The 115,343-nt window shown below is 54.9% G+C and carries 111 protein-coding genes and 2 tRNA genes (1 of these 113 only partly in view); 49 read left to right on the top strand and 64 right to left on the bottom strand.

Annotated features, from left to right (window positions below; all coding sequences use genetic code 11):
• The gene (diaA, locus tag C3F35_RS26840) at positions 1-591 is read left to right on the top strand and encodes a DnaA initiator-associating protein DiaA (protein ID WP_032614385.1); all 591 of its coding nucleotides are present in this window, start codon (positions 1-3) and stop codon (positions 589-591) included.
• Positions 592-600: 9 nt separating this feature from the next.
• Positions 601-1,176: a division/outer membrane stress-associated lipid-binding lipoprotein gene (gene dolP, locus C3F35_RS14790; RefSeq protein WP_032614388.1), complete on the top strand. Its 576-nt coding sequence runs from the start codon at positions 601-603 to the stop codon at positions 1,174-1,176.
• A 37-nt stretch (positions 1,177-1,213) separates the two neighbouring features.
• On the opposite strand, the gene C3F35_RS14785 is transcribed toward dolP, so the two are convergent.
• Positions 1,214-1,858 (bottom strand): NAD(P)H-binding protein, encoded by a 645-nt coding sequence (locus tag C3F35_RS14785; protein WP_059307119.1) that lies wholly within the window; start codon positions 1,856-1,858, stop codon positions 1,214-1,216.
• Between the two features lie 126 nt (positions 1,859-1,984).
• Between C3F35_RS14785 and C3F35_RS14780 the strand changes: the two genes are divergently transcribed.
• Positions 1,985-2,503, top strand: coding sequence for a type 1 glutamine amidotransferase domain-containing protein (locus C3F35_RS14780; RefSeq protein WP_032614390.1), 519 nt, complete (start codon positions 1,985-1,987; stop codon positions 2,501-2,503).
• Here the strand turns inward: C3F35_RS14780 and C3F35_RS14775 are convergent.
• Entirely contained in the window at positions 2,489-2,917 is a 429-nt protein-coding gene (locus C3F35_RS14775; protein WP_032614393.1) for a YhbP family protein, read from the bottom strand. The two genes, C3F35_RS14780 and C3F35_RS14775, sit on opposite strands and share 15 nt — an antisense overlap.
• A 55-nt stretch (positions 2,918-2,972) precedes the next feature.
• On the opposite strand from C3F35_RS14775, the gene C3F35_RS14770 reads away from it, so the two are divergent.
• Positions 2,973-3,272, top strand: a complete 300-nt coding sequence (locus C3F35_RS14770) for a GIY-YIG nuclease family protein (RefSeq protein WP_059307118.1) — start codon at positions 2,973-2,975, stop codon at positions 3,270-3,272.
• Here the strand turns inward: C3F35_RS14770 and C3F35_RS14765 are convergent.
• Both C3F35_RS14765 and ubiT read right to left on the bottom strand, forming a co-directional pair.
• Positions 3,259-3,762 carry a GNAT family N-acetyltransferase gene (locus C3F35_RS14765; RefSeq protein WP_032614397.1) on the bottom strand — a complete coding sequence of 168 codons (504 nt, stop codon included), beginning with the start codon at positions 3,760-3,762 and terminating at the stop codon, positions 3,259-3,261. The two genes, C3F35_RS14770 and C3F35_RS14765, sit on opposite strands and share 14 nt — an antisense overlap.
• Entirely contained in the window at positions 3,756-4,280 is a 525-nt protein-coding gene (gene ubiT / locus C3F35_RS14760; protein ID WP_059307117.1) for a ubiquinone anaerobic biosynthesis accessory factor UbiT, read from the bottom strand. The genes C3F35_RS14765 and ubiT overlap by 7 nt, the downstream gene beginning before the upstream one ends.
• 221 nt (positions 4,281-4,501) lie before the next feature.
• Between ubiT and ubiU the strand changes: the two genes are divergently transcribed.
• The 3 genes from ubiU (at position 4,502) to C3F35_RS14745 (ending at position 7,480) form a co-directional block, all read left to right on the top strand.
• Positions 4,502-5,497 (top strand): ubiquinone anaerobic biosynthesis protein UbiU, encoded by a 996-nt coding sequence (gene ubiU / locus C3F35_RS14755; protein ID WP_032614401.1) that lies wholly within the window; start codon positions 4,502-4,504, stop codon positions 5,495-5,497.
• 8 nt (positions 5,498-5,505) lie between these two features.
• Complete coding sequence (locus C3F35_RS14750; RefSeq protein WP_103792790.1) at positions 5,506-6,384, top strand: U32 family peptidase; 879 nt, start codon at positions 5,506-5,508, stop codon at positions 6,382-6,384.
• Positions 6,385-6,472: 88 nt separating this feature from the next.
• Positions 6,473-7,480: a luciferase-like monooxygenase gene (locus C3F35_RS14745; RefSeq protein ID WP_032614405.1), complete on the top strand. Its 1,008-nt coding sequence runs from the start codon at positions 6,473-6,475 to the stop codon at positions 7,478-7,480.
• Positions 7,481-7,555: 75 nt separating this feature from the next.
• Here C3F35_RS14745 and mtr read toward each other — a convergent pair whose 3' ends face one another.
• The 12 genes from mtr to C3F35_RS14685 all read right to left on the bottom strand — a co-directional run bounded on the left by mtr (position 7,556) and on the right by C3F35_RS14685 (position 21,250).
• Complete coding sequence (gene mtr / locus C3F35_RS14740) at positions 7,556-8,800, bottom strand: tryptophan permease (protein ID WP_077226314.1); 1,245 nt, start codon at positions 8,798-8,800, stop codon at positions 7,556-7,558.
• 142 nt (positions 8,801-8,942) lie between these two features.
• Entirely contained in the window at positions 8,943-10,859 is a 1,917-nt protein-coding gene (locus C3F35_RS14735) for a DEAD/DEAH family ATP-dependent RNA helicase (RefSeq protein ID WP_032614409.1), read from the bottom strand.
• Positions 10,852-10,932 carry a protein YrbN gene (gene yrbN, locus C3F35_RS14730; protein ID WP_098946273.1) on the bottom strand — a complete coding sequence of 27 codons (81 nt, stop codon included), beginning with the start codon at positions 10,930-10,932 and terminating at the stop codon, positions 10,852-10,854. The genes C3F35_RS14735 and yrbN overlap by 8 nt, the downstream gene beginning before the upstream one ends.
• Before the next feature lie 106 nt (positions 10,933-11,038).
• A complete protein-coding gene (nlpI, locus tag C3F35_RS14725) occupies positions 11,039-11,923 on the bottom strand; it encodes a lipoprotein NlpI (protein ID WP_032614411.1) in 885 nt (294 codons plus the stop codon).
• Between the two features lie 110 nt (positions 11,924-12,033).
• Positions 12,034-14,166, bottom strand: a complete 2,133-nt coding sequence (pnp, locus tag C3F35_RS14720) for a polyribonucleotide nucleotidyltransferase (protein ID WP_077226313.1) — start codon at positions 14,164-14,166, stop codon at positions 12,034-12,036.
• A gap of 241 nt (positions 14,167-14,407) precedes the next feature.
• Positions 14,408-14,677, bottom strand: a complete 270-nt coding sequence (gene rpsO / locus C3F35_RS14715) for a 30S ribosomal protein S15 (protein WP_032614416.1) — start codon at positions 14,675-14,677, stop codon at positions 14,408-14,410.
• 151 nt (positions 14,678-14,828) lie between these two features.
• On the bottom strand, positions 14,829-15,773 hold the full coding sequence (gene truB / locus C3F35_RS14710; protein ID WP_103792789.1) for a tRNA pseudouridine(55) synthase TruB: 945 nt from the start codon (positions 15,771-15,773) through the stop codon (positions 14,829-14,831).
• On the bottom strand, positions 15,773-16,174 hold the full coding sequence (gene rbfA, locus C3F35_RS14705) for a 30S ribosome-binding factor RbfA (protein ID WP_059307112.1): 402 nt from the start codon (positions 16,172-16,174) through the stop codon (positions 15,773-15,775). Before rbfA ends, truB begins: the two co-directional genes overlap by 1 nt.
• A 103-nt stretch (positions 16,175-16,277) precedes the next feature.
• Positions 16,278-18,974 (bottom strand): translation initiation factor IF-2, encoded by a 2,697-nt coding sequence (gene infB / locus C3F35_RS14700; RefSeq protein ID WP_032614419.1) that lies wholly within the window; start codon positions 18,972-18,974, stop codon positions 16,278-16,280.
• A gap of 24 nt (positions 18,975-18,998) precedes the next feature.
• On the bottom strand, positions 18,999-20,486 hold the full coding sequence (gene nusA / locus C3F35_RS14695; protein WP_032614421.1) for a transcription termination factor NusA: 1,488 nt from the start codon (positions 20,484-20,486) through the stop codon (positions 18,999-19,001).
• A gap of 27 nt (positions 20,487-20,513) precedes the next feature.
• The gene (gene rimP, locus C3F35_RS14690) at positions 20,514-20,966 is read right to left on the bottom strand and encodes a ribosome maturation factor RimP (protein ID WP_032614627.1); all 453 of its coding nucleotides are present in this window, start codon (positions 20,964-20,966) and stop codon (positions 20,514-20,516) included.
• 207 nt (positions 20,967-21,173) lie between these two features.
• Positions 21,174-21,250, bottom strand: a tRNA-Met gene (locus tag C3F35_RS14685).
• 286 nt (positions 21,251-21,536) lie between these two features.
• Between C3F35_RS14685 and argG the strand changes: the two genes are divergently transcribed.
• Positions 21,537-22,883 carry an argininosuccinate synthase gene (gene argG / locus C3F35_RS14680; protein WP_103792788.1) on the top strand — a complete coding sequence of 449 codons (1,347 nt, stop codon included), beginning with the start codon at positions 21,537-21,539 and terminating at the stop codon, positions 22,881-22,883.
• Positions 22,884-23,077: 194 nt separating this feature from the next.
• Here the strand turns inward: argG and C3F35_RS14675 are convergent.
• From C3F35_RS14675 to rlmE, 6 genes are all read right to left on the bottom strand, one after another.
• Positions 23,078-23,164: transfer RNA gene (locus C3F35_RS14675), tRNA-Leu, on the bottom strand.
• 13 nt (positions 23,165-23,177) lie between these two features.
• Positions 23,178-23,510: a preprotein translocase subunit SecG gene (gene secG / locus C3F35_RS14670; protein ID WP_032614427.1), complete on the bottom strand. Its 333-nt coding sequence runs from the start codon at positions 23,508-23,510 to the stop codon at positions 23,178-23,180.
• A 220-nt stretch (positions 23,511-23,730) separates the two neighbouring features.
• Positions 23,731-25,068 carry a phosphoglucosamine mutase gene (glmM, locus tag C3F35_RS14665; RefSeq protein WP_032614429.1) on the bottom strand — a complete coding sequence of 446 codons (1,338 nt, stop codon included), beginning with the start codon at positions 25,066-25,068 and terminating at the stop codon, positions 23,731-23,733.
• Positions 25,061-25,909 carry a dihydropteroate synthase gene (gene folP, locus C3F35_RS14660; RefSeq protein ID WP_032614432.1) on the bottom strand — a complete coding sequence of 283 codons (849 nt, stop codon included), beginning with the start codon at positions 25,907-25,909 and terminating at the stop codon, positions 25,061-25,063. Before folP ends, glmM begins: the two co-directional genes overlap by 8 nt.
• A 96-nt stretch (positions 25,910-26,005) precedes the next feature.
• A complete protein-coding gene (gene ftsH / locus C3F35_RS14655; RefSeq protein ID WP_032614434.1) occupies positions 26,006-27,940 on the bottom strand; it encodes an ATP-dependent zinc metalloprotease FtsH in 1,935 nt (644 codons plus the stop codon).
• Between the two features lie 102 nt (positions 27,941-28,042).
• Positions 28,043-28,669 (bottom strand): 23S rRNA (uridine(2552)-2'-O)-methyltransferase RlmE, encoded by a 627-nt coding sequence (gene rlmE, locus C3F35_RS14650; RefSeq protein ID WP_032614435.1) that lies wholly within the window; start codon positions 28,667-28,669, stop codon positions 28,043-28,045.
• A 122-nt stretch (positions 28,670-28,791) separates the two neighbouring features.
• Between rlmE and yhbY the strand changes: the two genes are divergently transcribed.
• The gene (yhbY, locus tag C3F35_RS14645) at positions 28,792-29,085 is read left to right on the top strand and encodes a ribosome assembly RNA-binding protein YhbY (protein WP_032614629.1); all 294 of its coding nucleotides are present in this window, start codon (positions 28,792-28,794) and stop codon (positions 29,083-29,085) included.
• A 152-nt stretch (positions 29,086-29,237) separates the two neighbouring features.
• Here yhbY and greA read toward each other — a convergent pair whose 3' ends face one another.
• Complete coding sequence (greA, locus tag C3F35_RS14640; RefSeq protein WP_032614436.1) at positions 29,238-29,714, bottom strand: transcription elongation factor GreA; 477 nt, start codon at positions 29,712-29,714, stop codon at positions 29,238-29,240.
• Positions 29,715-29,960: 246 nt separating this feature from the next.
• Between greA and dacB the strand changes: the two genes are divergently transcribed.
• The 3 genes from dacB to pmrB are packed head-to-tail and all read left to right on the top strand — an operon-like array spanning position 29,961 to position 33,099.
• Complete coding sequence (gene dacB / locus C3F35_RS14635) at positions 29,961-31,394, top strand: serine-type D-Ala-D-Ala carboxypeptidase (RefSeq protein WP_032614438.1); 1,434 nt, start codon at positions 29,961-29,963, stop codon at positions 31,392-31,394.
• Positions 31,395-31,396: 2 nt separating this feature from the next.
• A complete protein-coding gene (gene pmrA, locus C3F35_RS14630; protein ID WP_059307110.1) occupies positions 31,397-32,059 on the top strand; it encodes a two-component system response regulator PmrA in 663 nt (220 codons plus the stop codon).
• Positions 32,056-33,099, top strand: coding sequence for a two-component system sensor histidine kinase PmrB (gene pmrB / locus C3F35_RS14625; RefSeq protein WP_103792787.1), 1,044 nt, complete (start codon positions 32,056-32,058; stop codon positions 33,097-33,099). The genes pmrA and pmrB overlap by 4 nt, the downstream gene beginning before the upstream one ends.
• A gap of 36 nt (positions 33,100-33,135) precedes the next feature.
• On the opposite strand, the gene cgtA is transcribed toward pmrB, so the two are convergent.
• The 4 genes from cgtA to rplU form a co-directional block, all read right to left on the bottom strand.
• Positions 33,136-34,311, bottom strand: a complete 1,176-nt coding sequence (cgtA, locus tag C3F35_RS14620; protein WP_032614446.1) for an Obg family GTPase CgtA — start codon at positions 34,309-34,311, stop codon at positions 33,136-33,138.
• Between the two features lie 15 nt (positions 34,312-34,326).
• On the bottom strand, positions 34,327-35,292 hold the full coding sequence (locus C3F35_RS14615; RefSeq protein ID WP_032614449.1) for a DMT family transporter: 966 nt from the start codon (positions 35,290-35,292) through the stop codon (positions 34,327-34,329).
• A gap of 96 nt (positions 35,293-35,388) precedes the next feature.
• Positions 35,389-35,646 carry a 50S ribosomal protein L27 gene (gene rpmA, locus C3F35_RS14610; protein WP_007673187.1) on the bottom strand — a complete coding sequence of 86 codons (258 nt, stop codon included), beginning with the start codon at positions 35,644-35,646 and terminating at the stop codon, positions 35,389-35,391.
• A 19-nt stretch (positions 35,647-35,665) separates the two neighbouring features.
• A complete protein-coding gene (gene rplU / locus C3F35_RS14605) occupies positions 35,666-35,977 on the bottom strand; it encodes a 50S ribosomal protein L21 (RefSeq protein WP_015960603.1) in 312 nt (103 codons plus the stop codon).
• A gap of 256 nt (positions 35,978-36,233) precedes the next feature.
• Between rplU and ispB the strand changes: the two genes are divergently transcribed.
• Positions 36,234-37,205 (top strand): octaprenyl diphosphate synthase, encoded by a 972-nt coding sequence (ispB, locus tag C3F35_RS14600; RefSeq protein WP_103792786.1) that lies wholly within the window; start codon positions 36,234-36,236, stop codon positions 37,203-37,205.
• Between the two features lie 229 nt (positions 37,206-37,434).
• Positions 37,435-37,719 (top strand): DNA-binding transcriptional regulator SfsB, encoded by a 285-nt coding sequence (gene sfsB, locus C3F35_RS14595; RefSeq protein WP_032614453.1) that lies wholly within the window; start codon positions 37,435-37,437, stop codon positions 37,717-37,719.
• 62 nt (positions 37,720-37,781) lie between these two features.
• Here sfsB and murA read toward each other — a convergent pair whose 3' ends face one another.
• The 7 genes from murA to mlaF all read right to left on the bottom strand — a co-directional run bounded on the left by murA (position 37,782) and on the right by mlaF (position 42,567).
• Positions 37,782-39,041, bottom strand: a complete 1,260-nt coding sequence (gene murA / locus C3F35_RS14590; protein ID WP_059307107.1) for a UDP-N-acetylglucosamine 1-carboxyvinyltransferase — start codon at positions 39,039-39,041, stop codon at positions 37,782-37,784.
• A gap of 51 nt (positions 39,042-39,092) precedes the next feature.
• The gene (gene ibaG, locus C3F35_RS14585; RefSeq protein ID WP_103792785.1) at positions 39,093-39,347 is read right to left on the bottom strand and encodes a BolA family iron metabolism protein IbaG; all 255 of its coding nucleotides are present in this window, start codon (positions 39,345-39,347) and stop codon (positions 39,093-39,095) included.
• A 126-nt stretch (positions 39,348-39,473) separates the two neighbouring features.
• Entirely contained in the window at positions 39,474-39,767 is a 294-nt protein-coding gene (gene mlaB / locus C3F35_RS14580; RefSeq protein ID WP_032614460.1) for a lipid asymmetry maintenance protein MlaB, read from the bottom strand.
• Positions 39,764-40,402, bottom strand: coding sequence for a phospholipid-binding protein MlaC (gene mlaC / locus C3F35_RS14575; RefSeq protein WP_032614462.1), 639 nt, complete (start codon positions 40,400-40,402; stop codon positions 39,764-39,766). The genes mlaB and mlaC overlap by 4 nt, the downstream gene beginning before the upstream one ends.
• A 3-nt stretch (positions 40,403-40,405) precedes the next feature.
• The gene (gene mlaD, locus C3F35_RS14570) at positions 40,406-40,960 is read right to left on the bottom strand and encodes an outer membrane lipid asymmetry maintenance protein MlaD (RefSeq protein ID WP_032614464.1); all 555 of its coding nucleotides are present in this window, start codon (positions 40,958-40,960) and stop codon (positions 40,406-40,408) included.
• Positions 40,961-40,964: 4 nt separating this feature from the next.
• Positions 40,965-41,747 carry a lipid asymmetry maintenance ABC transporter permease subunit MlaE gene (gene mlaE / locus C3F35_RS14565; RefSeq protein WP_032614466.1) on the bottom strand — a complete coding sequence of 261 codons (783 nt, stop codon included), beginning with the start codon at positions 41,745-41,747 and terminating at the stop codon, positions 40,965-40,967.
• A gap of 7 nt (positions 41,748-41,754) precedes the next feature.
• A complete protein-coding gene (gene mlaF / locus C3F35_RS14560) occupies positions 41,755-42,567 on the bottom strand; it encodes a phospholipid ABC transporter ATP-binding protein MlaF (RefSeq protein ID WP_032614468.1) in 813 nt (270 codons plus the stop codon).
• A 229-nt stretch (positions 42,568-42,796) separates the two neighbouring features.
• Here mlaF and C3F35_RS14555 point away from each other — a divergent pair, with 229 nt between their 5' ends.
• The 11 genes from C3F35_RS14555 (at position 42,797) to npr (ending at position 50,737) form a co-directional block, all read left to right on the top strand.
• Positions 42,797-43,774, top strand: coding sequence for a calcium/sodium antiporter (locus C3F35_RS14555; RefSeq protein WP_032614470.1), 978 nt, complete (start codon positions 42,797-42,799; stop codon positions 43,772-43,774).
• 13 nt (positions 43,775-43,787) lie between these two features.
• Positions 43,788-44,774, top strand: a complete 987-nt coding sequence (kdsD, locus tag C3F35_RS14550; protein ID WP_103792784.1) for an arabinose-5-phosphate isomerase KdsD — start codon at positions 43,788-43,790, stop codon at positions 44,772-44,774.
• A gap of 14 nt (positions 44,775-44,788) precedes the next feature.
• Positions 44,789-45,355 carry a 3-deoxy-manno-octulosonate-8-phosphatase KdsC gene (gene kdsC, locus C3F35_RS14545; protein WP_032614474.1) on the top strand — a complete coding sequence of 189 codons (567 nt, stop codon included), beginning with the start codon at positions 44,789-44,791 and terminating at the stop codon, positions 45,353-45,355.
• Positions 45,352-45,927: an LPS export ABC transporter periplasmic protein LptC gene (lptC, locus tag C3F35_RS14540; RefSeq protein ID WP_032614475.1), complete on the top strand. Its 576-nt coding sequence runs from the start codon at positions 45,352-45,354 to the stop codon at positions 45,925-45,927. Before kdsC ends, lptC begins: the two co-directional genes overlap by 4 nt.
• Positions 45,896-46,471, top strand: coding sequence for a lipopolysaccharide ABC transporter substrate-binding protein LptA (gene lptA / locus C3F35_RS14535; protein ID WP_032614476.1), 576 nt, complete (start codon positions 45,896-45,898; stop codon positions 46,469-46,471). Before lptC ends, lptA begins: the two co-directional genes overlap by 32 nt.
• 6 nt (positions 46,472-46,477) lie before the next feature.
• A complete protein-coding gene (gene lptB / locus C3F35_RS14530) occupies positions 46,478-47,203 on the top strand; it encodes an LPS export ABC transporter ATP-binding protein (RefSeq protein WP_032614478.1) in 726 nt (241 codons plus the stop codon).
• Between the two features lie 47 nt (positions 47,204-47,250).
• Positions 47,251-48,684, top strand: coding sequence for an RNA polymerase factor sigma-54 (rpoN, locus tag C3F35_RS14525; protein ID WP_032614481.1), 1,434 nt, complete (start codon positions 47,251-47,253; stop codon positions 48,682-48,684).
• Between the two features lie 22 nt (positions 48,685-48,706).
• Complete coding sequence (gene hpf, locus C3F35_RS14520) at positions 48,707-48,994, top strand: ribosome hibernation promoting factor (RefSeq protein WP_032614483.1); 288 nt, start codon at positions 48,707-48,709, stop codon at positions 48,992-48,994.
• Between the two features lie 82 nt (positions 48,995-49,076).
• Positions 49,077-49,568 carry a PTS IIA-like nitrogen regulatory protein PtsN gene (gene ptsN / locus C3F35_RS14515; RefSeq protein ID WP_032614485.1) on the top strand — a complete coding sequence of 164 codons (492 nt, stop codon included), beginning with the start codon at positions 49,077-49,079 and terminating at the stop codon, positions 49,566-49,568.
• Between the two features lie 45 nt (positions 49,569-49,613).
• The gene (rapZ, locus tag C3F35_RS14510) at positions 49,614-50,468 is read left to right on the top strand and encodes an RNase adapter RapZ (protein WP_032614487.1); all 855 of its coding nucleotides are present in this window, start codon (positions 49,614-49,616) and stop codon (positions 50,466-50,468) included.
• Entirely contained in the window at positions 50,465-50,737 is a 273-nt protein-coding gene (gene npr / locus C3F35_RS14505; protein ID WP_032614489.1) for a PTS phosphocarrier protein NPr, read from the top strand. Before rapZ ends, npr begins: the two co-directional genes overlap by 4 nt.
• Here the strand turns inward: npr and mtgA are convergent.
• From mtgA to lptF, 5 genes are all read right to left on the bottom strand, one after another.
• Positions 50,734-51,459 (bottom strand): monofunctional biosynthetic peptidoglycan transglycosylase, encoded by a 726-nt coding sequence (gene mtgA, locus C3F35_RS14500; RefSeq protein WP_371320500.1) that lies wholly within the window; start codon positions 51,457-51,459, stop codon positions 50,734-50,736. The genes npr and mtgA overlap by 4 nt on opposite strands.
• On the bottom strand, positions 51,456-52,115 hold the full coding sequence (elbB, locus tag C3F35_RS14495; protein ID WP_103792783.1) for an isoprenoid biosynthesis glyoxalase ElbB: 660 nt from the start codon (positions 52,113-52,115) through the stop codon (positions 51,456-51,458). Before elbB ends, mtgA begins: the two co-directional genes overlap by 4 nt.
• 228 nt (positions 52,116-52,343) lie before the next feature.
• Positions 52,344-54,677 (bottom strand): aerobic respiration two-component sensor histidine kinase ArcB, encoded by a 2,334-nt coding sequence (arcB, locus tag C3F35_RS14490; RefSeq protein ID WP_103792782.1) that lies wholly within the window; start codon positions 54,675-54,677, stop codon positions 52,344-52,346.
• Positions 54,678-54,811: 134 nt separating this feature from the next.
• Positions 54,812-55,894, bottom strand: coding sequence for an LPS export ABC transporter permease LptG (lptG, locus tag C3F35_RS14485; protein ID WP_032614495.1), 1,083 nt, complete (start codon positions 55,892-55,894; stop codon positions 54,812-54,814).
• The gene (gene lptF / locus C3F35_RS14480) at positions 55,894-56,994 is read right to left on the bottom strand and encodes an LPS export ABC transporter permease LptF (protein ID WP_032614497.1); all 1,101 of its coding nucleotides are present in this window, start codon (positions 56,992-56,994) and stop codon (positions 55,894-55,896) included. The genes lptG and lptF overlap by 1 nt, the downstream gene beginning before the upstream one ends.
• 266 nt (positions 56,995-57,260) lie before the next feature.
• Between lptF and pepA the strand changes: the two genes are divergently transcribed.
• From pepA to ahr, 5 genes are all read left to right on the top strand, one after another.
• The gene (pepA, locus tag C3F35_RS14470; RefSeq protein ID WP_032614499.1) at positions 57,261-58,772 is read left to right on the top strand and encodes a leucyl aminopeptidase; all 1,512 of its coding nucleotides are present in this window, start codon (positions 57,261-57,263) and stop codon (positions 58,770-58,772) included.
• Between the two features lie 119 nt (positions 58,773-58,891).
• Positions 58,892-59,335: a DNA polymerase III subunit chi gene (holC, locus tag C3F35_RS14465; protein ID WP_032614501.1), complete on the top strand. Its 444-nt coding sequence runs from the start codon at positions 58,892-58,894 to the stop codon at positions 59,333-59,335.
• Positions 59,335-62,190 (top strand): valine--tRNA ligase, encoded by a 2,856-nt coding sequence (locus C3F35_RS14460; RefSeq protein ID WP_103792781.1) that lies wholly within the window; start codon positions 59,335-59,337, stop codon positions 62,188-62,190. The genes holC and C3F35_RS14460 overlap by 1 nt, the downstream gene beginning before the upstream one ends.
• Before the next feature lie 123 nt (positions 62,191-62,313).
• Positions 62,314-62,817, top strand: a complete 504-nt coding sequence (locus tag C3F35_RS14455) for a GNAT family N-acetyltransferase (RefSeq protein ID WP_103792780.1) — start codon at positions 62,314-62,316, stop codon at positions 62,815-62,817.
• 83 nt (positions 62,818-62,900) lie between these two features.
• A complete protein-coding gene (gene ahr, locus C3F35_RS14450; protein WP_032614507.1) occupies positions 62,901-63,920 on the top strand; it encodes an NADPH-dependent aldehyde reductase Ahr in 1,020 nt (339 codons plus the stop codon).
• A 95-nt stretch (positions 63,921-64,015) separates the two neighbouring features.
• Here the strand turns inward: ahr and C3F35_RS14445 are convergent, their stop codons facing one another.
• On the bottom strand, positions 64,016-65,653 hold the full coding sequence (locus tag C3F35_RS14445; protein ID WP_103792779.1) for a dihydroxyacetone kinase subunit DhaK: 1,638 nt from the start codon (positions 65,651-65,653) through the stop codon (positions 64,016-64,018).
• 137 nt (positions 65,654-65,790) lie between these two features.
• Here C3F35_RS14445 and C3F35_RS14440 point away from each other — a divergent pair, with 137 nt between their 5' ends.
• Entirely contained in the window at positions 65,791-67,293 is a 1,503-nt protein-coding gene (locus C3F35_RS14440) for a helicase HerA-like C-terminal domain-containing protein (protein WP_103792778.1), read from the top strand.
• Positions 67,294-67,310: 17 nt separating this feature from the next.
• On the opposite strand, the gene C3F35_RS14435 is transcribed toward C3F35_RS14440, so the two are convergent.
• A complete protein-coding gene (locus C3F35_RS14435; RefSeq protein WP_098946306.1) occupies positions 67,311-68,261 on the bottom strand; it encodes a TIGR01212 family radical SAM protein in 951 nt (316 codons plus the stop codon).
• Positions 68,262-68,944: 683 nt separating this feature from the next.
• Between C3F35_RS14435 and gltB the strand changes: the two genes are divergently transcribed.
• Together gltB and C3F35_RS14415 are read left to right on the top strand one after the other, a co-directional pair.
• Positions 68,945-73,405, top strand: a complete 4,461-nt coding sequence (gene gltB, locus C3F35_RS14425) for a glutamate synthase large subunit (RefSeq protein WP_103792777.1) — start codon at positions 68,945-68,947, stop codon at positions 73,403-73,405.
• A 154-nt stretch (positions 73,406-73,559) separates the two neighbouring features.
• Positions 73,560-74,978, top strand: a complete 1,419-nt coding sequence (locus C3F35_RS14415; RefSeq protein WP_032614517.1) for a glutamate synthase small subunit — start codon at positions 73,560-73,562, stop codon at positions 74,976-74,978.
• Between the two features lie 37 nt (positions 74,979-75,015).
• Here the strand turns inward: C3F35_RS14415 and C3F35_RS14410 are convergent, their stop codons facing one another.
• The 9 genes from C3F35_RS14410 to zapE form a co-directional block, all read right to left on the bottom strand.
• Positions 75,016-75,567: a hypothetical protein gene (locus C3F35_RS14410; RefSeq protein ID WP_032614519.1), complete on the bottom strand. Its 552-nt coding sequence runs from the start codon at positions 75,565-75,567 to the stop codon at positions 75,016-75,018.
• A complete protein-coding gene (locus tag C3F35_RS14405) occupies positions 75,564-77,990 on the bottom strand; it encodes a fimbrial biogenesis outer membrane usher protein (RefSeq protein ID WP_103792776.1) in 2,427 nt (808 codons plus the stop codon). The genes C3F35_RS14410 and C3F35_RS14405 overlap by 4 nt, the downstream gene beginning before the upstream one ends.
• 6 nt (positions 77,991-77,996) lie before the next feature.
• Complete coding sequence (locus C3F35_RS14400) at positions 77,997-78,704, bottom strand: fimbria/pilus chaperone family protein (RefSeq protein WP_032614524.1); 708 nt, start codon at positions 78,702-78,704, stop codon at positions 77,997-77,999.
• A gap of 88 nt (positions 78,705-78,792) precedes the next feature.
• A complete protein-coding gene (locus tag C3F35_RS26685) occupies positions 78,793-78,987 on the bottom strand; it encodes a hypothetical protein (RefSeq protein WP_127472197.1) in 195 nt (64 codons plus the stop codon).
• A gap of 406 nt (positions 78,988-79,393) precedes the next feature.
• Entirely contained in the window at positions 79,394-79,885 is a 492-nt protein-coding gene (sspB, locus tag C3F35_RS14395; RefSeq protein ID WP_032614637.1) for a ClpXP protease specificity-enhancing factor, read from the bottom strand.
• 5 nt (positions 79,886-79,890) lie between these two features.
• Entirely contained in the window at positions 79,891-80,529 is a 639-nt protein-coding gene (sspA, locus tag C3F35_RS14390) for a stringent starvation protein SspA (protein ID WP_059307097.1), read from the bottom strand.
• A gap of 311 nt (positions 80,530-80,840) precedes the next feature.
• Entirely contained in the window at positions 80,841-81,233 is a 393-nt protein-coding gene (gene rpsI, locus C3F35_RS14380; protein WP_003025138.1) for a 30S ribosomal protein S9, read from the bottom strand.
• A 15-nt stretch (positions 81,234-81,248) separates the two neighbouring features.
• Positions 81,249-81,677 carry a 50S ribosomal protein L13 gene (rplM, locus tag C3F35_RS14375; protein WP_024551131.1) on the bottom strand — a complete coding sequence of 143 codons (429 nt, stop codon included), beginning with the start codon at positions 81,675-81,677 and terminating at the stop codon, positions 81,249-81,251.
• A gap of 290 nt (positions 81,678-81,967) precedes the next feature.
• On the bottom strand, positions 81,968-83,092 hold the full coding sequence (gene zapE / locus C3F35_RS14370) for a cell division protein ZapE (protein ID WP_103792775.1): 1,125 nt from the start codon (positions 83,090-83,092) through the stop codon (positions 81,968-81,970).
• Between the two features lie 190 nt (positions 83,093-83,282).
• Between zapE and zapG the strand changes: the two genes are divergently transcribed.
• The 3 genes from zapG (at position 83,283) to degS (ending at position 86,372) form a co-directional block, all read left to right on the top strand.
• Positions 83,283-83,681, top strand: coding sequence for a Z-ring associated protein ZapG (gene zapG / locus C3F35_RS14365; RefSeq protein WP_032614532.1), 399 nt, complete (start codon positions 83,283-83,285; stop codon positions 83,679-83,681).
• Between the two features lie 170 nt (positions 83,682-83,851).
• Complete coding sequence (degQ, locus tag C3F35_RS14360; RefSeq protein WP_059307095.1) at positions 83,852-85,216, top strand: serine endoprotease DegQ; 1,365 nt, start codon at positions 83,852-83,854, stop codon at positions 85,214-85,216.
• A gap of 88 nt (positions 85,217-85,304) precedes the next feature.
• On the top strand, positions 85,305-86,372 hold the full coding sequence (gene degS / locus C3F35_RS14355; RefSeq protein ID WP_032614536.1) for an outer membrane-stress sensor serine endopeptidase DegS: 1,068 nt from the start codon (positions 85,305-85,307) through the stop codon (positions 86,370-86,372).
• A 68-nt stretch (positions 86,373-86,440) separates the two neighbouring features.
• Here degS and mdh read toward each other — a convergent pair whose 3' ends face one another.
• Positions 86,441-87,379, bottom strand: a complete 939-nt coding sequence (mdh, locus tag C3F35_RS14350) for a malate dehydrogenase (protein WP_032614538.1) — start codon at positions 87,377-87,379, stop codon at positions 86,441-86,443.
• A 404-nt stretch (positions 87,380-87,783) separates the two neighbouring features.
• On the opposite strand from mdh, the gene argR reads away from it, so the two are divergent.
• The 3 genes from argR to yhcN (C3F35_RS14335) all read left to right on the top strand — a co-directional run bounded on the left by argR (position 87,784) and on the right by yhcN (C3F35_RS14335) (position 89,275).
• Positions 87,784-88,254, top strand: a complete 471-nt coding sequence (argR, locus tag C3F35_RS14345) for a transcriptional regulator ArgR (protein ID WP_032614540.1) — start codon at positions 87,784-87,786, stop codon at positions 88,252-88,254.
• 377 nt (positions 88,255-88,631) lie between these two features.
• On the top strand, positions 88,632-88,895 hold the full coding sequence (gene yhcN / locus C3F35_RS14340) for a peroxide/acid stress response protein YhcN (RefSeq protein WP_032614542.1): 264 nt from the start codon (positions 88,632-88,634) through the stop codon (positions 88,893-88,895).
• Positions 88,896-89,008: 113 nt separating this feature from the next.
• Entirely contained in the window at positions 89,009-89,275 is a 267-nt protein-coding gene (yhcN, locus tag C3F35_RS14335; RefSeq protein ID WP_032614544.1) for a peroxide/acid stress response protein YhcN, read from the top strand.
• A 58-nt stretch (positions 89,276-89,333) separates the two neighbouring features.
• Here the strand turns inward: yhcN (C3F35_RS14335) and C3F35_RS14330 are convergent, their stop codons facing one another.
• The 5 genes from C3F35_RS14330 to aaeX all read right to left on the bottom strand — a co-directional run bounded on the left by C3F35_RS14330 (position 89,334) and on the right by aaeX (position 94,309).
• Positions 89,334-89,606, bottom strand: coding sequence for a barstar family protein (locus C3F35_RS14330; RefSeq protein ID WP_032614547.1), 273 nt, complete (start codon positions 89,604-89,606; stop codon positions 89,334-89,336).
• A 45-nt stretch (positions 89,607-89,651) separates the two neighbouring features.
• Positions 89,652-91,106, bottom strand: a complete 1,455-nt coding sequence (locus C3F35_RS14325; protein ID WP_103792774.1) for an NAD-dependent succinate-semialdehyde dehydrogenase — start codon at positions 91,104-91,106, stop codon at positions 89,652-89,654.
• Between the two features lie 86 nt (positions 91,107-91,192).
• The gene (gene aaeB, locus C3F35_RS14320; protein WP_032614551.1) at positions 91,193-93,160 is read right to left on the bottom strand and encodes a p-hydroxybenzoic acid efflux pump subunit AaeB; all 1,968 of its coding nucleotides are present in this window, start codon (positions 93,158-93,160) and stop codon (positions 91,193-91,195) included.
• Between the two features lie 5 nt (positions 93,161-93,165).
• Positions 93,166-94,098: a p-hydroxybenzoic acid efflux pump subunit AaeA gene (gene aaeA, locus C3F35_RS14315; RefSeq protein ID WP_032614642.1), complete on the bottom strand. Its 933-nt coding sequence runs from the start codon at positions 94,096-94,098 to the stop codon at positions 93,166-93,168.
• A gap of 7 nt (positions 94,099-94,105) precedes the next feature.
• The gene (aaeX, locus tag C3F35_RS14310) at positions 94,106-94,309 is read right to left on the bottom strand and encodes a p-hydroxybenzoic acid efflux pump operon protein AaeX (protein WP_032614553.1); all 204 of its coding nucleotides are present in this window, start codon (positions 94,307-94,309) and stop codon (positions 94,106-94,108) included.
• A gap of 176 nt (positions 94,310-94,485) precedes the next feature.
• Between aaeX and aaeR the strand changes: the two genes are divergently transcribed.
• The gene (gene aaeR / locus C3F35_RS14305; RefSeq protein WP_032614555.1) at positions 94,486-95,409 is read left to right on the top strand and encodes an HTH-type transcriptional activator AaeR; all 924 of its coding nucleotides are present in this window, start codon (positions 94,486-94,488) and stop codon (positions 95,407-95,409) included.
• A 45-nt stretch (positions 95,410-95,454) separates the two neighbouring features.
• On the opposite strand, the gene tldD is transcribed toward aaeR, so the two are convergent.
• The 8 genes from tldD to csrD form a co-directional block, all read right to left on the bottom strand.
• Positions 95,455-96,900: a metalloprotease TldD gene (gene tldD / locus C3F35_RS14300; RefSeq protein ID WP_032614557.1), complete on the bottom strand. Its 1,446-nt coding sequence runs from the start codon at positions 96,898-96,900 to the stop codon at positions 95,455-95,457.
• A gap of 86 nt (positions 96,901-96,986) precedes the next feature.
• Positions 96,987-100,784 (bottom strand): AsmA2 domain-containing protein YhdP, encoded by a 3,798-nt coding sequence (gene yhdP / locus C3F35_RS14295; protein WP_103792773.1) that lies wholly within the window; start codon positions 100,782-100,784, stop codon positions 96,987-96,989.
• Positions 100,785-100,829: 45 nt separating this feature from the next.
• Positions 100,830-102,299 (bottom strand): ribonuclease G, encoded by a 1,470-nt coding sequence (gene rng / locus C3F35_RS14290; protein ID WP_059307092.1) that lies wholly within the window; start codon positions 102,297-102,299, stop codon positions 100,830-100,832.
• The gene (locus C3F35_RS14285) at positions 102,289-102,882 is read right to left on the bottom strand and encodes a Maf family protein (RefSeq protein ID WP_059307091.1); all 594 of its coding nucleotides are present in this window, start codon (positions 102,880-102,882) and stop codon (positions 102,289-102,291) included. Before C3F35_RS14285 ends, rng begins: the two co-directional genes overlap by 11 nt.
• A 9-nt stretch (positions 102,883-102,891) precedes the next feature.
• Positions 102,892-103,380 (bottom strand): rod shape-determining protein MreD, encoded by a 489-nt coding sequence (gene mreD / locus C3F35_RS14280; protein ID WP_032614566.1) that lies wholly within the window; start codon positions 103,378-103,380, stop codon positions 102,892-102,894.
• Positions 103,380-104,396, bottom strand: coding sequence for a rod shape-determining protein MreC (mreC, locus tag C3F35_RS14275; protein WP_032614569.1), 1,017 nt, complete (start codon positions 104,394-104,396; stop codon positions 103,380-103,382). Before mreC ends, mreD begins: the two co-directional genes overlap by 1 nt.
• A gap of 62 nt (positions 104,397-104,458) precedes the next feature.
• On the bottom strand, positions 104,459-105,502 hold the full coding sequence (mreB, locus tag C3F35_RS14270; protein WP_000913396.1) for a rod shape-determining protein MreB: 1,044 nt from the start codon (positions 105,500-105,502) through the stop codon (positions 104,459-104,461).
• Positions 105,503-105,781: 279 nt separating this feature from the next.
• Positions 105,782-107,722, bottom strand: a complete 1,941-nt coding sequence (gene csrD, locus C3F35_RS14260) for an RNase E specificity factor CsrD (protein ID WP_032614571.1) — start codon at positions 107,720-107,722, stop codon at positions 105,782-105,784.
• 184 nt (positions 107,723-107,906) lie between these two features.
• Here csrD and acuI point away from each other — a divergent pair, with 184 nt between their 5' ends.
• From acuI to prmA, 9 genes are all read left to right on the top strand, one after another.
• A complete protein-coding gene (acuI, locus tag C3F35_RS14255; RefSeq protein WP_077226298.1) occupies positions 107,907-108,881 on the top strand; it encodes an acrylyl-CoA reductase (NADPH) in 975 nt (324 codons plus the stop codon).
• A 77-nt stretch (positions 108,882-108,958) separates the two neighbouring features.
• Positions 108,959-109,960 (top strand): protein-methionine-sulfoxide reductase catalytic subunit MsrP, encoded by a 1,002-nt coding sequence (gene msrP / locus C3F35_RS14250; RefSeq protein WP_032614575.1) that lies wholly within the window; start codon positions 108,959-108,961, stop codon positions 109,958-109,960.
• On the top strand, positions 109,961-110,560 hold the full coding sequence (gene msrQ / locus C3F35_RS14245) for a protein-methionine-sulfoxide reductase heme-binding subunit MsrQ (protein WP_032614577.1): 600 nt from the start codon (positions 109,961-109,963) through the stop codon (positions 110,558-110,560).
• Between the two features lie 233 nt (positions 110,561-110,793).
• A complete protein-coding gene (gene aroQ, locus C3F35_RS14235) occupies positions 110,794-111,246 on the top strand; it encodes a type II 3-dehydroquinate dehydratase (RefSeq protein WP_032614579.1) in 453 nt (150 codons plus the stop codon).
• Positions 111,247-111,268: 22 nt separating this feature from the next.
• Complete coding sequence (gene accB, locus C3F35_RS14225) at positions 111,269-111,739, top strand: acetyl-CoA carboxylase biotin carboxyl carrier protein (RefSeq protein ID WP_032614580.1); 471 nt, start codon at positions 111,269-111,271, stop codon at positions 111,737-111,739.
• Positions 111,740-111,749: 10 nt separating this feature from the next.
• Positions 111,750-113,099: an acetyl-CoA carboxylase biotin carboxylase subunit gene (gene accC, locus C3F35_RS14220; protein WP_032614582.1), complete on the top strand. Its 1,350-nt coding sequence runs from the start codon at positions 111,750-111,752 to the stop codon at positions 113,097-113,099.
• A 107-nt stretch (positions 113,100-113,206) separates the two neighbouring features.
• Positions 113,207-113,452 carry a YhdT family protein gene (locus C3F35_RS14215; RefSeq protein WP_032614584.1) on the top strand — a complete coding sequence of 82 codons (246 nt, stop codon included), beginning with the start codon at positions 113,207-113,209 and terminating at the stop codon, positions 113,450-113,452.
• Positions 113,442-114,893, top strand: a complete 1,452-nt coding sequence (gene panF, locus C3F35_RS14210) for a sodium/pantothenate symporter (protein WP_077226297.1) — start codon at positions 113,442-113,444, stop codon at positions 114,891-114,893. Before C3F35_RS14215 ends, panF begins: the two co-directional genes overlap by 11 nt.
• 11 nt (positions 114,894-114,904) lie before the next feature.
• Positions 114,905-115,343, top strand: the 5' portion of a protein-coding gene (gene prmA, locus C3F35_RS14205) for a 50S ribosomal protein L11 methyltransferase (protein WP_103792772.1). 443 nt of this gene lie beyond the right edge of the window; only the first 439 of its 882 coding nucleotides appear in the window; its start codon is at positions 114,905-114,907; its stop codon lies off the right edge, out of view.

Genomic DNA, 115,343 nt, shown 5'->3' with positions numbered 1-115,343 from the left:
GTGCTCGAAAGAATTAAGGTTTGCTTCACCGAAAGCATTCAGACTCAGATCGCAGCGGCAGAAGCGCTGCCGGACGCCATCTCCCGTGCGGCGATGACGCTGGTCCAGTCCCTGCTTAACGGCAACAAAATCCTCTGTTGTGGCAACGGCACCTCAGCCGCCAACGCACAGCATTTTGCTGCCAGTATGATTAATCGTTTTGAGACAGAGCGTCCCAGCTTACCTGCCATTGCACTTAATACCGATAACGTGGTCTTAACAGCGATTGCTAACGATCGTCTCCATGATGAGATCTATGCCAAACAGGTGCGTGCGTTAGGACACGCCGGTGATGTGCTGCTGGCTATCTCTACGCGCGGCAACAGCCGCGACATCGTCAAAGCCGTTGAAGCCGCCGTCACGCGCGACATGACCATCGTCGCACTGACCGGTTACGATGGCGGCGAGCTGGCGGGGCTGTTAGGTCCTCATGATGTTGAGATCCGTATTCCTTCTCACCGCAGCGCCCGCATCCAGGAGATGCACATGCTGACGGTGAACTGTTTATGCGATCTGATCGATAACACGCTTTTCCCTCACCAGGATGATTAAGGAGTATACATGAAGGCACTTTCGCCCCTCGCAGTCCTTATTTCTGCGCTGCTGCTTCAGGGATGTGTGGCTGCAGCGGTAGTGGGTACCGCGGCAGTGGGCACCAAAGCCGCGACTGACCCGCGTTCCGTGGGCACACAGGTAGATGACGGCACCCTGGAACTGCGCGTGAACAGCGCACTGTCCAAAGACCAACAAATTAAGAAAGAAGCGCGCATCAACGTTACGGCTTACCAGGGCAAAGTCTTGCTGGCAGGCCAGGCGCCAAATACCGAACTTGCCGCCCGTGCGAAGCAGATCGCGATGGGTGTAGAGGGCGCCACTGAGGTGTTTAATGAAGTGCGCCAGGGTCAGCCGATTGGCCTGGGTGAGGCCTCAAACGATACCTGGATCACCACGAAAGTGCGCTCCCAGCTGTTGGGTAGCGATCAGGTAAAATCCTCTAACGTGAAGGTGACCACCGAGAACGGCGAAGTGTTCCTGCTCGGCCTGGTGACTGACCGCGAAGGCAAAGCGGCGGCAGATATCGCCAGCCGGGTGAGCGGCGTGAAACACGTCACCACCGCGTTTACCTATCTGAAGTAGTTATCCCCTGCCCTCTGCTGCCATCAGCAGAGGGCCATTAGCCTTGCCCCTGCGCCATCTCCCTGATCTTCGCTGACGTAATAATATTGACGCCACCCGGCGACGCACCCAGCGCCTCCTGCAGCATCACCTGCGCCACATCCCGCGCCTCGACTGACTTCCAGTTGCCGGGCAACAGGCTAAACAGCGGCGCAAACAGTGACTCACTAAAACGATGCTTCTCTCGCTCACCCAGCAACATTGAGGGCCGCACGAGGGTCAGTCGCTCCCACTTCTGGGCGATCAGGGCCTCTTCCATTTTGCCTTTTACTTTGTTGTAGAAGAACGGCGAGTGCGCGTTGGCTCCCATCGCACTGACCACCAGCAGATGTTTCGCCCCGAGCCGTTTGCCGGTCAGGGCCGTATCCACCACCAGGGTATAGTCGGCATGGATAAAGGCCTCTTTGCTGCCTGCTTCACGCCGCGTGGTACCCAGACAGCAAAAAACGGTATCCACCGGATCCTGCACCTGAGCCAGGGCATCGGTTAGCTGCGGATCGTGTGGATTGAACACACCTTCGATATCCCCCAGCGGGCGACGTGTCGGAGCGGCGATATAGTTAACTCTCCGATCCTGAATCAGCATACGCAGCAGGTGCCCACCCACAAGACCAGTCGCGCCGGTAATTAAAACCTGACTCATTATTCCTCCTTTGCAGATTAGTCCGTATGCGATTTCATGCTCTTCAACCACACTTAGTAGTCTCATTGCAAAGTATTTACCACAAGCGAAGAAAAAGCTGTCTGAAGCCAAAACAACGGAGGAAGCATGAGCAAGAAAATTGCAGTCTTGATCACCGACGAGTTTGAAGATTCAGAATTCACCTCGCCTGCCGAGGCGTTCCGCAAAGCGGGACATGAGGTGATCACAATCGAAAAACAGGCGGGAAAAACGGTGAAAGGCCATAAAGGCGAAGCCAGCGTTTCCATTGATAAAGCTATCGACGAAGTGCAGCCCGCAGAATTTGACGCCCTGCTGCTACCCGGCGGCCACTCCCCGGATTCACTGCGCAGCGACTCGCGTTTCGTGACCTTTACCCGTGATTTTGTCGATTCTGGCAAACCGGTGTTCGCCATTTGCCATGGCCCGCAGCTGCTGATCAGCGCCGAAGTGGTGCGCGGCCGCAAATTAACGGGCGTGAAATCGATCGCCATTGATCTGAAAAACGCCGGGGCGGATTTCCACGATCAGGAGGTGGTGGTTGATAAAGATCAGCTTGTCACCAGCCGTACGCCGGAAGATCTGATCGCGTTTAACCGCGAGGCGCTGCGCTTACTCGGCGCGTAGCCAGTGATGTTTTTTACCAAAGCCTAACGTGTTGTCAGTGAACTTAAGTTCATCCAGACGGATTTCCCATACGGGAGCTGGCATTGCGGCGGCAACCGGAAAGCGACGAAGGTAGTGCTTACGCATGGCGTCGCTTTCCTCCCCTTCCAGACGACGGATCTCCCCTTTAAATTGCACCCCGCGAATCAAGGCCACATTCTTTGGCTGTCCGTTGACGGTGCCCGCGACCCTGGCCTGCCTGCCGCTCATCTGGGCATGACGGGTTTTATCTTCGCTTAAGACATAGAACGCTACCCGCTGCGGATCGTAGTAGTAAAAGGCATTGGCGCACCACAGCTCATCGTCATGATGCACACACCAGGTGACCACATGCTGCTTCGCCAGCCAGCGGTTGATAGCGGCCAGAGTTTCCATTTCGCTTCTCTCTCGTGCTAAGGTGCGTTCACCTTAACATACTGAATCTTTCGCCGTGTGCTGGTTTCTCTATCTGGTTCGAACTGCTGATAATGCGCTCTATACGGGGATCACTACCGATGTCCCGCGCCGCTTCCTGCAACATCAGACAGGAAAAGGGGCGAAGGCGTTACGCGGCAAAGGAGAACTGACGCTGGCGTTTTCCGCCGTCGTGGGGGATCGGTCGCTGGCGCTACGGCTGGAGTACCGGATCAAACAGCTGACGAAGCGCCAGAAAGAGCGCCTCGTCAGTGGGGATGGAACCTTTGAGGCGCTACGGGAGAGCCTGCAAACGCCGCTTATTAAAAGCGGTTGAAGTGGTCGTGGTATTCGACCAGGCCGCTGACGCCGTTAAGCGCATCGTCTGCCAGACCGTGCAGCTGGAAAGCCGACTCGGTGCCCGGCCAGCGGCAGCGCAGATCGTAATGCGCTGCTTTCTCGAAGCCTAAACGGCTGTAGAACGCCGGATCGCCCAGCGTGACCACCGCGGCATAGCCAAACTCGTTGAGTGAATCCAGCCCTTCGTAGACCAGCTGACGCGCCAGGCCCTGGCCGCGGTAGTTTTCATCCACCGCCAGCGGTGCCATGCCGACCCACTGCAACTCTTCGCCCTGCACGGTGACCGGGCTAAAGGCGACGTAGCCTACAACCTGCCCCTCATCGTCCGTAGCCACCAGGCCCAGGGTAATCAGGCCATCTTCACGAAGGTCCTGAACCAGTTGCGCTTCACCGTCTCCGTCGAAGGCCCGGCGTAATAAGGCATCAATACCCGGCGCATCGATCCCAATCTCTACTCGAATCAACATGGCTCACCTACAGAAGTGTGTTTACTTTCCGGCGGCGTTTTCAGGCCCGCCTCGACAAAATCGGCCAGTTGCAGCAGCGCCACGCGTAGCGGCTTCGGCATCTGCTCCAGTTCAATGGCATCCATCAGGTTTTTAACATACAGGCCTAACTCGGTATCGCCCTCAATCACCAGACGGCGCTGGAAAAAGAGCGTGTCAGGATCCTGTTTACGCGCCGCGATCATCAGCAGATCGCTGGCGTCAGCGCTGAAGCTGACATCCGCCTCAGCAGATTCACGTACCACCAGCTGTTCATTTTCAACGGAAGTGTACCAGCGCAGGCCGATGTCCCGCACCTCGATACTTAACCAGCGTCCTTCCAGAAATTCCAGCTCACCCTCCGCCAGTGCCTGGCGAAACTGCCAGCTTAGTACCTGCTCCAGCACCTGGCGCTTCAGCGCAAAGGGCGCCAGCTTCACCGGCACGCTCAGCAGCGATGGGCCAAATTGTACGAGACGTGAACGCAGTTTATCCAGCACGAGCAATACTCCCTGATATCTATAGTCCTGATATTTTGCCATATCCAGTCGTTGGTATAGCGGCGTAAATCAACAAACTGGCGTCCGGCATAATCCATTATTGGTGCCATCAATACGCCATTAGCTGCCTTAAATCAAAAATTGTCGCCGGATGGTTAACTAAAATCGCTGCTCGATAACAATTTTGCATCCCTCTGGGGCTGCGAACGTCAGGATAAATTATGGAGCTGCTCTGCCCTGCTGGAAATCTACCGGCGCTTAAGGCGGCCATCGAAAACGGCGCCGATGCGGTTTATATCGGGCTGAAGGACGATACCAATGCCCGTCACTTCGCTGGTCTCAATTTTACTGAGAAAAAGCTACAGGAAGCGGTGAGCTTCGTGCACCAGCACCGCCGCAAGCTGCACATCGCCATTAATACCTTTGCCCACCCCGACGGCTATCAACGCTGGCAGCGTGCGGTGGATATGGCGGCACAGCTGGGCGCCGATGCGCTGATCCTTGCCGACCTCGCCATGCTGGAGTATGCCGCCGAACGCTATCCCCATATTGAGCGCCATGTCTCGGTTCAGGCATCGGCCACCAATGAAGAAGCCATTCGCTTTTATCATCGTCACTTCGACGTTGCGCGCGTGGTGCTGCCACGGGTGCTTTCTATTCATCAGGTTAAGCAACTGGCGCGCGTCACGCCAGTTCCGCTGGAAGTTTTTGCCTTTGGCAGCCTGTGCATTATGGCCGAAGGTCGCTGCTACCTCTCCTCCTACTTAACCGGCGAATCCCCTAACACCGTGGGGGCCTGCTCGCCAGCCCGCTTCGTGCGCTGGCAACAAACTCCCCAGGGGCTGGAGTCGCGTCTGAACGAGGTGCTGATTGACCGTTATCAGGACGGCGAAAACGCGGGTTATCCGACGCTGTGTAAAGGCCGCTATCTGGTAGATGGCGAGCGCTATCATGCGCTGGAAGAGCCTACCAGCCTCAATACCCTGGCGCTTTTGCCGGAACTGCTGGCCGCCAATATTGCCTCGGTAAAAATCGAAGGTCGCCAGCGCAGCCCGGCTTACGTCAGCCAGGTGGCAAAAGTGTGGCGCCAGGCGATCGATCGCTGCATGGCGGATCCCAAGCAATATGCCCCGCAGCCCGCATGGATGGAGACCCTGGGCGCAATGTCCGAAGGCACTCAGACCACGCTGGGCGCGTATCACCGTAAATGGCAGTGAGATAACGCATGAAATATTCATTAGGACCGGTGCTCTATTACTGGTCAAAAGAGACGCTGGAAGATTTTTACCAGCAGGCCGCAACCAGCCAGGCCGATGTGATTTATCTCGGTGAGGCGGTATGCAGTAAGCGCCGGGCCACTAAAGTGGGTGACTGGCTGGATATGGCAAAAAGCCTGGTGGGCAGCGGCAAACAGGTGGTGCTCTCCACCCTGGCGCTGGTACAGGCCTCGTCTGAACTGAACGAGCTGAAACGCTACGTGGATAACGGCGAGTTTCTGCTGGAAGCCAGCGACCTCGGCGTGGTGAACCTGTGCGCCGAGCGCAAACTGCCTTTTGTTGCCGGGCATGCGTTGAACTGCTACAACGCCGTAACCCTGCGTCTGCTGCTTAAACAGGGCATGACGCGCTGGTGTATGCCGGTGGAGCTTTCCCGTGACTGGCTGGTCAACATACTGGCGCAGTGTGACGAACTGGGGATCCGCAATCAGTTTGAAGTAGAAGTACTCAGCTATGGCCATCTGCCGCTGGCATACTCCGCTCGCTGCTTTACCGCACGCTCAGAGAACCTGCCGAAGGATGAATGCGAGACCTGCTGCATCAAATACCCGAACGGGCGCAGCATGCTGTCGCAGGAGAATCAGCAGGTGTTTGTCCTGAACGGAATTCAGACCATGAGCGGGTACGTTTATAACCTCGGTAACGAACTGGCGTCGATGCAAGGGCTGGTGGATATGGTGCGTCTGTCGCCGCTGGGCAAGGAAACCTTCGCCATGATTGACGCCTTCCGCGCCAACGAGCAGGGCGCTGCCCCGCTGCCGCTGACGGCAAACAGCGAGTGCAACGGCTACTGGCGACGGCTGGCCGGGCTGGAGCTGCAGGCGTAAAGATGAAATGTAAAAGCTCACTTTGTTAACAACGGTTATTAAATTTTGATGCAGTATTAAAGATTCACCGTCGACAAAGTGAGCTGTTATGACTGATAAATCCATTCCGTTTTCGGTGCTGGACCTGGCGCCGATACCTGAAGGCTCCTCGGCCCGGGAAGCGTTTACCCACTCTCTGGATCTCGCTCGCCTGGCTGAACAGCGCGGCTATCATCGCTACTGGCTGGCGGAGCACCACAACATGGTTGGGATCGCCAGTGCGGCCACCTCGGTGCTGCTCGGCTATCTGGCAGCCAATACCACTACCCTCCATTTAGGCTCGGGCGGCGTGATGCTGCCGAACCATTCTCCGCTGGTGATTGCCGAACAGTTTGGCACCCTGAATACCCTCTACCCTGGCCGAATCGATCTGGGGCTGGGCCGTGCGCCGGGCAGCGATCAGCCCACCATGCGCGCGTTGCGCCGTCATATGGGTGGCGATATCGACAACTTCCCGCGCGATGTGGCGGAACTGGTGGCCTGGTTCGACGCGCATGACCCGAACCCACAGGTACGCCCTGTGCCGGGTTACGGGGAGCAGATCCCGGTCTGGCTGTTGGGTTCCAGCCTGTACAGCGCCCAACTGGCCGCGCAACTCGGGCTGCCGTTTGCCTTCGCCTCACACTTTGCGCCGGATATGCTGCACCAGGCGCTGCATCTTTATCGCACCAACTTCAAACCCTCATCACGGCTCGAAAAACCGTACGCGATGGTGTGTATCAATATCATTGCCGCTGACAGCAACCGCGATGCGGAGTTCCTGTTTACCTCCATGCAGCAGGCGTTTATGAAGCTACGCCGCGGCGAAACAGGGCAACTGCCACCGCCGGTGGAGAATATGCATCAGCTGTGGTCCGCTTCAGAGCAGTATGGCGTCCAGCAGGCGCTGAGCATGTCGCTGGTGGGTGATAAAGCGAAAGTCCGCCATGGACTGGAAGCGGTGCTGCGTGAAACCCAGGCCGACGAGATCATGGTGAATGGCCAGATTTTCGATCACCAGGCGCGATTGCATTCGTTCGATCTGGCGATGCAGGTGAAAGAGGAACTCGTGGGGTAATTTTTTGCCGGGCGGCGCTACGCCTGCCCGGCCTAGGATCATCTCCCTCTCCCTTTGGGAGAGGAGTGAGGAGCGTTACTGGTAAACAGGCAACAGATTAAAGCTAGACAGTACGTGTACCAGGGCGTTACCCATCCCGAATACCAGAATCAAAGCAATCATCGGTTTGCCGCCCCAGACGCGGAATTTTGGGCTACCGAAACGTTTACGTGATTTACGTGCCAGCAGCGCAGGCACAATCGCCGCCCAGATGGTTGCCGCCAGCCCTGCATAGCCAATGGCATACAGGAAACCGTTCGGCCACAGCAGGCCACCAATGACCGGTGGCAGGAAGGTCAGCAGCGCGGTTTTCAGACGGCCCAGCGCGGAATCATCAAAGCCACAAAGATCGGCCAGATAATCAAACAGACCCAGTGTCACGCCGAGGAAAGAGCTGGCCACAGCAAAATTAGAGAAAATCACCAGTAGCAGATCCAGACTGCGGCTGTTCAGCACCCCGCTCAGAGCCTGCACCAGCACATCGATGTTACCGCCCTTCTGCGCAATGCCGATGAATTCCGGGCGAGGGATGTTGCCCATGGTTCCCAGCAGCCAGATCACATACAGCCCCAGCGCCAGCAGCGTGCCATAGACCAGGCAGCGGGTAATGGTGCGCGGATCTTTGCCGTAGTACTTCATCAGGCTCGGCACGTTGCCGTGATAGCCAAACGACGCCAGGCAGAACGGCAGTGTCATCAGCAGATAGGGAGAGTACGAGGTATTGCTCTCCGCCACATTAAACAGCGTCGCAGGCGTAACGTGCCCCAGCAGGCTGCCGAAGGTCAGGAAAAAAGTAATGACTTTCGCGCCCAGCACAATGGCCGTCATGCGGCTCACCGCTTTGGTGCTCATCCAGACGATAAACGCCACGCCCAGCGCGAAGCACAGCCCCGCCAGCCGCGCAGGCACGTCCAGAGACATCTCCGAGAAGGTGTGGTGCAGAATCGAACCGCTTGCCGAGATATAGGCGTAGGTCAGAATGTAGAGCACAAAGGCAATCGAGATGCCGTTGACGATGTTCCAGCGCTTGCCGAGCAAGTCGCGGGTAATAGTGTCAAAGCTCGAACCAATGCGGTAGTTCAGGTTAGCTTCGAGGATCATCAGGCCAGAGTGCAGCATACAGAACCAGGTGAAGATCAGCGCCGCCAGCGACCAGAAGAACCACGCCCCGGACATCACCACCGGCAGAGAGAACATCCCTGCGCCGATAATGGTACCGCCGATGATCACCACACCGCCAAGCAGTGAGGGTGACGTTTGGGTGGTGGTTAGTGTCGCCATACAGCCTTTTCTCCAGTCAATAATTTGGGACCTGCATCTTAATGTGCTGCACTGTACCAGTACAGTAGTACAAAGGGAATAAAAAAAGCCCCGATAACAATATCGGGGCTGTATATTTTACTTTACGACTGAAGCGTAAGGCTTACGCGTCACGGCGACGGGCAGGAGCACTGCCATCTTCGCGACGTGGGCCACGGCTTTCACGGCGCTCACCGCTGAAACGACCTGCACCTGGCGCAGCGCCTTCACGACGAGGACCACGACCGCCTTCACGACGTTCGCCGCCACCGAAACCACGGCCAGCAGGACGATCGCCATCACGACGTGGACCACGGTCCGGGCGTGGCTGAGCATCACCCAGCAGCTGCATGTTCATCGGCTTGTTCAGGATGCGGGTGCGAGTAAAGTGCTGCAGTACTTCGCCCGGCATGCCTTTTGGCAGCTCAATGGTAGAGTGGGAACCAAACAGCTTGATGTTACCAATGTAACGGCTGCTGATGTCGCCTTCGTTAGCGATAGCACCAACGATGTGACGAACTTCAACGCCATCATCACGGCCCACTTCAATGCGGTACAGTTCCATTTCGCCTGCGTCACGACGTTCGCGACGTGGACGGTCTTCACCACCACGCTCTGGACGGTCGCCACGTGGGCCACGATCGTTGCGGTCGCCACGACGTTCGAAACGATCGTCACGGTCACGGAATTCACGCTTAGGACGCATTGGCGCATCAGGTGGCACGATCAGGCTACGTTCGCCCTGAGCCATCTTCAGCAGAGCGGCAGCCAGCGTTTCCATATCCAGCTCTTCGCCTTCAGCGGTTGGCTGGATCTGCGCCAGCAGCGCACGGTACTGATCCAGGTCGCTGCTTTCCAGCTGCTGCTGTACTTTCGCGGCGAATTTTTCCAGACGGCGTTTGCCCAGCAGATCTGCGTTAGGCAGGTCGGCTTCTGGAATGGTCAGCTTCATGGTGCGTTCGATGTTACGCAGCAGACGACGCTCGCGGTTCTCAACGAACAGCAGCGCACGACCCGCACGACCTGCACGACCGGTACGGCCGATACGGTGAACGTAAGACTCAGAGTCCATCGGGATGTCGTAGTTAACAACCAGGCTGATACGCTCAACGTCCAGACCACGTGCTGCCACGTCGGTTGCAATCAGGATATCCAGACGACCGTCTTTCAGACGCTCCAGAGTCTGCTCACGCAGGGCCTGGTTCATGTCGCCATTCAGCGCGGCGCTGTTGTAGCCGCTACGTTCCAGGGCTTCAGCCACTTCCAGGGTCGCATTTTTGGTACGAACGAAGATGATCGCCGCATCAAAATCTTCTGCTTCCAGGAAACGCACCAGCGCTTCGTTTTTACGCATACCGTATACAGACCAGTAGCTCTGGCTGATGTCCGGGCGCGTGGTTACGCTGGACTGGATACGCACTTCCTGCGGATCCTTCATGAAGCGACGGGTAATACGACGGATCGCTTCTGGCATGGTTGCAGAGAACAGAGCGGTCTGATGACCTTCCGGGATCTGCGCCATGATGGTTTCTACGTCTTCGATGAAGCCCATGCGGAGCATTTCGTCAGCTTCATCCAGTACCAGACCGCTCAGTTTAGAGAGATCCAGCGTACCGCGTTTCAGGTGATCCAGCAGACGACCCGGCGTACCGACGACGATCTGTGGGCCTTGACGCAGGGCGCGTAACTGCACGTCATAACGCTGGCCGCCGTACAGGGCAACCACGTTTACGCCGCGCATATGTTTAGAGAATTCAGTCATCGCTTCCGCAACCTGAACAGCCAGTTCACGGGTCGGAGCGAGTACGAGGATCTGCGGCGCGCGCAGGTCAGGATCAATGTTGTTCAGCAGCGGCAGCGAGAACGCTGCAGTTTTACCGCTACCAGTCTGGGCCATGCCCAGCACGTCACGACCAGAGAGCAGATGTGGGATACACTCTGCCTGGATCGGAGATGGTTTTTCGTAACCCAGATCGTTAAGGGATTCAAGGATAGGAGCCTTCAGGCCCAGATCTGCAAAAGTGGTTTCGAATTCAGCCATGTAGTACAAGTGCCTCGATATTAATGGCGGCCAGTCTACATAACTCATCGTGAAAATTTTCGGTAATTTTCATTGAAAGTGTGAACCGGCTCAAAGTAGGTGTATTGACGAACAACAACGCCCTCACCGGTTAAGATGATGGCAATCAAAAGATTACGGGCTGATGTTTATGTCGTCAGCTATTGCTGGTCCGATTCTGCCAGGTCGTCGTGCTCCTGGCCCAAGAGCGATAATTCCAACAATGCATAACGGTGCTCAACATAGTTGTGTACGTTGTTAGCAACCGCTAATTTGAACAGTGCCGTAGCGCTGTCCATATCCCCCAGACTTAGGTAGTACTTACCTAAATAGAAGTTGGTTTCACTGAGATGCTCAGCGAGCGAGGTGTTATCCGTTGCGTCTGCCTTGAGCCTTTCCATCAGCGTTGCTTCGCTGATGTTGCCCAGGTAGAACTCGACAATATTCCATCCCCACTGCTCCTTGTCCGATTTTTCGAAGCGTTGGTTTAACGCGTCTTTGGCCTGCTTTGCATCGAGCTTCTGCTCAACAATGTAAAGCCACAGGCTACGGAAAGGATCGTTAGGATCGTCTTGATAAAACGCCAGCAGATCATCTTGCGCTAACTTGTCACGACCGCCGTAATACAGGGCGATCCCGCGATTCAAGTGCGCGTAGTTGTAAGTTGGATCAAGCTCAAGTACAGAATCAAACGCTTCATAGGCAGCATCAAAATTGCCTGCCTGCGTTAAATAAATACCTAAGTAATTGAATACTTCAGGCATATCCGGTCGGATCGCCAACGCTTGTGAAAAATCGTTTCGCGCTAGTGCCCTCAGACCGAGACTATCATACAACACTCCGCGCTCATATAAAAGCTGTGCGCGTTCGTCATCGGTTAAAGCCCGACTGGCAAGAATTTGTTCCATGCGTGCCAGAATCACTTCCTGCTGCAAAGTCGGTTGCAGTGGCACTGCGAGGACTTCACTTTTACGCCAGGCAGAGTTGCTGCATCCTGCCAGCGTCAAAGCTGTCGCAACGAAACACCAGCGCAGAAAAGGCTTCATTTCCCACTCCCGAAGACAACTATTGGATGAACGTCCTGTCCCCCGGCGGCTCAACAAGGCGTCCTGCCTGATAACAAGCCCCCCGCTTACGCGGAGGGCAAACGGCAACCTTACTCGCCCTGTTCTGCTGCCGGAGCTTCCGGTGCAGCGGCAGATGACTGCTCGGTCGCTTCTTTAATGCTCAGACGGATACGGCCCTGGCGGTCAACTTCCAGAACTTTAACCGGAACTTCCTGACCCATCTGCAGGTAATCGGTCACTTTCTCAACGCGCTTGTCAGCGATCTGAGAGATGTGTACCAGACCTTCTTTACCGCCACCGATGGCAACGAATGCGCCAAAGTCAACGATACGGGTCACTTTACCGCTATAGATACGGCCCACTTCGATCTCTGCGGTGATCTCTTCGATACGACGGATAGCGAATTTCGCTTTCTCACCGTCGGTCGCTGCGATCTTCACAGTACCGTCATCTTCGATTTCGATGGTGGTGCCGGTCTCTTCGGTCAGAGCACGGATAACGGAACCGCCTTTACCGATAACGTCTTTGATCTTGTCCGGGCTGATCTTGATGGTGTGGATACGTGGTGCGAACTGAGAAATGTCGCCACGTGGCGCGTTAATCGCCTGTTCCATCACGCTCAGGATGTGCAGACGTGCACCTTTCGCCTGGTTCAGCGCAGCGTGCATGATCTCTTTGGTGATGCCTTCAATTTTGATATCCATCTGCAGGGCAGAGATACCTTCGCGGGAACCCGCAACTTTGAAGTCCATATCACCCAGGTGATCTTCGTCGCCCAGGATGTCAGACAGAACAACATAGTTGTCGCCTTCTTTCACCAGACCCATCGCGATACCCGCAACAGCTGCTTTCACCGGAACACCCGCGTCCATCAGTGCCAGAGAAGCACCACACACGGAAGCCATAGAAGAGGAGCCGTTAGATTCGGTGATTTCAGAAACCACGCGAACGGTGTACGGGAATTTATCAGCATCTGGCATAACAGCCAGAACGCCGCGCTTCGCCAGACGACCGTGACCAATTTCACGACGCTTCGGCGAGCCAACCATACCGGTCTCACCCACGGAGTACGGAGGGAAGTTGTAGTGGAACAGGAAGCTGTCAGTGCGCTCGCCCATCAGTTCGTCGATGTTCTGTGCGTCACGGGCAGTACCCAGGGTCGCAGTTACCAGCGCCTGAGTTTCACCACGGGTGAACAGTGCGGAACCGTGAGTACGTGGCAGCACGCCAGTACGCACATCCAGACCACGGATCATGTCTTTTTCACGGCCATCGATACGTGGCTCGCCTGCCAGAACGCGGCTACGAACAACGTTTTTCTCGATCGCGTGCAGAATTTCGCTCAGTTCGTTAGCGTCCAGGGAGTCATCTTCTGCCACCAGCGTAGCGATGGTTTCAGATTTGATGACGTCAACCTGAGCATAACGCTCCTGCTTGTCGGTGATGCGGTAAGCATCGCTCAGACGAGATTCAGCCAGTGCAGCAACGCGCGCGTTCAGCGCTTCGTTAACCGCTTCTGGCTGCCAGTCCCAACGTGGTTTACCGGCTTCTTTCACCAGGTCGTTGATGTTCTGGATAACGATCTGCTGCTGCTCGTGGCCAAACACCACCGCGCCCAGCATCTGGTCTTCGCTCAGCAGTTCTGCTTCGGATTCAACCATCAGTACCGCAGCTTCGGTACCGGCAACAACCAGGTCCAGCTTGCTCTCTTTCAGCTCGTCCTGAGTTGGGTTCAGAACGTACTGGTCGTTGATGTAACCTACGCGAGCAGAACCGATTGGACCGTTGAATGGAATACCAGACAGAGACAGGGCTGCAGATGCGCCGATCATCGCAACGATGTCCGGGTTAACCTGTGGGTTAACGGAAACAACGGTGGCGATAACCTGAACTTCGTTAACGAAGCCTTCCGGGAACAGCGGGCGAACCGGGCGGTCAATCAGACGCGCAATCAGGGTTTCGCCTTCGCTTGGACGGCCTTCACGACGGAAGAAACCACCCGGGATTTTACCGGCAGCGTAGGTACGCTCCTGGTAGTTAACGGTCAGTGGGAAGAAGTCCTGACCTGGTTTTGCTTTTTTCTGGCCAACCACGGTTACGAATACCGCGGTGTCATCCATGCTTACCATAACAGCAGCAGTGGCCTGACGCGCCATCATGCCGGTTTCCAGCGTGACGGTATGCTGACCGTACTGGAATTTACGAACGATCGGATTCAGCAAGATTCTGTCCTTTCTTAAATGAATGACAGCACACCAGAGGCGTGCTGACGTTTAACCGGACCTTCTTCGCATCCTCGCGACTAATGACAACCGACACCCCCATGGGTGAAGCCTCTCATTAGCCGCGCGAACCTCTGCAATGAAGATCATTTATAGCAACAATACATTAGTTTCCAGTGAATTGCTGCGGTCTGGTTGAAAAAAGGGGCCATAAGGCCCCCTTTTCTGAAACTCGCAAGACTTAGCGACGCAGACCCAGACGCTCGATCAGCGCGGTGTAGCGTGCAACATCTTTACGCTTCAGGTAGTCGAGCAGTTTACGACGCTGAGAAACCATGCGCAGCAGACCACGACGGCTGTGGTGATCTTTTTTGTGCTCTGCAAAGTGACCCTGCAGGTGGTTAATCTGTGCAGTCAGCAGTGCAACCTGAACTTCGGTAGAACCGCTGTCGTTAGCATCACGACCAAACTCAGAAACGATTTTAGCTTTAGCTTCAACGCTTAGAGACATTTTAAAACTCCAAAGTATAAAGAATGAAAGGATGCCGATCTCTAATTCAGCTATCCCATGTATAACGCTTGCCAATTGTTAAACAATTTACCAGACGTTAAGCGGCAATATTCTACCCGCCTCCCCTGCTTATCGCAAGGTGAGGCGTCAGTTATGCCGGATATTCGACCACCAGACGGCGTGGTGCAACACGACCTTCGTCGTCAATTTCGCCCATGCCGATAAAGGTATTGTCATCGCCTTCCGTCACACGCACTAACCCCTGGTGAGGGACGCCAGTGGTGCGCACCGGGTTGCCGTTTTTAAAGTAAACGGACGAGATCAGCGGCAGATTGACCACCGGATAGTCCGAAGCTGGACTGTCCATAGGCATCAGCAGCGGATCCAGCAAATCGGCAGCATCAATACCTTGCTCCTGGGCCTGCTCAACCAGCGCCTGGAGCTGCTCCAGCGTCACCATCCGTTCTGCCGGGTATTTACTCACCGCCAGACGGCGCAGATAAATCACGTGCGCGCCACAACCCAGTTTCTCACCCAGGTCGTCAATGATGGTACGGATGTAAGTGCCTTTTGAGCAGTGAACTTCCAGCTCCAGCTCATCCCCTTCGTGGCGAATGAACAGCAGTTCATACACCGTAATCGGGCGGGCTTCGCGTGGCACCTCAATACCCTGGCGCGCGTACTCGTAGAGTTTTTTGCCCTGGTATTTCAGTGCTGAATACATCGACGGCACCTGCTGGGTGTCGCCGCGGAAACTCTCCAGCGCAGCCGCAAGCTGTTCAGCGCTGAACGCCACCGGACGTTCTTCGACCACCTGGCCATCCGCATCGGAGGTGTCCGTGCGCTGGCCCAGCCTGGCAATCACGCGGTAGCGTTTGTCGGAATCCAGCAGATACTGGGAAAACTTCGTCGCTTCACCCAGGCAAACCGGCAACATCCCGGTCGCCAGCGGATCCAGCGCGCCGGTATGTCCGGCACGGTTCGCGTTATAAATACGCTTAACCTTTTGCAGCACGTCGTTGCTGGAAGCACCCTGGTGCTTATCCAGTAGCAGCACGCCGTGTACGTCGCGACCGCGACGACGAGGACGACTCATTAGTCCTCCTTGTTATCGTCCGGGTTCACACGACGCTCATCATCCTGCTTCACCACGCTGGTGACCAGGTTGGACATGCGCATCCCTTCAACCAGTGAGTTGTCATAGAAGAAGGTCAGTTCCGGCACGATACGCAGGCGCATAGCTTTGCCCAGCAGAGAGCGGATAAAACCAGAGGCATCCTGCAGGGCTTTGATGCCCAGCTTAACTGCCGCTTCGTCCTGGTCATTCAGGAAGGTCACAAACACTTTGGCATAGGCCAGATCGCGGGACACTTCTACACCAGATACCGTCGTCATCATGCCCAGACGTGGATCTTTAATTTCGCGCTGCAGGATGATTGCGATCTCTTTTTGCATCTCCTGAGCTACGCGCTGCGGGCGACCAAATTCTTTCGCCATAATAAATTCTCCAGACAAAAAAGGGGCTTTTAGCCCCTTTTGATAATTCTTGCCGGGTGGCGCGAGGCGATCCCGGCTTACATGTGGACTGATCCGCAGGGGATTAGTCGATGCTGCGTTGGATCTCGATGATCTCGAACACTTCGATCATATCGCCTACGCGAACGTCGTTGTAGTTCTTCACGCCGATACCACATTCCATGCCGTTACGGACTTCGTTAACGTCATCTTTGAAGCGGCGCAGGGATTCCAGCTCGCCTTCATAGATAACCACGTTGTCACGCAGAACGCGGATTGGGTTGTGACGCTTAATGTTGCCTTCGGTAACCATACAGCCCGCGATCGCACCGAATTTCGGTGATTTGAACACGTCACGTACTTCAGCCAGACCGATGATCTGCTGTTTCAGCTCTGGAGACAGCATACCGCTCATTGCCGCTTTCACTTCGTCGATCAGGTGATAGATGACGGAGTAGTAGCGGAGATCCAGGCTTTCTGATTCGATCACGCGACGCGCAGAAGCATCGGCACGGACGTTGAAGCCAACCAGAATCGCGTTGGACGCTGCAGCCAGGGTTGCGTCGGTTTCGGTGATACCACCTACGCCAGAACCGATGATCTTCACTTTCACTTCGTCGGTAGACAGTTTCAGTAAAGAGTCAGAGATCGCTTCCACAGAACCCTGCACGTCTGCCTTCAGAACGACGTTCACTTCGTGAACTTCGCCTTCGGTCATGTTGGCAAACATGTTCTCGAGTTTAGATTTCTGCTGACGAGCCAGTTTAACTTCACGGAATTTGCCCTGACGGTACAGCGCAACTTCACGCGCTTTCTTCTCGTCACGAACAACGGTCACTTCATCACCGGCAGCCGGAACACCGGACAGACCGAGGATTTCCACAGGAATGGACGGACCTGCTTCCAGTACTTCGCGACCCAGTTCGTCACGCATTGCACGAACACGGCCATATTCGAAGCCACACAGCACGATGTCGCCTTTGTTCAGGGTACCTTCACGTACCAGAACAGTCGCAACCGGGCCACGACCTTTATCCAGGAAGGATTCGATCACCGCACCGCTCGCCATACCATTGCGAACCGCTTTCAGCTCCAGAACTTCAGCCTGCAGCAGGATAGCGTTCAGCAGGTCATCAATACCGGTACCCACTTTTGCAGAAACCGGGATGAACTGAGACTCGCCGCCCCACTCTTCTGGCATAACACCGTACTGGGACAGTTCGTTTTTAACGCGATCCATATCCGCTTCTGGCTTATCGATTTTGTTCACTGCAACGACCAGAGGCACCTGCGCCGCTTTCGCGTGCTGGATAGCTTCGATAGTCTGCGGCATCACGCCATCGTCTGCTGCAACCACCAGAACAACGATATCCGTCGCCTGCGCACCACGAGCACGCATAGAGGTAAACGCGGCGTGGCCCGGGGTATCCAGGAAGGTGATCATCCCATTGTCGGTTTCTACGTGGTAGGCACCGATGTGCTGGGTAATGCCGCCTGCTTCGCCGGAGGCCACTTTCGTGGAACGAATGTAGTCCAGCAGAGAGGTTTTACCGTGGTCAACGTGACCCATGATGGTCACAACCGGTGCGCGCGGCTCAGCGGCTGCGCCCGTGTCACGGTCGCTCATTACCGCTTCTTCCAGCTCGTTTTCACGACGCAGGATAACTTTGTGGCCCATCTCTTCGGCAACCAGCTGTGCGGTTTCCTGGTCGATAACCTGGTTGATGGTCGCCATCGCGCCCAGCTTCATCATCGCTTTGATGACCTGAGAACCTTTAACGGCCATCTTGTTTGCCAGTTCGCCAACAGTGATGGTTTCACCGATGATAACGTCACGGTTAACGGCCTGAGCTGGCTTCTGGAAGCCTTGCTGCAGAGCGGAACCTTTACGCTTGCCACCTTTACCACCGCGACCCGCGGCACGCGCTTCTTCGCGATCGGCTTTAGATTCGGCGTGTTTATTACCCTTCTTCTGAGGACGGGCAGCTTTTGATGCAGTGCGGGTACGGCCACGACCACCTTCAACCTCACGGTCGTTTTCGTCTTCGGCCTGGCGCGCATGCTGAGAAGTGGTGACGTGATAATCGCTCTTATCCTCATCACCTTTCGCTTTCTCTTGCTCAGCCCAAACACCTGCGTTTTCTTCTGCCATACGACGTGCTTCTTCAGCAACACGACGTGCGTCTTCTTCCAGCTTGCGACGAGCTTCTTCTTCGGCTTTACGCTTCAGCTCGGCAGCTTCATTTTCACGACGGGCTTTTTCCGTCTGGGCAGTTTTGGTCATTTCGTCAGTCTGTTGATTGCTCACTTTGTCTTTTTCCGCAGCGTCACGCTTCGCTTTTTCACTGGCATCGCGCTTCGCTTTTTCTGCGGCCTCACGTTCAGCTTTTAATTCTGCCTCACGTTTGGCGGTTGCTTCCGCCTCACGCTGAGCTTGTTCTTCCGCTTCACGCTGCGCCTGCTCTTCCGCGGCAAGGCGTTCAGCCTCTTGCGGATCACGTTTTACAAAGGTGCGTGTCTTGCGGACTTCGATTTGTACCGATTTGCTTTTTCCACCGGTACCAGGAACATTTAACGTACTGCGCGTTTTACGCTGTAACGTCAGTTTATCAGGCGCCGAGCCGTGTTCACGGTTCAGGTGCGATAATAAAGTTTGTTTCTCTTGCGCGGTCACTGAGTCATCAGCAGACTTCGGGATCCCTGCATCAGCAAATTGCTGTACCAGGCGGTCCACGGAAGTCTGAATTTCAGCAGCCAGCGTTTTTACAGTTACATCAGTCATGCTGTTCCTTCCTGCTACAGTTTATTACGCTTCGTCGCCGAACCAGCAAATATTACGTGCGGCCATGATGAGCTCGCCGGCTTTCTCGTCGGTTAAACCTTCGATATCAGCCAGGTCATCAACGCCTTGTTCAGCGAGATCTTCCAGCGTACAAACACCACGGGCAGCCAGCTTGAACGCAATCGCACGATCAAGACCTTCCAGATTCAGCAGGTCATCAGCCGGCTTGTTATCACCAAGGCTTTCTTCCTGAGCCAGTGCCAGGGTGGTCAGTGCGTTTTTAGCGCGGTCACGCAGGGCTTCAACGGTGGCTTCATCCAGGCCGTCGATTTCCAGCAGTTCTTTCATTGGCACATAGGCCAGTTCTTCCAGCGTTGAGAAACCTTCTTCAACCAGAACGGTGGCGAAATCTTCGTCAATGTCCAGATGCTTAGTGAAGGTATCAATGGCCGCATGGGCTTCAGCCTGATGCTTAGCCTGCAGGTCATCAACGGTCATTACGTTGAGTTCCCAGCCGCTCAGCTGTGAAGCCAGGCGGACGTTCTGACCGTTACGGCCGATAGCCTGCGCCAGATTGCCTGCTTCTACGGCGATATCCATGGTGTGCTTGTCTTCGTCTACCACGATAGACGCAACATCAGCCGGTGCCATCGCGTTGATCACGAACTGCGCCGGGTTGTCGTCCCACAGAACGATATCAATACGCTCGCCGCCCAGTTCAGTCGAAACTGCCTGAACACGCGCGCCACGCATACCGACGCAAGCACCAACAGGGTCGATACGCTTGTCGTTGGTTTTCACCGCGATTTTCGCACGGGAACCCGGATCGCGGGCAGCGGCTTTAATCTCGATCACTTCTTCGCCAATTTCTGGCACTTCAATGCGGAACAGTTCGATCAGCATTTCAGGTTTAGAACGGGTCACGAACAGCTGAGCGCCACGCGCTTCTGGACGCACGGAATAGAGTACGCCGCGAATACGGTCACCCGGACGGAAGTTCTCACGTGGCAGCATATCTTCACGCAGAATCACTGCTTCAGCGTTGTTACCCAGATCCAGGGAGATGTTGTCGCGGTTAACTTTCTTCACCACGCCCGTGATGATCTCACCTTCATGCTCGCGGAACTGGTCAACGACCATAGCGCGCTCAGCTTCACGAACTTTCTGTACGATAACCTGTTTAGCAGTCTGGGTGGTGATACGGTCGAAGGTGACAGATTCGATCTGATCTTCAACGTAATCGTCGATGTTCAGGCTCTCATCTTCGTAACGTGCCGCTTCGAGAGTGATCTCTTTCGTTGGCTGGGTCACTTCTTCCACGATAACCCAACGACGGAAAGTATCGAAGTCGCCGCTCTTGCGATCGATTTCTACACGAACATCGATCTCTTGCTCGTATTTTTTCTTGGTTGCCGTAGCCAGTGCACTTTCCAGCGCTTCGAAAATCTTTTCACGCGGCAGTGATTTTTCGTTGGAGACGGCTTCAACAACAGCCAAAATTTCTTTGTTCATCGCGGGCTTTTCACCTCATCCAGACTGTTAAAAGTGGGGAACCAGGTTCGCCTTCTGGATATTACTCAGCGCGAACACTTCATCTTTGCCTTCGACTGTTACTGTGATCATCTCACCGTCAACGGCCTTAATAACGCCCTGCCATTTACGGCGGTTTTGTACAGCCATACGCAGGACGATAGCCGCTTCTTCACCAATGTAGTGGGTGTAGTGTTCAGCAGTAAACAGCGGGCGATGCAGACCAGGCGAGGAAACTTCCAGGTTATAGGCGACGGTAATAGGATCTTCAACATCAAGAACCGCACTCACCTGGTGGCTAACATCAGCACAATCATCAACATTGATGCCATCTTCACTATCAATATAGATGCGCAGCGTGGATGTACGGCTGCGAATGAATTCGATGCCGACCAGTTCGTAGCCCAGTGCTTCGACTGGTGCTTTAATCATCTCTGTTAATTTTTGGTCTAATGTGGACAAGCCCACCCCCAAGACGTAAAAAAAGGGCATAAAGCCCAGTTATTCTGTAGTCAGATAACAAAAAACCCCGATAAATCGGGGCTTTAGATAACTGAACCCTATAGCCACAACAGTGGCCTGGAGCACTTTCAAAAAGAATTTTTTCAAATCCAGCTACGAAGGCGCTAAGTCTTCACAGTATATTTGAAAAAGGACTTTATAGGAAAGTGGTTGCGGGGGCCGGATTTGAACCGACGACCTTCGGGTTATGAGCCCGACGAGCTACCAGGCTGCTCCACCCCGCGCCTGAAACGTGGCAAATTCTACTCTCTGTGGGTAAAAAATGCAAATAATGCTGGGATTTGGTACCGAGGACGGGACGTAAAATCGGCGTTTAGTATATTGATAGCGCGCCCCCTCTGTCAACCCTGCTAACCGCAGCGATTAAGGCGGGAAATTTTTACAAAAAATACACGAATCTCTTTCGGTACTTGCCAAAAGATGATTAAATGAAAACTCACTTATTCTGCATAAAAATGCATTTAGGGTGAAAGCGATCACTCATCAGTCAATCAAGCAGGGTTTTATTTTATGACGACGATTCTCAAGCATCTTCCGCAAGGACAACGTATTGGCATCGCTTTTTCAGGCGGCCTGGATACCAGCGCTGCACTGCTGTGGATGCGCCAGAAGGGAGCGGTTCCTTATGCATATACTGCGAACCTGGGTCAGCCAGATGAGGACGATTATGAAGCGATCCCTCGTCGTGCCATGGAGTACGGTGCAGAGAACGCACGCCTGATTGACTGCCGTAAGCAGCTGGTTGCCGAAGGTATTGCTGCCATTCAGTGTGGCGCTTTCCATAATACCACCGGCGGTCTGACCTATTTCAACACTACCCCGCTGGGCCGTGCGGTTACCGGCACTATGCTGGTTGCCGCCATGAAAGACGACGGCGTCAACATCTGGGGTGATGGTAGCACCTATAAAGGCAACGACATCGAACGTTTTTACCGTTATGGCCTGCTGACCAATGCCGAACTGCAGATCTACAAGCCGTGGCTGGACACTGACTTTATCGACGAGCTGGGCGGCCGTCACGAAATGTCCGAATTTATGATCGCCTGCGGCTTTGACTACAAAATGTCAGTCGAGAAAGCCTACTCTACCGACTCCAACATGCTGGGTGCGACACACGAAGCAAAAGACCTGGAGTTCCTGAACTCCAGCGTGAAGATCGTTAACCCAATCATGGGCGTGAAGTTCTGGGACGAAAACGTCAAAATCCAGGCGGAAGAAGTGACCGTGCGTTTTGAACGCGGCCACCCGGTTACCCTGAATGGCCAGACCTTCTCTGACGATGTGGAACTGATGCTGGAAGCCAACCGCATCGGCGGGCGTCACGGTCTGGGAATGAGCGATCAGATTGAAAACCGTATCATCGAAGCCAAGAGCCGTGGCATCTATGAAGCCCCGGGGATGGCGCTGCTGCACATCGCTTACGAGCGTCTGCTGACCGGTATTCATAACGAAGACACCATCGAGCAGTATCACTCCCATGGCCGTCAGTTGGGCAAACTGCTGTATCAGGGCCGCTGGTTCGATCCGCAGGCACTGATGCTGCGTGATGCCCTGCAGCGTTGGGTAGCTAGCGCCATTACAGGTGAAGTGACCCTGGAGCTGCGTCGTGGCAATGACTACTCCATTCTGAACACCGTGTCTGACAACCTGACCTACCAGCCAGAGCGTCTGACCATGGAGAAAGGCGATTCCGTCTTCTCGCCTGACGATCGTATCGGCCAGCTGACCATGCGTAACCTGGATATCACCGATACCCGTGCCAAGCTGTTCACCTATACCGAGAATGGCCTGCTCTCTGTCTCAACAGGTAATGGTCTGCCGCAGGTTGAGAATCTGGAAAACAGCGATAAGCAGTAATCGCTGTACCGAAATGCAAAAGGCGCCTGAGGGCGCCTTTTTTGTTTCTGAGGTTTCGTAGTTCCGGCAAGCATCACGCTGGCGGGCAAAACAGTGGTTGGCGCTGCGCTTACCCGCCCTACACCCTTACAAACCACGGACATAAACGACAGACGAAAAAAAAGACGTCTTGCGACGTCTTTTCTTCGGAATATTGGTACTGAGGATGGGACTCGAACCCACAAGCCCGTTAGGGCACTACCACCTCAAGGTAGCGTGTCTACCAATTCCACCACCTCAGCACTGATACTACTATTACTGCGGGATATCGCTGGTCGGCTTAGCCGGTGCAGCTGGCTGAGTCTGCTCGGATTTCGCCGGTGCGCTCAGATTTTCCCACTCGCTTCCTTTACTGGTCTTGTTGCTGTTGATATTGCCAAGCGCCAGACTGATGATGAAAAACAGCGTTGCCAGAATCGCCGTTGCGCGGGTCATGAAGTTACCAGAACCACTTGAACCGAACAGCGTACCAGAAGCGCCTGCTCCAAAAGAGGCCCCCATATCAGCGCCTTTACCTTGCTGCAGCATGATCAACGCTACCAGAGCGATGGCTACAATAAGGAAAACTACTAAAAGAGCTTCGTACATAATCAACCTGTTCCTTGCGGAGTTGCCGCATACCAATGCTTCGACCAATAAGCAGGAGTTTTGCTTTCCCACTGAAGCGGGTGTGAATACTAACCAAAGCGAATGACCTTCGCAAGGGCAATTTCAGCTCATTGTATCAAGTGCGGAAAAAAACAGCAAAACCGCCACTAATGAACAAAACAAAGGCGGCAAGCGCCGCCTTTTTAAGCACTTAACGGCGTTACGCCGCTTTTACGGCATCAGCGATGCGATGGGCAAACTCAGTTACCTGCGCTTCGTCTTCACCTTCCACCATCACGCGGATCAGTGGCTCGGTACCTGATTTACGCAGCAGGACGCGGCCACGCGAACCCAGCGCCGCTTCGACTTCAGCCATCACTGCTTTCACGTTGTCGTTTTCCAGCGGATCGCCTTTACCGGCTGTGAAGCGAACGTTAACCAGGATCTGCGGGAACATTTTCATCCCGCTACACAGATCGTGCAGGGACATATGGTTACGCACCATTGCCGCGACCACCTGCAGGCTTGCCACAATGCCGTCACCGGTGGTGGTTTTGTCCAGCAGGATCACGTGGCCGGAGTTTTCCGCACCAATGCGCCAGCCTTTCTCCTGCAGTTTTTCCAGTACGTAGCGATCGCCCACTTTCGCGCGCGCAAACGGAATACCCAGCTGTTTAAGTGCCAGCTCCAGACCCATGTTGCTCATCAGCGTACCGACGGCACCGCCGCGCAACTGCCCCTGACGCAGACCTTCACGAGCAATGATATAGAGGATCTGATCCCCGTCGACCTTGTTACCTTCATGGTCAACCATGATCACGCGATCGCCGTCGCCGTCATAGGCGATGCCGAGATCGGCCTTCTCTGCCAGCACGCGCGCCTGCAGAGCGCGAACATCCGTTGCGCCCACTTCGGCGTTGATGTTCAGCCCGTTCGGTTCACAGCCAATGGCCACAACCTGCGCACCCAGTTCGCGGAAAACGTTCGGAGCAATGTGGTAGGTGGCACCATTCGCACAGTCGACCACGATTTTAAGATGACTCAGGCTCAGCTCGTTCGGGAAAGTACCTTTACAGAATTCGATGTAGCGACCTGCCGCATCGACGATACGGCTGGCTTTACCCAGCTCAGCGGAGTCAACGCAGGTCAGCTCTTTTTCCATTTCCGCTTCGATGGCTTCTTCAACATCATCCGGCAGTTTGGTGCCATCGATTGAGAAGAATTTGATGCCATTATCGTAGAAGGGGTTATGCGAGGCAGAGATTACAATCCCTGCTTCTGCACGGAACGCACGGGTGAGATAAGCAACGGCTGGCGTCGGCATTGGTCCCGTAAAGGAGGCAGAAAGCCCCGCGGCAGAAAGACCGGCTTCCAGCGCCGATTCAAGCATATAGCCAGAGATGCGTGTATCTTTGCCAATGATGATTTTGCGTGAGCCGTGGCTGGCCAGTACCTTCCCTGCTGCCCAGCCTAACTTCAGCACAAACTCAGGTGTAATTGGCGCATCGCCCACGCGTCCACGAATGCCATCAGTGCCAAAATATTTACGATTACTCATAGTGGTTATTTCCCTTAGCTGCCAGTGTGGCTTCCACCACTCGCATGGCTTCTGTTGTCTCTTTTACGTCATGGACGCGAATAATATGCGCTCCCTGCATCGCTGCAATGACCGCGCAGGCCAGACTCCCGCTCAGGCGGTCGGATGGCCCAACGTTAAGCAACTGACCTATCATTGATTTTCGTGACATCCCGACCAGCAGCGGCAGGCCAAAATGGTGAAACTCAGATAAGCGCGCAAGAAGCTCGTAGTTATGAGAGAGATTTTTACCGAAACCGAATCCCGGGTCGAGCAGCAATTTCTCTTTTGCGATACCGGCACGTTCACAACGCGCGATATGCTCAACAAAGTAGCGATTCACATCAGCAAACACGTCATTGTACTTTGGCGCATCCTGCATGGTTTTCGGCTGGCCTTGCATATGCATCAGACAGACCGGCAACCCGGTCTCCGCCGCAGCCTCCAGCGCGCCTGGCTCGGTAAGGGAGCGAATGTCATTAATAATGTGAGCGCCTACTCTTGCTGATTCGCGAATCACCTCGGGTTTAGAGGTATCCACCGAAATCCAGACCTCGAAACGCTGCGCAAGGGCTTCGACCACCGGAATAACCCGGGACAACTCTTCATCAACGCTGACATCCGCTGCGCCCGGTCGCGTTGACTCCCCACCCACGTCGATGATGGTCGCCCCGGCGTTGATCATCAGATTCGCATGTTTGACCGCATCAATCAGCGTGTTATGCGTACCGCCATCGGAGAAGGAGTCTGGCGTGACGTTCAGGATCCCCATCACATGGGGATGAGTCAGATCGAGATAAGAATCCTGGGCGAAGAGTTTCATGGCAAGTCCCTGATTTTTTTTGGTTAAGCAGACAAGAAAAACCCCGGGGCAAGCCCCAGGGTTTCAGGTAAAGAGAACATCATCTACAGCGGTGACTTATTTGTCGCCCAACTGTTCTGACATGGTGTTGCCCGGGTTTGGCGTGCGCGGTTCATCGACCGGACGCGGCGCACGTGGCGTGCCATTGTTGTCAGAGTTGTTGGAGGTACCTGGATCTTCCCAACCCGCTGGCGGACGCACATCACGGCGTGCCATCAGGTCGTCGATCTGCGGCGCATCGATGGTTTCATATTTCATGAGCGCATCTTTCATTGCGTGCAGGATATCCATGTTCTCGTTCAGGATCTGACGCGCGCGACCGTAGTTACGTTCAACGAGCGATTTCACTTCCTGGTCGATGATACGTGCGGTTTCGTCGGACATGTGCTTCGCTTTCGCGACGCTGCGGCCGAGGAACACTTCACCCTCTTCTTCTGCATACAGCAGCGGACCGAGTTTGTCGGAGAAGCCCCACTGGGTCACCATGTTACGTGCCAGGTTTGTCGCGACTTTAATGTCGTTGGACGCACCGGTCGAAACATGTTCCACACCGTAGATAATCTCTTCCGCCAGACGACCGCCGTACAGGGTCGAAATCTGGCTTTCCAGTTTCTGTCGGCTGGCGCTGATCGCATCGCCTTCCGGCAGGAAGAAGGTTACGCCCAGCGCACGACCGCGCGGAATAATCGTCACTTTATGCACCGGATCGTGTTCCGGTACCAGGCGACCGATAATCGCATGGCCTGCTTCGTGGTAAGCCGTGGACTCTTTCTGCGCTTCTGTCATCACCATGGAGCGGCGTTCCGCACCCATCATGATTTTGTCTTTCGCTTTCTCGAACTCCACCATCGAAACCACACGCTTGTTGCCGCGAGCAGCAAACAGGGCAGCTTCGTTCACCAGGTTAGCCAGATCCGCACCGGAGAAGCCCGGCGTACCACGTGCAATAATTGCCGCATCGATGTCCGGGGACAGCGGTACGCGACGCATGTGCACTTTCAGGATCTGTTCACGACCACGAACGTCTGGCAGACCAACTACAACCTGACGGTCGAAACGACCTGGACGCAGCAGCGCAGGGTCAAGAACGTCCGGGCGGTTAGTTGCCGCGATAACGATAATACCTTCGTTACCTTCGAAGCCGTCCATCTCAACCAGCATCTGGTTCAGCGTCTGCTCACGTTCATCGTGACCGCCGCCCAGGCCTGCGCCACGCTGGCGGCCTACGGCGTCGATTTCATCGATGAAGATGATGCACGGTGCGGCTTTCTTGGCCTGTTCGAACATGTCACGCACACGGGATGCACCGACACCAACGAACATTTCCACGAAGTCAGAACCGGAAATGGTAAAGAACGGAACCTTCGCTTCACCGGCGATGGCTTTCGCCAGCAGGGTTTTACCGGTACCCGGAGGGCCGACCATCAGGACGCCTTTCGGGATCTTACCGCCCAGTTTCTGGAAACGGCTCGGTTCACGCAGGTATTCAACCAGCTCACCCACCTCTTCTTTTGCTTCGTCGCAACCAGCAACGTCAGCAAAAGTGGTTTTGATCTGGTCTTCCGTCAACATACGCGCCTTACTCTTGCCGAACGACATGGCACCTTTGCCACCGCCGCCCTGCATTTGACGCATAAAGAAGATCCAGACGCCGATCAGCAGCAGCATCGGGAACCAGGAAATGAAGATAGAAGCCAGCAGGCTTGGCTCTTCCGGCGGCTCACCTACCACCTTGACGTTTTTAGTCAGAAGGTTATCAAGCAGCTTAGGATCGTTCACCGGAATGTAAGTCGTGTAACGGTTACTATCTTTCTTGGTAACGTTGATCTCACGTCCGTTGATACGCGCTTCGCGAACCTGATCCTGGTTGACCTCTTGCAGGAAGGTAGAGTAGTCCACCTTACGGCCATTAGACTCGCTGGGCCCAAAGCTCTGGAATACTGACATCAGCACAACGGCAATGACCAGCCAGAGTATTAGGTTTTTCGCCATGTCACTCAAGGGATTAACCTCTTATTACAACTGTGTTAAAAACAGCGTCAGGATACTCAGTATCCGATTCATTTCAAACTTTCGTCTGGAATTCACCGGCTATCATTTTCGCCCGGTCGCTACAATATACACTTCACGTGAACGAGCACGCGAAGAGTCCGGCTTACGAACTTTGACCTTCGTAAACAGGGAGCGAATTTCCTTCAGATACTCCTCGAAACCTTCGCCCTGGAACACCTTCACTAAAAAACTACCACCCGGCGCTAATACATCACGGGACATTTCTAACGCCAGTTCTACCAGATACATGGAGCGAGGGATATCCACCGCCGGTGTTCCGCACATATTTGGCGCCATATCGGACATGACAACCTGAACTTTACTGTCACCTACACGTTCAAGTAACGCTTTCAGTACTAATTCATCACGAAAATCGCCCTGAAGGAAGTCCACACCAACGATGGGATCCATAGGTAAAAGATCGCAGGCGATGATTCGGCCGGTTCCGCCGATTTGTGTCACCGCATATTGCGACCATCCTCCGGGCGCTGCACCGAGGTCGACTACTGTCATCCCCGGCTTAAAGAGTTTGTCACTTTGCTGTATTTCATCAAGTTTAAACCAGGCACGGGAACGTAACCCCTTTTTCTGTGCCTGTAGAACATATTTATCGCTAAAGTGTTCCTGGAGCCAGCGGCTCGAGCTTGCAGAACGCTTTTTACCTGTCATTTAACTTTCCGTCCTGGTTCATCGTAGCCAGCGGTGTAAATTTCCACATAGCAATTTGGCGATATTAGGGAGATGGCGGTAGAATGAACCGTTTTCAATCCCAACGTAAGCAAAAATATACGATGAATCTGAGTACTAAACAAAAACAGCACCTTAAAGGTCTGGCACATCCGCTCAAGCCTGTAGTTATGCTTGGCAACAATGGTTTGACCGAAGGGGTACTGGCCGAGATTGAACAAGCGCTGGAGCACCACGAATTAATCAAAGTGAAAATCGCCTCTGAAGACAGAGACACTAAGACTTTGATCGTGGAAGCAATCGTGCGCGAAACCGGCGCCTGTAACGTACAGGTCATCGGTAAAACGCTGGTGCTCTACCGTCCATCTAAAGAGCGTAAAATCTCGCTGCCACGCTAAGATTATCCTGAATTGAACACATTTTCTGTGTAAAACGAGGGGTTTTTCATTAGCAGGTGAGCAAAATGCCATGCTCCTTGAGTTGATAAAAGGCCGCTATGCGGCCTTTTTCCTATCTTTACAATGTATCAACATCTGGCGGGAGAAGCGAATTACAGGTAATCAACCTTGATAATTTCGAACTCCACTTCCCCACCCGGGGTGCGGATGGTGACCACATCGTCCTGCTCTTTGCCAATCAGACCGCGGGCAATCGGCGAATTTACTGAGATCAAATTCTGCTTAAAATCTGCCTCATCATCACCCACGATGCGGTAAGAAACTTCTTCATCGTTATCCAGATTGATCACGGTAACGGTGGAACCAAAAATGACACGCCCGTTGTTTGGCATTTTGGTGATATCAATCACCTGCGCATTCGACAGCTTGGCTTCGATATCTTTGATACGCCCTTCGCAGAAACCCTGCTGCTCACGCGCTGCGTGATACTCGGCATTCTCTTTCAAATCGCCATGCTCACGCGCATCCGCAATGGCCGCAATGATTTCAGGGCGGCGAACAGATTTCAGAAAATCCAGCTCTTCACGCAGTTTTTCAGCTCCACGTAAGGTCATCGGAATAGCTTGCATTTGTTATACCTCTTTGACATTCCTGTTGGGTACGGGGAACCGACCCGACGACTGGCCCCGCAGGCATCACAGCCTGACACAGGTCAGAAGCAAAAGAAAACTGACCCGGAAACAAAGTTCCAGGTCAGCAGCAATTTTTCAATTTGATACGTATTTTAACGCGAAGTTCAGTATGGGTCATCGTTTACTTTACAGGGCGTTGGGTCGTAGTATGGCGGTTTGTTTCCGGGTTGTTAGCGCGAGATTATGCGATTTTCCAGATTTATCATCGGATTGACCACCACTATTGCGTTCACTGTCCAGGCAGCGAACGTTGACGAGTATATCAATCAGCTGCCCGATGGCGCCAATCTCGCCCTGATGGTGCAGAAGGTCGGTGCCCAGGCCCCTGAGATTGATTACCACAGCCAGCAGATGGCCCTGCCCGCCAGTACGCAAAAAGTGATTACGGGGCTGGCTGCCCTGCTGCAGTTGGGGCCTGACTTTCGCTTTACCACCACGCTTGAGAGCAAAGGCAACGTCGAAGATGGCGTGTTGAAAGGCGATCTTATCGCCCGTTTTGGCGGGGATCCCACGTTTAAGCGTCAGGATATTCGCAACATGGTCGCCGTGCTAAAGAAGTCTGGCGTACAGCGCATTGAAGGGAATGTGCTTATCGATACGTCCATCTTCGCCAGCCATGATAAAGCCCCCGGCTGGCCGTGGAACGACATGACCCAATGCTTTAGCGCGCCGCCTGCAGCCGCGATTGTTGATCGCAATTGCTTCTCCGTCTCGTTGTACAGCGCGCCAAAAGCCAATGATTTAGCCTTTATCCGGGTGGCGTCCTACTATCCGGTTAATATGTTCAGCCAGGTACGTACCTTGGCGAAAGGGTCGCCGGAAGCGCAGTACTGCGAACTGGATGTGGTTCCAGGCGATCTCAACCGCTATACGCTGACTGGTTGCCTGACGCAACGCGCCGATCCGCTGCCGCTGGCCTTCGCTATCCAGGATGGCGCTGGCTATGCCGGGGCGATCCTGAAGGACGAACTGAAGCAGGCCAAAATTACCTACAGCGGCACACTGTTACGCCAGACACAAAGCAACGAGCCGGGTACCGTGATTGCCAGTAAGCAATCGGCACCACTGCACGATCTGCTGAAGATCATGCTGAAAAAATCCGACAACATGATCGCTGACACCGTGTTTCGCATGATCGGCCATGCCCGCTTCGGCGTACCAGGCACCTGGCGTGCCGGTTCTGATGCGGTCAGGCAGATCCTCCGTCAGCAGGCCGGTATTGATCTGGGGAATACCATCGCGGTCGATGGCTCCGGTCTTTCGCGGCATAACCTTATCTCCCCTGCTACTATGATGCAGGTCCTTCAGTACATTGCTCAGCATGACACTGAACTAAACTTTATCTCGATGTTGCCGCTCGCCGGTTATGACGGCTCCCTGCAATACCGGGCCGGTCTGCACGCCGCGGGTGTCGATGGCAAAGTCTCCGCGAAGACTGGCTCGCTACAGGGGGTTTATAACCTTGCCGGCTTTATTACCACGGCCAGCGGGCAGCGGATGGCATTTGTACAGTATCTTTCAGGCTACGCGGTTGAACCTGCAGACCAACGCAATCGCCGTATTCCGCTGGTGCGCTTTGAGAGCCGGCTTTACAAGGATATTTACCAGAATAACTAGCGATGAAATTACTCATTGTCGAAGACGATCTGTTGCTGCAGGAAGGGCTGGCTATGGCGCTCACTGCCGAGGGCTATACGCTCGATTGCGCGGGTACTGCCGCCGAGGCTGATGGCCTTATCCAGAGCGGCGAGTACAGCCTGGTGATCCTCGATCTTGGCCTGCCGGATAAAGATGGGGCTACCCTGCTCAGCCAGTGGCGTCGTCGCGGGGTGAACAATCCGGTGCTGATCCTGACGGCGCGCGATGCGCTGGTTGACAGGATCAACGGCCTGGACTCCGGTGCCGACGACTATCTGGTAAAACCCTTTGCCCTGGCGGAACTGCAGGCGCGGGCCAGAGCTTTGATCCGGCGTTATCAGGGACACAGTGATAACCTGCTCAGTGACGGCGATCTGACATTAAATTTGCAGACTCAGCAGGTGTTACAGCAGTCCCGGCCGGTTGAAGTGACGCCGAAAGAGTTCGCCCTGCTGACACGCCTGATCATGCGTACCGGCCAGACGGTTCACCGTGAAACCCTTCAGCAGGATATCTACTCCTGGCAGGACGATCCGGGCTCAAACACGCTGGAGGTCCATATCCATAACCTGCGCCGTAAGCTGGGTAGAGACCGAATCAAAACCGTGCGCGGCGTGGGCTATCGTCTTGAGAGCCAAAAATGAACAGCATGCGCCGTCGTCTGATGGTGCTGTTGGCTGTTATTCTGCTGTTCTGTCAGCTGGTCAGCGTCATCTGGCTCTGGCATGAAAGCCGGGAGCAAATCAGCTTCCTGGTCAGCGAGACGCTTTCCGCCAAAGCGCGCAACCAGCATGTAGAGAAAGAGATCCGCGAGGCGATCGCCTCGTTGCTGGTGCCTTCGCTGGTAATGGTCGGTTTTACGCTGCTGTTCTCCTTCTGGGCCGTCACCTGGATCACCCGTCCCCTCAACCAGCTCCGCGCCAGCCTGGCAAACCGCTCTGCCGACAATCTCACCCCCCTGCCGATGTATTCTGACATGGAAGAGATTGGCGCCGTCACGACCTCTCTGAACCAGCTTCTTGCCCGGCTGGATCAAACCATTAAGCAGGAGCGCCTGTTCACCGCTGATGCCGCACACGAGCTGCGTACGCCTCTGGCAGGCATACGCCTTCACCTTGAGCTGATGGCGCAGTCAGGCTCGCCTCAGGCGACGACGCTGATTGCCCGTATCGACCAGCTGATGCATACCGTTGAGCAACTTCTGATGCTGGCCCGCGCGAGCCAGGCTCTGGCCAGCGGGCATTACGACACGGTGAACTGGCGGGATAACATCTTTGCACCGCTGGCGCTGGAGAATGAAACCAAAGATCACACCCTGATCTGGCCGCAGACGGGCTCCCTGAGCGTCCAGGGCGATGCAACATTATTACGGCTGATGCTGCGCAATTTGCTGGAAAACGCGGTGCGTTACAGCCCGGCGGGGACAACCATTGAAGTCAGAATGCAGGAAGTGGATGATGGCACGCTGGTGAGCGTTTGCGATCAGGGCCCTGGCATTGATGAGGCCCATCGCCAGTCCATTACCGAGCCGTTTCGCCGTATCGATCAACGCTACGGTGGCAGCGGGCTGGGGTTAAGCATCGTGCAACGTATCGTGCAGCTCCACCGCGGCAAACTGACGCTGGAAAACCGCCCCGAAGGTGGGCTGACGGTCGCCTGCTGGATACCGACAAAATTGAACTAAAAAAAAGCCCCCTTCATAAGGGGGCCATTGACGGTCTTAACGCTTGTAGATAAATTCGACGCCTTCTTCGTCGTCTTCGTCCCAGTCGTCATCCCAGTCTTCATCGTCTTCTTCAACCACCTGCTCTTCAAGCTGCTGACGGTGGTAGTCATCCCACATGAATTCGACTTTTTCAGGCTGCTTCGCTTCTTCTGCCTGAGTCACCGGATTCTCGATGATAAAGGTCATCACGTCCCAGCACAGATCTTTCACGCCCATCTGGCTTGCAGCGGAGATGAGATAGTATTTATCTTCCCATCCCATCGCTTCGGCGATAGCTTTCGCTTTGGCTTCGGCTTCTGCTTTGTCCATCAGGTCGATCTTGTTGAAGACCAGCCAGCGTGGCTTCTCAGCCAGCTTCTCGCTGTATTTTTCCAGCTCGCCAACAATGATGCGGGCGTTTTCCACCGGATCGGAACCGTCGATTGGATCGATATCGATGAGGTGCAGCAGAACGCGACAGCGCTCAAGGTGTTTCAGGAAGCGAATCCCCAAACCAGCCCCTTCTGCAGCGCCTTCGATCAGGCCCGGGATATCCGCAACAACGAAGCTCTTCTCGGTATCCATACGCACCACGCCCAGGCTTGGTACCAGGGTGGTAAACGGATAGTCAGCCACTTTCGGCTTGGCCGCAGAGACCGCACGGATGAAGGTGGATTTACCGGCATTTGGCATCCCCAGCATCCCGACGTCTGCCAGCAGCATCAGCTCAAGCTGCAGATCGCGCTTGTCACCCGGTGTACCCATCGTTTTTTGACGCGGGGAACGGTTGACGGAGGATTTGAAGCGGGTGTTGCCCAGACCGTGCCAGCCGCCTTTTGCCACCATCAGGCGCTGACCGTGTTTGGTCATATCACCCATGGTTTCACCCGTACCCTGGTCGATAACGCGCGTCCCGACTGGCACTTTCACGCTGACATCTTTGCCGCGCTTACCGGTACAGTCACGGCTCTGGCCGTTCTGGCCACGCTCTGCGCGGAAAGCTTTTTCGAAACGGTAGTCGATCAGGGTGTTAAGGTTTTCGTCGGCTTCAAGCCATACGTCACCGCCGTCACCGCCGTCGCCGCCATCAGGGCCGCCACGCGGAATGTATTTTTCACGGCGGAAGCTTACGCAACCATTACCGCCATCACCTGCCACGACCAGGATCGTTGCTTCATCAACAAACTTCATTTTACTCTCCGTAAATCATTCGCCTGAGCGGGGGACAACTACAACCGCTTCACTTTTGCGCCAACGTCCCCAAAGACGATGACCAATGGCGGAATACATCGCGCCCGCAACCACGACAAACGCACCGAGATAAGCCAACAGGTTTAACATCGGTTTGACGAAGAAATCGGGCCAGGCCATTGATAATAAATCTGAAAATAACAGCGTAAACAGCGGGGTAAGCGTAATCAGTGCGCTCACCTGTGCTGCCTGCCAGCGCGCCATCGCTTCTGCCAGCGCGCCATAACCTACTAACGTGTTCAGACCACAAAAGATCAGACACGCCAACTGCCAGTCGCTTAACTGGGTAATAACTCCCGGCTTCGCCAGCGGCAGCAGTGCAATAGTACATAAAGTGTACAGCAAAAACAGGATCTGCTGTGACGCCAGACGGCGTAATAACACCTTTTGCGCGACGCCGTAACTCACCCACACCGCCGCGGCACCCACGCCGAAAATCACACCCCAGGTGTAATCCGTCAGCCGGGTAAAGATCTCTATCAGGCTGGTATTGAAGAACAACACCAGACCGCAGAGCAGCATTATTGCCCCAATCACCTGCGTGCCGCGCATTTTCTCTTTGAGAATAACGACACTGGCGATCATCATGCCAACCGGTGACAGCTGGCCAATAACTTGCGAGGCGGTAGGGCTAAGATACTGCAGGGAAGAGCTGAACAAGATGAAGTTACCGAACAGACCGCCTGTCGCAATCGCCAGCACAATAAGCCAGCGCGGCTTGCGGAAGATGCGCATCGGCGGCAGCTTACCCTTGATTGCCAGGATAGCCCCCAGACCAATACCGGCCATCAGAAAGCGGTAGAACACCACCGTGGGTGGCTCCATCACTTCCAGCACCTGCTTCATTGCAATGGGCAATGCTCCCCAGCACATCGCTGTGATAAGTGCCAGGAGAATACCAATGCCGGCCTGCTGCTTCATGCCCGTTTTCCCTACAGAAAAAATTACCGGGTTTCCAATGTAAAAAGCCCCGCAACACGTTGCGGGGCTTTAATCCGTTACCGGACCGAGAAAACCTTACTCAGCAACAATGCTGATGTATTTACGGTTGTTCGGGCCTTTAACTTCAAATTTCACTTTACCGTCTGCTTTAGCAAACAGAGTGTGGTCACGACCGCAACCTACGTTGTTACCAGCGTGGAATTTGGTGCCACGCTGACGAACGATGATGCTACCCGCCAGAACAGTTTCGCCACCGAAACGCTTAACGCCAAGGCGTTTAGCTTCTGAATCGCGACCGTTACGTGTGGAGCCGCCAGCCTTTTTATGTGCCATTTAAATCTCTCCTCAGGTCTTAGGCGCTGATGCCAGTAATTTTCACATCAGTGAACCACTGACGGTGGCCCTGCTGCTTACGGTAGTGTTTACGACGACGAAACTTAACGATTTTAACTTTCTCGCCACGACCATGAGCAACAACTTCAGCTTTGATAACGCCGCCATCAACGAAAGGAACGCCGATTTTGACTTCTTCACCGTTTGCGATCATCAGAACTTCAGCGAACTCAACAGCTTCGCCAGTTGCGATGTCCAGCTTTTCCAGGCGAACGGTCTGACCTTCGCTTACTCGGTGTTGTTTACCACCACTTTGGAAAACCGCGTACATATAAACTCCGCTTCCGCGCACATCCTCGTGTGATTCAGAGTGCGCTATAAATATTCACAATAGGGCGCGAATATTACGCAAAACGCGAGCCTTTGACAAGTGCTACCGTCAATACATGAAGAAAAAAAACACAACACGTACGGTAACGTTTATCTGGGGCGTTTTTTCAGTACAATCAGCGCTACTATTGATAAACCGAACCCTACGTTAACCCATTTGAAATGTGGAAAACAGGACTATAAGCCCGGCTTTTGCGATGAATTTAGAAAAAATCAATGAGTTAACCGCGCAAGATATGGCGGGTGTGAATGCAGCGATCCTGGAACAGCTCGACTCTGACGTTTCCCTAATCAATCAGTTGGGTTACTACATCGTCAGCGGTGGGGGCAAACGCATCCGTCCGATGATCGCAGTACTGGCCGCTCGCGCGGTAGGTTATGAGAGTAATGCGCACGTCACGATCGCGGCGCTGATCGAATTTATCCATACCGCCACGTTGCTGCATGATGACGTTGTGGATGAGTCTGATATGCGTCGTGGTAAAGCCACTGCCAACGCGGCGTTTGGCAATGCTGCCAGCGTGTTGGTAGGTGATTTTATCTATACACGCGCCTTCCAGATGATGACCAGCCTGGGCTCGCTGAAGGTACTCGAAGTGATGTCCAAAGCGGTGAACGTGATCGCGGAAGGTGAAGTTCTGCAGCTGATGAACGTCAACGACCCGGACATCACTGAAGAGAACTACATGCGGGTGATCTACAGCAAAACGGCGCGTCTGTTTGAGGCGGCGGCCCAGTGCTCCGGCATTCTTGCTGGCTGCAGCGAGGAACAGGAACGTGGCCTGCAGGATTACGGGCGCTATCTCGGCACCGCCTTCCAGCTGATCGACGACCTGCTCGATTACAGCGCCGATGGCGAAACGCTGGGCAAAAATGTCGGTGACGATCTCAATGAGGGCAAACCGACGCTCCCGCTGCTGCATGCCATGCGTAACGGCACTCCTGAACAGGCAAGCCTCATCCGTGAAGCCATCGAGCAAGGAAACGGCCGACATCTTCTGGAACCTGTACTGGAAGCAATGGCGAACTGTGGTTCCCTGGAATGGACGCGTCAGCGTGCCGAGGAAGAAGCCGATAAAGCCATAGCCGCACTTCAGGTCATCCCTGACAGCCCATGGCGAGATGCCCTGATTGGTCTCGCGCACATTGCTGTTCAGCGCGATCGATAACGGCCAGGGGAACTCTCTTTTTTCTGACAAGAGAGTTCCTGTAAGCTCCAAATATTATCCATAACATTGCTAAAGAATCCGCTTACAGGCCGCATGATTAAAGCCCTGGCAAAATCTGAATGTTGCTTCCAGTAACGCGAACTTTTTAGAACCGCTGTTCGAAGAAGGTATAGTAACTACGTCATTTAATGGAAATGACGGGAATGTACCAGAACAGAGGGATCGCTGAATGGATAAGAAGTTTATCGACTGGCACTCGGCCGATATCATTGCCGCGCTGCGTAAAAAGGGAACATCACTGGCGGCGGAATCCCGTCGTAATGGTCTGAGTTCATCCACCCTGGCAAACGCGCTGACGCGCCCCTGGCCGAAGGGAGAACTCATCATTGCCACGGCATTAGGTACCGATCCCTGGGTCATTTGGCCATCACGCTATCATGACCCGATAACCCATGAGTTTGTCGACAGAACGCGCATGATGCGCCAGAGAAGACAACAAAAAGAGCGCCAATAATGACGCTCCTTTAAACGGGATAGCAACCCCCCAGTCGACATGGCAGGGGGCTGCCTTAACGATTACTCGCCTTTCACACGCTCAATATTTGCACCCAGCGCGCGCAGTTTATCTTCGATGCGTTCATAGCCGCGATCGATGTGATAAATACGGTCTACCAGCGTTGTACCTTCCGCAATACAGCCCGCCAGCACCAGGCTCGCAGACGCACGCAGATCCGTTGCCATTACCTGCGCACCGGACAGTTTTTCTACGCCATGGCAGATCACCGTGTTGCTTTCGATCTCCGCATGCCCACCCATACGGATCAGTTCCGGTACGTGCATAAAACGGTTTTCGAAGATGGTTTCGGTAATGAAGCCCGTCCCTTCTGCCACCAGGTTCAGCAGGGTGAACTGCGCCTGCATATCGGTCGGGAATGCCGGATGCGGAGCGGTACGTACGTTCACGGCCTTAGGACGCTTACCGTGCATATCGAGGCTGATCCAGTCTTCTCCGGTTTCGATATCTGCACCGGCATCACGCAGCTTAGCCAGGACCGCATCCAGCGTATCGGGCTGTGCGTTACGGCAGACGATCTTACCGCCGGAAATAGCCGCGGCCACCAGGAAGGTCCCGGTTTCGATACGGTCGGGCAGAACGCGATACACACCGCCACCCAGGCGTTCAACGCCTTCGATGGTGATACGGTCGGTACCCTGGCCGGTGATCTTCGCCCCCAGCGTATTCAGGAAGTTCGCCGTGTCCACGATCTCCGGCTCGCGCGCGGCGTTCTCGATGATGGTGGTGCCTTCTGCCAGCGTTGCCGCAGACATGATGGTGACAGTGGCGCCAACGCTCACCTTATCCATCACGATATGCGCGCCCTGCAGGCGACCATTAACGGAGGCTTTGACGTAGCCCTCTTCCAGTTTGATTTCAGCGCCCAGCTTCTCGAGGCCAAAGATATGCAGATCGACCGGACGCGCACCAATGGCGCAGCCGCCCGGCAGTGAAACCTGACCCTGACCAAAACGGGCCACCAGCGGACCCAGCGCCCAAATAGAGGCACGCATGGTTTTCACCAGGTCATACGGCGCGGAGAAGTTGTTCACGTTGCTGGCGTCGATCCACACGGATCCGTTACGCTCAACCTTGGTACCCAACTGGCCGAGCAGCTTCATGGTGGTGTCAATGTCTTTCAGTTTCGGGACGTTCTGGATCTCTACCGGCTCTTCCGCAAGCAGTGCGGCGAAGAGGATCGGCAGCGCGGCGTTTTTGGCGCCGGAAATTGTGACTTCGCCCTGGAGACGCGTAGGCCCCTGAACACGAAATTTGTCCATGATTTACTCTCTGTATGAATTCAACCGTGCTGCGGGCAAATCACCCTCAGCTCAAAAACCGTTTAGTTTGCGATCGCGTGCCCACTCAGTTGGAGTGAACGCCTTGATCGACAGGGCATGGATGCGATTATCCGCGATATATTCCATCAGCGGCGCATAAACAGCCTGCTGTTTTTTCACGCGGCTCATGCCGTCAAAGATTTCTCCCACAGCAATAACCTGAAAGTGGCTGCCGTCGCCGGAGACGTGGGCTTCCTGGAGGGCAAGTGCGTTGATCAGCACGGTCTGGATTTCATGATTTTCCATGGGATCTATATCATCTGGTAGTGAAAACAAGCCCAACATCTTAGAGCAAAGTGGCGCGGTCTTAAACAAGCAAAAAGCCCCGACGATGAAACAGTCGGGGCTTTTGATAGTAACGTACTGAAAAAATTAACGCGGCAATACGTCTTCCGGCAAATTATAGAGCTGGGCCAGGGTGATAACGTTATCGCTAACGCCCGAGAGCCTCACCTGCTTGCCCTGCCCTTTGCCTGTTGCCACTAGATGAACCAGCAGCGCGACGCCCGCCGTATCCACGCGGGAAATGCCGCCGAGGTCGATACAGGAAACGCCTTGCATGGCTTCATGACGTGCATCCCACAGAGAATTCAGATAATCCTGATCCAGCTCGCCAGTGAGTAATAACGTCTCACCCTCACGGGACCAGCTGAGCTGCGACATCATTTTTTGCTCTCATCCAGGGTAATTTTCTGGCGTGAGATGCTGTTCAGCTGTGCAGTCAGGCCATCAATGCCCTTGGTACGCAGCAGGTCGCTCCACTCGTTCTGCTTGGTGGTAATCATGCTTACGCCTTCAGCAATCATGTCGTACGCCTGCCAGTTACCGCTCTGGCTGTTTTTACGCCACTGGAAATCCAGACGCACTGGCGGACGACCGTTCGGATCGACGATGGTCACACGGATAGGCAGGATGGTGGCAGAGCCAAGCGGCTGTTCCGGCGCAATCTGGTAGGTCTGACCGTGGTACATCGCCAGCGCCTGACCGTAGGCCTGCTTCAGATACTCACGGAACGCAGCAAAGTAGGCTTCACGCTGCGCGGGTGATGCGTCTTTATAGTAACGTCCCAGCACCAGTGCCCCGGCATATTTTACCTGAACATAGGGCAGCAGCTCCTGATCAACGATATCGCGCAGGTAGTCGGGATTGGAACGAATTTTCGGCTGCTCGTTTTTAAGGCGATCGAAGGTTTTCTTAGCCGCCTCATTCATCTGTTGATAGGGATTGCTCTGATCGGCTGCGTTAGCGGCAGTCAAAGGGGCAATCATCAGCATGGCAACCATTAACAGTCGTTTAATCATGAATTACTTCTCCTGAGATGAATTCGTCGTGCCAACAGGCGGCGTAATGTCACTCTGCGCAGGTGTCTGAGCAGCTTGATTCTCGTCACCCCCTTTACTGTTGTAAAGGAACTGACCAATCATGTCTTCCAGCACCATGGCTGACTTCGTATCCTGAATCACGCCACCGTCTTTAAGGATAGTCGTTCCCAGTTCCGGGTCTTCAAAACCGACGTTCAGCGCCAGGTATTGTTCCCCTAACAGGCCAGAAGTGCGGATAGACAACGAGCTGGTATCCGGGATGTGGTTGTAGCGCTCTTCAATATCCAGCGCAACGCGCGGCAGATAGGTTTTCTCGTCGAGGGTGATATCGGCAACACGCCCTACCACTACCCCGCCAATACGCACCGGAGAACGGCTTTTCAGGCCGCCAATATTATCGAAGGTGGCATAAATACGGTATGTCGGCTCGGTGCGGATTGTGGTGACATCCGCCACTTTAAAGCTCAAAAACAGTGCGGCCAGCAGCGCCAGCAAAACAAATATACCTACCCAAATTTCTACTTTTTTCGTTTGCATGAACTCATTTCCCAAACATCAGTGCGGTGAGCACAAAATCCAGAGCCAGTATGGCCAGCGACGAATGAACAACAGTGCGGGTGGTTGCCCGGCTGATACCGGCAGACGTCGGGATGGCATCGTAGCCATTGAACAGCGCTATCCAGGTGATCGTCACGGCAAATACCGCGCTTTTTATCAGGCAGTTAACCAGGTCCAGACGCCAGTCAACCGCACTTTGCATCGCTGACCAGAAGAAACCGGCATCGATCCCTTTCCATTGCACACCAACCATCGAACCGCCCCAGATCCCGACGGCAACAAAGAGGATAGTCAGCAATGGCAGAGAGATCATGCCCGCCCAGAAACGCGGCGAGATCACCCGACGCAGTGGATCCACGGCCATCATCTCCATACTGGAGAGCTGCTCGGTGGCGCGCATCAGGCCGATTTCCGCCGTCAGCGCCGAACCGGCACGCCCTGCGAACAGCAGCGCAGCAACTACCGGCCCCAGCTCACGCAGCAGGGAGAGCGCCACCAGCATACCGAGGCTGGTCTCCGCGCTATAGGTGGTGAGGACAAGATACCCTTGCAGCCCCAGCACCATCCCGATGAAGACGCCGGAAACGATGATAATGAGCATCGACAGCACGCCGACATTATATAGCTGGCGAACCAGCAGAGGGGCATGTTTGCGGAATTCCGGTTTCCCGACCAGCGCATTGAATAACATCAACCCGGCACGCCCGAACGTCCTGATGGTTTTTATGCCACGGTGTCCGAGAGCGGCCAACGCATTTAACAGCATGAGTGGCTTAACTCCCTATTCCCAATAAATCTTTATGATAATCGCCGGCCGGATAACGGAACGGCACGGGGCCATCGGCAATGCCGTCGAGGAACTGACGGACACGCGCATCGCTGTTGCTCTGCAAGGATTGTGCGCTACCGTGCGCCACAATTTTTTTATCCGCCACGATATAGGCGTAATCGGCAATGCTCAGCACTTCGGGTACGTCGTGAGTCACCACGATACAGGTCACACCCAGCGCGCTATTCAGTTCAGAGATCAGTTTGACCAGCACACCCATAGTGATGGGATCCTGGCCGACGAACGGCTCATCGAACATGATCAGATCCGGTTCCAGCGCGATCGCACGCGCCAGCGCCGCACGGCGGGCCATACCGCCAGAGAGTTCGGAAGGCATCAGTTTGGCTGCGCCACGCAGGCCGACGGCTTCGAGCTTCATCATGACCGTGCTTTTCAACAGTTCTGGCGGCAGATGAGTATGCTCGCGCAGCGGATAAGCGACATTATCGAAGACGTTCATGTCAGTAAAAAGTGCCCCGGACTGAAAAAGCATGCTCATGCGTTTACGTACGGTATAGAGGCGCGAGCGGGACATCGCCGGGATATTTTCGCCGTCAAAGAGGATCTCGCCCTGGCTCGGCGGGATCTGCCCACCAATCAGGCGCAGTAACGTCGTTTTACCAATGCCGGAAGGCCCCATGATGGCGGTAATTTTACCGCGAGGCACGGTGAGAGAGATGTTGTCAAAAATGACCCGGCTACTGCGCGTGAAGCTGACGCCGCGGACATCGACTATATTCGCCCCATTCAGGCTCATGTACATTTCCTTTCTGTTGCCGGTTCAGGATCGGCTTGATGCCTGATTTTGGCGCAAAACCAACATTTTTACAGAATATTATCTCTGCGACTAAGCGAAAGCTGGCATTTGTTTTACTTTTACAACGCATAAAGTCAAAATTAGGAACACGTTACGTCTACAGACAGTATGCAGCGGCAGAGATTTTTTCTCGGTGGACCGGCGAGTATACCTGAAGAAAGGACTTTTGATGCTTCTTGCAACGGCACTGTTAATAATTGGTTTACTTTTGGTGGTCTACAGTGCCGACCGTCTGGTGTTTTCCGCATCAATTCTGTGTCGTTTATTTGGCGTTCCCCCCCTGATTATTGGGATGACGGTGGTCAGCGTTGGCACCTCCCTGCCGGAGATCATCGTCTCTGTCGCCGCCTCGATGCACGATCAGGTCGATCTCGCCGTGGGCACGGCCATTGGCTCCAACATCGTTAATATCCTGCTCATCCTGGGGCTTGCCGCGCTGCTGCATCCATTTCGCGTGCATTCTGATGTTCTGCGGCGCGAATTGCCGCTAATGTTAATTGTCAGTTTGCTGGCCGGTTATGTGTTATATGACGGGCAGTTAACCCTCAGCGATGGCATTTTCTTACTGGCGCTGGCGGTCATCTGGTTGTTTTACATTGTTAAGCTGGCCCGGGCGGCAGAAAAGCAGGGCAATGACTCCCTGACCCGCGAGCAGGTTGCAGAGCTACCGCGTGAGGGGAACTTACCCGTTGCGCTACTCTGGCTGGGTGTGGCGCTTATCATCATGCCAATGGCGACGCAGATGATCGTGGATAACGCCACGGTGCTGGCCAATTACTTCGCCATGAGCGAGCTCACCATTGGCCTGACGGTGATTGCCATTGGCACCAGTCTGCCTGAGCTGGCCACGGCGATTGCCGGTGCGCGTAAAGGCGAAGATGACATGGCGATTGGCAATATTATCGGTTCCAATATTTTCAATATTGCTATCGTGCTGGGCCTGCCGGCCCTGATCGCCCCTGGCGCGTTTAATCCGCTCGCGTTCAGCCGCGATTATGGCGTGATGGTGTTAGTCAGCGCCATCTTCGCCCTGCTCTGCTGGCGGCGTAAAAGGCAGATTGGTCAGGGCGTTGGTGCGCTGCTGACGGTGGGATTTGTCGTATGGATGGCGATGCTGTACTGGCTCTCGCCGCTTCTCTCTGGGTAAACGGAAACGCATTATGTCGCAAATAGAATTGCAGCCGGGTTTTGACTTTCAGAAAGCAGGAAAAGAAGTTCTGGAGATAGAACGTGAAGGTCTGGCGCAGTTAGATCAATACATTAATCAGGACTTTAGCCTTGCATGTGAGAAAATTTTCCACTGTTCCGGTAAAGTCGTGGTGATGGGAATGGGCAAATCCGGCCACATTGGCCGTAAAATGGCGGCCACCTTCGCCAGTACCGGCACCACGGCCTTTTTCGTTCATCCCGGAGAAGCGGCGCACGGTGACCTGGGTATGGTGTCGGCACAGGATATCGTCATCGCCTTATCGAACTCTGGCGAATCGAATGAAATCCTGGCGCTGATCCCGGTATTGAAGCGGCTTCACGTTCCCCTCATCTGTATTACCAGCCGCCCTGAGAGTAGCATGGCGCGCGCCGCGGATATCCATCTGTGCGTCAAAGTGCCAAAAGAGGCGTGCCCGTTGGGTCTGGCCCCGACCTCCAGTACCACCGCTGCGCTGGTAATGGGTGATGCGCTGGCTGTCGCCCTGCTCGAAGCCCGCGGTTTTACCGCCGAAGACTTCGCCCTTTCCCATCCGGGCGGTGCGCTGGGACGTAAATTGCTGCTGCGGGCGAATGACATCATGCACACCGGGGATGAAATTCCGCACGTCAGCAAAGACGCCTCTTTGCGCGATGCGCTGCTGGAGATTACCCGTAAAAATCTCGGCATGACTGTCATCTGCAACGACCAGATGACGATCGAAGGAATCTTTACCGACGGCGATCTACGCCGCGTCTTTGATATGGGAGTCGATGTCCGTAAGTTGGGTATCGCCGATGTGATGACGGCCGGGGGGATCCGGGTGCGTCCCGGTACGCTGGCTGTCGAAGTGTTAAACCTGATGCAGTCCCGCCATATCACCTCCGTTATGGTTGCCGATGGCGACCAGTTGCTGGGTGTGATACATATGCATGATCTGCTGCGCGCAGGCGTAGTGTAATGAAGGATAAGACAATGAGTAATACGGGTGCATCCCTTGCAACCTGTTATGGCCCGGTCAGTGCGCAGATGATGTCGCAGGCCGAAAACATTCGCCTGCTGATCCTGGATGTGGATGGCGTGCTCTCTGATGGCCTGATTTATATGGGCAACAATGGCGAAGAGCTGAAGGCCTTTAACGTCCGTGATGGCTATGGCATTCGCTGTGCGCTCACTTCTGGCATAGAAGTTGCCATTATCACCGGGCGTAAGGCTAAACTAGTAGAAGATCGCTGCGAAACGCTGGGCATCACCCATCTCTATCAGGGACAATCCGATAAGATGGTCGCTTTCAGGGACTTACTTGGTAAACTTGCCATCGCCCCGGAAAATGTCGCCTATGTCGGAGACGATCTCATTGACTGGCCAGTGATGGCGGAAGTGGGCCTGAGCGTCGCCGTGGCCGATGCCCATCCACTTTTGATCCCGCGCGCTGACTACGTCACCCGTATCAACGGTGGCCGCGGCGCAGTGAGAGAAGTCTGCGACCTGCTGCTGCTGGCGCAAGGTAAGCTTGATGAGGCCAAAGGGCAATCGATATGAGTAAAACCAGACGTTGGGTTATTATTCTGCTTTCGCTGGTAGCACTGGTACTGATTGGCGTGAATCTCGCTGACAAGGACGACGAACAAGCGCCGACGGTCAATACTAACGATCCAACATACAAAAGCGATCACAGCGATACCGTGGTGTACAGCCCGGAAGGGGCGCTGAATTACCGCCTTATCGCTCAACATGTTGAGTATTTTTCCGAACAGGGCGTCTCATGGTTTACCCAACCGGTGATGACCACGTTTGATACCAATAAAGTTCCAACATGGTCGATTAAATCAGACCGGGCAAAACTGACGAATGACCGTATGCTTTATCTGTATGGTCATGTTGAGGTGAACGCGCTGACCGCAGACGCACAGCTGCGCAAAATCACAACCGATAACGCACAGATTAACCTTGTGACTCAGGATGTAACGTCGCAGGATCTGGTTACGTTATACGGCACCACATTTAATTCCAGCGGTCTGAGAATGCGCGGGAACTTACGCAGCAAGAACGCAGAGCTGATTGAAAAGGTTAGAACCTCCTATGAAATTCCAAGCAAACAAACTCAGCCTTAATGTTGTTATTGCCAGCGCGCTGCTGGCCGTCAGCGTGCCTGCGCTTGCTGTGACGGGTGATACCGAGCAGCCGATTCATATCGAATCCGATACGCAGTCGCTCGATATGCAGGGCAACGTAGTGACCTTTACCGGCAATGTTGTCGTGACTCAGGGCACGATCAAAATCAACGCCGATAAGGTGGTGGTAACGCGTCCTGGCGGGGAAGACGGTAAAGAGATTATCGATGGCTACGGCAACCCGGCCACCTTCTACCAGATGCAGGACAACGGCAAGCCGGTGAAAGGCCACGCTTCCCAGATGCACTACGAGCTGGCGAAAGACTTTGTGGTGCTGACCGGGAATGCGTACCTGGAGCAGCTCGACAGCAACATCAAGGGCGACAAGATCACCTATCTGGTGAAAGAACAAAAAATGCAGGCCTTCAGTGAAAAAGGCAAACGCGTGACGACCGTCCTGGTCCCATCGCAGCTGCAGGACAAAAACAGCACTCAGGCTCCGGCACAGAACCCTCAGGCCCCAGCACAGAAAAAGAGTAACTAATTCGTTATGGCAACATTAACTGCAAAGAATCTCGCCAAAGCCTACAAGGGCCGTCGCGTAGTGGAAGATGTCAGTTTGACCGTCAACTCCGGCGAAATTGTCGGCCTGTTGGGTCCTAACGGTGCAGGTAAAACCACCACCTTTTATATGGTGGTAGGGATTGTGCCGCGCGATGCGGGTAACATCATTATTGATGACGAAGACATCAGCCTGCTGCCCCTCCACGCGCGTGCGCGTCGCGGTATCGGCTACCTGCCGCAGGAAGCCTCGATCTTCCGTCGTCTGAGCGTCTTCGACAACCTGATGGCGGTACTTCAGATCCGTGACGATTTGACCTCTGAGCAGCGTCAGGATCGCGCCAACGAGCTGATGGAAGAGTTCCATATCGAACATCTGCGCGACAGCATGGGCCAGGCGCTCTCCGGTGGTGAACGCCGCCGTGTGGAAATTGCCCGCGCGCTGGCCGCTAACCCGAAATTCATTCTGCTCGATGAGCCATTTGCGGGCGTTGACCCGATTTCGGTTATCGACATTAAACGGATTATTGAGCATCTGCGCGACAGTGGTCTGGGCGTACTGATCACCGACCACAACGTTCGTGAGACGCTGGCAGTCTGTGAACGTGCTTACATCGTCAGCCAGGGCCATCTTATCGCCCACGGTACACCGCAGCAGATCCTCGAAGACGATCATGTTAAGCGCGTGTATCTTGGGGAAGACTTCAGACTCTGATAGGGTAGAAGTTCAGTCTCGCCTAAACGGAGAAAAATGCTCTGAACATGAAGCAAGGTTTGCAATTAAGGCTCAGCCAACAGCTGGCAATGACGCCGCAGTTACAACAGGCCATTCGTCTGTTGCAGCTGTCGACGCTAGAACTTCAGCAGGAGCTTCAGCAAGCGCTGGACAGTAATCCCCTGCTTGAGCAAACCGATCTTCACGACGAGGTAGAAACCCAGCAAACGCAGGATAACGAAACGCTCGACAGCGTCGACGCGCTGGAGCAAAAAGAGATGCCAGACGAGCTTCCTCTTGATGCCAGCTGGGATGAGATCTACACCGCCGGCACGCCATCCGGTACGCGCGCTGATTACCAGGATGATGAGTTGCCGGTGTATCAGGGCGAAACCACCCAGTCCCTCCAGGATTACCTGATGTGGCAGGTGGAGCTAACCCCGTTTTCCGATACCGATCGCGCCATTGCCACCTCCATTGTCGATGCCGTCGATGAGACCGGCTATTTAACCGTGCCGCTGGACGACATTCTGGAAAGCATCGGTGATGATGAGATCGATCTTGAAGAGGTCGAAGCGGTCCTGAAGCGCGTGCAGCGTTTTGATCCGATTGGCGTTGCGGCACGTGATTTACGTGACTGCCTGCTGATTCAGCTTTCGCAGTTCGTCAAAGAGACGCCGTGGCTGGAAGAGGCTCGTCTGATCGTCAGCGAGCATCTGGATCTGCTGGCCAACCACGACTTCCGCTCGTTGATGCGGGTGACGCGATTGAAAGAAGAGATCCTGAAAGAGGCGGTCAATCTTATTCAGTCGTTGGATCCGCGTCCGGGGCAATCCATCCAGACAAGCGAGCCTGAGTACGTTATTCCCGATGTACTGGTACGCAAGCATAACGGCCTGTGGACCGTGGAGCTGAATTCCGACAGCATCCCGCGCCTGCAAATTAATCAGCAATACGCCTCGATGTGCACCAGTTCGCGCAACGACTCGGATAACCAGTTTATCCGCAGCAACCTGCAGGAGGCGCGCTGGCTGATCAAAAGCCTCGAGAGCCGCAATGATACGCTGCTACGCGTGAGCCGCTGCATCGTGGAGCAGCAGCAGGCCTTCTTTGAACAAGGTGAAGAATTTATGAAGCCGATGGTGCTGGCCGATATTGCCCAGGCCGTCGAAATGCATGAATCAACGATTTCCCGCGTGACGACGCAGAAGTATCTGCACAGCCCGCGCGGTATTTTTGAGCTTAAGTATTTTTTCTCCAGCCATGTCAATACCGAAGGCGGTGGCGAAGCTTCGTCTACAGCCATCCGGGCGCTGGTGAAAAAATTGATCGCCGCGGAAAACCCCGCGAAACCACTGAGCGACAGTAAGTTAACCACCATGCTGTCCGATCAAGGTATCATGGTGGCACGCCGTACTGTTGCGAAGTATCGAGAGTCTTTATCCATTCCGCCGTCCAACCAGCGTAAACAACTGGTCTGACACAACCGATAAGGAAGACACTATGCAGCTCAACATCACTGGACACAACGTCGAAATTACTGAGGCCCTGCGCGATTTTGTGAACACTAAGTTCGCCAAGCTTGAGCAGTATTTCGAGAGGATCAACCAGGTCTACATTGTGTTAAAAGTGGAGAAAGTGACGCATATCTCGGATGCGACCTTGCACGTTAACGGAGGCGAAATTCATGCCAGTGCGGAAGGACAAGACATGTACGCGGCTATCGACGGCTTGATTGACAAGCTGGCACGACAGCTAAACAAACATAAAGACAAACTGAAACAACACTAATTGTCCGGGCAGTTAACGGGTGCAGGTTGGCCTGTTGTGAAACACAACGGGCCCTTTGTACAGTTAGCGCTTAGGTGAAATTATGATGAATAACGATTCAACTCTACAACTGAGCAGTGTCCTTAATCAGGAATGTACCCGCAGTGCCGTCCACTGCCAGAGCAAAAAACGTGCGCTGGAGATCATCAGTGAACTGGCTGCAAAACAGCTGAGCCTGCCGCCGCAAGTGGTGTTTGAAGCGATCCTGACCCGTGAAAAAATGGGCAGTACCGGCATCGGCAACGGCATCGCCATTCCCCATGGCAAACTTGAAGAGGATACGCTGCGCGCTGTAGGCGTGTTTGTTCAGCTGGAAACACCTATCGCCTTTGATGCCATTGATAACCAGCCTGTCGATTTGCTGTTTGCCCTGCTGGTGCCAGCCGATCAGACCAAAACACATTTGCACACCCTCTCGCTGGTGGCCAAACGTTTGGCGGATAAAACCATCTGTCGTCGTTTGCGCGCGGCACAGAGCGATGAGGAGCTTTATCAAATCATTACGGAAACGGAAGGCAGTCAGGATGATGCGTAATCGGGTGATGGCTTTGACATCTGTAGTCCTGAGGAGAAACGGTACATGGTGCTGATGATCGTCAGCGGTCGTTCGGGATCCGGCAAATCGGTTGCCCTGCGTGCGCTGGAAGATATGGGCTTTTACTGCGTGGATAACCTGCCGGTGGTGCTGCTGCCTGAGCTGGCGAGATCGCTGGCCGATCGACAGATCTCCGCCGCGGTCAGCATCGACGTGCGTAACATGCCTGAATCGCCGGAGATCTTTGAGCAGGCGATGAGCAATTTGCCAGAGGCGTTTTCACCTCAGTTGCTGTTCCTTGATGCCGATCGCAATACGCTGATCCGTCGCTATAGTGATACCCGCCGTCTGCATCCGCTCTCCAGCAAAAATCTGTCGCTGGAAAGTGCTATCGACCAGGAAAGCGATCTGCTGGAGCCGCTGCGCTCTCGTGCCGATCTGATCGTTGATACCTCTGAAATGTCCGTGCATGAGCTGGCAGAGATGCTGCGTACCCGCCTGTTGGGTAAACGCGAGCGTGAGCTGACGATGGTGTTTGAATCCTTCGGCTTTAAGCATGGTATTCCTATCGATGCAGACTATGTGTTTGACGTGCGTTTCCTGCCGAACCCACACTGGGATCCGAAGCTGCGTCCAATGACCGGCCTCGATAAACCTGTTGCCGCGTTCCTTGACAGGCATACAGAAGTCCACAACTTTATCTATCAGACGCGCAGCTACCTTGAACTCTGGTTGCCGATGCTGGAAACAAACAATCGCAGCTATTTGACGGTCGCGATTGGCTGTACCGGGGGCAAACACCGTTCGGTCTATATTGCTGAGCAACTGGCTGACTATTTCCGCTCGCGCGGCAAAAATGTGCAGTCCCGTCATCGTACGCTGGAAAAACGTAAAACATGACCGTAAAGCAGACCGTTGAGATCACCAATAAGCTGGGCATGCATGCACGCCCGGCGATGAAGTTATTTGAACTGATGCAGGGGTTTGACGCGGAAGTTCTACTGCGTAATGACGAAGGCACCGAAGCCGAAGCCAATAGCGTGATTGCGCTGCTGATGCTGGACTCCGCCAAGGGCCGACAGATCGAAATCGAAGCGACCGGCCCACAGGAAGTTGAGGCGCTGGCGGCGGTGATTGCATTGTTCAACGCCGGGTTTGATGAAGATTAATTCAGCTTATGGGCCTGCATAAACCCTTCCCCGCCCAGTTGACGCATCTGGCGCAGGATCCACGCCTGACGGCTGCGAACATAGCCTGAAGGCGCACTGGCCTTAAAGCGAATGGGGTTCGGTAACACGGCGGCCAGTAGCGCGGCCTCTGATGCTGACAGTCGGCTCGCAGGTTTATGGAAATAGCGCTGGGCAGCGGCTTCAACACCAAACACCCCTTCGCCAAACTCTGCGATATTCAGGTACACCGTCAGGATGCGTTTTTTACTCCACACCGTTTCGATCCCCAGCGTCAGCCCGGCTTCAAACCCTTTTCTCATCCAGCTACGTCCGTCCCACAAAAACAGGTTTTTCGCCGTCTGCTGAGAAAGCGTCGATGCGCCGCGAATACGGCTCTCATTGCGCTCGTTATATGCTAACGCCTTCTCTATCGCCCCAACGTCGAATCCCCAGTGGTCCGGGAATTTCTGATCTTCAGCAGCAATAACGGCCAGTCCCATCCACGGCGAGATCTCATCCATGCTCACCCAGTCAGAGTGGGCAACGTAGCTGAAATCCCCTCGCAGCCAGCTCCCCAGTTGACGTTCAATCATCACTGCGGAAAACGGCACCGGCACGAAGCTGAACAGGGCGATACCGCCACCCCAGAAGACCGCCAGCACCAGCAGAACGCGGATGACGATCCGCCTTACCCAGCCAGATCGGGGACGCTTCAATCTCATTCAGCCAGCACCAGCACACGGGTAACCAGCTTCTCGATACCGGTCGCGGCTTCCGCAATGTTCTGCGCCAGCATGTACGCAGGGGTAGTCACGATCCTGTTATCTTCGTCGACCACGATATCGTCCACCGGGCAAGGGATGTGCTCGCCGCCCATATCCTCAATGGCCTCGGCAGTATCAATGTCAGTGCCGATGGTCAGACGCAGCGGGATATCGAAGATGGCGGGCAGCATAGCCGGAGCGATACAGATAAAGCCCAAGGGTTTACCGGCCTCATGCATCTGCAGCGCCAGGGTTTTTAAATCGCTCTCTACCTGGCAGGCGCTGCCCTCATGGGCAAAATTGCTCAGGTTTTTTGCGGCGCCAAAACCGCCCGGCACAATCAGCGCATCCAGATCGGCGGCACGTGCTTCACTGAGTGGGCGGATCTGTCCGCGTGCAATTCGCGCCGCCTCAATCAGGATATTTCGGCTTTCCGCCAGCGGCTCACCGGTAAGGTGATTAATGACATCAGACTGGGCTTTGTCCGGGGCGAAACAGACCGCTTCTGCGCCGTTGCGCGCCAGCGCCAGCGCCAGCAGCGTCAGAACCGCTTCATGAATTTCAGAACCATCGTAAACCCCGCAACCGCTCAGTACCACGCCAACCTTTTTCATCCTGCGATCCCTCTCGAAAAATGTTACATGCACATTAAAAATTCTGATTAAAATGGTGTGCTTCACACATTTAACTGATTCATGTAACAAAGTATTTAAGTTTTGCTATCTTAACTGCGTGCGGCCTAAATTTTCCGGCTACGCCATTATCTTAAAAAAACATCTTCAGGCGCAGCCACGATTTCCCTGGTGTTGGCGCAGTATTCGCGCACCCCGGTTTAGCCGGGGTCATTTTTTTCTGCTTTCCACCCAGGCTTTCAGAACGGCCACATCGTTTTGCCACTCCTGCTTCATCTCTTCAACCCATTCACCCACGTTATCTTCCCACGCCGGTAAATCCGGGGACTGGATCTGCTGACCAAGCTGCTGCAGATGACGCAAACCGACCGAGCCGGCCGCACCTTTGATCTTATGGCCCTCTTCTACGATACCTTTGCGATCCCGCGCCGTCAGGTTGGACTCCAGCACGTTCAGATAACCCGGCATCATCTTTTCGAAAATGGCCAGGCCGTCGGTAATCAACTTCGGCCCCACCAGATCGATGTACTGCTCAAGCATGTCGATATCCAGCAAAGACTGCGCTTTTTCCGTATCTACCGTCGTCATGGTGCTCTCCTCTTCGTCACAGGTGTCCCAGTACTTCTTAATCATGGCGGTTAAGGCCGGCACCGCCAGCGGTTTGCTCAGTACATCGTCCATACCGGCATCCAGATACTCTTTCTTGTCTTTCAGCACGTTGGCGGTGAGTGCCACCAGCGGCGGCAGTTCATCACTGGCATAACGGCTGGTGAGTTCACGCGAGATGTCCAGGCCGGTCATGTCCGGGAGCTGAATATCCAGCAGCACCAGGTCGTATTCTCCTGGGGTGAACATCTCCAGCGCAGCCTTGCCGGTCATGGCGACATCCACGCTGCTGCCGAGTTTCTCCAGCACCGACCGCGCCACAATCACGTTCAGCTCAATATCTTCCACCAGCAGCACATGCAGGGCAGGCAGCGGCATCGCGTCGTGGTCGAAGGTGTCTTCGACCTCCTCCGCAACCGCCGGGGCACGAACGCTCAGTTTAAAGACGGAGCCGTGACCTGGGTTGCTGCTCACCGTGATGTCGCCCCCCATGCTCTTCGCCAGGCGGCGCGATACCGCCAGGCCAATACCGGTTCCGGTGGCGGGCTTGCCGCCGTGGCTATCTTTAACCTGATAGTACATGGCGAAGATTTTGTCCTGCTCCTCCTGCGGGATACCGATGCCGGAATCCTCTACCTCGAAGTGCAGCATTTCACCCTCGCCGTAACGCACGCGAACCGCAACCTGGCCGCTCTGGGTGAACTTGACCGCGTTGCTGATCAAGTTCCACAGGATCTGACGCAGGCGTGTGCCGTCAGTCACCACCTTATGCGGCAGTGGCAGCGTTGGCTGCATCACAAAGCGTAGCCCTTTCTGCTGGGCCTGCAGGCCGGAGAGGTTCTCCAGATCGGCAAGGAAACCGGTGAAGTCTACCGGCTGGTTATCCAGCTGAACCTTGCGTCGCTCCATCTTATCCATATCGATAATATCGTTGAAGATATTGCCGAGCGTGACCGCTGAAACATGGATCGTTTTCAGATATTTCTCCTGCTCGGCCGTGAGTTCGGTATCGAGCAGAATACGGCTTAGCCCCACGATGCCGTTGAGCGGGGTACGCAGCTCATGGCTGATGGTAGAGATAAAGGTGGTTTTATCGCGGCTGGCGCGCTCCAGGGCATCCTGATAGCGCTTACGCTCGGTAATGTCACGCCCGAAGCCCATCAGCCCGTGGCGTTTACCGACGCGATCGTAGTAAGGCACTTTGCGGATTTCGAAGCAGGCTTTGCGCCCGTCCGGGTAGTCGAGCCACTGTTCATAGGTCAGTGAGACGTTATGCCGGAAGACCTTCTCGTCGGTTTCGATAACTTTGGCAGCCGCCTCGGGTGAATAGACATCCTGCGGGCGCAGGCTAACGAGCTGCTTTTCGCTCTTGCCGGTCAGTAGTTCCATCGCCCGGTTACAGCCGGAGAACTCTTTATCTTCATTACGATAGAAGACCAGATCCGGGGAGGCATCGAGGAAAGAGCGCAGGAACGACGATTGCTGCTCGAGCTGAATTTGCGTCTGCTCGCGCTCTTTCATTTCGATTTTCAGCTGTTCCAGCGTGGTCTGGCGCTCGGCCTCGGCTTTTTCACGATCTGAAATCTCCTGGTTCAACTGAGCAATGTTGTCTTTTAACTGCACGTTGAGCTTCAGGTCGCGCTCGCGCATCTCTTCCAGCTTTTCCACCAGCCGGGTCAGCCGCTGGCGCGACTCTTCCAGCTGTTCAACCACGACCGAGAGGAAATAGACCGCCCAGGGGGTGATCAACAGGCCAAAGAAAATCGACCGAATAAGGTCAATGCTCTCAACCTGACCGTGCAGCACCATGGTAATAGCCATCTGCACCACAATCGCCAGAACCACCAGCGCCAACGCCAGCAACAGGGAGAAGCGTACCAGGCCGAGCTTCATCATCAGATCGACATAATATTGCGCCAGTAACCGAATTTGCTTCATAGGGGATCTCTTCACGACGTCATCGCACAATAATACTCAAATTCCAGGCAAGACGTTGAAGGTTGTGCAAAAAAGTGAGGGGTAAAACAGAGGATACACCTCACCTCCCAAAGAGGAAGATGAGGTGTCAGGGGTCAGGAGCGCTTCAGGAGCATCCAGAGGCTGATCAGGAAGAAGGAGGCGCTCGGCAGCAACGCACCAATAACTGGCGGGATACCGTAAACCAGAGTCAGCGGACCGAAGATCTGATCGAGAACGTAGAAGACAAAGCCGAAGCTGATACCGGTTACGACACGTACCCCCATGGGAACGCTACGCAGTGGGCCGAAGATAAATGACAGCGCCATCAGCATCATGACCGCCACGGAGAGCGGCTGGAAGATCTTGCTCCACATATTGAGCTGGTAACGTCCGGCATCCTGGCCGCTCGACTTCAGGTACTTCACGTAGTTGTGCAGGCCGCTGATGGAGAGCGCATCAGGATCCAGCGCTACCACACCGAGCTTATCGGGGGTCAGGTTGGTTTTCCAGGTGCCAGTGACCGTCTGCGAACCGGTGATCTGTTTCGGATCCTGCAGGTTGGACTCATCCACCTGAGACAGACGCCAGACTTTTTTCTCGGTATCGAAGGTGGCCGACGTGGCATAACGTACCGCCTGCAGACGACGCTGATCGTTAAAGCTGTAGATACTCACGCCACCGAGCGTGTTATCGCCCGTCACACGTTCGATATAGACAAAGTTAGTGCCATCTTTCGCCCACAGACCCTGCTGGGTCGAGAGCAACGAGCCGCCATACATCATCTGTGCGCGGTAGTTACGCGCCATCTGCTCGCCCTGCGGCGCAATCCACTCGCCCATTGCCATGGTCAGAAATACCAGCGGGATCGCCGTTTTCATCACCGACAGGGCAACCTGCATACGGGTAAAGCCCGACGCCTGCATCACCACCAGCTCACTGCGCTGCGCCAGCATCCCCAGCCCCAGCAGCGCGCCTAACAGCGCCGCCATCGGGAAGAAGATTTGCACATCTTTTGGAATACTGAGCAGGGTATACATGCCCGCGCCCATTGCATCATAGCTCCCCTGCCCGGCCTTTTTCAGCTGGTCGACAAACTTGATGATGCCGGAGAGCGACACCAGCATGAATAACGTCATCATGATGGTGGTAAAAATAGTTTTACCGATATAGCGGTCAAGAACGCCAAACGCCTGCATTACACCGCTCCTTTACGCGTAAACCTGGCTCGTACACGGCGCATCGGCACGGTATCCCACAGGTTGAGGATGACGGCCAACAGCAGGTAGAGTCCGTTAATCACCCAGGTCCAGATAACCGGGTCGATTTTTCCTTTACCGCCATTCGATTTGATCGAGGTCTGCAGCAGGAAGAACACCAGATAAAGCAGCATCGCGGGCAGCATAGAGAGCACCCGGCCCTGACGTGGGTTTACCACGCTGAGCGGCACGACCATCAACGCCATCATAAATACGGTGAATACCAGCGTGATTCGCCAGTGCAGCTCCGCACGGGCGCGATTGGTATCGGTATTAAGCAGCGTACGCATGCTCATCTGCTCAGTATCGGTAGGATCCAGTGCCACCGTTTGATGACCAATAATCGCCTGATAGTTCTGGAAGTCGGTAATGCGGAAATCACGCAGCAGCGCTGTGCCTTCGAAGCGGGTGCCTTTGTTCAGGGTCACGATCTGCGAACCGTCTTTACCCTGAGTGAGCTGACCAGAATCGGCCACGACCACGGATGGGCGGGCATTACCTTTGGGGCGGAGTTGCGCGAGGAAGACGTCGTTAAAGCGGCTGCCATCCACGCTTTCAATAAACAGCACGGAGTTACCGTCGGTCGCCTGCTGGAACTGCCCCTGCGCCAGTGCGGCCATGCCGGGGTTCGCTTTCGCTTCAGCCAGCACCTCATCCTGATGACGCGAGGAGACAGGCCCGGCCCACATCACGTTCACCGCGGCCACGATGCCGGTAAACAGCGCCAGAACCATGGCGGCTTTAATCAGTACCGCTTTGCTCAGACCGCATGCATGCATGACGGTGATTTCACTTTCGGTATAAAGCTTACCGAGCGTCATCAGCAGTCCGAGGAAAAGGCTTAATGGCAGGATAAGCTGCGCCATTTCAGGCACGCCTAACCCGAGCAGAGAAAGCACCAGATTTGTGGGAATTTCGCCGTCGACAGCCGCGCCGAGGATCCTCACCAGTTTCTGACAGAAAAAGATCAGAAGCAGGATGAAGAGTATCGCCAACTGGCTTTTTAGCGTCTCCCGCACCAGATATCTTATGATTATCACATTAAATACGCCCGTAAAAACCCGTCTCTTTGCAGGAAAATCGCTTGTTTCATGGCTTAAACGTCATTTATTCTCTTGAGTCGTCGAAATCATCGCTAAGATTACAACACCCGGCGGATTCGCGCTTCAGCAGTTGTTATGACGTGTCGAAACCGTAATAACGTAAGATTAACACGAAGTCACCGCAACAGCGGGCATGAGTTACGAAAGGTTTCAATTCTATCCGTAGCTGCCGCTGTTGTCTTTAAGATTCAGGAGCGTAGTTCATGGAGTTCAGTGTAAAAAGCGGTAGCCCGGAAAAACAGCGGAGTGCCTGCATCGTCGTCGGCGTGTTTGAACCCCGCAGACTCTCTCCGATCGCAGAACAACTCGATAAAATCAGCGATGGCTACATCAGCGCCCTGCTGCGCCGTGGCGAGCTGGAGGGCAAACCAGGACAGACGCTGTTGCTGCATCATGTGCCGAACGTATTGTCCGAGCGCATCCTGCTGATTGGCTGTGGCAAAGAGCGCGAGCTGGATGAGCGCCAGTACAAACAGGTTATTCAGAAAACGATTAATACGCTGAATGATACTGGCTCAATGGAGGCCGTGTGCTTCCTGACCGAACTGCACGTCAAAGGCCGCAACACCTACTGGAAAGTGCGTCAGGCCGTTGAAACAGCCAAAGAGACGCTGTACAGCTTCGATCAGCTAAAAACCACCAAAAGCGAACCTCGCCGTCCGCTGCGTAAAATGGTCTTTAACGTTCCAACCCGCCGTGAACTGACCAGCGGCGAGCGCGCCATTCAGCATGGTCTGGCGATCGCTGCCGGTATCAAAGCCGCGAAAGACCTCGGCAACATGCCGCCAAACATCTGTAATGCCGGTTATCTCGCCTCCCAGGCGCGCCAGCTGGCGGACTCCTACAGCCAAAACGTCGTCACCCGCGTGATTGGCGAGCAGCAGATGAAAGAGCTGGGTATGCACTCCTATCTGGCGGTTGGCAACGGTTCACAAAACGAATCCCTGATGTCAGTCATTGAGTACAAGGGCAACCCGTCTGAAGACGTGCGTCCAATTGTGCTGGTCGGTAAAGGCCTGACTTTTGACTCCGGCGGTATCTCCATCAAACCGGCCGAAGGCATGGATGAGATGAAGTACGACATGTGCGGTGCAGCGGCGGTCTACGGCGTGATGCGCATGGTCGCGGAACTCCAGTTGCCTATCAACGTAATCGGCGTGCTGGCCGGCTGTGAAAACATGCCGGGCGGCCGTGCTTATCGTCCTGGCGACGTGCTGACCACCATGTCCGGGCAGACTGTTGAAGTGCTGAACACCGATGCTGAAGGCCGTCTGGTGCTGTGTGACGTGCTGACCTACGTGGAACGCTTCGAGCCAGAAGCGGTTATCGACGTGGCCACCCTGACTGGTGCCTGCGTGATTGCGCTGGGCCACCACATCACCGGCCTGATGTCGAACCACAACCCGCTGGCACATGAGCTGATCGGCGCCTCTGAACAGGCGGGCGACCGTGCCTGGCGTCTGCCGATGGCCGATGAGTATCAGGAGCAGCTGGAGTCCAACTTTGCGGATATGGCTAACATCGGTGGGCGTCCTGGCGGTGCCATTACCGCAGCCTGCTTCCTGGCGCGCTTTACCCGCAAATACAACTGGGCGCACCTGGATATCGCCGGTACGGCATGGCGTTCCGGTAAAGCCAAAGGCGCCACCGGCCGCCCTGTGGCCCTGCTCTCGCAGTTCCTGCTCAATCGTGCCGGGTTTAACGGCGAAGAGTAATGTAAAACGCCGGGGGGCGGCTTCGCCTTACCCGGCCTGCAAACGGCATTTAACCGTAGGCCGGGTACGCGCAGCGCCACCCGGCTTTGCATTTAAATCCACCACAAGAAGCCCCATATATGAAAAACGCAACGTTCTATCTTCTGGACAATGACACCCAACAGGATGGCTTAAGCGCCGTTGAACAGCTGGTGTGTGAGATTGCCGCAGAACGTTGGCGCGCAGGTCTTCGCGTGCTGATTGCCTGCGAAGATGAGCAGCAGGCCATCCGTCTGGATGAAGCCCTGTGGGCACGACCGCCTGAAAGCTTTGTTCCGCATAATCTTGCGGGAGAAGGACCGCGCGGTGGCGCGCCGGTGGAGATCGCCTGGCCGCAAAAACGCAACAGCAGCCCGCGGGATATTTTAATCAGCCTGCGCATCGGCTTTGCAGATTTTGCCACCGCTTTCACAGAAGTGGTAGACTTTGTCCCTCACGAAGATTCTTTGAAACAACTGGCGCGCGAACGCTATAAAGCGTACCGCCTGGCTGGTTTTAACCTGAATACGGCAACCTGGAAATAATGGAAAAGACATATAACCCACGCGATATCGAACAGCCGCTTTACGAGCACTGGGAACAGCAGGGCTATTTCAAGCCTAACGGCGATGAAAGCAAAGAGTCCTTCTGCATCATGATCCCGCCGCCGAACGTCACCGGCAGTTTGCATATGGGTCATGCCTTCCAGCAGACCATCATGGATACCATGATCCGTTACCAGCGCATGCAGGGTAAAAACACCCTCTGGCAAGCGGGGACGGACCACGCGGGTATTGCGACCCAAATGGTGGTTGAGCGTAAAATTGCCGCTGAAGAAGGTAAAACCCGCCACGACTACGGTCGCGACGCCTTTATCGACAAAATCTGGCAGTGGAAAGCAGAATCCGGCGGCACCATTACCCGTCAGATGCGCCGTCTCGGCAACTCCGTGGACTGGGAGCGCGAGCGCTTCACCATGGACGAAGGCCTTTCCAACGCCGTCAAAGAAGTATTTGTCCGTCTGTATAAAGAAGACCTGATTTACCGTGGCAAGCGCCTGGTAAACTGGGATCCGAAACTGCGCACCGCCATCTCAGACCTGGAAGTGGAAAACCGCGAGTCTAAAGGCTCCATGTGGCATATCCGCTATCCGCTGGCCGACGGCGCGAAAACCGCAGACGGTAAAGATTACCTGGTCGTCGCTACCACGCGTCCAGAAACCCTGCTGGGCGATACCGGCGTGGCCGTGAACCCGGAAGATCCGCGTTATAAAGATCTGATTGGTAAATTCGTGGTGCTGCCGCTGGTTAACCGCCGCATTCCGATTGTGGGCGATGAACACGCCGACATGGAAAAAGGCACCGGTTGCGTGAAAATCACCCCCGCGCACGACTTTAACGACTATGAAGTTGGCCGTCGTCACGCCCTGCCGATGATCAACATCCTGACCTTTGATGGCGACATCCGTGAAAGCGCGGAAGTGTACGACACCAAAGGCGAAGAGTCCGACGTTTACTCAAGCGATATCCCGGCTGAGTTCCAGAAGCTGGAACGTTTTGCCGCGCGTAAAGCAGTGGTTGCCGCTGTTGATGCCCTGGGCCTGCTGGAAGAGATCAAACCGCACGATCTGACCGTTCCTTACGGCGACCGTGGCGGCGTGGTGATCGAGCCGATGCTGACCGACCAGTGGTACGTCCGTGCTGATGTGCTGGCGAAACCGGCTGTAGAAGCGGTTGAGAACGGTAGCATACAGTTCGTGCCAAAGCAGTACGAAAACATGTACTTCTCCTGGATGCGCGATATTCAGGACTGGTGTATCTCCCGTCAGCTGTGGTGGGGTCACCGTATCCCGGCGTGGTACGACAACGAAGGCAACGTCTACGTTGGCCGTACTGAAGACGAAGTGCGTCAGGAAAACAACCTGAGCGCTGACGTGGCGCTGCGTCAGGACGAAGACGTGCTGGATACCTGGTTCTCCTCCGCGCTGTGGACTTTCTCCACCCTCGGCTGGCCAGAAAACACCGACGCGCTGCGTCAGTTCCACCCAACCAGCGTAATGGTGTCCGGCTTCGACATTATTTTCTTCTGGATCGCCCGCATGATCATGATGACCATGCACTTCATCAAAGATGAAGATGGCAAGCCGCAGGTTCCGTTCCATACCGTCTACATGACCGGTCTGATCCGCGACGACGAAGGCCAGAAGATGTCCAAGTCAAAGGGCAACGTTATCGACCCGCTGGACATGGTGGACGGTATCTCCCTGGCAGATCTGCTGGAAAAACGTACCGGCAACATGATGCAGCCGCAGCTGGCTGAGAAGATCCGCAAGCGCACCGAGAAGCAGTTCCCGGACGGTATCGAGCCACACGGCACCGACGCCCTGCGTTTCACCCTGGCAGCGCTGGCCTCAACCGGCCGCGACATTAACTGGGACATGAAACGTCTGGAAGGTTATCGCAACTTCTGTAACAAGCTGTGGAACGCCAGCCGCTTTGTGCTGATGAACACCGAAGATCAGGATTGCGGCTTTAACGGCGGCGAAATGACCCTGTCGCTGGCAGACCGCTGGATCCTGGCTGAATTCAACCAGACCACCAAAGCGTTCCGCGAGGCCCTGGATAGCTATCGCTTCGATATCGCGGCAGGCATCCTGTACGAGTTCACCTGGAACCAGTTCTGTGACTGGTACCTGGAGCTGACCAAACCGGTAATGAATGGCGGATCTGAAGCGGAACTGCGCGGCACGCGCAACACCCTGATCACCGTTCTGGAAGGTCTGTTGCGCCTGGCGCACCCGATCATCCCGTTCATCACCGAAACCATCTGGCAGCGCGTGAAGGTGATTGCTGGCATTAATGCCGATACCATCATGCTGCAGCCATTCCCGGCCTTCGATGCCGCGCAGGTTGATGAAGCCGCGGCTGCCGATACCGAGTGGCTGAAGCAGGCGATCGTTGCCGTGCGTAACATCCGTGCCGAGATGAACATCTCCCCGGGTAAACCACTGGCGCTGCTGCTGCGCGGTTGCAGTGAAGCTGCGGTGCGTCGCGTGACCGAGAACAACACCTTCCTGCAGACTATGGCCCGTCTGGAGAGCATCACCGTGCTGCCTGCGGATGATAAAGGTCCGGTCTCCGTGACCAAAATCATCGACGGCGCCGAGCTGCTGATCCCGATGGCTGGCCTGGTTGATAAAGATGCTGAGCTGGCGCGTCTGGCAAAAGAAGTGGCCAAAGTCGAAGTCGAAATCGGTAAGATCGAAAGTAAACTGTCTAACGAAGGCTTTGTTGCCCGCGCCCCGGAAGCGGTCATCGCCAAAGAGCGTGAACGTCTGGTTGGTTTCGCGGATGCTAAAGCGAAGCTGATTGAGCAGCAGGCGGTTATCGCCGCGCTGTAAAGCGTTACCCCCTTACGCTTCAGGGCGTAAGGGGGATTCTTCCTGAAAACTCCTCGCTTGCACTCCCCTTTCTGCGATGCTATTAACAGCAGATGTGTGTCAATTTTTGTCATGAGTAATGCTATGAGCGTGATTACCCCCGCTGCGACCGCCATGCGTCGTATCTCTCAAAAAGACAACAGTGCGATTGCGACCGTTATCCGCACAGTGTCTGCCGAATATGGTCTGACCGCCGACAAGGGCTACACGGTTGCCGACCCAAACCTGGACGAGCTGTTTCAGGTTTACAGCCAGCCGGGCCACGCCTACTGGATCATCGAACAAAACGGCAGCGTTGTCGGCGGCGGCGGTGTTGCTCCCCTGAGCTGCAGCGAGCCGGATATTTGCGAACTGCAAAAGATGTATTTCCTGCCCTCCGCACGTGGTAAAGGCCTGGCGAAAAAGCTGGCGCTGGTTGCTCTCGACCACGCGCGCGCCGAAGGCTTTAAACGCTGCTACCTCGAAACCACTGCCTTCCTCAAAGAAGCTATTGCCCTGTATGAGCACCTTGGCTTTGAACACATTGACCACTCCCTGGGCTGCACCGGACATGTGGACTGCGAAGTGCGGATGCTGAAAACATTGTAATTCCTTTCCTGCCCCCTTCTGTTAAGCGGTTGTAAACTGAATGCTCTACACTCTCAGTTCCACACCATCAGGGGGTAAATATCATGTCAAAGATAAAAAGCTACGCCGCACCGCAGGCGGGTGCAGAACTTGAGCTGTACGAATACGATGCGGGCGAGCTGAAAGCAGAAGACGTTGAAGTCCAGGTCGATTACTGCGGGATCTGCCATTCCGATCTGTCGATGATCGATAACGAATGGGGTTTCTCGCAATACCCACTGATTGCCGGACACGAAGTGATTGGCCGCGTGGTTGCTCTGGGCAGTGCTGCCCAGGATAAAGGGCTGAAGGTTGGTCAGCGCGTGGGCATCGGCTGGACTGCACGGAGCTGTGGGCACTGCGATGCCTGTATCAGCGGCAACCAGATTAACTGCCTGGAAGGGGCTACCCCAACCATTCTGAACAACGGCGGTTTCGCTGACAAACTGCGCGCCGACTGGCAGTGGGTCATTCCTCTCCCTGAACAGATGGATATCGAATCTGCCGGTCCGCTGCTGTGCGGCGGGATCACAGTCTTCAAACCGCTGCTGATGCACCATATCACCGCCACCAGCCGCGTGGGGGTAATCGGTATTGGCGGTCTGGGCCATATCGCCATCAAGCTTCTGCATGCGATGGGCTGCGAAGTGACGGCGTTCAGCTCCAACCCGGCGAAAGAGCAAGAAGTGCTGGCGATGGGAGCCGACAAGGTAGTGAACAGCCGGGATCCTGAGCTGTTGAAAGCGCTGGCCGGTCAGTTTGATCTGATCATCAATACCGTTAACGTCGATCTCGACTGGCAGCCGTACTTTGAAGCGCTGGCCTACGGCGGTAATTTCCATACCGTGGGTGCCGTCCTGAAGCCCCTGCCGGTTCCAGCCTTCACGCTGATCGGCGGCGATCGCAGCGTGTCAGGTTCTGCGACGGGCACACCGTATGAGCTGCGCAAGCTGATGAAATTTGCCGGCCGCACCAAAGTCGCCCCGACCATCGAGACGTATCCGATGTCGAAAATCAACGAAGCCATCCAGCACGTTCGTGACGGCAAAGCCCGTTACCGCGTGGTGTTAAAAGCAGATTTCTAAGCCGCTAAAGCACGATGGCACTGCGCCTGTAACATTCAAAACGGTAACGGTTGTTACCGTTTTGCTTTCACCCCGCCGCCACCCGATGTTTTCACCTACCGCATAAATGCAGCAAACACCTCGGCCACCGCTACTGCGCCAGGATCGGTCACCCCGTGCAGATTCTCTTTGTTGACATAGGATGAACGTCCGGCCCCGGCCTTGCCCATGCTTGCCGTGGCATCGGCCCCCTGTTGCGCTGCGCTGGCGGCGGCCTGAAGATCCCCTGTCTGCAACGCTTCCAGCGCGGGCTGGAGCGCATCGATCAAGGTACGATCGCCGCGATCTGCCCCACCATAATGTTTCATTTGCGCAAGCCCGGTCAGTAAGGCATCGGGTAAGGATTTACCGCTACGCAGCGCCTGTCCGGCGGCAGTGAAGAAGATCGACATCAACACGCCGCTCGATCCCCCCATCACCGTCGCCAGCCGCTCACCCACCACCAACAACAGCTGCGGCAGATCGTTCAGCGGCAACCGATCCTCCTCCAACCATTGCGCAATGTCCCGCGCACCTTGCGCAAAGGTCGATCCTGTATCGCCATCTCCCACTTTCGCATCCAGCGCGTTAAGGCGATTTTCCAGGGCGATTAAGCAGCCCGTTGCCGCGGCGAGATACCGGGCGACGTTTGCATTCGCTGACGGGGTAAACTCCACGCTGTAGTACAGTGGGGTATGCGCCAGCGTGCGCAGCGGGGTAAAGGCCACGGGCTTTTGCCAGCCCAGCGTCTCTACCGGCGCGTTGAGCGCCTGTTCAAAAGCCGTATTCAGTTTCAGCAGGGATAAGGAAAAGCCCTTCATGTCCAGCGAACTCACCAGCGGTGCCGGGCCAATAAAATACGCGATCTGATTTTTCAGGGCCGAATGCGCCAGCTCTTTGGTCAGCAGCGCCATCTCCAGCGCCGAGACGCCGCCGAGGTTATTGATGAGCACGGCCAGCCGTCCTTCACCGGCCTGCGCCTGCAAGGGCTTCACCAGCGTCTCGATAATCGCCCTGCTATTTTGCGTATCAACCACCGAAGCCCCTGGCTCACCGTGGATCCCCAGTCCCAGCTCAACATGGCCTTTCCTGATACGCCCCTCTTCATCGTCGCTGCCCGGCAGATTGCAGGTCTGCATCGCAACCCCCAGACTCCAGAGGTTGTCGCAGGCCTGAAGGGCCATGTCCCGCACATCGCTCAGCGATTTCCCCTGTTCGGCGGCATACCCGGCAATTTTATGCACCAGCGCAGTTCCGGCAATGCCGCGCGGCTGCTTGTTATCCGGCAGAGCGATATCATCGGCCACAATCACCATCTCCACTTTGAGTCCGAAGCGCTTGGCTTTTTCCGCCGCGAGGCCAAAGTTGAGACGATCCCCGGTATAGTTTTTGACGATCAGCAGGCAGCCGCGATCCCCTGTCACCGCCACGATAGCGTTCAGCACCGCCTCTACGCTTGGTGAAGCAAACAGATCGCCACAGACGGCAGCGGTAAGCATTCCTTTACCTACAAAGCCTGCATGCGCCGGTTCATGACCGGATCCGCCGCCAGAAATTACCGCCACGCGGCTTTTATCCCAGTCGGCACGCACCACTACACGGATAGCCGGATCGCTATCCAGTTTGACGAGATTGCCGTGTGGGGCAGAGATGAGCATACCTTCAATAGCATCATTAACCAGCTGTTTGCGGTCATTAAAGAAGAATCTGGACATAGCTTTCCAATATGTTGTTAACCCTATGCAAAAGCATAGTCCGTGCTGGATAACGCGCCGCAAAGTCGGAAACTGACACATCCACTTTACCGTCAGGTTGCCTATACTCCACGCAGGAATGAACGAGGAAGCCGATCATGAGTACACCCCTGCTGATTGCCCGGACGCTAGATAATGAATTGTCTCTCCTGCCTGCCATGGCTAACCGACATGGCCTGATTACCGGTGCCACCGGCACGGGTAAAACGGTGACGCTGCAAAAGCTGGCTGAGTCATTTTCGCGTATCGGCGTGCCGGTATTTATGGCCGACGTTAAAGGCGATCTCAGCGGCATTGCCCGGGAGGGCATCGGCTCGGAGAAGCTTCTTGAACGGTTGAAAAATATTGGCGTTACCAACTGGCAACCCGAAAGTAATCCGGTGGTGGTCTGGGATATTTTCGGTGAGAGAGGTCACCCGGTGCGCGCCACGGTTTCCGATCTCGGCCCGCTGCTGCTGGCGCGTCTGCTCGACCTCAACGAGGTACAAACCGGCGTACTGAACATTATCTTCCGCATTGCCGACGATCAGGGATTGCTGCTGCTCGACTTCAAGGATCTGCGGGCCATTACCCAGTACATCGGAGATAACGCCAAATCTTTCCAGAATCAGTATGGCAACATCAGTAGCGCCTCCGTGGGGGCTATCCAGCGCGGATTGTTGACGCTGGAACAACAAGGCGCCGGGCACTTCTTTGGCGAACCCATGCTGGATATCAAAGACTGGATGCGTACCGACAGCAACGGCAAAGGCATTATCAACATCCTGAGTGCAGAAAAGCTCTACCAGATGCCGAAGCTCTACGCGGCCACCCTGCTGTGGATGCTCTCCGAACTCTTTGAGCAACTGCCTGAAGCAGGCGATCTGGAAAAACCGAAGCTGGTTTTCTTCTTTGACGAAGCCCATCTGCTGTTCAGTGATGCGCCCCAGGTTCTGCTGGATAAGATCGAACAGGTGATCCGCCTGATCCGCTCCAAAGGCGTGGGCGTGTACTTTGTTTCGCAGAACCCGGCCGATATTCCCGACAACGTACTGGGCCAACTGGGCAATCGTGTCCAGCATGCTTTGCGCGCCTTTACGCCAAAGGATCAGAAAGCCGTGAAAGCCGCAGCGCAGACCATGCGCACCAACCCGGCTTTTGATACCGAAGCAGCCATCCAGGCGCTGGGTACCGGCGAGGCGCTGATCTCGTTTCTCGATGCCAAAGGCAGCCCGTCAATGGTGGAGCGCGCGATGGTCATCGCCCCTAACTCACGGATGGGGCCAATCAGCGACGATGAGCGTAACGGACTGATTAACCACTCCCCGGTCTACGGTAAATACGAAGATCAGGTGGACAGAGAATCTGCGTTTGAGATGCTGCAAAAAGCGGTGCAAACCCGTACGGCGCAACAGGAGGCCCCCGCCGCGAAAGACCAGCCCGTGGCGGTCGATGACGGGATACTGGGCGGATTGAAAGACATCCTGTTTGGCAGCACCGGTCCGCGCGGCGGTAAACGCGACGGTGTGGTACAAACCATGGCGAAAAGCGCGGCGCGTCAGGTGACAAATCAGATTGTACGTGGAGTGCTGGGCAGCTTATTAGGCAGACGCCGGAAGTAAATCTTTTCTCTCAACCCTCAGCAAAGAGGGCTGGGGGTGAGCGGATCAGGCATTATCCATGCCCGTCCCAGCGCCGAACCCTGCCCTCCCTGCTCATTCAGGTAGCGGTCCAGCTCCACCATCCCCGTCCAGCGGTTCTCACACCATAGCGGTGCCAGCAGCGTTGGACGGCGGGCGCTGGCGGAGATACGGTGATACACCACCTCCGGCGGTGTGTGACGGATCATCTCTCCGGCTGTCAGCACATACTCGTCCAGCTCGATGCCGTTGAGTCGCCCGGCTTCCCAGGCTTTGGCCATAATACTGCCCGTAACGATATGCAGCGGGTGCAGCTTGATGCCGTCAACGCCGGTCTCCACCACCTTATGCAGAGTTTCCAGTGCGTGGGCTTGCCCTTCTCCCGGCAGACCGACAATCAGATGAGTACAGACCTTAAGTCCGCGTTCGCGTGCCAGTCGGGTGGTGCGTTGATAGCAGGCGAAATCATGGCCGCGGTTGATGCGATGCAGGGTTTTATCGTGCGCGGTCTGTAAGCCCAGCTCCAGCCAGATTTCATACCCCTGCTCTTTATATTCGCTGAGCAGATCGAGCACCGCCTCGGGCACACAGTCAGGCCGTGTGCCGACGCAAAGCCCGACGATGTTGGCCTGACTCACCGCCTGCTGATACATCGAGCGCAGCACCTGCACTTCCGCCCAGGTACTGGTATAGGCCTGAAAATAGGCCAGATACTGTTTCGCCCGGTTAACTAACGTCGACTGGTGAGCAAGCTGTGCAGCGATAGACTGATGCTGCTGTGATTCGTCAGCAAAGGAGGCCACATTACAGAAGGTACAGCCGCCGCGCCCGATGGTGCCATCGCGATTGGGGCAGCTAAAGCCGCCGTGCAGCGACAGTTTATGGACCTTTTGCCCGTACCGGCGTGAAAGATCCCCACCAAACATATTGACTAATTTCTGTAACTGCATAATCTGATAGACCGCCCCGTAGAAAGGGGACAAGCCTGCCATTTTTAACCTCCGACGGCGATGACCTGGATCAATCGTCCCGGCGAGCTTTTATCCTTTGCATAATTAACCAGGATAATTGCAATTTCATTCATCGCCTTTCTAATTACTTTTCCTTATGTCCTGCCAGATTTTTTCATTTATATCGTCTGTGCTGAAAAACAGTGACATCATGCGGGCTTTATCGCCGTGGCGGCATTAAATCCTGCTTAAATCGCACTATTCAGCATGCTACAGCGATAATACCGCTTTCATATAGTGAGTCAGATCACACAACCCTAAAGCCTACAGCAAGGTTACAGGGATGTGAAACTGACTAAATAACTAATTAAATCAGACAAATACCCCTCCTTTAGCACATTTTTGTATAAATAAGATTGCCATTTGACCTGTGTACGGATTCCCGATAAGTTGGAAATCCGCTGGAAGCTTTCTGGATGAGCAGCCTGCTCATCATATTTATGCAGTAGTTGAGATTCCCTCTGAAGCAAGTCCTCAAACTTGTTTGACCTGTGTGAAAAGGATATTAAGAGGGCGAATGCGAGGTACGCGTATGAAACGCAACCCCCGTCGCCGCGCTCTTGCTGTGCCTGTGCGCCACGGTCCAGAGAGAAGTCCCGAAGAGCCTGGGGAGGTTCACTGATATGTTGTACGATAAATCCCTTGAGAAGGATAACTGTGGTTTCGGCCTGATCGCCCACATAGAAGGCGAACCTAGCCACAAGGTAGTGCGTACCGCTATACACGCACTGGCCCGTATGCAGCACCGTGGAGCTATCCTTGCGGATGGTAAAACCGGCGACGGTTGCGGTCTGCTGCTGCAAAAACCGGATCGTTTCTTTCGCATCGTGGCGGAAGAGCGCGGCTGGCGTTTAGCCAAAAACTACGCTGTCGGCATGCTGTTCCTGAATCAGGACGCGGAAAAAGCAGCCGTCTCACGCCGCATCGTCGAAGAAGAACTTCAACGCGAAACCCTGTCTATCGTTGGCTGGCGCGACGTGCCCACTAACGAAGGGGTACTCGGTGAAATCGCCCTCTCCTCGCTGCCTCGTATCGAGCAAATCTTTGTCAACGCGCCTGCGGGTTGGCGTCCACGTGATATGGAACGCCGTCTGTTTATCGCCCGTCGCCGCATTGAAAAACGCCTGCAGGACGATAAAGAGTTCTACGTTTGTAGCCTCTCGAACCTGGTGAACATCTATAAAGGTCTGTGTATGCCGGCTGACCTGCCGCGCTTCTACCTGGACCTGGCGGACCTGCGTCTGGAATCGGCTATTTGCCTGTTCCACCAGCGCTTCTCCACCAACACCGTACCACGCTGGCCGCTGGCTCAGCCGTTCCGCTATCTGGCGCACAACGGCGAAATCAACACCATCACCGGTAACCGCCAGTGGGCTCGCGCACGTACCTATAAATTCCAGACCCCGCTGATCCCGGATCTGCACGACGCTGCGCCGTTCGTCAACGAAACCGGCTCTGACTCCAGCTCGATGGATAACATGCTGGAACTGCTGCTGGCAGGCGGGATGGATATCGTACGCGCCATGCGCCTGCTGGTTCCGCCAGCCTGGCAGAACAACCCGGATATGGATCCTGAGCTGCGGTCCTTCTTCGACTTTAACTCCATGCACATGGAGCCGTGGGATGGTCCGGCAGGTATCGTGATGTCCGATGGTCGCTTTGCGGCCTGTAACCTCGACCGTAATGGTCTGCGCCCGGCGCGCTACGTCATTACTAAAGACAAGCTGATCACCTGCGCCTCTGAAGTGGGGATTTGGGACTACCAGCCTGACGAAGTGGTCGAAAAAGGCCGTGTAGGGCCGGGCGAGCTGATGGTGATCGACACCCGCGGCGGTCGCATCCTGCACTCCGCGGAAACCGATAACGATCTGAAAAGCCGTCATCCGTACAAAGAGTGGATGGAGAAAAACGTCCGCCGTCTGGTGCCGTTTGAAGATCTGCCGGATCAGGACGTGGGCAGCCGCGAACTGGATGACGATACCCTCGCCAGCTACCAGAAACAGTTTAACTACAGCGCGGAAGAGCTGGACTCCGTTATCCGCGTGTTGGGTGAAAACGGCCAGGAAGCGGTCGGCTCCATGGGTGATGATACCCCGTTTGCCGTGCTCTCCAGTCAGCCGCGAATCATTTACGACTACTTCCGTCAGCAGTTCGCGCAGGTGACCAACCCGCCGATCGATCCGCTGCGTGAAGCGCACGTGATGTCGCTGGCCACCAGCATCGGTCGTGAGATGAACGTCTTCTGTGAAGCCGAAGGCCAGGCCCACCGCCTGACCTTTAAGTCACCGATCCTGCTGTACTCCGATTTCAAACAGCTCACCACCATGCATGAGGAGCACTACCGCGCTGACACGCTCGACATCACTTTCGACGTGACCGAAACCACCCTCGAAGAGACGGTGAATGCGCTGTGTGACAAAGCGGAACAGATGGTACGTAACGGTACCGTGCTGCTGGTGCTGTCCGACCGCAATATCGCGAAAAACCGTCTGCCGGTACCGGCGCCTATGGCCGTCGGGGCTATCCAGACGCGTCTGGTCGATAAGAGCCTGCGCTGCGATGCCAACATCATTGTGGAAACCGCCAGTGCGCGCGATCCGCACCACTTCGCAGTGCTGCTGGGCTTTGGTGCAACGGCGATTTACCCGTACCTCGCCTACGAAACCCTGGCAAAACTGGTCGACAGTCAGGCCATCGAGAAAGATTACCGTACCGTGATGCTGAACTACCGTAACGGCATCAACAAAGGTCTGTACAAGATCATGTCCAAGATGGGCATCTCGACCATCGCCTCTTACCGCTGCTCGAAGCTGTTCGAAGCCGTCGGTCTGCATGACGATGTTGCCGACCTCTGCTTCCAGGGCGTAATCAGCCGCATCGGCGGCGCGGACTTTAGTGACTTCCAGCAGGATCTGCTGAACCTCTCCAAACGCGCCTGGCTGGCACGTAAGCCGCTGGATCAGGGTGGACAGCTGAAGTATGTGCACGGTGGCGAATACCATGCCTATAACCCGGACGTGGTGCGCACCCTGCAACAGGCCGTTCAGAGCGGTGAGTACAGCGATTATCAGCAATATGCTGAGCTGGTGAACAACCGTCCGGCAGCCACGCTGCGCGATCTGCTGGCGCTGAACCCGGGCGATACCGCGGTCAGCATCAATGAGGTTGAACCGGCGTCTGAACTGTTCAAACGCTTTGATACCGCCGCGATGTCTATCGGCGCACTCAGCCCGGAAGCCCACGAGGCGCTGGCAGAAGCGATGAACAGCATCGGCGGGAACTCCAACTCCGGTGAAGGCGGTGAAGATCCGGCGCGCTATGGCACGAACAAAGTGTCGCGCATCAAGCAGGTTGCTTCCGGTCGCTTCGGTGTGACCCCGGCGTACCTGGTCAATGCTGACGTAATTCAGATTAAAGTCGCTCAGGGTGCAAAACCGGGCGAAGGCGGTCAGTTACCGGGTGACAAAGTGACCCCGTACATCGCCAAACTGCGCTACTCGGTACCGGGCGTGACGCTGATCTCCCCGCCACCGCACCACGATATTTACTCTATCGAGGATCTGGCGCAGCTGATTTTCGACCTGAAACAGGTCAACCCGAAAGCGATGATCTCCGTGAAGCTGGTTTCCGAGCCGGGCGTGGGCACTATCGCCACCGGTGTGGCAAAAGCCTACGCGGACCTGATCACTATCGCCGGTTACGACGGCGGCACCGGGGCCAGCCCGCTCTCCTCAGTGAAATACGCGGGTTGTCCATGGGAGCTTGGCCTGGTGGAAACCCAGCAGGCACTGGTGGCTAACGGTCTGCGTCACAAGATCCGTCTGCAGGTAGATGGCGGCCTGAAAACCGGCCTCGATATCATCAAAGCGGCGATTCTGGGTGCAGAAAGCTTCGGCTTCGGTACTGGCCCGATGGTGGCGCTGGGCTGTAAATATCTGCGTATTTGTCACCTGAACAACTGCGCAACCGGCGTTGCAACTCAGGACGAAAAACTGCGTAAGAACCACTACCACGGCCTGCCGTTCAAAGTGACCAACTACTTTGACTTCATCGCCCGCGAAACACGCGAGCTGATGGCGCAGCTGGGCGTGACGCGTCTGGTGGATCTGATTGGCCGTACCGACCTGCTGACAGAGCTGGAAGGATTCACGGCTAAGCAGCAGAACCTGAAGCTGTCCCGCCTGCTGGAAACGGCTGAACCGCATCCGGGCAAAGCGGTGTACTGCACCGAGAATAACCCGCCGTTCGACAATGGCGTGCTGAACGCTCAGCTGTTGCAACAGGCGAAGCCATTTGTGGATGACAAGCAGAGCAAAACCTTCTGGTTTGATATTCGCAACACCGATCGTTCAGTCGGCGCAACGCTCTCGGGTTACATCGCACAGACGCACGGCGACCAGGGTCTGGCTGCCGATCCGATTACCGCTCACTTCAGCGGTACCGCAGGTCAGAGCTTCGGCGTGTGGAATGCCGGTGGCGTTGAGCTGTACCTGACTGGCGATGCCAACGACTACGTCGGTAAAGGCATGGCGGGCGGTCTGCTGGCGGTGCGTCCTCCGGTCGGCTCTGCCTTCCGCAGCTGCGATGCCAGCATCATCGGCAACACCTGTCTGTACGGTGCTACCGGTGGTCGTCTGTTTGCTGCAGGTCGTGCAGGTGAGCGTTTTGCGGTGCGTAACTCCGGTGCCATCACCGTGGTGGAAGGTATCGGCGATAACGGCTGTGAATACATGACCGGCGGTATTGTCTGCGTGCTGGGCAAAACCGGCGTTAACTTCGGGGCAGGTATGACCGGTGGTTTCGCCTATGTCCTGGACGAAAGCGGTGATTTCCGCAAACGCGTGAACCCGGAGCTGGTGGAAGTGCTGGATGTTGAAACCCTGGCGATCCATGAAGAGCACCTGCGCGGTTTGATCACCGAGCACGTGCATCATACCGGTTCCGTGCGCGGCGAAGAGATTCTGGCGAACTGGCCAGCATTCTCTGCGAAATTCGCGCTGGTTAAACCGAAGTCCAGCGATGTTAAAGCCCTGTTGGGTCACCGTAGTCGTAGCGCAGCAGAGCTGCGTGTGCAGGCGCAGTAAATCTGGATTTAGCGGGCGTCATTGTCGCAGTGAGTCTGGACACGGACAGCGCGCAAGACCCGCAGCGTGCACGTAGTACGCGAGGAGTCTGAGCACTGCCCAGGTCCAGAATCACAAGAAAAATAGCCCGATGAATCAGATTTGAGGAATTTAGATGAGCCAGAATGTATACCAGTTTATCGACCTGCAGCGTGTGGATCCGCCGAAGAAGCCGCTGAAGATCCGTAAAATTGAATTTGTTGAAATCTACGAGCCGTTTTCTGAAGGTCAGGCTAAAGCACAGGCAGACCGCTGCCTGTCCTGCGGCAACCCGTACTGCGAGTGGAAGTGTCCGGTGCATAACTACATCCCGAACTGGCTGAAGCTGGCCAACGAAGGGCGTATTTTTGAAGCCGCCGAGTTGTCTCACCAGACCAACACCTTGCCGGAAGTGTGCGGCCGCGTGTGTCCTCAGGATCGTCTGTGTGAAGGCTCCTGTACTCTGAACGACGAGTTCGGTGCGGTAACCATCGGCAACATCGAACGCTACATCAACGATAAAGCGTTTGAGATGGGCTGGCGCCCGGACATGACGGGTGTGCGTCAGACCGACAAACGCGTAGCGATCATCGGTGCCGGTCCGGCAGGCCTGGCCTGCGCTGACGTGCTGACCCGCAACGGGGTGAAAGCAGTGGTGTTCGACCGTCACCCGGAAATCGGCGGTCTGCTGACCTTCGGCATCCCGGCATTCAAGCTGGAAAAAGAGGTCATGACTCGCCGCCGTGAAATCTTCACCGGTATGGGCATTGAGTTCAAACTGAATGTGGAAGTGGGCCGTGACGTGCAGCTCGACGATCTGCTGAAAGATTACGACGCTGTGTTCCTGGGCGTTGGCACCTATCAGTCGATGCGTGGCGGACTGGAAAACGAAGATGCCAACGGCGTATTCGATGCCCTGCCGTTCCTGATTGCCAATACCAAACAGATGATGGGTTACGGCGAAACTGCCGCTGAGCCATACGTCAGCATGGAAGGCAAACGCGTTGTCGTACTTGGCGGCGGTGATACCGCTATGGACTGCGTGCGTACCTCCATTCGTCAGAATGCCGCACACGTTATCTGTGCCTATCGTCGTGACGAAGAGAACATGCCTGGCTCTAAACGTGAAGTGAAAAACGCGCGTGAAGAGGGTGTGGAGTTTCAGTTCAACATCCAGCCACTGGGTATTGAAGTGAACGCCAACGGCAAAGTCAGCGGCGTGAAGATGGCGCGCACTGAGATGGGTGCGCCGGATGCGAAAGGCCGTCGTCGCGCAGAAATCGTTGCCGGTTCCGAGCATGTGATCCCGGCAGATGCCGTAGTGATGGCGTTTGGTTTCCGCCCTCACAGCATGGAGTGGCTGGCGAAGCATAGCGTCGAGCTGGATTCACAGGGCCGTATCATCGCCCCGGAAGGCAGCGATAATGCGTTCCAGACCAGCAACCCGAAAATCTTTGCCGGTGGTGATATCGTTCGCGGTTCCGACCTGGTGGTAACGGCGATTGCCGAAGGCCGTAAAGCGGCTGACGGGATTATGAATTACCTGGAAGTGTAATGAATATGGCCCGGCAAATGCCGGGCCATTTTTTTGCTTACTTCGAGAGGATTCGCCAGGTCAAATCGCTTTCCAGCGTGGTTTGATCCGAGATTCGTTTAAACGCGTTATCATTCAGCACCGGGAATAGCGTGACGGTAAAATTCATTTGCTGACCGCTGGGCACCTGGCCGTTTTCGACTGCAATTATCGCCTCGTTATTGCGGATAGAGAGCGATGGCGTGTCGTCTTTATCCGGGGTGAAATTTACCTGATCGGTTGTTTTACCCACGCTGTAGCTTTTACCGTCGAGCGTCAGGTTGCTCACTTTGATGGCCACGCCACCATTCTGCCCAAACAGGAAACGCCCTTTCTCACCTGCAGTCCCTTGCAGCAAGATTGCCATCTGCTTTTTATCCGGGCAAAAGACGCTGACACTGATATCTTTCTCCGGCATTTTATTCCAGCTTTGCTGGGTCAGGACGATGTTGTCACGGCGTATCTGGTGATAATCCACCACCTGCTGGGAGAGCGTTATCTGGCAATCATCAGCATAAGAAAGACACGGTAAAGCAAGCAGTAATAATGCTGCCAGACGTTGAACGTTCATCGACATACTCCGTTAACTTCCTCATAAAACGTGTCTTCGTCATGCTTCTCAGGAAGCGTAAAATTCAACTTACACAGGCGATTGTTATTATCGTCCATGGCATAAAGCGCGGTAATTTGATCGGCATCGTTCAGGAACACATGCCCATCATCAACAACCGTGACGATATAGTTATTTTTACCATCCACCACGGATAAGCCTTTTTTAAGCGGCTTACCATCGGCCTGCTTAATACGCAACATCACGCGACGGCTGTTCAATACTTTGAAGCTCACTTCGCTGACAGAAGCATGTGCGGCAGCAATGTATTTCGTGCCGTTTGCCAGCGTCATACTCTGCGGCAATTTGTTCGCATCAACTTCAATACGGGAGTTACGCCACTCTATTAACCCTGGCACCACAGCCTGGCCCCAGTGATCGGTCCAGACGGTGCCCTGAGGTGTAGAGATTTCCACGCCCGCTTTCGGTTCGCTGAGTTTGGCAATCGCAAAGGTTTCCCTGATGGAATATGGCGAGAAGGTGACACCATCTTTATGCATGGCAATGCCGCCCGACAGCGTCGCATTATAGTTACGCTGATTATCACCACTGGTACCGCCACCTACGCTCAACTGGGTGTAGTGCAGATTAGTGTTGATGTTGCCGTTAAAGCTGTTTTCGTTTGAATCATTATCCCGGTCTGCTGAGATATAGTAATTGGTGTTTTCGCCCAGCGAACCACTGTTTGCCAGACCATAGCTGGTACTGTCACCCTGCTTGCGCATGTAAGAACTGAGGCTCTGAGTGCCCCCCAGCGGAATGTTCAGGTTTACATATAAGAGGTCTTCGTTCTGGTCATCATCGGTATCCCCTATTGCGCTTTGCCAGTTAACGTTAACCGAAGCGTATTTAAATGTTTTACCCCATGAGAGGAGTAAATATCGGGAATCCTGCCCATCACCTGTCGCCTGGTTATAGTTAAAGCCCGCGCTAAATGTGCCTGCCAAAGATGTAGACCAGTTGAGGTTGGCAGCATAGCTGTTGTCATACCCGACATAATCATCATCCATCGCATCAGTCAGCTCGCGGTAATTGCCGCTATAGTGGGCAACGCTCGCCGACAATCCCATATTTTCTGTTAGCGCGTAATCACTTTGCAGCTCGTTTTTAACGCCGTTATCGCTATCACCAAACTTGGCTTTACTGGCAGCCATACTGGTGGAGACGCCCCACCCTTCAGTGACCATAAATTCCGTTCGCGCACCTGCGGCCTGGTATTTCTCCGCTACGACACCGGATGCAAGGAGGTTCATCCAGGGCAGGATCCGCCAGCCATTGGAAACGTTGAAGACCATGGGATCGCTGTAGTCGCTCTCTATACTGCGCACCTGCCCTGCCGAGATCGTCAGGCCATTCGGGCGCGACAGGCGCTGCGATCTAACAGATGCGGCAGGTACGATGAAATGACTCGTTGACCCGTCTGTTTCAACGACCATCACGTCAAGATCGACGTTATTGCGCACAATCGGTACATCATCAAGCGTGAAGGGGCCAGCTGGCACCAGGGTGTTAAAAATAAGGCGATTATTTTGCCGGATTTCAACACGCGCCTGTGGCGTACGCGCAATGCCGGACACGCTTACACCGGTGTAATCATGCTGTAAGCCATTGGTTGGCATCAGCTGCACACCCATGATAGGCACGCCGCTCAACACGTCTGACACGGCGTTGATTTCCCCCACCTGCATCGTCAAACGTTGAGGGACAAAGACATGCTCCGCGTAGGTATAAATGCTCTCCGCGTTTCGATCACCATCATTATCTGTCAGGATATAACGGCTGCGCAGCGACCAGTCCATCGCATTAAAACCTGCTTCAAGACTTGCCTGAGAATACCTGCTACTGTCGCTATCGCTTCCTGTGTACTCACTTTTGGTGCTGAATAATGAGTAATTCAACATGCCGGCTACACCACCATGCTGAAAGTTTTTGATGTCTGATGTCAGGCTATTAATCGCTTCCGGCGGCAGATATAACTCAACTGCTTCCTGATTGGGGAGCGCATTTATCACCGCCTGGGCGTAATCGCTGCGAATATCATGACAGGCTTCACCCGACTTGATGGAAACAGGCATGATTCCGGCAAACTCAAGAAAGTCGTTATCAACACACATAACGCCATCTTCGTTAAAACGAACCGCAGCCGTTCCACGCTCTTTGCCGTTCACTTTTACAGAAACAGAATGCGTCCCGGGTAAAAAACGGGGCGCTTCGGCAAAGTAGCGGTTAAGATCCGCACCCAGGCCACGCGATTTTAATATCCCCGTGTCAAAGGTAACTTCCCTCGCCTGTAACAAAGGTGAGTCGAGAAGTATCAGAGGTAATGCGCCGTAAATAACTGCGCGCACAAAAATTGCGAGGTGGCTTTTTTTACGCACCGCCATATTCCTTTATTTTTTATTTAGTTCCGATATGAAGCTAGGCACTTCTACGCCATAACGGCTGGCGGGGAAAAACTTGACTTGAGTGTTACCACTTACCGATTTGCCCACCGATGTAGTCATGCTTTCACCAGGCAAAATGTAGGTTTTTGGCAGCGTGCCAGAGATACCCGATGGCTGCAGAAGAACATTCGTAGCAAGGCGCACGACATATTTACTCGGGTTTTTAACCGTAACGGATGAACCGGCTGTAGACCATTCCAGATCCTTCCAAGCATCGGTCACGACAGGGAGTTTTGCCGGGCGAATAAGTACTGGGAGATCCTGACGAATATTAATGCCAATTTTGATTTTTTTATCGTCACTCTTCGGTGGGATACCTTCGAAGGTGACACGTTTATAATGCTCAACCTCTAACGGTTTGCTCGTTTGCAGTAAAAAACGCAGCTGTTGAGTCTGCCCAGGTTCAAGGCGCACCACCGGCTGGGTAACAACCAGTTTTAAACCAATATCATCGGGAAGATCCACGACATTGGTATATAACAGGGAAGGATGACTATCCGTATTTTTTACGTTGATAGTACCGCTATGGGTCGCTTCATCAATGACCAGCAAACTGGTTTCAGGAACCATTCCTGCGGCATAGAGAGGAAACTGCGCAGAAAACAATGATAAAGCCAGTAAGGTTTTTATTGCCGGTTTATTAAAGCATAACATAGTAAAAATTCCTTAATAGCAAAAACATAACTGTCCGTGTTTAACGTGCTATTAAAAAAGAGTCGATAAAGGATAAGAACTCTTTTATTCAGAGCAAGCTCAATAAAAGAGAGTAATTACGGATAACACAGCTGAATATCAGTTGATCACGTCGGTGATTATCAGCGGTGATCGCCTGACCGGTGGTATTATGAATAACCAAAGAGGCCGCTGCCGGGAATACTGCACGACTAAAAGGGTGCGGCTCAGGGCTAACTGCCGTTGCAACCGTAAAATCACGCATGTTGTATACCTGAGCAGAACCTTTTTCATTTGTTAATCCTTAACGTATGAATAAGTTAGATGCAAATATAAAACGATATATCTACTACTGCTGTAACAAGATGCTGGATAGCATGTGACTATAATATCCGCTGAATATATAGATTCAACTTAGCAATATTAACTGCCCGTTTTAGATTAACTCAAATGATAGTCAGCAATAATATTTTTAGAGATAATAAGGGATAAGAGCAAAATATATATTCATTTCACAATTATTTATTAGGTCAATTTTCGCAAATTTTTGAGTTGAATAACGCTAATACATTCATATTGCTGATTAAAAAAATATCTTCCCAGTATACTATGCAAAAAAAAATACCCAGCCGATTGATATCAGGCTGGGTATTTATCTCTTTAACTGCAGACTATTTTACGACCCGGAGTGCCGGTCGGCCACCACGCGGCGGTGGTTCATCATCAGGATCGTCATTATGATCGGGTTTATCGCCATCAATGACCGACATAACGGTTTCGCTTTCGCTCTCCGTTGCGCCGTTTTCATCATTCAGGCTGGTAACCTCTTCATCGTAAGCTGCTTCCGGCTCAAACATGGTGCCAGCACCGTTTTCACGGGCATAGATGGCCAATACGGCAGCCAACGGCACAGACACCTGGCGCGGCACGCCGCCAAAACGGGCATTAAAGCGAACTTCATCGTTCGCCAGCTCCAGGCCACCGACTGCGCGCGGTGCAATGTTCAGTACGATTTGCCCGTCACGTGCATATTCCATAGGAACCTGCACGCCCGGTAACGTCACATCCACAACCAGGTGCGGCGTGAGCTGGTTATCCAGCAACCATTCATAGAAGGCACGCAGCAGATACGGACGGCGCGGAGAAAGCTGTGACATTTCCACAATCATTAACCCCGGCCGAGACGCATTTCACGTTCAGCTTCAGTCAGAGAAGCAAGGAAAGAGTCGCGTTCGAAGACACGCGTCATGTAGCCTTTAAGCTCTTTTGCTCCCGGGCCGCTAAACTCCACGCCCAGAATCGGCAGACGCCACAGCAGCGGAGCCAGGTAGCAATCGACCAGGCTGAACTCGTCGCTCAGGAAGAACGGACGTTGACCGAATACTGGCGCAATCGCCAGCAGCTCTTCGCGCAGCTGTTTACGCGCAGCATCGGCTTCTGATGAAGAACCGTTCACGATGACGTTCATCAGCGTATACCAGTCTTTCTCGATACGCTGCATGTACAGGCGGCTTTCACCACGCGCAACCGGGTAAACCGGCATCAGCGGCGGATGAGGGAAACGCTCATCCAGATATTCCATAATGATACGGGATTCCCACAGGGTCAGCTCACGATCCACCAGCGTTGGTACGCTCTGGCTTGGATTGAGATCGATCAGATCCTGAGGCGGGTTATCCTTTTCCACATGCTCGATCTCAAAACTGACACCCTTCTCGGCCAGCACGATACGAACCTGATGGCTATAAATGTCAGTAGGACCAGAAAACAGCGTCATTACCGAACGTTTGTTGGCAGCGACAGCCATGAAAACCTCCAGGTATATTCAGAATTTTTACTGCTACCAGCCATACAGGCTAGCCAGATGTTTTGTTGTCCATCCCTGAGAACGTCTCCTCTTGTTCAAAAAGAGAACAAAAATCGAGCATTCACCGTTATTTGGACAGAAAAGTGGATGATAGTTTACCAGATTTTGCGGCCTTTGTGGTGAGGGGATTCTGGAAATGCGGAAAAAGAGCGCAGAAAGGGGGCGCCGTGTGGATAACCTATGCGGTAGCCATAAAAAAACCCGCCGAAGCGGGTTTTTCGCCAATTGTTGTCTGCCGAAGCAGAAACCAATTAACGCTTGGAGAACTGTGGACGACGACGTGCTTTACGCAGACCGACTTTCTTACGTTCAACCTGACGAGCATCACGAGTAACGAAGCCAGCTTTACGCAGTTCGCCACGCAGGGACTCATCGTACTCCATCAGAGCGCGGGTGATACCGTGACGGATCGCACCAGCCTGACCAGAGATACCACCACCTTTAACGGTGATGTACAGATCCAGTTTCTCAACCATGTCGACCAGTTCCAGCGGCTGACGAACTACCATGCGGGCAGTTTCACGACCGAAGTACTGTTCCAGAGAACGTTGGTTGATAACGATTTTACCACTGCCCGGTTTGATGAACACGCGAGCGGCGGAGCTTTTGCGGCGACCAGTGCCGTAGTATTGATTTTCAGCCATTGCCTATAATCCCGATTAGATGTCAAGAACTTGCGGTTGCTGTGCCGCGTGGTTGTGCTCGTTACCTGCGTAAACTTTCAGTTTACGGTACATAGCACGACCCAGCGGGCCTTTTGGCAGCATGCCTTTAACCGCGATTTCAATCACACGCTCAGGACGGCGGGCAATCATCTCTTCAAAGGTCGCTTGTTTGATACCGCCGATGTGGCCGGTGTGGTGATAGTACACTTTGTCAGTACGCTTGTTGCCGGTTACAGCAACTTTGTCAGCGTTCAGAACGATGATGTAATCACCGGTATCTACGTGCGGAGTGTATTCCGCTTTATGCTTACCGCGCAGGCGACGAGCCAGTTCGGTAGCCAGACGGCCCAGAGTTTTACCGGTCGCGTCAACAACATACCAGTCGCGTTTTACGGTTTCTGGTTTAGCTGTGAAAGTTTTCATTAAAAGCTTACCCAAATAAATAAGTTACACGTTGGTGAACACCCAAACGTTTAGTAGTTGAGGTTCACACGACATTGTCCAGCAAACCTACCCCTTCGAATAGCCTATGCCGGCGCAGAGAAAGTTTTGGGAAAAAAACCTTCTTGTAACGTGGGGTCGCAAGATTATAGAGAAGTCAGGGGTAAAGATCGACCCCTAATTGTGATTTGACGCGGGTTTTTCCGGGGGTAGGGAAAGTCCGGGCTGTCGCCCTCACCCCGGCCCTCTTCCACGAGGAGAGGACCGCAGTCTTAAGGCATATGCTCGCGCTTCAGGTACTCTTCGCTTTGCATTTCCTGCAGGCGTGACAGGCAGCGCTGGAACTCAAACTTCAGCCGCTCTCCCTGATAGATCTCATATAAAGGCACAGCGGCGCTCACCACCAGCTTGACGTGGCGTTCGTAAAACTCATCAACCAGTGCGATAAAACGCCGGGCTTCGCTCTCCATCAGCCTGGTCATCACCGGAACATCGAAAAGCATCACCGTATGGAAAAGGCGCGAGAGCGCAATATAGTCGTGCTGACTGCGGGCATCGACACACAGGGTCGCAAACGATACGCCGAGGGTCTGATTGACGACACCCAGCGTTTGCAGCGGGCGATGGTTCACTTCCAGCACGGGGGCGTTACCCCGCTCGGCCCCTGCCAGCATCAGCCACAGCTTGTCCATCTGCTGCTGCGTGCCGTCGTTTAACGGTGAAATCCACAGATGGGCCTGGGTCAGGGTACGCAGGCGATAATCGACGCCAGCATCAACATTCATAATGTCGCAATGCTCTTTTATAGCATCGATGGCGGGCAGGAAACGGGCGCGTTGCAGGCCGTTACGGTACAACTCATCCGGTGGAATGTTGGAGGTCGCCACCAGCGTAATGCCGCGGGCAAATAGCGCTTTCATCAGCCCGCCCAACAGCATGGCGTCAGTAATATCCGAAACAAAAAACTCATCAAAGCACAGCACGTCGGTTTCGGCTTTGAAGCGCTCGGCAACGATATCCAGCGGATCGCTCTGCCCCTGCAGGGCCGTCAGCTCTTCATGTACCCGCAGCATAAAGCGGTGAAAATGCAGGCGCTGCTTACGTGTTCCCGGCAGGCTTTGGTAAAAAAGATCCATCAGCCAGGTTTTGCCGCGGCCAACACCTCCCCACATATATAGGCCGCGTACCGGCGTGACGCTTTGCGGCGCTTTCTTTCCCAGCAGTCTTCCAAACGCGGCTTTCAGTCCTCCCGCAGGCGCAGCCTCGGTCGGCTGGGTGGTCAGCGCCTGCCAGATGCTATCCAGACGCCTTACGGCTTCACGCTGTACATCATCTGGCTGGTGAGAACCCTCATTCAGGGCCTGTTGGTAACGCGATGTTGGGGAAAGGCTTTGCATAATCTTGTTGTTATTCCTTCAATTAATACCCGCCAGCCTGTTCAGTTGGCGAAAAAAAGGCCGTTCTACAGTACGCGATGATGCGGTGGGATTCCACTTCTAAGGAAATAGCGGTTATAGTGGCATAATCAGGCGCAGGCATGAAGCCGAGCCAACACCCTACGGAACCACAAGACAACGGGAGAAGTTCATGACCTGGGAATATGCGCTAATTGGTTTAGTCGTCGGCATCGCTATCGGTGCCGTGGCCATGCGTTTTGGAAATCGCAAATTGCGCCAGCAACAGGCTTTGCAGTACGAACTGGAAAAGAACAAAGCTGAACTGGAAGAGTATCGCGAAGAGCTGGTGAGCCACTTCGCCCAGAGCGCCGAGCTGCTGGACAACATGGCCCATGATTATCGTAAGCTTTATCAGCATATGGCGAAAAGCTCCAGCAACCTGCTGCCGGAAATGAGCGCGGAAAACAATCCGTTCCGCAACCGCCTGGCAGAGTCCGAAGCGGGTAACGATCAGGCGCCCGTACAGATGCCACGTGATTACTCCGAAGGCGCATCCGGCCTGCTGCGTGGTGGCGCAAAGCGCGATTAATCGCACTTCATAAATAAATTTTACGGGCGCAGCCCTTGCGCCCGTCCTTTCTTTCCGTCCCCAGCTATTATTTAGTCAAACACCTCATTGTTCAGCGTTTTAAAATTCAATAACATCAGACTGTTTCAGGATTGTTATTCCTCCATTCCAGGTTGCGAGAGCCAGCATAAATGAACAAAAAAAATCAGCTGTTGAGCGCGTTAGCATTGAGTATCGGATTATCGCTGTCGGCATCGTATCCGGCGGCGGCAGCAATCCCTTCGCAGGTTCCGGGCCAGGCTGCGCTACCGAGCCTTGCTCCGATGCTGGAAAAAGTCCTGCCCGCGGTAGTTAGCGTGCAGGTGGAAGGCACCGCCGTGCAAAGCCAGCGCATCCCGGAAGAGCTGAAAAAGTATTTCGGCGATGATGCCCCTGATCAAGCACAACCTTTTGAAGGACTGGGCTCCGGGGTCGTGATCGATGCTGCGAAAGGCTATGTCCTGACCAATAACCATGTCATCAGCCATGCGGATAAAATCAGTGTCCAGATGAATGATGGTCGTGAGTTCGATGCCAAGCTGATTGGCGGGGACGATCAGAGCGATATCGCCCTGCTGCAGTTGCAGAACCCCACCGGCCTGACGCAGATCGCCATCGCGGATTCCGACAAACTGCGCGTCGGGGACTTTGCCGTCGCGGTAGGTAACCCCTTCGGTCTGGGCCAGACAGCCACTTCTGGCATCGTCTCCGCGCTGGGTCGCAGTGGTCTGAACCTCGAAGGGCTGGAAAACTTTATCCAGACCGACGCATCCATTAACCGCGGTAACTCCGGCGGCGCGCTGTTGAACCTGAACGGGGAGCTGATCGGTATTAACACCGCCATTCTGGCTCCCGGCGGCGGCAGCGTGGGGATTGGTTTTGCCATTCCCAGCAATATGGCCCGCACGCTGGCACAGCAGCTGATTGATTTTGGCGAAGTGAAACGCGGCTTGCTGGGCATTAAAGGCACGGAAATGAGCGCGGATATCGCCAAAGCGTTCAACCTGAACGTGCAGCGCGGCGCCTTCGTCAGTGAAGTGTTACCTAATTCCGGCTCGGCAAAAGCGGGCGTCAAATCCGGGGACGTGATCGTCAGCCTGAATGATAAACCGTTAAGCAGCTTTGCTGAACTGCGCTCGCGCATCGCCACCACGGAACCTGGCGCCACGGTTAAGCTCGGCATTTTACGTGACGGTAAACCGCTGGACCTGCAGGTTACGCTGGACAAAAGCACCTCTTCATCCGCCAGCGCAGAGATGATTGCCCCGGCGCTGCAAGGAGCGACCTTAAGCGACGGGCAGCTGAAAGACGGCACGAAAGGCATCACCCTCGACAGCGTCGAGAAGAGCAGCCCTGCCGCGCAGGCCGGTCTGCATGAAAATGATGTCATCATCGGGGTGAACCGCGTTCGCGTGCAGTCCATTGCCGAAATGCGCAAAGTGCTGGCAGGCAAACCTTCCGTTATTGCCCTGCAGATCGTGCGCGGTAACGACACGCTTTATATTCTGCTGCGTTAAGCCTGTACGCATCCGGACATCACCCCGTGTGATGTCCGGATAAGTCATGCTATGCTGCTTGCGATCTTCCCTTAACGACGCCCGTATCATGGTTTTAAAGCTCATTCGTTCGGTCGCCATCGGCCTGGTTGTAGGTGGCCTGTTACTGGTCGCGATGCCCTCTTTACGTCAGTTCAATCAGCTGGCTGCGCCGCAATTCGATAGCGCAGATGAAACGCCTGCCAGTTACAACCAGGCAGTGCGCCGTGCCGCCCCTGCGGTGGTTAACGTCTATAACCGTGGACTTAACAGCACCAGCCATAATCAACTGGAGATCCGCACGCTGGGGTCCGGGGTGATCATGGATGAACGCGGCTACATCATTACCAACAAACATGTGATCAATGATGCCGACCAGATTATCGTTGCCCTCCAGGATGGCCGCGTCTTTGAGGCGCTGCTGGTGGGGTCGGACAGTTTAACCGACCTGGCAGTACTCAAAATTAACGCCACGGGCGGCCTGCCGGTGATCCCCATTAATCGTAAGCGCATTCCGCACATCGGTGACGTGGTGCTGGCTATCGGTAACCCTTATAACCTCGGACAGACCATTACTCAGGGGATCATTAGTGCTACCGGGCGTATTGGCCTGAACCCTTCCGGGCGACAGAATTTCCTGCAAACGGACGCTTCCATTAACCACGGTAACTCCGGCGGTGCGCTGGTGAACTCAGTGGGTGAGCTGATGGGTATCAATACGCTCTCCTTTGATAAAAGCAACGACGGAGAAACACCTGAAGGCATCGGCTTTGCCATTCCGTTCCAGCTGGCCAACAAGATTATGGATAAGCTCATTCGCGACGGACGCGTGATCCGTGGCTACATTGGTATTGGCGGGCGTGAGATCGCTCCGCTGCATACCCAGGGCGGTGGCATCGATCAGATTCAGGGCATTGTGGTGAACGAAGTCACCTCCGGTGGCCCGGCGGCAGAAGCAGGCATTAAGGTCAATGATGTGATTGTCTCGGTGAACGGTAAACCGGCGTTGTCGGCTCTGGAGACCATGGATCAAGTGGCTGAAATCAGGCCTGGCTCCATCATTCCGGTAGAAGTGATGCGGGATGATAAGAAACTGACGCTACAGGTGACCATTCAGGAATACCCCGCCACCAACTGAGTGTGCAGACATAAAAAAACCGGAGCCATCGCTCCGGTTTTTTATTGCCCTGACGGGAAGTGAGTCGCTTACTTGTTAACGAACTCTTCGCCCAGGACGATATCGTTCTTCAGCGTGTCCAGCATACCGGCCATCGCCTGCTGCTCAAACGCGCTCAGGGTGCCGATAGATTTACGCTCTTCGATACCGTTTTTACCCAGCAGCAGCGGCTGAGAGAAGAAGCGTGCATGCTCGCCGTCGCCTTCAACGTACGCACATTCCACCACGCCCTGCTCGCCCTGCAGGGCGCGCACCAGAGACAGACCGAAACGTGCTGCGGCCTGGCCCATAGAGAGGGTTGCAGAGCCGCCACCCGCCTTCGCTTCCACCACTTCGGTGCCCGCGTTTTGAATACGTTTGGTCAGGTCAGCCACTTCCTGCTCGGTGAAGCTCACGCCTGGGATCTGGGACAGCAGTGGCAGAATGGTCACGCCAGAGTGGCCGCCGATAACCGGAACTTCAAGCTCGGTTGGCTGTTTGCCTTTCAGTTCCGCTACAAAGGTGTTGGAGCGGATGATGTCCAGCGTAGTTACGCCAAACAGTTTGTTCTTGTCATACACGCCCGCTTTTTTCAGCACTTCCGCTGCGATAGCAACGGTGGTGTTAACCGGGTTAGTGATGATCCCGATGCAGGCTTTCGGGCAGGTGGTCGCCACTTGCTGGATCAGGTTTTTAACGATACCGGCATTCACGTTGAACAGGTCGGAACGATCCATACCTGGTTTACGTGCTACGCCTGCGGAGATCAGCACAACGTCTGCGCCTTCGAGCGCAGGGCGGGCATCTTCACCGGAGAAGCCTTTGATTTTGACAGCCGTCGGGATGTGGCTCAGGTCAACCGCCACACCAGGGGTTACCGGGGCAATATCGTACAGAGAGAGTTCTGAGCCTGCAGGCAGCTGAGTTTTCAGTAGTAGGGCAAGCGCCTGGCCGATACCGCCAGCAGCGCCGAGGACTGCGACTTTCATCCTAAACTCCTTATTATGGTGAGCTAACTTTCTGTTACTCCGTCGCGGCGACCTTAATTCAGCAGATCAACAATTACAATCTTCACAGTGTGAGAATTAGCGGTCACGCACTTTTCGCATCTGCCGGAAAGCTATCAGGCGTTATGCGGTAACTAAGCAACGAATCAAGAGGGGGTTACAATACACCCACGCCAGCCACCAAAACAACATCAATTTGATAACATTTAATTTACTTTTAAGGTTATTTGCGAGGCGTGACGCAGGCATGTTCCTCGATAACGAATTTTGATAAAATCACTCCCTTTCATAACATTATTTCAGCCTAAGATTGGGCAGATAGTTTGCATAAAAATTCATCCATGTGCATAATAATGTTGTTTCTACCGCTATATTTCGGGTGATTTATGCGAATCTCTTCTAAACAAGAAGAATTGGTTAAAGCGTTTAAAGCGCTGCTTAAAGAAGAAAAGTTTAGTTCTCAGGGTGAGATCGTCCAGGCCTTACAGGAAGAAGGCTTCGAAAATATCAACCAGTCGAAAGTCTCCCGCATGTTAACCAAGTTTGGCGCGGTGCGTACCCGCAACGCCAAAATGGAGATGGTCTACTGTCTGCCTGCTGAACTGGGTGTACCAACAACCTCCAGCCCCCTGAAAAATCTGGTGCTGGATATCGACTATAACGATGCCGTGGTGGTGATCCACACCAGCCCGGGTGCAGCCCAGTTGATTGCGCGTCTGCTCGACTCGCTCGGTAAAGCAGAAGGCATTCTCGGCACCATCGCCGGTGACGATACCATCTTCACGACCCCAGCCAATGGTTTCTCGGTAAAAGACCTCTACGAAGCTATTCTGGTCCTGTTCGAACAGGAACTCTGATCCTCTTCCCTGCTGCACATCGCAGCGGGGAATCTTCGGCTCCCGCCTCGTTTTGCCTTACAATCTGTTATCCACGCTTTAACAAATAGTGCGTTTTTCCACATCAATTCATTCATGCAGTGGATGATTCGTCCTGCGATCGCACGAATAATCAAATTGTAATATCTTTATGATTTTCCTGAATATTAAGCGCTTTAATACGCTTAACACCTGCTTTTTTATTCCCTTCAGTTATAAAAACCCCGATGCTTAATACGTGATTTCATAGGAAACAATTAGCATGGTATTAATTTTTGCCGTTATTAGTGTATACTTGATTTTGTGATGAGGGTCACGAAACGAAGACCCCAGTAAAGAATATGACGAGGAAGATAATCATGAAAATCAAAACTACCGTAGCCACACTAAGCATTCTGTCTGTTCTGTCTTTCGGTGCTTTTGCCGCCGATTCAATTAACGCCGATCAGGCCCAGACCCGTGAATCTATCGGTACTGTCTCTGTCGGTGCAATCGGTACTTCGCCGATGGACATGAATCAGATGCTGAACAAAAAAGCGCAGGAACAGGGTGCCTCCTCCTATCGCGTTATCGAAGCGCGTTCCGGTGACCACTGGCATGCTACTGCTGAGCTGTACAAATAAGTCGTACCGAGCATTAACCGTAATACCCGTTATCTCTGTTCAACGACACCAGGCATAAAAATAGCAGCATAACCCTTCTCGTCGTTGAACGTGCCCTGTAAGGAGTTAAGACTATGAACACGAAATTAATCATCGCCACCCTTGGTTTAGCTTCCGTTCTCTCATTTGGTGCCAGCGCAGCTGTGCATCAGGTCACCGCGGAGCAAGCGCAAGGTCTGCAATCACTGGGTAGCGTAGGCGTTACCGAAGTTGCCGGTTCTCCAATGGATGTCCGTCAGGCTCTGGCAGCAAAAGCAGAAAAAGCAGGCGCCAGCAGCTATCGCATCACCGAACTGAATACAGGTGACCACTGGCATGCCACGGCCGAGCTGTACAAATAAACCCTCGTCGTATTGACCTACGACTTGCCCCTGCCTCGCAGGGGCTTTTTTTTGCCTTTTACGGGCGAACGTTAAAGCGAATCTGACCTTCCAGCTCTTCTTCTGCCTCATCAAACAGCAGGATCAGCGCCCCGAAGCGCCTGCGCAGCTTCTCCGGTAAATGGGTAAACTCGATTTCAAGCGGCAGCGGCAGTTGATTACCGGTGACGATCTCCCAGAGAGAATCCAGGTCCGTCACACTCTCTCGCGCGATGCCAAAGGTACGTGAAAACTCACGGTAAAAGTCTTCCTGACTGTCGATTTCATCAAAATCAAACGTATAAATATTCATTTCCCGCCACCCCGTCCAGGCGGGCGGCTGATGCCGCCCTGTCGATTATAATCCCCCGATATGCAGGGTTTTCACTTCCAGGAACTCCTCCAGTCCCAGTACAGACCCTTCACGACCCAGCCCCGACTCTTTCACTCCGCCAAATGGACCCAGTTCAGTGGAGACCGCGCATTCGTTAATTCCGATCATTCCGCTCTCAATAGCCTGCGAGACGCGGAACACCCGCTGCAGATTCTGGGTGTAGAAATAGGCGGCCAGACCGAACGGCGTATTGTTGGCGCGCTGAATCACCTCCTCTTCTGAGGTAAAACGGAAGCAGGCCGCAACAGGCCCAAAGGTCTCTTCGCTGGCCAGCGCCATCCCTTCATGGCAATCGCCCAGCACTGTCGGCTGCCAGAAGTTGCCCCCCAGATCGTGCGCTTTACCGCCTGCCAGAATTGTTGCCCCTTTGGCGACGGCGTCCTCGACATGCTCGCGCACTTTTTTCACTGCGGCAGGCTCAATCAGCGGTCCGACAACGGTGCCCTCCTCCAGGCCGTTACCCACTTTTAAGTCGTTCACGGCAGCGGCGAGCTGGCTGACAAAGGCGTCATACACCGACTCCTGAATATAGAAGCGGTTGACGCTGACGCAGACCTGGCCGGCGTTGCGGAATTTATTGGCGATGGCCCCTTTCACCGCGGCATCAATATCGGCATCCTCAAAGACGATATAAGGCGCATTACCGCCCAGCTCCATCGAGACTTTTTTCATGGTCTCGGCGGAATTGCGTACCAGCGTTTTTCCTACTGCCGTCGAGCCGGTAAAGGAGATTTTTCGCACCTCATGGCTGGCCATGATCGCATCGCTTATCTCAGAGGTGTTGCCTGCGACCGCGTTGAGTACGCCGTCCGGGACCCCCGCCTTTTTGGCGAGGGTAAGTAATGCAAAGGCGCTGAGCGGCGTGTTGTTGGCCGGTTTGATCACCCCGGTACAGCCTGCGGCCAGCGCCGGACCGAGCTTGCGGGTCAGCATCGCCATCGGGAAATTCCACGGTGTGATTGCCGCCACCACGCCAACCGGTTCGCGGGTGGCCAGAATGCGGGAGCCAGGTTTAACCGGAGGAATGATTTCACCGTTGGCGCGTTTGGCCTGCTCGGCGAACCACTGTATAAAGCTGGCCGCGTACTCCACCTCGCCCTCCGCTTCTTTCAGCGGTTTGCCCTGCTCGGTGGTCATCAGTTGTCCAAGCCACTGCTTGTTCTCAATGATTAATTCATACCAGCGATAGAGGATGGCCGAGCGCTCTTTGGCGGTTTTCGCACGCCACGCCGGGAAAGCACGGCTGGCGGCGGCGATAGCCTCTTCGGTCTCTTTGGTGCCGGCTTTTGCCACTTTGGCGATCACCTCGCCGGTGGCCGGATTTACGACATCAAATGTGGTATCGAGCGTTTTCCATACACCATCGACCAAATATCCTGTCTGAAATAGCGCACTGTCCTGAAGAGCCTGGGTCGTCATGTATCCTCCCGTGCGGGTTTAAGTACTTGCCAGGATAAGTATAGTCACAAAAAAACCGACGCTTACGGCGTCGGTTTTCAGGAGGATCAGCTGTCGGTGAGCGCATTCTGGTAGCGATGCAGCATCCCCACCAGCCGCTGCACCGGTTCGGTCACCTGTCGCGGTGCCTCCCAGATACGCAGTTTTTCCTGGTAGATGTCCAGCTCTGCCAGCAGCTGGGTAAAGTAACGTCGTCGCTTATCATCGCTGGAGGCCGAAATGACATGATCGGCGGTGCGTCGCAGCTGGCGGTGGAATGCAGAGAGATCGTCATTGACCGGCACCGGTGCATTGCGCAGGCGCTGATGGGCGATGATCAGGGTCAGCGCCAGCCGGAACTTCGCAATATCGCCCGGGAATTTATTCAGCAGTAAAAACAGCTGCTGGTAGAGCGCAGGCAGATGATTCTCTTTACGCCGGGCGGTGTTGGTGGTCATCGCTGAAACAGCCGCGGAAACAAACTGGTTCAGCAGCACGCGTCCGGTGCGGGCCTGAGAGTTATCGCGCACCAGCAGAATGACCATCATCGCGAGGAAACAGCCAACAATCTGCCCCAGCGCGCTGTCGAGAAACTGGCTGAAGTGAAACGTCATCGGGTTATCCAGCACCAGAATATTGATGGTGCTGGCCAGCGCCCCGAGCGAACCCAGACGTCGCTTCTGCACCTCTATACCAATAAAGAAGGCCATCACGGCAAGACTGATACAGAGCAACAGCATGCTTTGCTGGGTCGAGGGCAGAACCACCAGGAAATAGAAGGCGCCAAGCGGCAGTGCCGCCAGGGTTCCGTACAGAAAATCGAGCGCCACCATCCGCGGGTTAGGCAGACGCATGGCCAGCGAGGTGACCACGGCAATCATCACCATGGCACCGCTGCCGGAAGTCCAGCCGGTCCACAGCCAGAACAGCGTCCCCAGCATACAGGCGAGCGTGGTGCGCCAGAAGTTGACCATCGCATGGTGACGTTCTGCCGATTCGGCTTTGACCACCACCTCGCCCTGCAGCACCTCCTCTTCGGTGGCGCTGATTTTGGTATTGCCGATGACACCACGTTTGAGGAGCAGGTAACGCGTCGCCGCGCCAACCCAGGTATAGATCGTCACCGGAGTGTCGCGTTCACCGGTCCAGGCGATGACACGCCGCATACGTTTGAGCTGTTTATGCACATCCTGAACGGTGGCGACGGGGGTAGCAAACTGTTCCCGGAAGGTCTCCGTGATCGCCTCGGGACGCGTGTTCTGGATAAGATAAGTTTCGCAGGCCTGGGTGATCAGGGTTAAGGAGACGGTATTGATCGCCTTCAGACGGCGATTTGCCCGCGACCAGCGCGACGACTCCATATTGAGGTTGCTGCGCATCCCTTCCAGCGCGGTGGTACGACGCACCAGCGCGCTCCAGGCGTTATCAACCTCTTCACTGTCGCCATGCTTAATGCACAGTTGCATCAGCTGATACTGGGCGACGATCAGCGCGTCCAGCTCGCGATCCACCTCCTGCTTAATGGAGCGTGGGGAGAAGAGCAGATCCGCCACGATCGCACAGACGATCCCCATGACAATCTCACTGCAGCGCTCCACGGCAAACTGTGGCGTCAGCAGCGGGTTGGCCTCGATGGTGATAATAATGATCAGCGCCGTATAGCCAGAAAGCCCCCAGGCATAGGAGTTTTCCACCCGCACCAGGGAGGAGATCCAGGTGCAGAAACCGGCCCAGATACAACATACCATCAGCATCAGCAGCGGGGTACGGATCATCAGAATAACGATGGTCAGCGCGGCGATACAGCCGATAAAGGTGCCGACGATACGTAGCATCCCGCGATAGCGAATGGCACCGGAGTAAGGTTCACCCCCCGCTGCAAATGCCGGACCTGCGGCGACAATCGCCGCGGTCAGCACCGCCCAGCGGGGTGTTTCCAGCTGAAAGTGAAAGCCGACGAACAGCGCCAGCACAATGGCGAAGGCCAGCTTAATCGCAAAGCGCAGGTGCTGGTTGGCGATGGAGAAGATGCCCATGGCGATTAACCAAACTCACGCAGGCGGTGGGCAATTTTGCGGAACAGCGAGTCATGGCTGGCATCCCGATCTTTCTCACCGGTGATCACCACGGTGGCGGTGGTCCCCGCAGGCCACAGGTTACCCTGCTGATCGTCTAGACGAATACGTACCGGCACGCGCTGCGCCAGACGCACCCACTCCAGATTGGAATCGACGGTGGCCATCCCTTTGCTGTCACGGGTGGCGCTGGAGTTGGTCACCCCTGCCGCCACGCTATCAACCGTCCCTTTCAGTACACGGTTACTGCCAAGCGGGGTGATCTCTACCCGATAGCCAGGACGGACGTTCTCCAGCTTAGTCTCTTCCATATAGGCGAGGACATAAAAAGAGTGCTGTTTGACCAGAGCCACGGCGGTTGAGCCACGGGTAATAAATTCGCCGGTGTAGACGTTGAGGTTGGTCACCCAGCCGTCAGACGGGGCGCGGATCACGGTACGCTCAAGATCGAGCTTCGCCAGATCGCGCGTGGCTTCGGCCTTCGCCATCTGATGCAGGACCGTTTGCAGCACGTTATTGGACTGGTCGATCTCCTCGCGGGACATCGCCTGAATCCCCAGCTTATTACGGCGCCCTGCCTCACGGCGTTTTTCCGCGGCCAGTGCCTGGTAGTAGGAGACATCCGCTTCCGCTTCTTCAAGCGCTTTCTGATAACGGGGCTGGTCAATGGTGAAGAGCACCTGATCCTTCTTCACCAGCTGGTTATCATGCACATTGACGGCAGTGATCAGTCCCGCCACATCCGGGGCGATCGCGACGATGTCGGCACTAAAGCGTGCGTCACGCGTCCATGGCGACTCAGTGTAGTAAACCCACGCGCGAAAAATAGCGATGAACGCGAGGATGACCAGCGCCACAGTAATGGCGGTACGGGAGATTTTTCTTGTTAGCGTTTTCACATCAACCTCAAACAAACAAGCGCGATACCAGATAGAACAGGCAGCAATACAGCGCAGAATTGAACAATGCAGGGTGCCAGACGAAATCATAGATCCCGGTCGGAGCCAGCACCTTTCGCACCAGCCAAAAAATCGCCAGTGATAAAAGAAGTTCGAAGAATATCGGTGGGAACGACAATCCGAACACCACGATAACGGGAAACAGACTCATGTTGACCTTGATTAGTGCGAGCAGGCGAAAGAATTATTCAGCATACGGCACCGCAGAAGGGGCAAGAGAAGCCGGGCGGCGTGGCGTAGCTATAATGTATAAATAATATATTAGCGTAACTGTTATGCTGTTATCTATCATATGTGATCTAAATCACTTTTAAGCCAGAGTGAACAATGGAACGTCTAAAACGAATGTCAGTTTTTGCCAAAGTCGTTGAGCTGGGTTCTTTTACCGCCGCGGCAAGGCAACTGCAGATGAGCGTCTCGTCAATCAGTCAGACCGTCGCCAAACTGGAAGATGACCTCCAGGTAAAGCTCCTCAACCGCAGCACCCGCAGCCTCGGCCTGACCGAAGCAGGCAAAATTTATTATCAGGGCTGTCGGCGAATGCTGTATGAGGCCCAGGCGGTGCATGAGCAACTCTACGCCTTTAATAACACCCCCATCGGCACCCTGCGTATCGGCTGCTCTTCAACTATGGCACAAAATGTCCTGGCCGAAATGACCGCCGAGATGTTGCAGGAGTATCCGGGTCTGACGGTTAATCTGGTCACCGGCATTCCCGCCCCGGATCTGATTGCCGATGGGCTGGATGTGGTGATCCGCGTCGGGGCGTTGCAGGACTCCAGCCTCTTCTCCCGCCGTCTGGGCAGTATGCCAATGGTGGTGTGTGCGGCGAAAAAGTATCTCGCCAGAGCGGGGATCCCGGAGAAACCGGCCGATCTCAGCAATCACGCCTGGCTGGAGTACAGCGTGCGCCCGGATAATGAATTTGAACTGGTCGCGCCGGAAGGGTTATCCACCAAACTGCTGCCGCAGGGGCGTTTTGTCACCAACGATCCGATGACCATCTCCCGCTGGCTGGTGGCCGGGGCCGGGATCGCCTACGTTCCGCTGATGTGGGTGATCAATGAGATCAACAGCGGTGAGCTTGAGATCCTCTTCCCACGTTATCAATCGGATCCACGTCCGGTGTATGCGGTCTATACCGAAAAGGACAAGCTGCCGCTGAAGGTGCAGGTGTGCATTAACTATCTGACCGATTATTTCGTGCAGGTGGCGGCGCTGTTTCAGGAGATGCGGGCAAGGAAGGAGTAGTCTGTTGCCCTCTCCCACAGGGAGAGGGCATGTCGAAAGGAGAAATTACGCGGTACCGCCAACGGTCAGGTTATCTACCTTCAGGGTCGGCTGACCCACGCCCACTGGCAGGCTCTGGCCTTCTTTACCGCAGACACCCACGCCGTTATCCAGCTTCAGATCGTTACCGACCATGGAGATCTGCTGCATCGCTTCGATGCCGGAACCGATTAAGGTCGCGCCTTTCACCGCTTTGGTTACTTTGCCTTTCTCGATCAGATAAGCTTCTGAGGTGGAGAAGACAAATTTGCCCGAGGTGATATCCACCTGGCCGCCGCCGAAGTTCGGGGCGTAGATACCATACTCCACCGACTCGATGATCTCCTGCGGCGTGGATTTACCCGCCAGCATATAGGTGTTGGTCATACGCGGCATCGGCAGGTGCGCGTAGGATTCGCGACGGCCGTTACCGGTTGGGGCCACACCCATCAGGCGCGCATTCAGTTTGTCCTGCATATAGCCTTTCAGGATACCGTTCTCGATCAGCACGTTGTACTGACCCGGCGTCCCTTCATCGTCGATAGAAATGGAGCCGCGACGATCGGTCATGGTGCCATCATCCACCACGGTGCAGAGTTCAGATGCGACCAGCTCACCCATGTGACCGCTGAATACGGAGGTGCCGCGACGGTTGAAGTCGCCTTCCAGACCGTGACCTACCGCTTCGTGCAGCAGTACGCCCGGCCAGCCCGCGCCCAGTACCACTGGCAGGGTGCCCGCAGGTGCCGCTACGGCAGAGAGGTTAACCAGCGCCATCCGCACGGCCTCTTTTGCCCAGGCGTCGGCGCGCACCTCACCTTCGACCGGGTTAAGGAACCATTCATAACCAAAACGACCGCCGCCGCCGCTGGAGCCGCGCTCGCGTTTGCCGTCCTCTTCCACCAGCACGCTGACGGACAGACGCACCAGTGGACGTACATCGGCGGCCAGCGTACCGTCCGTCGCCGCTACCAGAATGAGCTCATATACGCCGCTCAGGCTGGCGGAGACTTCCTGGACGCGCTTATCTTCCGCGCGAGCGACTTTATCCACCCGACGCAGAATATCCAGCTTCTCTTCACGGCTCATGCTTTGCAGCGGATCGACGCTGGTGTAGAGCGCAGTGTGCTGTACTTCACCCAGGGTTTTCACCCGGCCGTCACCGCTGTCGCGCACGATGGTCCGTGCCGCCTGCGCGCTCTGCTCAAGCGCGGCCAGGCTAATCTGATCTGCATAGGCAAAACCGGTTTTTTCACCGCTGATAGCACGAACACCGACGCCCTGGTCGATGTTGTAAGAGCCATCTTTAATAATGCTGTCTTCTAAAACCCAGGATTCGTGATAGCTCGACTGAAAGTAGAGATCGCCGTAGTCGAGACGGCGTTCGGTCAGTTGACCAAGAATGGAGAACAGGTCCTGATGGCTCAGGCCGTTCGCTGCCAGCAAATGTTCACTTACCAGGTTCAGACTCATCGTTTTGCTACTCGTTCGTTGCCGTCCACAGGACGTATCTAAGATCTTATCTATTGAGAGTGAGGCAATTAATTGCCTGCGTCAAATCATTGCTGTGCATCTTTACGCGGCTGTCGCAGCACTTCATTAATCTGCGGCTTATCGACCGGGCCAGTGATGTGGTAGCGCAGAATGGAGACTTTACTCCACAGCGGCCCCAGCACTTTACTGGCGGCAAACACCGCCGCGCCGACGATCGGGTTAACGGCAAAGGCCGCTGCCACGCCGACGGTGGCAGAAATTTCCGGTGCCACTACCGCTTCCATATCCAGCTCGCGGCGCACCAGATTGACGGAGCCTTTCATGGCGATATCCGCTTCCAGTCCGTCCACCAGAGTATCATCAGTGTGCAACACCCCATCTTTGATCCACGCGGTACTGCGAATCGAGTCGAAGTAGAACCCTTCGCTGAAGGTATCGTTGAAGTCGAAGCGCAGCTTACGCAGCAGGGCGTCGAAGCTGAGCAGACGCAGCAGTTGGCCCGCATGGCCGGTGCTCAGATCGGCTATTTCACCTTTGCCCAGCCGGGTCTTAAGGATGCCGTTCAGCGAGGCTTCGTCAGGCTTCCACGGCTGGTCGCGCCAGTGCAGATCGTAGTCGAGATCAAACGACGACCCGCGAATCGGAGTAGTGATACCGAAATAGTTCGATGCCGCATCCAGCTTGTTGCCTTTGAGTTGCCCTTTCAGTGAGGTGCGCTGCTCCCCGGCACCGTTCACCCATTCGCCGTTGGCGGTCAGGCGGCCGAAGCCAGTATCAATAAGCCCGCCCGCCAGAGTCAGGGTGTTGCCCTTGATGGTGAAATCACCATCGATACGGCCATATTTCTGTCCCCACAGCCAGCACTCGGCACAGCGCAGCTGTAAATCAGGCCAGCCGCTGAAATTGACCTGTGTGGTGCTGGCTAATGGCGAAACAGTGTTGCCTTTCCCGGTGGTGGCGGTGCCCGGATTGTAAGAGAGATAGCGGATCGCCGCCTGCCATGGCGCAGTGTCGCGCATCAGCAGGGTGGCGTTGATTTCCCGTCCCTGCGCCTCAACGCTTGAGCCGTTCAGGGTAGGCTGCGTGACAATGCTCAGGTTATTCCACTGCTGCCTACCCAGCGTCAGCGCGGGAGTGCGCACCGTGATGTGCTGCGGGAACTGCACTGAGTCATCCACATTTTCCCCAACGCCACGCTGGAACAGCGCTAACCACTCGGCACCGTCCATTGGCGGCAGGTTGAGTTCAACACCTGCCTGTTCCGGCAGCGGCGGCAGCGTGCGACTGTCGGAGGTCCAGATGGCGCGATCGAGCGTCAGCCTGCGGTTCAGCAGCCAGCGGCTGTTAAAGTGGTTTTTGCCGCCCGCATTGCCCGTCAGGGTAAAGCTGTTGAGATCCCCGTCGACGTTCACTTTTACTGGCAGCGGTTCGCCCGCCGGTTTGTTCAGCGGAGATGGCAGATCGCTGCTGACGTTCTTCAGATCGCCGCTGAGATCGACCTTGTAATGGGCATCACCCCGATAAGGCAGCTCAATGGCGACCTTACCGTTCCACGGCAAGCGGCCACCCAGAGACTGACTGAGCGTTTTTGGCAGCACGTCCAACCGAGACGGCTGCCAACTGGCATCCAGATTGATCCCCACCTGATAGGCCTTCTCGCCCTCGGTGGTGGAGAAGTCGATATTCAGCGGCTGATTGAACCAGCTTGCCGTCAGCGGCCCGCTTTTCAGATCGTCATTGACGAAGCTGAACTGGCCGCTCAGATTGTTAATGGTGCTGTTCAGCGGCTTAATAAATAAGCTGTTATTTTTCAGCCTGACGTCGCCTTCGGCGGTGGTCATGGTACCGTCCAGCGGGATATCCAGATGTAAGCGAGCATTCACATCACCATCCAACTGGAGCTGCTTAAGGGTGGCACCCAGTGAATCATCCAGCGGCGTCTCGTCAAAGTACGGCCCAACGGCTTTTCCTGGCCCGTTGATATCGGCGTCGATCAGCAGTTTTTCTTTCGAATAGTCCGGGATCACCGCGGTCAGGTTACTGGCCTTCACCCCGCCCAGCGCGACGCCGTCGGTCTTCATCCATAACCCGTCATTGATAAAGTTAAGTTCAATATCGAGGTTTTTCAGGGCTGGCCAGTCAGGCTGGAAAGCATAGGTGGCGTTGCGTAACGGCACCAGAACCTGGAACTGACCTTCGTTGTGCTTGTAGGGGAAGAGGTGTGGGTTGCCACCATAGGCCAGGGTGGCGTTATCCGCCTGGCCGCCCTGAATAGCACCGCTCAGGTAATCCACCAGCGCTTTGCCCATCAGGTTTTCAGGAAAATAGCGCCAGGCCTGCGACCCGTCGTCGGTGCTTATGCCCGCCAGGATCCCCAGCCAGGGTTCATCACCCGCCGGTTGCAGATAGCGGAAACCACCCCGGGCATGCACCGCTTTGGCTTTGACGTCGATGTTGCGTCCGTCGAGCTGGAATCCTTTCTCGTTTTTCAACCAGTGAAGGGTTGCCGTGCCTTTCTCTACCTCCAGCGGAGCGCGGAAGACGGTTTCGTAAGGCATTTTCGCATCATGGATGTGGGCCACCAGACGGCCATCTTCCACGCTGCCTTCCAGAGTGCCGCTGAAATGCTCGGCACCCGGCAGCAGTTCCCACTGCTTCCAGGCGAGATCGGTCCATGCGATGTTGAAGCGGGTTTTTTCCGTTGCCTGTAGCGGAATATCGAGGGCCAGAGCGTTAATCGCCCCAACCGGTTGGGTGGCCTGCCACACTTCGCCCAGCGAGGGGGAGAGTTTCGCCGCGATAGTTCGCAGCCCTTCAAGGCCCGACAGTTCCAGATTACTGGCACGAATACGTAGCTCGTCGCTGCGTTTGTTGTTGGCACCGCCAACGTCCTGCGCCGGGATCCAGGCCAGCGACAACGCGCCGCGCGGCCACGACTTATCGTCCATCGTAATACGGGTATCCGGGATGGCGAACTGCCAGCCCTCTTTCTCGCGGGTAACGTGCGCAGTCAGGTTATCAACCGAAAGCTGATGCTGGCGCGCCTTACCCGGCCAGCTGGCGCCCCCCTGCTTCAGCCAGATATCGCCGCTGGCGAACTCGCCGTTGGAGAGGGTCATCCACCCTTCAATGCTGAAACGCGCGGTTTCCAGCTGCATATTCTGCTGTAGCCACTCACCCAGCCAGGGTTTGACGTCTACGTCATCGGCCTGCATCCACACTTTGCCGTTATTCAGCAGGCCATTGTCGTCACGCAGATCCATCCGCACCTGCATCACGCCATGCTGTCCGTTCAGGCTGGAGAGGCTGACCTGGCCTTCCGCCCGATGCCGATCTTTGCCGTTAAGCCAGGTAAGCTGAGGGATTGCCAGTTCGGCGCGCTGCCCGGAAAGCGTGATAAAGCTGATTTCGCTGTCGCGCAGATCGAAGTGATCGAACTGGCGCAGGAACAGATCGCTGATGCGGTTGGCCTCGAAGCCTTCGCCCTGGTCGTCGCTACGTAGCGGAGTGTTGGTCAGAAACTGCAGTTGATAGAAGGTCAGATCGCGAAACTGCCAGCGCAGGTGCAGCAGGCTTTGCCATACGTCCAACGCCAGGGTGACGCGCTTGATGTTAAGGTGGCCGCCATCCTTCAGCTGCGCCTTGATGTCGCGCACTTCCAGCGTCGGGCCGAAGTTCTGCCAGCTCGCGTTGAGCTGGCTGGCCGCGACGGGCACACCGGTCGCGGATTCGATTTTCGCCAGCAGCTCAGGGCGCCAGCTGTCCAGATGCGGCAATATGAGACGCAGCCCGCTTACGAGCAGCGCGACAATCACGATCAGCGTTGCCCCTGTAAGCAATAAAATCCCCGGCAATCGCCTCACGCGTCTCTCCTTGTCAGCCGTTCTTGTCTCGCAGCACCCTGCGGATTACATCATTACTACGTCAAACTGCTCCGGGTTATAGAGCGGCTCTATCTGCACTTTTACCTGTTTGCCGACAAAGATTTCCACTTCTGCCAGCGCGTGGGACTCTTCGCCTTTAAGGGCTTCCGCCACCGAAGGAGAAGCATAGACCAGGAAGCGGTCGGAGTCGTAGGCGTGATGGACGCGAACGATCTCACGCATGATCTCGTAACAGACCGTTTCTACCGTCTTTACCGTGCCGCGGCCATGACAGGTCGGGCACTCGCTGCACAGCACATGCTCCACGCTTTCGCGGGTGCGCTTGCGGGTCATCTCAACCAAGCCCAGCTGGGAGAAGCCATTGATGCTGGTTTTGACGCGATCTTTACTCAGCGCCTGCTCCAGGGAATGCAGTACGCGGCGGCGGTGGTCTTCGTTACTCATATCGATAAAGTCGATAATGATAATGCCACCCAGATTGCGCAGACGAAGCTGACGCGCAATGGCCTGCGTCGCTTCGATATTGGTATTGAAAATGGTGTCGTCCAGATTGCGATGGCCGACAAAGGCCCCGGTGTTGATATCCACGGTGGTCATCGCTTCGGTCTGATCGATAATCAGATAGCCGCCGGACTTAAGTTCGACCTTGCGCTCCAGCGCGCGCTGGATCTCGTTCTCGACGTCATAGAGATCAAAAATCGGCTGGCGCCCGGTGTAGTGCTCCAGCAGGCCCGGCATTTCCGGGATGTATTCGGCGGTAAATTCGAGCAGCGCATCGTAAGTCAGACGGGAGTCGACGCGAATACGGTCAAGCTGGGCATCGGCGAAGTCGCGCAGGACGCGCTGGGCAAGCGCCAGCTCACCGTATAGCTGATAGCGGGTCTGGTTGCGTTTTTTACGCTCCATTACTTTTGTCCAGACACGTTTCAGGTAGGCGGCATCCGAGGCCAAATCTTCTTCGCTTATCCCCTCTGCGGCGGTGCGAATAATGAACCCGCCCTGCTCATCGCAGTACGCGCTCACGACTTTTTTCAGGCGTTCACGCTCGCTTTCGCTCTCGATACGCTGGGAGACGCCAACGTGCGATGCACCCGGCATAAAGACCAGATAACGGGAAGGTAAGGTAATGTCGGTAGTCAGGCGCGCACCTTTAGTGCCTAAGGGATCTTTCACCACCTGCACCATCAGATCCTGGCCCTGACGGACCAGCTCGGAGATATCACGAACGGTGAACTGTTTCTGCTCTTCACCCGCCACGCATTCGGTATGCGGCATGATATCTGAAGCATGTAAGAAGGCCGCTTTATCGAGGCCAATATCTACAAATGCCGCCTGCATACCCGGTAGTACACGACTGACACGACCTTTGTAGATATTGCCTACTATTCCGCGCCGCGCTTCACGCTCGATATGAATTTCCTGAAGAATTCCACCGTCGATATACGCCACACGGGTTTCCGAGGGCGTTACGTTTACCAACAATTCAGCCGTCATAATTATCCCTTCCCTCACGCAGTGAGTTAAAATTGCTCAGCAACTCATACGTTTCCACCAGCGGTAAGCCGACTACGGCGTGATAGCTGCCATTGATCTTCCTGACAAAGCAGCCACCCAACCCTTGAATACCGTATGCACCTGCTTTATCCATTGGTTCACCGCTGGCGATATAACCGGCGATATCCTCTTCGGTGAGTACTCTGAACGTCACATCGGTCACCACCAGGCAATCGAGCACCTGCTGGCGGTCTGCCAGCGCGACGGCGGTCATGACCTGATGCGTTTGGCCGGACAATTTGCTCAGCATCTTAAACGCATGCTCATCGTCGTGCGGTTTCTCGAGGACTTCACCGTTCAGGATCACGATGGTATCTGCCCCCAGCACCGGTAAATCACGCGGCACCTGCGCCACGCCAGCCAGCGCTTTCTCCCGTGCCAGACGGGAAACATACTGTTGTGCGCTTTCGCCCTCAGCACGTTTTTCTTCGATACCGGTCACGATACGTTCGAAGGCGACACCCAATTGGGTGAGCAGCTCCTGGCGACGGGGTGAACCGGAGGCAAGATATAGAGACGTCATAGAAACCTTTTATTGCACGGCAAATTGCTGGCGAACCTTACGCATCAGCAGGAACAACCACGGCCAGAGCACACCGTTTACTACACTACTCCAGAACACTTCCGGACGGAAAGAGACGTTGATCACTAAAAACTCTGCCCAGAAAACAATGATATCCGCGGCCATGGATAACAACATCACCACCAGCGCCTGTTGCCAGAGCGCCAGATTACGAAAGAGCTGGAATTTTAGAGCGACCAGGTATGCGATGATGCTCATGGACAGGGCGCGTACGCCAAGCGTTGAACCGCTAATCAGATCCAGTATGGCACCCATCACAAAACCTGTGCCCACATTTACGCGGTGCGGCAGAGCGAGGATCCAGTAAAGCAGAATAAGCAGCACCCAGTTTGGCCGGAAAACGAGAATGTCGTCCGGCCAGGGCATCACTTGCAGCAACAGCGCGATCAAAAACGAGAGCCAGATAACCCAGCGTCCCTGGCTACGATAGCTTGCCACTATTGCCCTCCCGGGGAGAGTTGCGGTGGCGGTGGCGCATCAGGCAGCGGCTGGGTCAGCCCGGTTGCCGGCGCAGGTACTGGCGCAGGCGGCCCCATTGAGTTTGGCGCAGGCAGAACCTGCGGCATCATCTGCATCAGACGTTCATTCGCAACGCGATGTACATCTTCCGGGGTCATCGGGTTGGTCCCGTTACGATCGGCGCCCCACAACAGCAACAGATAGCGCAGACGCTGTAGACCTGCCGTTGGGCGTGCCTGAATCACGGTATAGGCGCGCTGAGTATCCAGCTTCACGGAGGAGACCACCCCAACCGGATAACCTTCCGGGAAGCGCCCGCCCAGACCCGACGTCACCAGCACATCGCCCACGCGAATATCGGTATTCGCAGGCAGATGTTCGAGCTGCAGATCGTCAGTACAGCCGTTACCGGCCGCAATCACGCGGATATCGTTACGCAGTACCTGGATCGGCAGCGCATGGGTGGCATCGCAAATCAGCAGCACGCGGCTGGTGAGCTTGGCGACGGCGACCACCTGGCCGACAACGCCTTTATCGCTGATCACCGGCTGGCCTTCGTATACGCCATTGACGCTGCCCTTGTCGATCACCACCTGATCGCTGTACGGATCGTTAACGGTGGAGATCACCTGGGTCACCATCTTCTGCTCATCCTGACGCAGCGGGGAACCCAGCAGTTCACGCAGTCTGGCATTCTCCTGCTTGTACTGGCCCAGCATCAGTAGTTCGCTGTTTTTCAGCAGCAGCTCCTGGCGTAACGCGCGGTTTTCAAGTTCGAGTTGATCGCGTGAGGACAGGGTTTGCGAGACGCTGTCGAGTAGTTCACGGGGACCATTTGATACAAAGTAGAAAGGACTGACGGCGGTATCCATGTACGTTCGGATCTGGCTGAACGTACCGAGGCGGCTATCGGCAATAATGACACCAAGCGCTACTAACACCCCAAGGATCAGGCGAAACTGTAGCGACGGGCCACGGCTAAAAATTGGCTTCATAGGCTATGCGTACTCTCGCGTCAGAGAGAAAGGGTAGCCATCCGCTACCCTTTCACACCTGACTACTCTTCGCTGAACAAGTCGCCGCCGTGCATGTCGATCATCTCCAGCGCCTTGCCGCCGCCACGGGCTACGCAAGTCAGTGGATCTTCAGCAACTACGACAGGAATACCTGTCTCTTCCATCAACAGGCGGTCGAGGTTACGCAGCAGCGCACCACCACCGGTCAGAACCATACCGCGCTCGGAGATATCGGAAGCCAGTTCCGGCGGGCACTGCTCGAGGGCAACCATGACGGCGCTAACAATGCCGGTCAACGGCTCTTGCAGCGCTTCGAGGATTTCGTTGGAGTTCAGGGTAAAGCCACGTGGAACGCCTTCTGCCAGGTTACGGCCGCGCACTTCGATCTCGCGCACTTCGTCACCCGGGTAAGCAGAACCGATTTCGTGCTTAATACGCTCTGCGGTGGCTTCACCGATCAGAGAGCCGTAGTTACGGCGAACGTAATTGATGATGGCTTCGTCGAAGCGGTCACCACCGATACGTACGGAAGAGGAGTAAACCACACCGTTCAGAGAGATAACGGCCACTTCAGTGGTACCGCCACCGATATCCACCACCATGGAGCCGGTCGCTTCGGAAACCGGCAGGCCGGCACCAATAGCCGCAGCCATCGGCTCTTCAATCAGGAAGACTTCACGCGCACCAGCGCCCTGAGCGGATTCACGAATAGCACGACGCTCTACCTGGGTAGCGCCAACCGGCACACACACCAGAACACGTGGGCTTGGACGCATAAAGCTGTTGCTGTGCACCTGTTTGATAAAGTGCTGAAGCATTTTCTCGGTCACGAAGAAGTCAGCGATAACGCCGTCTTTCATCGGTCGAATGGCAGCGATATTACCCGGCGTACGACCAAGCATCTGCTTAGCGTCATGGCCGACGGCCGCTACGCTTTTCGGTGAACCAGCACGATCCTGACGAATGGCCACAACTGAAGGCTCATTCAGTACGATGCCTTGTCCTTTTACATAAATGAGGGTATTCGCAGTACCCAGGTCAATGGACAGGTCATTGGAAAACATGCCACGAAATTTTTTCAACATACTAAGGGATAATCCTGAAAGCTGGGGCGGAAAACAAAATCCGCTTACTTTACCAACCACACGCAGCAGCGACAAGGCGCAAAAATCGCCTGCTACGGTGAAAATTTGTGCAGCACGTTTCCTTTGTTACAAATCGTCGCCTGACTCCCTCAGGTCAGAGAAAAAACAGCGTTCCTCACGTTCATTTGTAACCCGTTTAAGGTCGCTCACTGTCATTTTGCTCGTCATACATCACGCTACAGGCGCGATATTCTACGTGAAAACTCACCAAACGGCAGGTTAAACAGAGTATCTTTGCGAATATTTTTTCACATTGCTGTCAAGAGGCTGAGAGGCAGCAAAAAAATCGCCCTGACCCCCTGTAACTCCGCGCTCTGTCAACGTCCGCCATTCGGTTCGAGACCTCACACCTGTGGCAAAAACATGGGTTTGCGTTCCCTTGCAGGCTTCAACCAGACTCTGTACCAGCAGTTGGTTTTCCGTACGTTTTTCAATGTTCCTTACCAGCCCCGGATGCAGCTTCAACAGCTCTACCTCCAGCGCCTTGATCCAGCTGGTGCTGACCAGCGTCAAGCCCGCCTGCGTTACCGCTACACGCGCACCCAGCGCATTGATCAGCCGTACCACCGGCTGTAACCGACTGATGTGTTGACAAACATCCGCCTCTGCAAGTTCAAAAATAATCCGTTTACGCTGCGATTTTTCACATTGCATCAACACATCGCGCAGCCAGCGCTGGAAACGCGGGCGGATCAAAGACTCTACCGTCACCTGCAGCGCCAGGTGTTCTTCGGGCCAGAAGGATAAGAATGGCATCAATCGCGAAATTTGCTGGCGGTCGTACTCCTCCGACAGACCAAACTGCAGCACCATCGGAAGATATTCCGCTGACACTACCTCTTCGTTGCCGTCAAAGATGCGGCAGAGCAGCTCCCGGTGATGGACCTGGCCATTTGCCAGCACCGCCGGTTTTTGGTAGATACGCGGTCCGCCGCGGGTAAGCATCTGTTCGATCAGAGTACGCCAGCGCACATTGCCGCGCCCTTTCTCTGGCAGGGAGTCATCATAAACCGCCCAGCTGTTAGCGCCCTGCAACACAGCATTGCGGGTGGCGGCTTCGGCGTGCTCCATCACCTGTTCGGTGGTCTGGCCGCCGCGCCAGGCGCAAATGCCAATATGCACCATGTCATCACGATCGAGCATTTTGCTGGGAGGCAGTGTATCCACCGACTTCAACAGCAGGCTGGCAATGCTCTCTGACTCTTTCAGGGTGCGATGCGGCAGCAGCACGGCGTAATCACTGCGGTGATAGCGCGCCAGCAGTGCGCCGGGATAGCGCATCATAAAGGTGGAGAGCATATTGATGAGCATAAACAGATGCTCCTCCGCCACTGCCCGTCCCCAGTTGTCTTTCAGCAGATCGAAGTCCGGCAGGCGAACAATCATCACCACCCCGTGCGACCCAACCTTTTCAGGATCTTCTAACAGGGTAGCCAGCTGATTATCAAAGAAAAGACGGTTATTAAGGCCCGTTTTGTTGTCCTGGGCGGCATAGGAGCGAATCAGCGTGTCCATGCGGCTTCGCTGGTCGCTGGCAAACTGAATTTCGGACAGCAGAACGTCCAGCGCACTGCTGGTGCGTGATGGCCATTCATAAACGGACCCGCGCACAGGGGCGCCACGTTCACCGTTAAGGATGCGCACCGAACGCGCCTCCAGTAACTCCTGCCCGGAGAGCTGGCGACGCAGCCAGCGCACTGCCAGAAAGATCAGCACGACCACGAAGATCACCGCTACCGTCAGCGGTGCGGTGGTCACCAACGAACGAAAATAACTGTTCATCGGGTCCAGATAGGCCAGACTTATGGTCATACCGGGGTTTTTAAGAGAAGGAACGGTCAGTTCGAGATTCTGGAGTGGCGCACCGGCCGGTCGATAGCCTTTTAACCCGTTGTGGCTGAAAATGGTTTTCCCGCCCTGCTTAATCTCAACACGCGTGATTTCCACCGGTGCCATCAGCTCGTCCAGCTGATGGGAAAGTTCAGGAAAAGGTGTGCTGACAAGACGCGAATCAATGACCGACGCCACGGAGTGTACGCGGTTCGCCAGCTTCCCCTGGATCGCATTATAAAAACTGAGCGAGCAGCCGATCAGGGTGACAAAGATGGTCAAGCCAGTCAGCAAGGAGATGAAAGCGGAGAACTTCGTCGATAATCGCATCCTTGAGATTACTCCGTGAGTTGATGAGGATAGCAAGTGAGCGCTAACTTGCACTACGGCATCGGCATACTACCAAATCCGGTGTATCTGGCAATTTATTGCGTTAAATCGGCATTGCATATCAATGAGCGAGTATAGTCTTCAAAAAATTTTTTCCAATCATCATGCTGAGTAAGGAATTCGTATGCAGGCTTTGATCTTAGAACAGCAGGAAGGCAAAACACTTGCATCAGTGCAATCTATTGAGGAGAGCCGCCTGCCTGAGGGGGCCGTGACCGTTGATATCGACTGGTCCAGTCTGAATTATAAAGACGCGCTCGCCATTACGGGCACTGGCAAAATCATTCGCAATTTTCCCATGGTTCCAGGTATCGACTTTGCGGGCCGCGTACACGCCAGCGAAGATCCGCGTTTCCATGCTGGCCAGCAGGTACTGTTGACCGGCTGGGGCGTGGGCGAAAACCACTGGGGCGGCCTGGCCGCGCAGGCACGTGTTAACGGCGACTGGCTGGTGCCTATGCCGAACGGACTCGATGGCCGTAAAGCAATGATCATCGGCACCGCCGGTTTTACCGCCATGCTGTGCGTAATGGCGCTGGAAGAGGCCGGTGTAACACCGCAATCCGGTGAGGTGGTGGTAACGGGTGCCAGCGGCGGCGTCGGCAGTACCGCTGTCGCCCTGCTGCACAAGCTGGGCTATCAGGTGGCGGCAGTCTCCGGGCGTGAAAGTACCCATGACTACCTGCGTAGCCTCGGTGCCAGCCGCATTCTGGGCCGCGATGAGTTCGCAGAGACCCGCCCGCTGGAGAAACAGATCTGGGCCGGTGCCGTCGATACCGTCGGGGATAAAGTGCTGGCGAAAGTGCTGGCGCAGATGAACTACGGCGGTTGCGTGGCGGCGTGTGGCCTGGCGGGCGGTTTTGCCCTCCCGACCACGGTGATGCCGTTTATTCTGCGCAATGTCCGTCTGCAGGGTGTCGATTCCGTGATGACCCCGCCAGCGCGCCGCGTCCAGGCCTGGGAACGACTGGTTCGCGATCTGCCCGCCTCCTTCTACACCCAAAGCGCCACCCAGATTAGCCTTGAGCAGGCGCCGGAATACGCCGCGAAGATCATCAATAACCAGATCCAGGGCCGTACGCTGGTGAAGCTGGCGTAATCTTCAAATTTTCGTGACATATTCGCTTTAACCCGGCTCCTCCGTCATGCTTAAAAAAACGCATGACGGAGGAAGCCATGAAAGTGAAACCCCTGACGGAAGCCGATATCACCGCGGAATCCGTTTTTATGCTTAAGCGACGCCAGATCCTGAAAATGCTGGGGATCGGTGCCGGTGCGCTGACGCTCTCCCCCCTCGCCCAGGCCGACCTGCTGGACTGGTTTAAGGGCAACGATCGCCCAAAAGCGCCTTCCGGGAAACCGCTTAACTTTACCCAACCCGCCCAGTGGCAGAGCACGCTTGCCAAAACCCCCGAAGAGAAAGTGACAGGTTATAACAACTTCTACGAGTTCGGCCTGGATAAAGCCGATCCTGCGGCCAACGCGGGCAGCCTGAAGACCGATCCCTGGACGCTGAAAATCGACGGCGAAGTGGCGAAACCTCTGACTCTCGATTACAACGATTTGACCACCCGCTTCCCGCTGGAGGAACGAATCTACCGCATGCGCTGCGTTGAGGCCTGGTCGATGGTGGTGCCGTGGATTGGTTTTCCGTTGCATAAGCTGCTGGCGATGGTGGAACCCACCAGCAACGCGAAGTATGTCGCCTTCCAGACCCTTTACGCCCCGGAGATCATGCCCGGCCAGAAAGACCGGTTTATTGGCGGTGGCCTGGATTACCCGTACGTAGAAGGATTGCGTATTGATGAAGCCATGCACCCGCTGACGCTGATGACCGTTGGTGTTTACGGCAAAGCCCTGCCGCCGCAAAACGGCGCGCCTATCCGCCTCACCGTGCCGTGGAAATATGGCTTTAAGGGCATTAAATCGATCGTCAGCATCAAGCTGACCCGTGAACGCCCGCCCACTACCTGGAACCTTGCGGCCCCGGATGAGTACGGTTTTTACGCCAACGTGAACCCGCACGTCGATCATCCCCGCTGGTCGCAGGCGAGCGAGCGGTTTATTGGCTCGGGCGGCGCACTGGACGTCAAACGCCAGCCTACGCTGCTGTTTAACGGCTATGCTGACCAGGTCGCATCACTCTATCGCGGCCTCGACTTACGGGAGTTTTTCTAAGTGCGTCTGACGGCAAAACAGATTACCTGGCTGAAAGTCGCCCTGCATCTTGCGGGGCTGCTTCCATTTATATGGCTGTTCTGGGCCATCAACCACGGCGGCCTGAGTGCCGATCCGGCAAAAGATATTCAGCACTTCACCGGGCGCACCGCGCTGAAATTTTTACTGGCGACGCTGCTGGTTTCGCCGCTAGCGCGCTACGCAAAACAGCCTTTATTGATCCGTACCCGCCGCCTGCTTGGGCTATGGTGTTTTGCCTGGGCAACGCTGCATCTCACCAGCTATGCGTTCCTGGAGCTGGGCATTAACAATCTGGCCCTGCTGGGGAGCGAACTGATTACCCGGCCTTACTTAACCCTGGGGATTATCAGTTGGGTGATTTTACTGGCGTTGACCCTCACCTCCACCCAATACGCCCAGCGAAAACTGGGAAGGCGCTGGCAACTTCTGCATAATTTTGTCTATCTGGTCGCGATCCTCGCTCCCATCCACTACCTTTGGTCAGTGAAAATTCTCTCGCCGCAGCCGATCATCTATGCTGTGCTGGCCATAGTGCTTCTGGCATGGCGTTATAAGAAGTTTCGCCAGTGGTGGCGATAACGGACGAAAGTGGGCGAATCTCCACAGATCGCTCACCCTTCCTGAGTATTTATCCGAATGCTGTTGATAATCTTCCCTGATAAGACCAGTATTTAGCTGCCAAATGCTACGAAATCGTTATAATGTGCGACTTCGGTTTCCCCGACGGGTTTTTCAGAGCCGGAAAGGGTGACAATCGCGCATCGAAGGTATATTTTGTTTTTTACCGGAGAATCGCAGGAGATAGCGGCACAATGGCTGACAAGTTTCACATCTTAGTTTTGAACGGACCGAACCTGAATATGCTCGGCACCCGTGAACCAGAGAAGTACGGCACGCTGACGTTGACCGATATTGTTAACCAATTGGGTAACGAAGCGGCGGCACTTAATGTGGAACTTGACCATTTTCAGTCAAACGCGGAGTACGCACTCATCGACCGCATTCATCAGGCTAAAGACACAACAGACTATATCCTGATTAATCCGGCCGCGTTTACGCACACCAGTGTTGCTATTCGCGACGCGCTGCTGGCCGTGAGTATCCCGTTTATCGAGATCCACCTCAGCAACGTGCATGCGCGGGAACCGTTCCGCCACCACTCCTACCTGTCGGATATCGCCACTGGCGTCATCTGTGGACTGGGGGCTGACGGTTATTCATTCGCTTTACAGACAGCGGTAAAACGCCTGTCACAATCACACTAAACAAAGAGTACGGAACCCACTCATGGATATTCGTAAGATTAAAAAACTGATCGAGCTGGTTGAAGAATCAGGCATCTCCGAACTGGAAATTTCTGAAGGCGAAGAGTCTGTACGCATCAGCCGTGCCGCGCCAAACGCAGGCTTCCCGGTTATGCAACAAGCTTATGCTGCACCAATGATGCAGCAGCCAGCTCTGTCTAACGCTGTCGCTCCGGCGGCTGCTCCAGCAATGGAAGCGCCAGCAGCAGCGGAAATCAGTGGTCACATCGTACGTTCCCCAATGGTTGGTACTTTCTACCGCACCCCGAGCCCGGACGCTAAAGCGTTCATCGAAGTGGGCCAGAAAGTTAACGCGGGCGATACCCTGTGCATCGTTGAAGCCATGAAAATGATGAACCAGATCGAAGCTGACAAGTCAGGTACTGTGAAAGCGATTCTGGTCGAAAGTGGTCAGCCGGTTGAATTTGACGAGCCGCTGGTCGTCATCGAGTAACGAGGCGAACATGCTGGATAAAATTGTTATCGCCAACCGCGGCGAGATCGCACTGCGTATTCTTCGTGCCTGTAAAGAGTTGGGCATCAAGACTGTCGCTGTGCACTCAAGCGCGGACCGCGATCTGAAACACGTATTACTGGCGGATGAGACGGTCTGTATCGGCCCGGCTCCGTCCGTAAAAAGCTATCTGAATATCCCGGCTATCATCAGCGCCGCTGAGATCACTGGCGCGGTGGCCATTCACCCGGGTTATGGCTTCCTCTCTGAGAACGCCAACTTTGCTGAACAGGTAGAACGTTCTGGCTTTATCTTCATCGGCCCGAAAGCTGACACTATCCGCCTGATGGGCGACAAAGTGTCTGCAATCACCGCAATGAAGAAAGCCGGTGTTCCAACCGTTCCTGGCTCCGACGGCCCTCTGACCGACGACATGGATGCTAACCGTGCTCATGCGAAACGCATCGGCTACCCGGTTATCATCAAAGCGTCCGGCGGCGGCGGCGGTCGCGGTATGCGCGTTGTGCGCAGCGACACTGAACTGGCTCAATCCATCTCCATGACCAAAGCTGAAGCGAAAGCTGCTTTCAGCAACGACATGGTGTACATGGAAAAATACCTGGAAAACCCACGCCACATCGAAATTCAGGTGCTGGCTGACGGTCAGGGTAACGCTATCTATCTGGCAGAACGTGACTGCTCCATGCAGCGTCGTCACCAGAAAGTGGTCGAAGAAGCACCAGCACCGGGTATCACCCCGGAACTGCGTCGCTACATCGGCGAGCGTTGCGCGAAAGCCTGTGTCGATATCGGCTATCGCGGGGCGGGTACTTTTGAGTTCCTGTTCGAAAACGGCGAGTTCTACTTCATTGAAATGAACACCCGTATTCAGGTTGAACACCCGGTGACCGAGATGATTACCGGTGTTGACCTGATCAAAGAGCAGCTGCGTATCGCAGCGGGTCAACCGCTGTCCATCAAGCAGGATGAAGTTGTGGTTAAAGGCCATGCGGTGGAATGCCGTATCAACGCCGAAGACCCGAACACCTTCCTGCCAAGCCCGGGTAAAATCACGCGTTTCCACGCGCCGGGTGGCTTTGGTGTGCGCTGGGAGTCCCATATTTACGCCGGTTACACCGTACCGCCGTACTATGACTCCATGATCGGCAAGCTGATCTGCTACGGCGAATCCCGTGACGTGGCGATTGCCCGCATGAAGAACGCCCTGCAGGAGCTGATCATCGACGGCATCAAAACCAACGTTGATCTGCAGATGCGTATTATGAGCGACGAGAACTTCCAGCATGGTGGCACCAACATCCACTATCTCGAGAAGAAACTCGGTCTTCATGAAAAATAAGCATTTATAAGCAGCAAAAGGCCGGTTAATCCGGCCTTTATTATTTCTGGGGATTGCGAAGCCCCATAAGGTACAATCCCCGCTTTCTTTTCCACAAGGGACAAAAAATGGACAAACGTTTTGTTCAGGCCCACAAAGAAGCGCGCTGGGCGCTGTGGTTAACCCTTATCTATCTCGCCGCATGGTTAGTAACTGCTTACATACCTGATTCTGCCATTGGCATTACCGGTCTGCCGCACTGGTTTGAGATGGCCTGCCTGCTGCTCCCGCTGGTGTTTATTCTGCTCTGTTGGGCGATGGTGAAATTTATCTATCGCGATATTCCGCTGGAGGATGACGATAATGCAGCTTGAAGTGATCCTGCCGCTCGTCGCGTATCTGTTTGTTGTTTTTGGCCTGTCCGTTTATGCCATGCGCAAAAGGACGACGGGCACTTTCCTGAATGAGTATTTCCTCGGCAGCCGCTCGATGGGCGGTATTGTGCTGGCGATGACCCTGACCGCCACCTATATCAGCGCCAGCTCCTTTATTGGCGGCCCGGGTGCGGCCTATAAATACGGACTGGGCTGGGTGCTGCTGGCGATGATCCAGCTTCCTGCCATCTGGCTCTCGCTGGGTATTCTGGGGAAAAAATTTGCGATTCTCGCGCGCCGCTACAACGCCGTAACGCTTAACGACATGCTGTTTGCCCGCTATCAGAGCCGCCTGCTGGTCTGGCTGGCCAGCCTGAGCCTGCTGGTGGCCTTTATCGGCGCCATGACCGTGCAGTTTATCGGTGGCGCGCGCCTGCTTGAAACCGCCGCCGGGATCCCTTACGAAACCGGGTTGCTGATTTTTGGTATCAGTATTGCGCTCTACACCGCATTTGGCGGATTTCGCGCCAGCGTGCTCAACGATACCATGCAGGGCATGGTGATGCTGATTGGCACCATTGTGCTGCTGGTGGGCGTGGTACACGCAGCGGGGGGACTAACCCATGCAGTGGAAACGCTGCAGACCATCGATCCGAAGCTGGTTTCGCCGCAGGGCGCGGAGGACATCCTTTCTCCCACCTTTATGACCTCCTTCTGGGTACTGGTCTGCTTCGGGGTGATTGGACTGCCGCATACGGCCGTGCGCTGCATCTCCTATAAGGACAGCAAGGCGGTGCATCGGGGGATTATCATCGGCACCATCGTCGTGGCAATCCTGATGCTCGGCATGCACCTTGCCGGGGCGCTGGGCCGGGCGGTGATCCCGGACTTAACCGTGCCGGACCTGGTGATCCCCACCCTGATGGTAAAAGTCCTGCCGCCGTTTGCTGCCGGGATCTTCCTTGCCGCGCCAATGGCTGCGATCATGTCGACAATTAACGCCCAGCTGCTACAAAGTTCCGCTACCATCATTAAAGATCTCTATCTCAATATGCGTCCTGAGCAGATGAACAATGAGCGACTGCTGAAACGGATGTCGGCAGTCATTACTCTGCTGTTAGGTGTATTGCTGCTGCTGGCTGCGTGGAAGCCACCTGAGATGATCATCTGGCTGAACCTGCTGGCCTTTGGCGGTCTGGAAGCGGTGTTCCTCTGGCCACTGGTGCTTGGCCTGTACTGGGAGCGCGCAAATGCGGCGGGCGCCCTGAGCGCGATGATCGTCGGAGGCGTGCTGTATGCCGTTCTCGCCACGTTTAAAATTCAGTATCTGGGCTTCCATCCGATTGTGCCTTCGTTACTGCTAAGTTTACTGGCGTTTGTCGTGGGAAACCGTTTCGGTCAATCCGCCCCGCAACCTGCCGTCATTTCTACTGATAAATAAAGAGTTTTGCCATGCCGTGGATCCAATTAAAACTGAACACAACCGGCGCGAATGCCGAAGAGATGAGTGATGCGCTGATGGAGGCCGGTGCGGTCTCTATCACCTTCCAGGACACGCATGACACCCCGGTGTTTGAACCGCTGCCGGGTGAAACCCGCCTGTGGGGCGACACCGACGTCATCGGCCTGTTTGATGCCGAAACTGATATGGCCGAAGTGGTCGCGATTCTGGAAAATCATCCGCTGCTGGGCGCCGGTTTTGCGCACAAAATCGAACAGCTGGAAGACAAAGACTGGGAACGCGAGTGGATGGACAACTTCCATCCGATGCAGTTTGGCAAGCGTCTGTGGATCTGCCCAAGCTGGCGCGACGTGCCGGATGAAAATGCCGTTAACGTGATGCTCGATCCGGGCCTGGCATTCGGAACAGGCACCCACCCGACGACTTCCC

The organism is Leclercia sp. LSNIH3 (assembly GCF_002935105.1).
Taxonomy (GTDB): domain Bacteria; phylum Pseudomonadota; class Gammaproteobacteria; order Enterobacterales; family Enterobacteriaceae; genus Enterobacter; species Enterobacter adecarboxylatus.
Note: the sequence above shows the minus strand (reverse complement) of the source record. Positions and strands in the feature narration are given on the sequence as shown.

Bases quoted from the DNA above. Each gene is read 5' to 3' on its own strand.
- dolP (WP_032614388.1), top strand. From the start codon at position 601: ATGAAGGCACTTTCGCCCCTCGCAGTCCTTATTTCTGCGCTGCTGCTT.
- C3F35_RS14785 (WP_059307119.1), bottom strand. From the start codon at position 1,858: ATGAGTCAGGTTTTAATTACCGGCGCGACTGGTCTTGTGGGTGGGCAC.
- C3F35_RS14780 (WP_032614390.1), top strand. From the start codon at position 1,985: ATGAGCAAGAAAATTGCAGTCTTGATCACCGACGAGTTTGAAGATTCA.
- C3F35_RS14775 (WP_032614393.1), bottom strand. From the start codon at position 2,917: ATGGAAACTCTGGCCGCTATCAACCGCTGGCTGGCGAAGCAGCATGTG.
- C3F35_RS14765 (WP_032614397.1), bottom strand. From the start codon at position 3,762: ATGTTGATTCGAGTAGAGATTGGGATCGATGCGCCGGGTATTGATGCC.
- ubiU (WP_032614401.1), top strand. From the start codon at position 4,502: ATGGAGCTGCTCTGCCCTGCTGGAAATCTACCGGCGCTTAAGGCGGCC.
- C3F35_RS14750 (WP_103792790.1), top strand. From the start codon at position 5,506: ATGAAATATTCATTAGGACCGGTGCTCTATTACTGGTCAAAAGAGACG.
- C3F35_RS14745 (WP_032614405.1), top strand. From the start codon at position 6,473: ATGACTGATAAATCCATTCCGTTTTCGGTGCTGGACCTGGCGCCGATA.
- mtr (WP_077226314.1), bottom strand. From the start codon at position 8,800: ATGGCGACACTAACCACCACCCAAACGTCACCCTCACTGCTTGGCGGT.
- C3F35_RS14735 (WP_032614409.1), bottom strand. From the start codon at position 10,859: ATGGCTGAATTCGAAACCACTTTTGCAGATCTGGGCCTGAAGGCTCCT.
- yrbN (WP_098946273.1), bottom strand. From the start codon at position 10,932: ATGAAAATTACCGAAAATTTTCACGATGAGTTATGTAGACTGGCCGCC.
- nlpI (WP_032614411.1), bottom strand. From the start codon at position 11,923: ATGAAGCCTTTTCTGCGCTGGTGTTTCGTTGCGACAGCTTTGACGCTG.
- rpsO (WP_032614416.1), bottom strand. From the start codon at position 14,677: ATGTCTCTAAGCGTTGAAGCTAAAGCTAAAATCGTTTCTGAGTTTGGT.
- truB (WP_103792789.1), bottom strand. From the start codon at position 15,773: ATGAGTCGTCCTCGTCGTCGCGGTCGCGACGTACACGGCGTGCTGCTA.
- rbfA (WP_059307112.1), bottom strand. From the start codon at position 16,174: ATGGCGAAAGAATTTGGTCGCCCGCAGCGCGTAGCTCAGGAGATGCAA.
- infB (WP_032614419.1), bottom strand. From the start codon at position 18,974: ATGACTGATGTAACTGTAAAAACGCTGGCTGCTGAAATTCAGACTTCC.
- nusA (WP_032614421.1), bottom strand. From the start codon at position 20,486: ATGAACAAAGAAATTTTGGCTGTTGTTGAAGCCGTCTCCAACGAAAAA.
- argG (WP_103792788.1), top strand. From the start codon at position 21,537: ATGACGACGATTCTCAAGCATCTTCCGCAAGGACAACGTATTGGCATC.
- secG (WP_032614427.1), bottom strand. From the start codon at position 23,510: ATGTACGAAGCTCTTTTAGTAGTTTTCCTTATTGTAGCCATCGCTCTG.
- glmM (WP_032614429.1), bottom strand. From the start codon at position 25,068: ATGAGTAATCGTAAATATTTTGGCACTGATGGCATTCGTGGACGCGTG.
- folP (WP_032614432.1), bottom strand. From the start codon at position 25,909: ATGAAACTCTTCGCCCAGGATTCTTATCTCGATCTGACTCATCCCCAT.
- ftsH (WP_032614434.1), bottom strand. From the start codon at position 27,940: ATGGCGAAAAACCTAATACTCTGGCTGGTCATTGCCGTTGTGCTGATG.
- rlmE (WP_032614435.1), bottom strand. From the start codon at position 28,669: ATGACAGGTAAAAAGCGTTCTGCAAGCTCGAGCCGCTGGCTCCAGGAA.
- yhbY (WP_032614629.1), top strand. From the start codon at position 28,792: ATGAATCTGAGTACTAAACAAAAACAGCACCTTAAAGGTCTGGCACAT.
- greA (WP_032614436.1), bottom strand. From the start codon at position 29,714: ATGCAAGCTATTCCGATGACCTTACGTGGAGCTGAAAAACTGCGTGAA.
- dacB (WP_032614438.1), top strand. From the start codon at position 29,961: ATGCGATTTTCCAGATTTATCATCGGATTGACCACCACTATTGCGTTC.
- pmrA (WP_059307110.1), top strand. From the start codon at position 31,397: ATGAAATTACTCATTGTCGAAGACGATCTGTTGCTGCAGGAAGGGCTG.
- pmrB (WP_103792787.1), top strand. From the start codon at position 32,056: ATGAACAGCATGCGCCGTCGTCTGATGGTGCTGTTGGCTGTTATTCTG.
- cgtA (WP_032614446.1), bottom strand. From the start codon at position 34,311: ATGAAGTTTGTTGATGAAGCAACGATCCTGGTCGTGGCAGGTGATGGC.
- C3F35_RS14615 (WP_032614449.1), bottom strand. From the start codon at position 35,292: ATGAAGCAGCAGGCCGGCATTGGTATTCTCCTGGCACTTATCACAGCG.
- rpmA (WP_007673187.1), bottom strand. From the start codon at position 35,646: ATGGCACATAAAAAGGCTGGCGGCTCCACACGTAACGGTCGCGATTCA.
- rplU (WP_015960603.1), bottom strand. From the start codon at position 35,977: ATGTACGCGGTTTTCCAAAGTGGTGGTAAACAACACCGAGTAAGCGAA.
- ispB (WP_103792786.1), top strand. From the start codon at position 36,234: ATGAATTTAGAAAAAATCAATGAGTTAACCGCGCAAGATATGGCGGGT.
- sfsB (WP_032614453.1), top strand. From the start codon at position 37,435: ATGGATAAGAAGTTTATCGACTGGCACTCGGCCGATATCATTGCCGCG.
- murA (WP_059307107.1), bottom strand. From the start codon at position 39,041: ATGGACAAATTTCGTGTTCAGGGGCCTACGCGTCTCCAGGGCGAAGTC.
- ibaG (WP_103792785.1), bottom strand. From the start codon at position 39,347: ATGGAAAATCATGAAATCCAGACCGTGCTGATCAACGCACTTGCCCTC.
- mlaB (WP_032614460.1), bottom strand. From the start codon at position 39,767: ATGATGTCGCAGCTCAGCTGGTCCCGTGAGGGTGAGACGTTATTACTC.
- mlaC (WP_032614462.1), bottom strand. From the start codon at position 40,402: ATGATTAAACGACTGTTAATGGTTGCCATGCTGATGATTGCCCCTTTG.
- mlaD (WP_032614464.1), bottom strand. From the start codon at position 40,960: ATGCAAACGAAAAAAGTAGAAATTTGGGTAGGTATATTTGTTTTGCTG.
- mlaE (WP_032614466.1), bottom strand. From the start codon at position 41,747: ATGCTGTTAAATGCGTTGGCCGCTCTCGGACACCGTGGCATAAAAACC.
- mlaF (WP_032614468.1), bottom strand. From the start codon at position 42,567: ATGAGCCTGAATGGGGCGAATATAGTCGATGTCCGCGGCGTCAGCTTC.
- C3F35_RS14555 (WP_032614470.1), top strand. From the start codon at position 42,797: ATGCTTCTTGCAACGGCACTGTTAATAATTGGTTTACTTTTGGTGGTC.
- kdsD (WP_103792784.1), top strand. From the start codon at position 43,788: ATGTCGCAAATAGAATTGCAGCCGGGTTTTGACTTTCAGAAAGCAGGA.
- kdsC (WP_032614474.1), top strand. From the start codon at position 44,789: ATGAGTAATACGGGTGCATCCCTTGCAACCTGTTATGGCCCGGTCAGT.
- lptC (WP_032614475.1), top strand. From the start codon at position 45,352: ATGAGTAAAACCAGACGTTGGGTTATTATTCTGCTTTCGCTGGTAGCA.
- lptA (WP_032614476.1), top strand. From the start codon at position 45,896: ATGAAATTCCAAGCAAACAAACTCAGCCTTAATGTTGTTATTGCCAGC.
- lptB (WP_032614478.1), top strand. From the start codon at position 46,478: ATGGCAACATTAACTGCAAAGAATCTCGCCAAAGCCTACAAGGGCCGT.
- rpoN (WP_032614481.1), top strand. From the start codon at position 47,251: ATGAAGCAAGGTTTGCAATTAAGGCTCAGCCAACAGCTGGCAATGACG.
- hpf (WP_032614483.1), top strand. From the start codon at position 48,707: ATGCAGCTCAACATCACTGGACACAACGTCGAAATTACTGAGGCCCTG.
- ptsN (WP_032614485.1), top strand. From the start codon at position 49,077: ATGATGAATAACGATTCAACTCTACAACTGAGCAGTGTCCTTAATCAG.
- rapZ (WP_032614487.1), top strand. From the start codon at position 49,614: ATGGTGCTGATGATCGTCAGCGGTCGTTCGGGATCCGGCAAATCGGTT.
- npr (WP_032614489.1), top strand. From the start codon at position 50,465: ATGACCGTAAAGCAGACCGTTGAGATCACCAATAAGCTGGGCATGCAT.
- mtgA (WP_371320500.1), bottom strand. From the start codon at position 51,459: ATGAGATTGAAGCGTCCCCGATCTGGCTGGGTAAGGCGGATCGTCATC.
- elbB (WP_103792783.1), bottom strand. From the start codon at position 52,115: ATGAAAAAGGTTGGCGTGGTACTGAGCGGTTGCGGGGTTTACGATGGT.
- arcB (WP_103792782.1), bottom strand. From the start codon at position 54,677: ATGAAGCAAATTCGGTTACTGGCGCAATATTATGTCGATCTGATGATG.
- lptG (WP_032614495.1), bottom strand. From the start codon at position 55,894: ATGCAGGCGTTTGGCGTTCTTGACCGCTATATCGGTAAAACTATTTTT.
- pepA (WP_032614499.1), top strand. From the start codon at position 57,261: ATGGAGTTCAGTGTAAAAAGCGGTAGCCCGGAAAAACAGCGGAGTGCC.
- holC (WP_032614501.1), top strand. From the start codon at position 58,892: ATGAAAAACGCAACGTTCTATCTTCTGGACAATGACACCCAACAGGAT.
- C3F35_RS14460 (WP_103792781.1), top strand. From the start codon at position 59,335: ATGGAAAAGACATATAACCCACGCGATATCGAACAGCCGCTTTACGAG.
- C3F35_RS14455 (WP_103792780.1), top strand. From the start codon at position 62,314: ATGAGCGTGATTACCCCCGCTGCGACCGCCATGCGTCGTATCTCTCAA.
- ahr (WP_032614507.1), top strand. From the start codon at position 62,901: ATGTCAAAGATAAAAAGCTACGCCGCACCGCAGGCGGGTGCAGAACTT.
- C3F35_RS14445 (WP_103792779.1), bottom strand. From the start codon at position 65,653: ATGTCCAGATTCTTCTTTAATGACCGCAAACAGCTGGTTAATGATGCT.
- C3F35_RS14440 (WP_103792778.1), top strand. From the start codon at position 65,791: ATGAGTACACCCCTGCTGATTGCCCGGACGCTAGATAATGAATTGTCT.
- C3F35_RS14435 (WP_098946306.1), bottom strand. From the start codon at position 68,261: ATGCAGTTACAGAAATTAGTCAATATGTTTGGTGGGGATCTTTCACGC.
- gltB (WP_103792777.1), top strand. From the start codon at position 68,945: ATGTTGTACGATAAATCCCTTGAGAAGGATAACTGTGGTTTCGGCCTG.
- C3F35_RS14415 (WP_032614517.1), top strand. From the start codon at position 73,560: ATGAGCCAGAATGTATACCAGTTTATCGACCTGCAGCGTGTGGATCCG.
- C3F35_RS14410 (WP_032614519.1), bottom strand. From the start codon at position 75,567: ATGAACGTTCAACGTCTGGCAGCATTATTACTGCTTGCTTTACCGTGT.
- C3F35_RS14405 (WP_103792776.1), bottom strand. From the start codon at position 77,990: ATGGCGGTGCGTAAAAAAAGCCACCTCGCAATTTTTGTGCGCGCAGTT.
- C3F35_RS14400 (WP_032614524.1), bottom strand. From the start codon at position 78,704: ATGTTATGCTTTAATAAACCGGCAATAAAAACCTTACTGGCTTTATCA.
- C3F35_RS26685 (WP_127472197.1), bottom strand. From the start codon at position 78,987: ATGCGTGATTTTACGGTTGCAACGGCAGTTAGCCCTGAGCCGCACCCT.
- sspA (WP_059307097.1), bottom strand. From the start codon at position 80,529: ATGGCTGTCGCTGCCAACAAACGTTCGGTAATGACGCTGTTTTCTGGT.
- rpsI (WP_003025138.1), bottom strand. From the start codon at position 81,233: ATGGCTGAAAATCAATACTACGGCACTGGTCGCCGCAAAAGCTCCGCC.
- rplM (WP_024551131.1), bottom strand. From the start codon at position 81,677: ATGAAAACTTTCACAGCTAAACCAGAAACCGTAAAACGCGACTGGTAT.
- zapE (WP_103792775.1), bottom strand. From the start codon at position 83,092: ATGCAAAGCCTTTCCCCAACATCGCGTTACCAACAGGCCCTGAATGAG.
- zapG (WP_032614532.1), top strand. From the start codon at position 83,283: ATGACCTGGGAATATGCGCTAATTGGTTTAGTCGTCGGCATCGCTATC.
- degQ (WP_059307095.1), top strand. From the start codon at position 83,852: ATGAACAAAAAAAATCAGCTGTTGAGCGCGTTAGCATTGAGTATCGGA.
- degS (WP_032614536.1), top strand. From the start codon at position 85,305: ATGGTTTTAAAGCTCATTCGTTCGGTCGCCATCGGCCTGGTTGTAGGT.
- mdh (WP_032614538.1), bottom strand. From the start codon at position 87,379: ATGAAAGTCGCAGTCCTCGGCGCTGCTGGCGGTATCGGCCAGGCGCTT.
- argR (WP_032614540.1), top strand. From the start codon at position 87,784: ATGCGAATCTCTTCTAAACAAGAAGAATTGGTTAAAGCGTTTAAAGCG.
- yhcN (WP_032614542.1), top strand. From the start codon at position 88,632: ATGAAAATCAAAACTACCGTAGCCACACTAAGCATTCTGTCTGTTCTG.
- yhcN (WP_032614544.1), top strand. From the start codon at position 89,009: ATGAACACGAAATTAATCATCGCCACCCTTGGTTTAGCTTCCGTTCTC.
- C3F35_RS14330 (WP_032614547.1), bottom strand. From the start codon at position 89,606: ATGAATATTTATACGTTTGATTTTGATGAAATCGACAGTCAGGAAGAC.
- C3F35_RS14325 (WP_103792774.1), bottom strand. From the start codon at position 91,106: ATGACGACCCAGGCTCTTCAGGACAGTGCGCTATTTCAGACAGGATAT.
- aaeB (WP_032614551.1), bottom strand. From the start codon at position 93,160: ATGGGCATCTTCTCCATCGCCAACCAGCACCTGCGCTTTGCGATTAAG.
- aaeX (WP_032614553.1), bottom strand. From the start codon at position 94,309: ATGAGTCTGTTTCCCGTTATCGTGGTGTTCGGATTGTCGTTCCCACCG.
- aaeR (WP_032614555.1), top strand. From the start codon at position 94,486: ATGGAACGTCTAAAACGAATGTCAGTTTTTGCCAAAGTCGTTGAGCTG.
- tldD (WP_032614557.1), bottom strand. From the start codon at position 96,900: ATGAGTCTGAACCTGGTAAGTGAACATTTGCTGGCAGCGAACGGCCTG.
- rng (WP_059307092.1), bottom strand. From the start codon at position 102,299: ATGACGGCTGAATTGTTGGTAAACGTAACGCCCTCGGAAACCCGTGTG.
- C3F35_RS14285 (WP_059307091.1), bottom strand. From the start codon at position 102,882: ATGACGTCTCTATATCTTGCCTCCGGTTCACCCCGTCGCCAGGAGCTG.
- mreC (WP_032614569.1), bottom strand. From the start codon at position 104,396: ATGAAGCCAATTTTTAGCCGTGGCCCGTCGCTACAGTTTCGCCTGATC.
- mreB (WP_000913396.1), bottom strand. From the start codon at position 105,502: ATGTTGAAAAAATTTCGTGGCATGTTTTCCAATGACCTGTCCATTGAC.
- csrD (WP_032614571.1), bottom strand. From the start codon at position 107,722: ATGCGATTATCGACGAAGTTCTCCGCTTTCATCTCCTTGCTGACTGGC.
- acuI (WP_077226298.1), top strand. From the start codon at position 107,907: ATGCAGGCTTTGATCTTAGAACAGCAGGAAGGCAAAACACTTGCATCA.
- msrP (WP_032614575.1), top strand. From the start codon at position 108,959: ATGAAAGTGAAACCCCTGACGGAAGCCGATATCACCGCGGAATCCGTT.
- aroQ (WP_032614579.1), top strand. From the start codon at position 110,794: ATGGCTGACAAGTTTCACATCTTAGTTTTGAACGGACCGAACCTGAAT.
- accB (WP_032614580.1), top strand. From the start codon at position 111,269: ATGGATATTCGTAAGATTAAAAAACTGATCGAGCTGGTTGAAGAATCA.
- accC (WP_032614582.1), top strand. From the start codon at position 111,750: ATGCTGGATAAAATTGTTATCGCCAACCGCGGCGAGATCGCACTGCGT.
- C3F35_RS14215 (WP_032614584.1), top strand. From the start codon at position 113,207: ATGGACAAACGTTTTGTTCAGGCCCACAAAGAAGCGCGCTGGGCGCTG.
- panF (WP_077226297.1), top strand. From the start codon at position 113,442: ATGCAGCTTGAAGTGATCCTGCCGCTCGTCGCGTATCTGTTTGTTGTT.